The sequence below is a fragment of the Pseudomonas sp. TNT2022 ID1044 genome, from assembly GCF_028656895.1.
Lineage (GTDB): Bacteria > Pseudomonadota > Gammaproteobacteria > Pseudomonadales > Pseudomonadaceae > Aquipseudomonas > Aquipseudomonas reinekei.
Map to the genome: position 1 here is coordinate 284,440 of NZ_JAMDHB010000004.1, position 98,311 is coordinate 382,750.

Here is a 98,311-nt window from a genome sequence, read left to right on the forward strand (position 1 = left end):
GTGGCACAGCGACTGCAACCGCGCCGCGAGCACCGCACGGGTGGCTTGAGCGTCGAGCAGTTTGCCCAGCCCGCAGCCATGGAAGGTGTACAGGTGCTGCGGCAACGCTTCGACGTGATGCAGCGGCACCGCCACCACGCAGGAATCGCCGTAACCGGTGGTCACACCGTAGATCACGCCTTCCTTGTCCAGCAGGGAGTCGAGGAAGCGCGCGCCCTTGGCGATGCGCTCGCGGTACGCAGGATCGCTCTGCAACTGCGTCGGTGCCTGGCGGTTGGCCAGGGCCAGCACGTCTTCGATGCGCAATGGGAGTTCGCCGAAGGTTACCGGCTCAAGCGTTGGCGTCGTCATCGGTCTTCCAGAAAGGGAAAAAGTTGAACCATTGTTGAGGCGCATCGAGGCAATAGTGACTCAGGCGCTCGGCGTAGCGGGAGGCCCACTGATGAATGACCTGCTCGCGATCAGTGCGTTTCCAGATGATCGAATCGGCGAACGGTTCAATGGTCAGGCGATAATCACCGTCGGGTTTCTTCAGGCACAGCAACAGGTTGACCGGGCATTTCAACAAACCGGCCAACAACCAGGGCCCTTGCGGAAACCTGGCCGGGTGACCGAGGAAATCCACCGTCACGCTGCGTCCGCCATGCAACGGTACGCGATCGCCGGCAATCGCCAGCCACTCGCCGCGCTCCAGGCGTTCGTGCAGTTGCAGCATGATCACCGGATCCAGTTCGCTGACCTGGATCAGGCGCAGATTGGTCGCGCCGGCTTCGCCCAGCAAGCGGTTGAACTGCTCGGCGTGTTTGGTGTGCACCAGCACGTTCATCGTCACTTTCTCGCCGATCTCGGCCAGTGCGCGGCAGACTTCGAGATTGCCCAGGTGCGCCCCGACCAGCATCTGTCCGCGTGTACCGCGCAGCTGATTACGCAGCAGCGCCGGGTCGATGATTTCGATCTGCTCGATGCTCAATTTACCGTTCCACACGTCGAGTTTGTCGAGCATGGAATCGGCGAACGCCATGAACTGACCGAACACTCGCCAATGGGTCGGGCGCAATTCGCGGCGACCGCTCCAGTCGGCCAGGCGTTGCTGGTATTGCCAGGCGCTGTGGCGGGCGCTGCGGCCAAACAGGAAAAAATACAGGACGATGCCGTACAGCAACGGGCTTAGCAGTCGACGGCCAAGCACTTTGGCGGCGAGCGCGGTGAATTTCATCAGCCAGAAACTGCCGCGCTCTTCGCGATCGGCCCAGTGTTGTTTGTCGGTGCTCATGCTCGCCACCGTCGCCAGAGGATCACGGGCGAGCGCAACAACATGCCGAAGAACAACCGGGTGTGCATGCTCGTAATCAGTACGTTGTCGTGGAACATGCGGAAATGCGAAACGCCGTCCAGCGGGTAATGGACTCGGGTTTGCAGCCATTTCATCGGCTGATTGCGCCAGGCCAGGCGCACCAGAATGTCGGAGTCGAAATCCATGCGCTTGCCGATTTTCGCGGTGTCGATCAGCGCCAGGACCGGTGGCAACGGGTAGACACGGAAGCCGCACATGGAGTCGCGGATCTGCAGCGACAGGGTGTTGATCCAGACCATGACGTGGGTCAGGTAGCGGGCGTACAAGCGGCCCTTGGGCACGCTGTCATCGTATTGCGGATAGCCGCAGATCACCGCATGCGGATGGGTGCGTGACAGCTCGATAAAACGTTGTACGTCTTGCAAGTCATGCTGGCCGTCGGCGTCCACCTGCATGGCATGGCTGAAGCCCAGGCGCGATGCTTCACGCAAGCCGGTCATCACCGCGCCGCCCTTGCCCTGATTGGCCGCGAGGCGGATCAGGTAGACCATTTCCCGTTGGGCCAGTCGATCAAGCACCCGGGCGCAGGCCGGGCTGCTGGCATCGTCCACCAGAATGCACGGCAGATTGCTGGCAATCAGCGCATCGACCACGGCGGTGATTGCGCTTTCATGGTTGTAGACCGGGATGATTGCGCAGGGGCTATGCATGCACCGCCTCCAGCAAAATGCGCCCGCTGGAGCAGGTCGCGGTTTCGTTGCGATAGGCGAAATACAGCTTGCTGCGCACCGGGTCGAAACGCAGGTGCAACTGGACTTCATCCCCCGGGCGCACCAGTTGCTGAAACTTCAGTACCTCCATGCCGGCGAACGTTGCCGGCAGGTTCATCAAGTGCTGGCCCAGGTTCAGCGCCCATTCGACCTGCACTACGCCAGGCAGTACCGGCGCCGTGGGGAAGTGGCCGCTGAAATAGGCAAGATCCGGCGGCACGGCCAGTTGCAGGCTCCACTCGCCCTCGGTTTCGGACTGTTCCAATACTTCCGGTGCCTTGGGGCGTGGTGCCAGCAGCAGGGCTTCGACTGTGGTCTGGGGCAGTTTGCCTTGGCTGTTCAACGGCATTTGCCGCAACAAGCGCCAGCGTCGTGGCAGGGCCAGCGCTTCGCAATGCTCGCTCAAGTGATGGCGCAACTGCTCGGTGAGCGTGCGTCGACCTTGATTGCGCAGGGCATGCAGGCCCGCCTCTGTCAGAACCAGCAGTGCCCCCAGCGACGCGCGGTTTTCCTGGACGACGCCAAGGCGCGCTTCGGCCACCCAGGCGTGGGTCATCAGCGCTTGCTCCAGCATCGGCAGCGAGATGCGTTTTTCTTCCAGTTTAACGATCCGGTCCAGCCGTCCCAGTAGCTCGAAACGGCCGTCAGCGGCGATTCGCGCGGCATCGGCGGTCTGTTCGATATGGCCGGCGGGCAAGTATGGCGAGGCGATGAGCAGTGCGCCGTCGTCGTCCTGGCTGAGCTTGATGCCGGCAAACGGCTGCCAGGGTGCATGCCCTTGTCGCCAGGCAATGCCGCCGGTTTCCGAGCTGCCGAAAATCTCGGTCGGCCATTGATGCAGGCGTTGTTGCAGGCTTTGCGCGGCCTCGGCCGGTAACGCACCGCCAGAAGAAAATACCCGGCGCACTGCGCTCAGGGCCGGCCAGTCGAGGTTGTCGCCCATGCGCTTGAGCAGCGCCGGGCTGGCGACCCAGGCAAACGCCGGATGCTCGCGACTGGCGCGTTGCAGGTCTTCGGGAAAGGCCAGTTGCCTGCGCATGAACGGACGCCCGGCGCACAACGGCCAGAGCACCCGGAACAGCAGGCCATAGATGTGTTGGGTGGCAACGCTGCCGATGATGCATGCCGGACCGAGATCGGCACCCCACAGCTGTTCCAGGGCTTCGACCTCGTTGGCCAGTTGCCGCAGGCTTTTTTCGATGCGCTTGGGCTCGCCACTGGAGCCGGACGTACACAGGCTCAGCCGGCATTGATCCAAATCCAGCGAGGCGGGACTGAGCGGCGAATGCCGATAATCGCTGATGTGCGCATCGTCGGGCTGATCGGTCAGCCACAGGTCCACCTCGTTCGACCAGCGCTGGCGCGTTTGCGCTTGCAGGTCGGCCGGCAATAACACGCTGGCCCCGGCACGCCAGGCGCCCAGCAGGGCAATCGCCAGATCGGCGGCGTCTTCAAGGTGCACGGCAATGCGCTGCACGCCCAGGGCTTGCAGGCCGGCGGCCAGGTTCAGGGCCTGTGCGCACAGGTGTGCGTGATCGAGCGACGGCTCGGCCGTGACGGCACGCTCCGGCTCGGCCTTGAGCAGCAACTGCTCAAGTTTTATCCAATTCATGGGTGGCCTCGTACCCGTTGTCGTATCAGCCATTCAATGGCAAACATCAGGCCTATCAATCCGTAGGAAATCAGGCCGGTGTACAACATCCACCAGCTCAGCGGCGCCCACAGCGTCAGGGCGGCGGCGCACAAACCGTTGCAAAGAAAAAACACACTCCAGGCGATCGTCACCTGGCGGGTATAGCGAATAGCCTTGGCGGGCAGGTACGGTTCGCGCAAGCGGGCCAGGCGTTCGACCATTGGTGGCCCGTACTTCAGACTCAAGCCGAACAGCGCCAGCATGAAAGCGCTGATCAACACCGGATACCAGCGCAGCAGCGCCGGGCTGTCGAACAGCGCAAGCAACAGGCAAAACCCGATGGCTGCCGCCGCCATCCATTGGCTGCCGGGCTTGTGTCGGCCGGTCAACGCGCGAGCCAGCCACAGGCTGCCCAGCAGCAGCCCGAACTGCCACGGCGCGAAGTGCTCCATGCCGAAATACACCGCAAAGGGGTACAGCAAGCCTGCCAGCAGCAGGCCAAGGCCGATCAGTCGGCTCATGCGGCCGGTTGAACCAGACGGTAGACCGCCTCGACGACGTCGCTGACGGTACGTACCGACTTGAATTCTTCGGCGGCGATTTTCTTGCCGGTCTGACGTTTGATGTGGTCGATCAGGTCGACCGCGTCGATGCTGTCGATTTCCAGATCCTGATACAGATTGGATTCGAGGCTGACGCGCTCGGGGTCCAGTTCAAACAGCTCGACCAAGGCATCGCGCAGGGTGTTGAAAATGTCGTCACGAGTTTGCATGGTCCGGTCTCAAGCTGCCTGTTTTGCGGTGACGAACGCTGCAAGGCTCGCCACGTTGCTGAAGTGATTACGCGTGTCCTTGGCGTCGGCATCGATTTTGATGCCGTACTTTTTCTGGATGGCCAGGCCGAGTTCCAGGGCATCTACGGAGTCCAGGCCCAGGCCTTCGCCGAAGAGCGTCTGGTCATCGCCGATGTCGTCGGCACTGATGTCTTCGAGGCCGAGGGCGTCGATGATCAGTATTTTGATATCACGGTGCAGATCGCTCATCTTCGGCGAGCTCCTTAATAAAGTAAGAATGTAGATAATCGTTGAGCTTGCGCGAGGCCTGAGGGGCCGCGCCCATTGCGGCGAAGGCCTGTGGGTCTATATCGGCCCCGACGCGGAAACTGAAGTGCACGCGACGCTTTGGGATCCGATACCAGGGCTCCGCCTTGGTCAAAGTGGTCGGGGTGACCTTGATCACCACGGGGGTGAGGATTTTCGCACCCCGCAGGGCAATTGCCGCTCCCCCCCGATGAAAGGCTGGCGCCTGACCCGGCTGGGTGCGGGTGCCTTCGGGAAAGATGATCAGGGTTTGCCCTTCTTTCAAGGCGTCGGCGGCGGCATCGAGCATGTCCATGCTGCCGTCGTTGCTGATGTAATCGGTGCGGCGCAGCGGGCCGCGGGTGAAGGGGTTTTCCCAGAGGCTTTGCTTGACTACGCAGTTGGTGTGGCGCACCAGGCCGATCAGGAATACCACGTCGATCAACGAGGGATGATTGGCGATGATCATCTGCCCCGGACGCCCGAGTTTCTCCGCGCCCTGAATGTCATAAGTCAGCACGCCGGCGCGGGCCATGAACTGCACGAAAAACCAGAAGCAGCGGCTGACCATGCGCCTTGCGCGCAGCCGGTGGGTGCGGGCATCGCCCGGCAGGCAGCCGAGCACCGGGAAAACGACCAGGCGCAGGCACAGCCCGCCCAGTCCGAACAGGGTGAAGCTTGCAGCCGTGGCCAGCAGGCGCCAGTAGTAGGCGTCGCGGTTTTTCTCGGTCATGGGTTGCGTTGCCACGTCCATACGCGATTTTTCCAGGCATGTTGGCAGGTGGTTTGCTCACCCAACAGCGCACGCAACAGATTCAGTGCATGGGGCCAGCCAGCTTTGGACAACGCTTGCGGTGGGCTGTTCAGGGACAGCTGCCAGTCATTGCCAGGCGTGATCAGCAGGCCGAGGGCGTACGGAAACGGCACGTCATCGATCCACGTCGAATAGGCTTCGGGCGGCTGCTCTTCGGTCACCACCACCAACACGGCCGGCACACCTTCGTTCAGCAATGCCGCGGCCTCCAGCATGCCGTTCTCCAGTCCGTCGCCGGCTGCGGCAAGGGCGGTCATCTCGCTGGTTTCACCGCGCATGATCGACCACAGACCGATGATCGCGTTGTGCACCGACAGGCTGAATTGGGTCGGGGATAGCGGCTGTTCAGTGGCCAGCTCGCTGAGAATGTCGAAAGTGCGCGGGGTTTCGCCATGACGGGAAACAAAGACCAGCGGCAAGTCCTGGCGACCTTCGGCCAGGGGCCAGCCGACGCTGAACGCCATTCGCGCCAGCCGGCTGAGGCGCCGACGCTGCATGGCCGGCAGAAACGAGACGTCCGGGGCCGCATCGCTGCCCGGAAGCACGACCGGTCGTCGGCTCCAGGCCTGCCAGTCGTCCACGCTTTCGAGCCCCGGGGCCCACGCGCGCCACTGGGCGATGTTGAAATTGATCACAGACATTCATCCCGCCCCTGAGGGCTTTCTTGACGCGCTGAGTGGCGCAAAGGCACGGCACACCCTACGTGGCGCCTGGCGCCGAGTGGTGCGCATTATCCCGGTGCGACGAACGTGTAGCAAATGCTGGTTACATTTTGCTCAGTGAGATGTACCGGTTAGTTCGCGAAATCTGAACATTGGGTATTTATTCACATTTTCATAAGCCCCGTCTGTCGGCTCTGGCTTCGTTTGGCCCGGAGTTTTGCCGGTTTTTCAGCAAGAGATGACGACTGACTGTGTAGTCCCTCGCCTGCGAGGTAGCTAAGCAACGCCATCGACCACTACACTCGATCATTCTTTGATACACGGAGGTTTTGACATGCGGCGCGTGGTGTTCAATCAGAAAGGTGGCGTAGGCAAATCCAGCATTGCCTGCAATTTGGCGGCGGTCAGCGCCAGCGAGGGTTTTCGTACCCTGTTGGTGGATCTCGATGCCCAGGCCAACTCCACTCAATACCTGACGGGGCTCACCGGCAACGACATTCCGATGGGGATTGCCGATTTTTTCAAGCAGACCCTGTCTTCCGGGCCGTTCTCCAAGAAGAACCAGGTCGATATTTACGAAACCCCGTTCGATAACCTCCACGTTGTCACTGCCACGGCTGAACTGGCCGACCTGCAGCCCAAGCTTGAGGCCAAGCACAAGATCAACAAGCTCAGAAAGTTGCTTGAAGAGCTGAGCGAAGACTATGACCGGATTTACCTCGATACCCCGCCCGCACTCAACTTTTATGCGGTTTCAGCGCTGATCGCCGCTGATCGGGTGCTGATTCCCTTCGATTGCGACAGCTTCTCACGTCAGGCGCTGTACGGCCTGTTGGTGGAAATCGAAGAGTTGAAGGAAGACCATAACGAGGGTCTTGAAGTGGAAGGCATTGTCGTCAACCAGTTCCAGGCCCGGGCCAGTCTGCCGCAGCAAATCCTTGATGAACTGATCGCCGAAGGCCTGCCAGTGTTGCCGGTGTACCTGGCCAGTTCGGTGCGCATGCGCGAATCCCACCAAGCCAACACGCCGCTGATCCATCTCGACCCGCGGCACAAGTTGACGCAGCAGTTTGTTGAGTTGCATAACCTGCTGGAAAACGCCTGAAAAAACTGTGGGAGCTTGCTCCCACGGGGTTCAAGGTTGCTGTCAAATCCCCTGGCTGCGTAACCAACTCATCAACTGCGGTAACGGGAAGGCCCCGCTCTGGCGGGCGACTTCCCGACCGTTCTTGAACAGAATCAGGCTCGGAATCGAGCGAATCCCCAACTGAGCCGACAATTGCTGATTAGCCTCACTGTCCAGCTTGGCTAGCCGGCATTTGCCGGCCAATTGCGCAGCGGCCTGTTCAAACACCGGCGCAAACGACTTGCACGGCCCACACCAGTCCGCCCACACGTCCACCAGCAACGGCAGATCGCCCTTGATCTGGCTGGCGTAGTCGCCCTGTTTCAATTCGAAAGGCTTGTTCAGCAGGACTTCGGCCTTGCAGCGCCCGCATTTTGGCTGGTCGCCCAGGCGCTCGGCGGGGATGCGGTTGAGGCCGTTGCAGTGGGGGCAGGGAATCAGAAGTGGGTCAGACATTTAGGTGGTCCTGTGAAGAATCCGGTTACCTCTATTTGGAGACGTCTGCTGACATTTTCAATCGAGCAGGGAGCGGCGATAAAACTAGGCTGAGTCGTACTCAGTCAGGCCACTGGTCTTGTCGTGAGTATCGCATCTTGCGATATATTGTATTTGTGATTAACTCCCCATAGCAGAATGCGATAAGGATGTTGCATGCATGTCATCACCGAAAAACGAATACGTGAAGCTGCAACCAAATGGCCAAGGGCAGCTACTGCATTGGATCATTGGATCATTGGATCATTGGATCATTGGTATCAATTGGTCAAAGGAAGCAAGCCATCGGATTTTGCGGCGATGAGGGCCTCATTTCCTGCCGTAGACAAGGTGGGTGAGTTTCATGTTTTTGATATCGGTGGCAACAAGCTGCGGCTGATCGCTTTCGTGAGGTATCGATCGCAAAAGCTATATATCAAGCATGTGCTGGATCACCGCGAATATGACCGCGGTAAATGGAAGGAGGAAAGAGTATGAGTGTCCTGATCAAAAGAGCTGCCGAGCATTGGGAGTTCGTCTCGCCGTTGCTTCGAAAACCGAAAAACGAAGACGACTATGATGCGCTGGCGCAGGCGCTGGACGAGTTGCTCGAGATGACCGGCGATGATGAGTCTCATCCGCTTATGAGCTTGGTAGATATCATCGGTGACTGGATTGAGGAATGGGATCACAAGCATCACCCTATGCCGAAGGCCAGTGGGGTCGATGTTCTTGGCTACTTGATGCGCGAACACGGCCTGACCCAGAGCGACCTTCCCGGTGTTGGTACTCAATCGGTTGTTTCGGAAATCCTGAGTGGCAAGCGTCAGCTCAACCTGCGGCAGATCCGCTGGTTGGCCGAGCGCTTTGGTGTGTCGGTGGAAACCTTCATATGACCGGCTTCACGACGAACAACTGATCTCCAGATGCTTGCCCCATTCCGGCGGCCGCTCGGCGTAGCGTTCCATCCCCGGTTGTTCTTCGAACGGCTTGCTCAGTACGGCATGCAGGCGACGCACTTCTGAGTAGTCGCCGTTCTCTGCCGCATCGATGGCTTTTTGCGCCAGATAGTTGCGCAGGATGTACAGCGGATTGACCGCGTGCATCCGCTCGCGACGTTGCTCCTGGTTCAGCTCGCCTTCACGGGCGACCCGGGCCACGTAGAGCTCGCCCCACGCATCGAAGCCCTTGATGTCGACGAAGTCGTCGCGCAAGCGAGCGACGGCCGCGCAGGGCGACTCCTCGCCCAGTCGGCGGAAGAACAGGCTGTAATCGACGCCGCTGTTTTGCATCAGTTGCAGCAGGTGTTCCAGCAGTTTCTGGTCGTCTTCTTCAGCGGTGGTCAGGCCGAGGCGGCGGCGCATCAGGTCCAGGTAATGGGCCTGGAACAGCGGCAAATACAGCCCGAGGGTTTCGCGCAGGGCTTCGACGCTGATGAACGGCGTCAGGGCCTGGGCCAGGGCGCTGAGGTTCCACTGGCCGATCGGCACCTGGTTGCTGAAGGAATAGCGGCCCTGGTCATCGGAGTGGTTGCAGATGAAGTTGGCGTCGAAGTCGTCCAGGAAGGCGAATGGGCCAAAGTCGAAGGTGATGCCGAGGATCGACATGTTGTCGGTGTTCATCACGCCGTGGCAGAAACCATAGGCTTGCCACTTGGCGATCAGTTCGGCATTGCGCTCGACGATCTCGCGGAACATCGCCAGGTAGGGCTCGGGTTGCTCCAGGCATTCCGGGAAATGCATGGTCAGCACGTGTTCGCCGAGTTCTTTCTGCTTTTCGGGGCGTTTGGTGTAGTAGAAATATTCGAAGTGCCCGAAGCGCACGTGGCTCGGTGCCAGGCGCAGGACCATGGCGGCGCGTTCCTGTTTTTCGCGCCAGACCGGTGTATCCGAGCCGATCACGCACAATGCCCGCGTCGTCGGAATGTTCAGCGCGTGCAGGGCTTCAGAGGCGAGGAACTCGCGGATCGAAGAGCGCAGCACCGCGCGGCCATCGCCCATGCGTGAAAACGGTGTCTGGCCGGCACCCTTGAGGTGCAGGTCCCAGTGCTCGCCGGCCTCGTTGTACACCTCGCCCAGCAACAGGCCACGGCCGTCGCCCAGTTGCGGGTTGTATGAACCGAACTGATGCCCGGAATAGACCATCGCCCGAGGAACCGCGTCGGCCCACAGCTTGTGGCCGCTGAACAGCTCGGCGAACTCCGGGGTTTCGGCCACGGCCGGGTCGAGGTCCAGCAGCGCCATGGCGGCAGGACTGGCGACTACGAGGCGCGGGTTGTCGATGGGCTCGGGCAGCACGTGGGCGGAAAACGTATCGCCCAGGCGGTCGAAGCGATTATCGAAGGTCAGTTCGTCGAGGGCTTTCAAGGGCCAACTCCAGCAGAATGTCCGAGCATTCTGCTGGGGAAAGTCCGGTTAGTCGAGTTTGGCGGCGGGCGGCATGGGGGGCGGCTGTTTGCCATCCGGCGGCGGGGCGATGGTTTTCGCCTCCGGCTCGATCGGTACCATCTTGTATTCCTGGCCGTGCAGGTTCTTCAGGTAAATCTCCATCTGCCGGAACGAGATGTTGATGTGCTGCTTCTTGAACTCGCGGTTGATGAAGCGATTGACCTCATCGAGCACCGGGTTACGGTCACCGAGGTCACGCACGTGCATGCGTAACTCGTGGTCGAGGGTGCTTTCGCCGAAGTTCAGGAAGTACACCAGCGGCTCGGGTTCTTTGAGTACCCGTGGGTTTTCCCGCGCGGCTTTGAGCAGCAGCTCTTTCACCAGGTCCAGGTCCGAGCCGTAATCGACCCCGAGCTTGAGCGTCACTCGGGTGATGGTGTCGGTCAGGGACCAGTTGATCAGTTGCCCGGTAATGAACGTTTTGTTCGGGACAATGATGTCCTTGCGGTCGAAGTCGGTGATGGTGGTGGCGCGAATGCGGATCTTGCTCACCGTGCCCGACAGGTTACCGATGGTGATGGTGTCGCCGATCCGTACCGGACGTTCGAACAGGATCATGATCCCGGAGATGAAGTTCGCAAAAATCTCCTGCATGCCGAAACCGAGGCCCACCGATAGCGCCGCCACCAGCCACTGCAACTTGTCCCAGCTCACGCCGAGGGTCGACAGGGTCGAGACGAAACCGACACCGGCGATCACGTAGGACAGTAACGTTGTCGTAGCGTAGGCGCTGCCCTGGGCCAGATTGAGCTTGGACAGCACGAACACTTCCAGCAGGCCGGGCAGGTTGCGCGCCAGGGCAAAGGTGATGCCGATGATGATCAGCGCACCGAGCATGTCGCCGATGCTGATTGGCACCATGCTCATGTTGGCGCCGGTACCGCTGGTGTATTCGTAGAGGGTGATGTTGTCGAGGTACGAGAACACCGTGATCAGGTCGGCCCAGACCCAGTACAGCAACGCGATGAAGCCGCCGAGCAAGGCCAGGCGAATCAGGCGCAGGGACTGTTCGTTGACCTTCTCGATGTCCAGGGTCGGTTCTTCGATCACCGCTTCGCCGTCGCCGGCCTCTTTGGCCGCCTGACGTTTGGCCAGGGCGCGCTGGTAAGCCAGGCGGCGGGCCGCGACGCTCAGGCCACGGACGAAGGTGGCTTCGATCACCAGCCAGAACATCAGCAGGTACAAGGTGTTGATCAACCGGTCGCTGAGTTTCAGCGCGGTGTAGTAGTAGCCGAAGCACACCGCCACAAACAGTGCGACGGGCAGGGCGGTGAACAAAATACCGACGACCTTGCGGAACAGCGAGGCGTTTTCGTGGGTCGGGCTGCTGATCAGCAGGCGGCTGAGCAGCAAGGTCATCAAGGCGTAGCAGGTGAGCACCACCGGCATGCCGATCACGTCGTCGGCCAGCCCGGCCGGTTGCAGTTCGGCAACGGCCACCACCGCCACCAGGGCCATCACCACCATCCCGAGGCGGCGTACCCAACCGCGGAGGAACTCGACCTGGGGCTTTTCCCAACGGAAATGCAGCTCAGCCACGCCGCCCGGTGCAAGGATCCGGTAGGCGGTGTAGAACACCAGCCACGCCTGGGCCATTTGCAGCAACGCTGCGCCCATGTTGGCGTTTTGCCCGCGGGCGTCGATCTGCAGGGCCAGACCGCAAAGGGCCAGACCCAGCGAGACGGGCATCGCCAACAGGATATTGATCAGGATCGCCTGCGGCGTGTGCCACTGGCTGTCGCGCTTGAAGTGGCCGACGTCCTGGTGAACCTTGTTCAGGCGGGCATACAGTTGCTTGCGACGCCACAACAGGGCACTGATCAACAGGGCCAGCGGCAGGAACAGCAACGGTCGCTGGGTCAGGCCATCAGTCAGTTCGCTCAGGCTTGAGGCCAGCGGCAGGGTATCGACCTGGCGTTGCAGGCGATCCGGCACGGCGCGTATCCATTCCAGGTCCAGTGGCTTGTTGCTGGGAATCCAGAACATCTGCTCGTCGAGCGTCGCGCGCAGGCTCTGCGCGGTACTGAGCAATTGCTTCTGGTTCAGTTGCAGGGTGATGGATTCGTTGAGCACTGCGCTCAATTCGCGGTTCAGCCGCTCCAGCAGGTCGGCGCGGGTAGTCGCCAGTTCCAGCAGGCTCTTGCGCAACTGCGGGGTGACTTGCTCGGGTGGTTGGGTCGAGAGCAAATTGTCGACGTAGGTAGCCGGGTTGCTGAGCAATTCCCGTTGCTGGCTGACTTCGAACTGATACAGGCGAATGTCGGCGATCTGGTCGGCCAGGTCGCGGTCGAGTTTGAGGCGCGGCAGTGCCTGCTTCTGCTTGTAGAGAATCTTGGAGAGCAGCAGGCTGCCCTTGAGCACGTTGATCTGTTCGTCCAGCGCCGCATCGCTCTGGGTCACGCTGTCGAGTTGTTGCTTGGTCTGCAGGTTTTGCTGGGTGACTTCGTTGAGGCGGTCCGTGCTTTTGAGCAGGTAGTCCGAGAGCTTCAGGTTGGCCGCGCTTTCCGTCGCCAACAGGCTGCTGCCGCCGGCTTTCTGCGCTTCGATCGATTGCTGCGTCACGGTCTCCTGGGACTGGGCCAGACGCTTCTGGTTGATCAGGCTTTGCAGGTCCTGGATTTCCTGGTCCAGGCGATCGGACTTTTCCGATAGCAAGTCATGCTGGCTGTTGCCCAGGTCTTGCAGCTGGGTATTGCCGGCCAGTTCCTGGCGACGCAGCGGGATCAGGGCATTGAGGGCTGCGAGCTCGGCGTTGAGCTGGTCGCGCTGTTCGCCGCTCAGCGTCTTGCCGGCGTCTTTGCCGGTCTTGAGGATGTTGTTGATCTGCTGGATGCGCGTCTGGCTGGCGGAGATTTCGGCCTGGGCGCGCTCGGGGCGCGTCTGGGCGGTGATGATCAGACTGTTGGCGTCCGCCAGGGCTTTTTGCAGATCGCTTTGCTGGGTCGAGCGCTCGGTGAGCATTTGCTCGAGTTGCTGGATCGACTCTTTGGCGAAGCGCTGCGACACCGGCACCACGGCGCTGGCCTTGAGGCGCGTCAGCTCACGCTGGTTCTCGATGGTTTGCTTGGGGGCGGTGGCCAGTTGCTGCTTGAGATCGCTGAGTTTCTGCTCGTAATCACGCTGGTTGTTGAGCTGCGTCAGCGTGCCTTGCAAGACGGACTGCAGGGCCTTTTGCTCGGCTTCCGGCAGTTTGCGGTCGGCGATCTTGTCCAGACTCGTCTGTACGGATTCGCGGGAGGGTGGTTCGGCGGCTTGCAAAGGGCCGACAGAAAGACTCAGGCCCACAAGGACCATGAACAACAATGAGCGCAGGCTTGACATAGAGACCGATCAAATACGAGGCGAAGAATGGAGTTTAGAGGAAGAGTCCCGGACCCGGGCGACTTCCTTCGGGGAATCTGACGCCCACTTTGCCAATCTTGTTCCCGTCCATGACCGCGACGGTCCAGATGGTGTTGTTCCATTCCACCTGGTCCCCGACCACAGGAGCACCCCCCACTTTCTGGGCAATGAACCTGCCCAGTGACATCTCCGGATCGATGCCTTCGACTTTCAACCCGTACAAGGCAGCAACTGCGGCCAGCTGGGCATCTCCTTCGAGTACGAAGTCGCCGAAGAAGCGCAAATCGAGGCCCCGTTGCGGTGCCTGACTGAAGAGTTTTCCGAGGGCTGCAAGGTTGTGTTCATGGCCGATTACGCACAGTAAATCGTCGACTTCCAGCACCGTACTACCCGACGGATGGAGCAGTTGCTGGCCACGAAACAGGGCCGCGATACGGGTGCCTTCGGGCATTTTCAGTTCACGCAGGGGTGAACCGATGCACCATTTTTCGGCGCCGAGGCGATAAACGAACAGCTCCCACTCGCTGGTGACGTGCACTTCCAGCGCTGATCGGGAGATCGGCGCGGGATCCGGTGGCACGGTTACTTTCAACAGTTTGGCGACCCACGGCAGGCTTGTGCCCTGCACCAGCAGCGACACCAGCACGATAAAGAAGGCCAGGTTGAAGTACAGCTGGGCATTGGGGAGGCCGGCCATCAGCGGGAACACCGCCAGAATGATCGGGACCGCGCCGCGCAGGCCGACCCAGGAAATGAAGACTTTCTCACGGCCATGGAACGCCTTGAACGGCAGCAAACCAACCACTACCGACAGTGGCCGGGCAAACAGAATCATCCACAGCGCGAGGGCGAGGGCGGGCAGGGCAATTGGCAGTAAGTCGTGGGGCGTGACCAGCAGCCCCAGCACCAGGAACATGCCGATCTGTGCCAGCCAGGCCATGCCGTCGAGCATGTGCAGAATGCCGTGACGGCTGCGCACCGGGCGGTTGCCGATCACCAGGCCGCACAGGTACACCGCGAGGAAGCCGCTGCCGTGCAGGGCGTTGGTCAGGGCAAACACTACCAGGCCACCGGCGATGACCAGGATCGGGTACAGGCCGGTGGCCAGATTGATCCGGTTGACCAGTTGCAGCATCAGCCAGCCGCCACCCAGACCAATCACGCCACCGATGCCGAACTCGCGCAGAAGATGGGTCAGCAGGCTCCAGTGCAGGCCGGTCTGGCCGCTGGCGAGCATGTCGATCAGCGTGACGGTGAGGAACACCGCCATCGGGTCGTTGCTGCCGGATTCGATTTCCAGAGTGGCGGTCACCCGCTCGTTCAGGCCTTTGCCGCCCAGCAGCGAGAACACTGCCGCGGCGTCGGTGGAGCCGACGATGGCGCCGATCAGCAAACCCTGAATCATATTGAGGTCGAACAGCCACGCAGCGGCCATGCCGGTCAACCCGGTGGTAATCAACACCCCGACTGTGGCCAGCGACAACGCCGGCCATAACGCCACGCGGAAACTCGACACCCGCGTGCGCAAACCGCCGTCGAGCAGGATCACCGCCAACGCGAGGTTGCCGACCAGATACGCCGTTGGGTAGTTATCGAAGATGATGCCGCCGCCGTCGACGCCGGCCGCCATGCCCACGGCCAGGATGATCACCAGAATCGGGATGCCGAGGCGGGACGAAAGTGAACTCACCAGAATGCTTGCACCTACCAGCAACGCGCCGATCAAGAACAGGCTGTTGATGGTCGTCGCATTCAAAGGCAATACTCCAGAAAGCTGAAAGGCGGGCACAAACTGACCATGCAGTCTGCGTGCCAGCGATTCTAACCTGTTGAAATGTGATGCTGTCAAAAAGCTTTTTGCAGATCAAAAGCCCGGTGCGGGTTTCAGCCCCGCGCGATCCTTGCAGGCGCCGGCTTGCTGGCGATAGCGATTTCACTGGCGCCATCGCCAGCAAGCCGGTTCCTGCAGATCGGGGGCGTCTATGGATTAGAGGCTGAACCGCCCGACCATGGTGTTCAGGTCCACCGCCAACCGCGACAACTCATTGCTCGCGGCGCTGGTCTGATTGGCGCCGGTGGCCGATTGCACCGACAGGTCGCGGATGTTCACCAGGTTGCGGTCCACTTCCCGGGCCACTTGCGCCTGCTCTTCGGCGGCGCTGGCGATCACCAGGTTGCGTTCATTGATCTCGACAATCGCACTGTTGATCGTATCCAGCGACATCCCGGCGCCGCGGGCGATGTTCAGGGTCGACTCGGCGCGTTCGGTGCTGTTGCGCATCGAATCCACGGCGTGTTCGGTGCCGCTCTGGATGCTGCCGATCATGCGTTCGATTTCGCTGGTCGACTGCTGGGTGCGATGGGCCAGTGCCCGCACTTCGTCCGCAACCACGGCAAAACCACGACCGGCCTCACCGGCACGAGCGGCTTCGATGGCTGCGTTCAGGGCCAGCAGGTTGGTCTGGTCGGCCAGGCCGCGAATCACGTCCAGCACCTTGCCGATGTCACGGGACTCATTGGCCAGGTCGCCGATCAGGGTCGCGGTGCTCTGCACATCGGCGCTCATGCGTTCGATGGCGCTGACGGTTTCCTGTACCAGATCACGGCCATCGCCGGCGGAAGTGGTGGCGTTCTTCGAGGCTTCGGACGTGCTCACCGCGTTGCGCGCGACTTCTTCCACGGCACTGGTCATTTCATTGACCGCCGTGGCGGCCTGTTCGATTTCGTTGTTCTGCTGGGTCAGGCCGCGTGCACTTTCGTCGGTGACGCTGTTGAGCTCTTCTGCAGCCGACGCCAGTTGCGTGGCCGAGCCGGAGATCCGTTGCAGGGTATCGCGCAGCTTGTCCTGCATCTTCGACATCGCCAGCAACAAGCGACCGGCCTCGTCTTCGCCATCGACGGTGATCGGGCGCGTCAGGTTGCCTTCGGCGATCTGTTCGGCGGCGTCCAGGGCGTTGGCGATGGGTTTGGTGATGCTATTGGTCAACAACCAGGCGAACAGGATGGTCAGGCCGGTGGCAATCACCAGCAGGGTGATCACCAGGTTGAAGGCCGATTCGTACTGATCGACAGCTTGCTGGTTGGTGTCGAGGGTCTGCTGGGTGTTGATCTCCAGCAGCGTGCTCAGCACCCCATTGACGGCTTCGGAGTTACTCAGCAGATCGGCGTTGAGCAGGCTGCGCAGTTCGTCGACCTGATTGTTGCGCGACAGGGTCTTCATCCGGTCTTCGATCTGGCGGTACTGCCCGAGCAACTGCACGTATTGATCGTAGGCCGCACGTTCCTGCGGGCTGCTGATCAGCTTTTCGTAGGTGGCCTGGGCGGTGCGGATCTGCTGGTTGCGCATCTCCAGCAGCTCCATGGTTTTTTGCTGCACGTCTGGCTCGCGGTTGACCAGTAAGCGGTAGGACAGCACGCGCAAACGCAGGGTCAATTGGGTGAACTCGTCGAGGCTCTTGATGCTCGGCACGCTGGTGACGGTGATGTCTTCGGCGGCGTCGCGGATCTTGCTCATCTGGTTCAGGGCAAACACACCCAGCAGCAGCATCAAGCCGCCAATCAGGGCAAAACCGAGGAACGCTCGCGGCGCAATATTCATATTTCGAAGGGACATGGTGTTTACCGGGATGAGCGCACCTGAGGGGTGCCGAGGCTGACGTATGGATGACTTATCGGTCATACGACTAAAGTCTTGAGTCCCTGCGCGGTTTTGCCGCACAAACGCCATGGCGACGAAGTGCAGGAACCAGATCGGCCAATCACAGTCTCTACAGTTCGCGAGAAAGGTCAGTCGCCAGGAAAATCAAGGCCTTGCGCCCGTATAACCCTGGCGTCCACCGTGACTTTTCTTTATCGTACGCGCCCTTTGAAAATGCCTGGAAAATCAAAATGTTGGAAGCATCCCTAAGCCAATTGGAACAACTGGTCAGCGACCTGGTACAACAGAACCAGACCCTGCTCGGCACCAACCAGACCCTGAGCGCCGAACTGGCCCAGGCCAAGGATGAAAACGAAAGCCTGCAACTGAGCCTGATGGAACAGGAAGAGAAACAAGGCGCCACCGCTGCACGCATCCAAGCCCTGGTTGAGCGCGTCAGCGCCGGTCCCGTCAGCGCATGAGTTACGGCCCGGGTGTAAAAGTCGTCTCGATCCTGGGAGAGGACTACTCGATCAAGGCCCCGGAAGGGGAAGAGCAGACCCTGCTGGACGCTGCATTAATGTTGAAAGCTGCCCTGGCCGACACCAAACGAAAGTACCCGACGCTGATCGGTGACCGCCTGCTGGTACTGGCCGCGATGAATCTGTGCTCCCAGCAGATCGAAATGCAGAAGCAGCACAAGCTCGAACTCGACCGTTACCAAGAGCAAGTCAGCGCCACGGTTGAAGTGATCTCCAAGACGATCAATCAAGCCTGATCGGCTTTGCGCACAACCAAAGAATAAATTGTCGGTTACGTTGTATACAATCGGCACGGCTGTTGCAGTGTTTCAGCCTCTTATTCTTTGGGGGTGCTCCATGCAGTTCTGGCGACGCAGTATTCAGTGGCAGTTGATCCTGAGCATGGGTACCGCCCTGCTGGTCAGTATCCTGATCGTGGTTGGCATTTATACCCTCGTGGTCAACCGCCTCGCCCAGCGCTATCTGGTCGAGCAGGCGCTACCGTCGAGCATCGAAGCGATGCGCAACGACATCGAGCGCATCCTCGTTCAACCGCTCACCGCCGCCAAGGACATCGCCAGCAACAGCATGGTGCGCGACTGGCTGGCCGAGGGTGAAAACAGTGCCCAGACCGCTACGTTCACCACTTACCTCGAAGGCATCCGCGCCGAGCACAAAGCCTTTACCGCGCTGATCGTCGGCACCGCATCCAACCATTACTTCACCGAGAAAGGCCTGGACCGCACCCTGAGTCGCTCCAACCCCAAGGACGCCTGGTTCTATGCGTTTCTGGACAGCAACCAGCCGCGCACCCTCAATATCGACAACGACACGGCCACCGGAGAATTGGCGCTTTTCATCGACCTTAAAGTCGAGAAGGCCGGCAAAGTCGTGGGCGTTGCGGGCCTTGGCTTGAGTATGAAAGAGCTGTCGGAGCTGATTCACAACTTCAGCTTCGGGGAGCGCGGCAAGGTCTATCTCGTGCGTTCCGACGGTTTGATCCAGGTCCATCCTGAAGCGCAGTTCAGCGGTAAACGTACCTTGGCCGAGCAAATCGGCGCCGATGCCGCACAAGCGGTCATGGGTCAAAAAACTGCCATCAGCAGCGGCTTCCAGCGCGACGGAGAAGATTTTCTCGCCCTCAGCCTGCCATTGCGCGATCTGGGCTGGACGTTGGTGGCCGAAGTGCCGCAGTCGCAAATCTACGCCGAAGCCCGTCGCGCGATGTGGATCAGCAGTGGCATCGGCCTGGCGGTGGCGCTGGTGTGCCTGTTGCTGGTGGTGTTGCTGGCCCGAGGACTGGTGCGACCGATTCGTCAGGTAACAGCGGCGCTGGTGGCCATTGGTAGCGGAGGTGGAGATTTGACCCATCGGCTGGATTCCAGCCGCGCCGATGAACTCGGCGATCTGGCGCGCGGGTTCAATCGGTTCCTTGATAGTCAGCGAGACATGATTGGCGAAGTACTGACCACCAGTGAGCGTCTGCGCACGGCGGTGGGCCAGGTAGCCAAGGTTGTGGATAACACTGCCGAGCGCTCGGGTCGCCAACAGGAAATGACCGACATGGTCGCGACGGCCGTCCACGAAATGGGCCTGACGGTGCAGGAGATTGCCCAGAACGCGGGCAATGCGGCAGTCGCTTCACAAACCGCTCGGGATGAGGCAATGCAGGCGCGGGAAGTGGTCGGTGGTTCGATCCGGCATATTGAGAGCATGTCCGACGAAATCGGCGTTGCCGCCACTGCGGTAGGGGCGCTGGCCCATCAGGTTGCATCCATCGACCAAGTGTTGGCAGTGATTCGCGGGATTTCCGAACAAACCAACCTGTTGGCGCTCAACGCCGCCATCGAAGCCGCGCGGGCCGGTGACATGGGGCGCGGGTTTGCGGTGGTTGCCGATGAAGTGCGCACCTTGGCGCGGCGCACGCAATCGTCCACCGACGAGATTCAGCAGATGATCGGCAGCCTCAAGCAGGGTGCGGAAAATGCTGTGTCATCGATGCATTCCGGGCAAGCAGCGACGGGGACCGGCGTCGAATCGAGCCAGCGGACCGGGGCTTCGTTGACGGCGATTACCGGACAGGTCGAGCGCATCAGCGACATGAACCATCAGGTGGCGACGGCGACGGAAGAGCAGTCGGCGGTGACCGAAGAGATCAACCGCAACGTGCAGGGGATTTCCGATTTGGCCCGGGCGACGGCGGGGGAGGTCAGGGCTTGCCGTGAGGATTGCCAGACGTTACAGCGGTTGGCGGATGATTTGGCGCGGCAGATGGGTGGCTTCAAGCTGAAGTGATGTGCTGGCTGTGCTGACGCCATCGCGGGCAAGCCCGCTCCCACAGGTTTTTTTGTTGTTCACCAATGTGGTATTCAACTTCAAACCTGTGGGAGCTGGCTTGCCAGCGATTGGATTTCAAAGGCTACGCAAGGCCGGGATCAGAACCACTCATCCTGCATGTTCAGGCACACATCATCCCGGGTCTCAAGAATCGCCAATTCATGATGGCAAGCCGGCACTTCCCACGTCAGGAAATACCGGGCTGCCTGCAGCTTGCCTTTATAGAAACTCACATCCGCTGCATTACCCTTGGCCAAACCTTCCTCGGCACGGATCGCCTGTTCCAGCCAGCGCCAGCCGATCACCGTGTGGCCGAACACCTTCAGATACAGCGCCGAATTTGCCAGGCTGCTGTTGACCTTGCCTTGGGCCAGATCGGTCAGCAGGCCGATGGTCACGGTTTGCAGGCGGGCCACCAGTTTTTCCAGCGGCTCGCGCAGTGCGGTCAGTGAATCATGGGCCTGCGCGCGTTCGGCGGTGTCGGCGATCAGGCGGATCAGTTGCTTGAGCCCGGCACCACCGTTCTGCGCCAGTTTGCGCCCCAGCAAGTCCAGCGACTGGATGCCGTGGGTGCCCTCGTGGATCGGGTTCAGGCGGTTGTCGCGATAGTACTGTTCCACCGGGTATTCGCGGGTGTAGCCGTGACCGCCAAGGATCTGGATCGCCAGTTCGTTGGCCTTCAGGCAAAACTCCGACGGCCAGGATTTGACGATAGGTGTCAGCAAATCCAGCAGCTCATGGGCCTGCTTGCGTTCGGCTTCGGTCGCAAGCGTGGTGGTGTCATCGAACAGTCGTGCCGCGTACAAGCCGAGGTCGAACGAACCTTCGACGTAGGCCTTTTGCGTCAGCAGCATGCGTTTCACGTCAGCGTGTTGAATGATCGCTACCGGCGCGGTGTTCGGGTCTTTGCTGTCCGGCACGCGACCCTGCGGACGTTCGCGGGCGTACTCCAGCGAGTACAGGTAACCGGCGTAGCCGAGCATCACCGCGCCCATGCCGACGCCAATCCGCGCTTCGTTCATCATTTGGAACATGTAGCTCAGGCCATGGTGCGGCTTGCCCACCAGATAGCCGACACACTCCCCGTTATCGCCGAAGTTCAGCGCGGTGGAGGTGGTGCCGCGCCAGCCCATCTTGTGGAACAGTCCGGCCAGCAGCACGTCATTGCGCTTACCGAGGCTGCCGTCATCGTTGACCAGGAATTTGGGCACGATGAACAGCGAAATACCCTTCACCCCGGCCGGCGCGTCCGGCAGCTTGGCCAGCACCATGTGCACGATGTTTTCCGACAGCGGGTGATCACCACCGGAAATGAAGATCTTGTTGCCTTTGAGGCGATAAGTGCCGTCAGACGCCGGCTCGGCGCGGGTACGAATATCCGACAGCGATGAACCGGCGTGGGGCTCGGTCAAGGCCATGGTGCCGAAGAAGCGACCGTCGATCATCGGTTGCAGGAAGCGGCGCTTCTGCTCTTCGGTGCCGAAGCTCTCAATCAGGTTCGCCGCGCCCATGGTCAGGAACGGATAGGACGTTGAAGCAGCGTTGGCCGACTGGAAATGCGCGAAGCAAGCTTGGGACAGGAGTGTCGGAAGTTGCATGCCACCCGCCTCGAAACTGCGCGCGGCGTTGAGGAAACCGGCTTCGAGGAACGCATCCACCGCCGGTTTCACTTCCGGAATCAGAATGGCCTGACCGTTCTCGTAGCGCGGCTCGTTCTCGTCGCCCTTGCGGTTATGCGGGGCGAAGAACTTTTCGGCGATGTTGCGGGCAGTGCCAATGGCCGCATCGAATGTTTCGCGGTTGTGCTCGGCGAAACGCTCACGCTGGGTCAGGCCCTCGGCATCAAGGACTTCATACAGCTCGAAAGCCAGATTGCGGGAACTGAGCAACGTCTCGGACATGGCGGCCTACCTTTTATTGGGATGGGCCGAGTCTAGGCGCGGGAATAAACGCTGAACAGGATGATTGATATCGGTGATGGAAGGGCAAAACATCGACCTGTAGGAGCCGGCTTGCTGGCGATGGCGGTGCATCAGACGCACCGTGGTGTATTGATCGCCAGCAAGCCGGCTCCTACAAGGCAAAAAAATGGGCGCCGATGATGGCGCCCATTTTTACAGTGACTGCATCGTTATTTAACCGATGGTCATCAAACTGGCATTACCACCCGCCGCCGCCGTGTTGACGCTCAATGCGCGCTCAATCACCAGACGCTCCAGCGCAATGTTGGTTTCACCTTGCGACAGGCCCTGCACGCCAACGATGGCGCCGGCACGCTTGGCAATCTGCTGGCACACCGCGCGCAACTGATCGGAATGGCCGTGATGCAGAACCGCATCGAACACCACTTCGTCCTTGTTCCAGTCGGAAACCAGCTTGATGCGCGCCTGAACGTCCTTCGGCAAGCGTGCGAACGAAGCCTTGCTCAGGTCGGCTTCCGGCCATACGGCCGAACCGCCGACAGCCAATACCGCAGCCAGTTGCGTCAGCAAGTCGCCTTCGACTTCCGCCAGGCACAGCACGTGTTCGCGCGGCAGGATCGCATAGCTGTTGCGCTCGCCGGTCGGGCCGGCCAGAACGCGGGTGATCCCGCTTTGCGATTGCGCGGCGAACTGCGCGCACAGGGCGCTCAGATCGGCAAACTTGTTGCTGTCGGCCCAGGCTTTCAGGGCGGTCAGCGGCTTGCTCATGGCGTCACGCAGGCGAACGTCCGGTGCTGCGATGGCATCACCGCGAACGAAGGATTGTTCGATCGCGTCGGTAGGACGCGTCGACAGCAGGCGGTACAGGTACAGCGGACCACCGGCTTTCGGGCCAGTACCCGACAAGCCTTCGCCGCCAAACGGTTGCACGCCGACCACGGCACCCACGATGTTGCGGTTCACGTACACGTTACCGGCGTTGACGTTGTCGATCACCTTGGCGATGGTCTCGTCAATGCGGGTGTGCACGCCCAGGGTCAGGCCGTAGCCGGAAGCATTGATCTGAGCGATCAATTGGTCGATGTCTTTGCGCTTGTAGCGAACCACGTGCAGCACCGGGCCGAAGATTTCACGTTGCAGTTCGTCGAAGCTTTCCAGTTCGATCAGGGTCGGCATCACGAAGGTACCGCGTTTGACTTCTTCGGCGTCGGCGATGGCCACCTGGTACACGCTGCGACCTTTGTCGCGCATGGCCTGGATGTGCTTCTCGATGCCAGCCTTGGCTTCGGCGTCGATCACCGGGCCGATGTCCACGGACAGGCGCTCAGGATTGCCGAGACGGCTTTCAGCCATCGCACCTTTGAGCATTTCGATGACGCGCTCGGCGGAATCTTCCTGCAAGCACAGGACGCGCAATGCCGAGCAGCGTTGACCGGCGCTGTCGAAGGCCGACGAAACCACGTCGATCACCACTTGTTCGGTCAGGGCCGAGGAGTCGACGATCATTGCGTTCTGGCCACCGGTTTCGGCGATCAGCGGGATCGGACGACCCTGGCTGTCCAGGCGGCCGGCGATGTTGCGTTGCAGCAAGCGAGCGACTTCGGTGGAGCCGGTAAACATCACGCCTTTGACGCGATCATCACCCACCAGGCCTGCGCCGACGGTTTCGCCACGGCCCGGCAGCAGTTGCAGCACGCCTTCCGGAATGCCGGCTTCGAGCAGCAGGCGCACGGCCTGAGCCGCAACCAGCGGAGTCTGCTCGGCGGGTTTGGCCAGTACCGGGTTACCGGCGGCCAATGCGGCAGCCACTTGACCACTGAAGATCGCCAGCGGGAAGTTCCACGGGCTGATGCACACCACAGGGCCCAGCGGACGGTGAGCGTCGTTGGTGAAGTCGTTGCGGGCCTGCACCGCGTAATAACGCAGGAAGTCCACGGCTTCGCGCACTTCGGCGATGGCGTTGGCGAAGGTCTTGCCGGCTTCGCGAGCCAGCAGGCCCATCAATGGCTGGATCTCGCCTTCCATCAAATCAGCGGCGCGTTCCAGAATCGCGGCGCGCTCGGCTGGCGGAGTGGCCTGCCAGATCGGTGCGGCGTTGAGGGCGCACTGAATGGCGTTGTCGACGTCTTCAACGGTGGCTTCCTGCACGTGGCCGACCACGTCACGCAGGTCGGACGGGTTCAGCACCGGCGCCGGCGCTTCGTTGCTGGAAGCGCAACCGAGCATCGGCGCGGCTTTCCAGTGGTTGTGCGCGGTAGCGAGCAGGGCGCAGGACAGCGATGCCAGACGATGTTCGTTGGCCATGTCGATGCCGCTGGAGTTGGCGCGTTCGGAACCGTACAGGTCACGCGGCAGCGGAATACGCGGGTGCGGCAGGCCGAAGCCACCTTCCACGGTCGCCATCTGCTCGATGCTGGCTACCGGATCGGCTACCAGTTCCTGGATGGAGATCGACTGATCGGCGATACGGTTAACGAACGAGGTGTTCGCGCCGTTTTCCAGCAGGCGACGAACCAGATAGGCCAGCAGGGTTTCGTGGGTGCCGACCGGAGCGTACACGCGGCACGGACGGTTCAGCTTGCCTTCGGAAACTTTGCCTACAACTTGCTCGTACAGCGGTTCACCCATGCCGTGCAGGCACTGGAACTCGTACTGGCCCGGGTAATAGTTCTGACCGGCAATGTGGTAAATGGCGGAAAGGGTGTGGGCGTTGTGCGTGGCGAACTGCGGGTAGATGACTTCTGGAACCGACAGCAATTTGCGGGCGCAAGCGATGTAGGAAACGTCGGTGTACACCTTGCGGGTGTAGACCGGATAGCCTTCCAGGCCTTCGACTTGGGCGCGCTTGATTTCGCTGTCCCAGTACGCGCCTTTCACCAGGCGAATCATCAGGCGATGACGGCTGCGGCGAGCCAGGTCGATCACGTAGTCGATCACATACGGGCAACGCTTCTGGTAAGCCTGGATGACGAAACCGATGCCGTTCCAGCCAGTCAGTTGCGGCTCGAAGCACAGGCGTTCGAGCAGATCCAGCGACAGCTCGAGGCGGTCGGCTTCTTCGGCGTCGATGTTCAGGCCGATGTCGTACTGCTTGGCCAACAGGGTCAGCGACAGCAGGCGCGGATACAGCTCATCCATCACGCGCTCGTACTGGGCGCGGCTGTAGCGCGGGTGCAAGGCCGACAGCTTGATGGAGATACCCGGGCCTTCGTAAATCCCACGACCGTGGGACGCTTTGCCGATCGAGTGGATCGCTTGTTCGTACGAGGCCAGGTACTTCTGCGCGTCGTGTTCGGTCAGTGCCGCTTCGCCGAGCATGTCGTAGGAGTAGCGGAAGCCCTTGGCTTCGAACTTGCTCGCATTGGCCAGGGCTTCGGCGATGGTTTCACCGGTGACGAACTGCTCGCCCATCAGGCGCATGGCCATGTCGACGCCCTTGCGGATCATCGGCTCACCGCTCTTGCCGATGATGCGGCTCAGGGACGACGTCAAACCGGCTTCATTGTGCGTGGACACCAGTTTGCCGGTCAGCAGCAGGCCCCAGGTCGCGGCGTTGACGAACAGCGAAGGGCTGTTGCCCAGGTGCGGATGCCAGTTGCCGGTGCTGATCTTGTCGCGGATCAGCGCGTCGCGAGTACCTTTGTCCGGGATGCGCAGCAGCGCTTCAGCCAGGCACATCAGCGCCACGCCTTCCTGGGACGACAGGGAGAATTCCTGCAGCAGGCCCTGAACGATGCCGGCACGGCCGCCAGCGCTCTTCTGGTTGCGCAGTTTTTCCGCGATGGATGCGGCCAGTTTATTGGTGGCTTCGGCCATCGGGGCCGGCAGGCGCGCCTGCTCGATCAGCATCGGCACGACTTCCGGCTCCGGGCGACGGTAAGCGGCGGTGATCGAAGCACGCAGGACCGATTGCGGCAGGATGCTTTCGGCGAATTCGAGGAAGCACTGGTGGGCATGATCCAGAGGCGCATCGACGGCGTCGTCGGAATCCTTGGTCAAACCGTTCAGCTCGGTCAGGGTTGCACCACCCTCGAGTTTTTCCAGGTAATTGAAAATTGCCTGCTTGATCAGCCAGTGCGGCGTGCGATCAATCGAGGTCGCGGCGGCCTTGAGGCGTTCGCGGGTCGGGTCGTCAAGTTTGACGCCAAGGGTGGTGGTAGCCATGTTTTTATCCTCATATTTGCCACGACCGCGTGGCATCAGCTGGCGGCAAGATTAGCCGCGCGACCGAAGAGGTGCAACCGGGTGCAACCCTTTTTTTGTCGGAATAATACGCAGCTCGTCAGGAAATAATTTCTGGTACGCCAGTGCTGCATTCACTTGGTGCTTTTTGGTTTGGTCGGCGGTGATTCTTGCTCCGAAAAGGAGCAAAAACGGCCTTTGGAATTATATTTCCGACTGGGTGCAACTTATTCGGACGAAATGGGTTGCACCTTATTTGCTTTGTTGAATAGCATTCGCGCCCAAGGTGCAACCGTCGAAGAGACCGGTGTACCGGCTGATGGCTTTCCTGGGGAAACATCAGTCATAAATGCGCGGGATCCCGGATCGTCTGTCAAACGTCACCGTTTGCGAGCAGTTCACCAGCCGCCGCTACATAAAAACAAAGCCAGGGCGTCACATAATGAGCGTAAGCAATCCAACACTGATCACGTTCGTGATCTACATCGCAGCAATGGTGCTGATCGGCTTGATGGCCTATCGCTCCACCAACAACCTTTCTGACTATATTCTGGGTGGCCGCAGCCTGGGCAGCGTCGTGACCGCACTGTCCGCCGGTGCTTCCGACATGAGTGGCTGGTTGTTGATGGGCCTGCCGGGCGCCATCTACATGTCCGGTCTGTCTGAAAGCTGGATCGCCATCGGCCTGGTGATCGGTGCTTACCTGAACTGGCTGTTTGTCGCCGGTCGTCTGCGCGTGCAAACCGAGCACAACGGTGATGCCCTGACCCTGCCGGATTACTTCGCCAGCCGCTTTGAAGACAAAAGCGGTCTGCTGCGGATCATCTCGGCAGTCGTGATCCTGGTGTTCTTCACCATCTACTGTGCTTCCGGCATCGTGGCCGGTGCCCGTCTGTTCGAAAGCACCTTCGGCATGTCCTACGAGACCGCGTTGTGGGCCGGTGCTGCGGCAACGATTGCCTACACCTTTATCGGTGGTTTCCTGGCTGTGAGCTGGACCGATACCGTACAAGCCACCCTGATGATTTTCGCGTTGATCCTGACGCCGGTTATCGTGCTGCTGGCCACCGGTGGCGTCGATACCACGTTCCTGGCTATCGAAGCGCAAGATCCAAGCAACTTCGACATGCTCAAGGGCACCACTTTCATCGGCATCATCTCGCTGATGGGCTGGGGTCTGGGTTACTTCGGTCAGCCGCACATCCTCGCACGCTTCATGGCGGCTGATTCGGTGAAGTCGATTGCCAAGGCCCGTCGCATCTCCATGGCCTGGATGATCCTGTGCCTGGGCGGCACCGTGGCTGTGGGCTTCTTTGGTATCGCTTACTTCTCGGCACATCCTGATGTGGCCGGTGCGGTCACCGAGAACCCGGAGCGTGTGTTCATTGAACTGGCCAAGATCCTGTTTAATCCATGGGTGGCTGGTGTCCTGCTGTCGGCCATTCTGGCTGCGGTGATGAGTACTTTGAGCTGCCAATTGCTGGTGTGCTCGAGCGCCCTGACCGAAGACTTCTACAAAGCCTTCCTGCGCAAGTCCGCTTCCCAGGTTGAACTGGTCTGGGTCGGCCGCGTCATGGTGCTGCTGGTTGCCTTGATCGCTATCGCGATGGCGGCCAACCCGGAAAACCGTGTACTGGGTCTGGTGAGCTACGCCTGGGCTGGTTTCGGTGCCGCGTTCGGTCCTGTTGTGCTGATCTCCGTGATCTGGAAAGACATGACCCGCAACGGCGCACTGGCCGGTATCCTGGTCGGCGCGATCACCGTGATCGTCTGGAAACACTTCGAACTGCTGGGCCTGTACGAAATCATCCCTGGTTTCATCTTCGCCAGCCTGGCGATCTACCTGGTCAGCAAAATGGGCGCGCCGACTGCCGGCATGCTGCAGCGTTTCGCTGCTGCCGAGAGTGATTTCCGCCTGAACAAGTGATGGGTTGAGCGCATGCGCTGAGCCACTGCTTGAATGAAAACGGCCCTCTTCTTTTGGAGACGGGCCGTTTTTTTGTGCCTTCGAAACTCAAAAAACCACGGGGTTTGGTGGTGTTTTGCAAAGTTGTCTGTAGTCGGATAAACCGTTTTTTGAAGGCCAATGCTTCAGAGGAAGTAGGGCAAATCTGAATTTTCTGCCTTCTGATCAGGGCTTCATGGTGCTGATGCAGAATCGCTCGCTTTCATTCTGCAGAGACACATCGGATGGTCGCTTCTGCTAATCAACCACGCTTCTCGCTGATCGTCGACGGCGTCGACAGTGAACTCAACGTGCTTGAGTTCTCCGGCAGGGAGGCCATCAGCCAGCCATACCGTTTTGACGTCGAACTGGTCAGCGAGCGACCGGACATCGATCTCGAAAGCCTGCTGCACCGCCAGGCGTTTCTGAGTTTCGATGCGCAGGGTGCCGGTGTTCATGGTCAGATTTTCCGTGTTGGCCAGGGCGATTCGGGCAGGCGTCTGACCCGCTATCAAGTCAGTCTGGTACCGCGCTTGACCTACCTGGGGCAGCGCATCAACCAGCGGGTGTTCCAGCACCAAAGTGTGCCGGCCATCATCACGCAGATCTTCAAGGACCACGGCATCCTGGGTGATGCCTTTGCGTTTCAGCTCGGCGGCGATTACCCCGAGCGCGAATACTGTGTGCAATACGCGGAAAGTGACCTGGCATTTATCCAGCGGCTGTGCGCCGAACAGGGGATTCACTACCACTTCCACCATAGCTGCGACGGGCACCTGTTAGTGTTCGGCGATGACCAGACGGTTTTTCCGCGTTTGCCTGACCCGACACCTTACCGACCGGGCAGTGGCATGGCGGTGGATGAGGCGGTGATCAACCGGTTCAACGTCCGCCTGGAAACCCGGCCCACCGTGGTGACACGCCGCGATTACGACTTCCATCAACCCCGTCTCGAGCTGGAAAGCCGTCTCGACAGCGAGCAATTGCCGGTGTTGGAAGACTACGGTTTTCCGGGGCGATTCAATGATCGGGAAGTTGGCAGGCACCTGGCTCGGCGGGCGTTGGAGCGCCATCGCGCGGATTACCGTCAGGCACAAGGCCGCAGTGATCAATCGGCCCTGCTCAGTGGGCATTTCCTGCAGCTTGCCGAGCATCCGCAGAGGGAGTGGAACAACCTGTGGCTGCTGACTGAGATCGAACACCATGGCCGACAGCCGCAAGTGCTTGAAGAGTCGGCGGGGAGCGACAGTGCGGACAGTTTTCAGGGCTATCGCAATAGCTTTCTGGCAACGCCGTGGGATGTCTTTTACCGTCCGCAGTTAGTCGCCAAGCCTCAGGTTGCCGGGTATCAAGCCGCCGTGGTGAGCGGTCCGAAAGACAGTGAAATCCATTGCGACGAGTTCGGCAGGGTCAAGGTCCGCTTGATGTGGGACCGCCATGGTCAACTGGATGAGCATTCCAGTTGCTGGCTGCGCGTGGCCAGCGGTTGGGCGCACGATAGCTATGGCAGTGTGTTGATCCCGCGTGTCGGCATGGAAGTGTTGGTCGGGTTTGTTGATGGCGATGCCGACAAACCGCTGGTGATGGGCTGCCTGCCCAACACCGTGAACCCGGTGCCGCTGAATCTACCGGCCGACAAGACCCGCAGCATTTTCCGTACGCGCAGCAGTCCCGGTGGCGGCGGCTACAACGAAATACGCATCGAGGACCGCAAAGGGGCCGAGGAAATCTACTTGCGCGCCCAGCGCAACTGGAGCCAGCAGGTGTTGCATGACATGCACGTTCAGGTTGGGCAAAACGAGTACTTGCACGTCACCGGCGACCGGCACATTCGCGTCAGCAGCCAGACCGTCACGGCCAGCGGGCAGTTTCAGCTCAGTGCTGCCAGCCAGGTGGTGATCGACGGCGGCACCAACGCCACGATTCAGGCGGGCGGGCACTGGATCAATATAGGTCCTGGCGGGATTTTCAGCAGTGTGCCGATTGAGGTCGGTGGAGCGCCAATGGCGGCATCCGGAGCATTGGACGCGGCTGTGCAGGGTGTGGCGCTGAGCATGGCGCAGATGCTGAGTTTGCAAGGCGCTGCGCCATTTTGTGAAGAATGCGAATGCTGCAAGGACGGTGCCTGTGCTGTCTGACTTTCTCTCCCCCCACGACTGGCTTGAGCGCCAGCCGATGCAAGCGTCGGAACAACTGTTCGCGGTCTTCAGCAACGTCAGCGCCGCCAAACCCTTCGAAGCCTGGCGAGGTTCCATGCCAATCAGCAAGGCGAACCCAATCTGGGCCGACACCGCCTATGCGGAGTGGGACGCGGTGATGCCCTTCGTCGCACCCATCGCGGCGGACAGTGGGTTTCTAAAGTGGGTGGCGACCACGGCGTCCCGCGATTGGGGGTGGCTGGCGGTTTCTTCTGCGAGCCAAGAGTTGCTGGCCGAACACCTGTGCAGCCTCACGCAGGTTCTGCTGCCCAATGGCAACGCGGTATTTTTCCGCTTCTGGGATGGGCGTTTTTTGATGCCGATCCTGCAAAGTGCGGAGGTGGATCCGGCTGAGCTTCTGCCGGTGATCGGGCGATGCTGGATTAATGGGCAGGCAGTCGAGACGGGGGGCATTGCGCAGAAAACATCGAAGGTCTTCCCGTGGTGGAGGGTGCCTGAGGCGCTGTTGCAACAGCTGGGTGCCGACGAAGCTACAACCCTGATCAACAACCTGTTGCAGTGGCTGAGTGAACAGCGGCCGGACGTTTTCGAGGTGTTTTCAGAGGGCGTATTGCGCAGCAAGGTTGCGATTTTTCTCAAAGACCCTGATTTACCGCCCGTGCCGAAAGAGCAGTTGTTGGCGTACCTGATGGAGGAAATGCAGTAGGTCCCAGGGCATTTCCGGGCAAGCTCCCTCGCCACAAGAGCAGAAGCAAGGGCAAAAGATCGTAACCTTCGGCAGCTCCTACAGGGGGGTGGAGGCCGCTCAGCCGTGAACCCCTGACTTGCCGGCTGGTAAAAGGTAAACTTCCCGGCCTTCGCAGGAGCAGCCATGAATTATCGTCACGCCTTCCATGCCGGCAATCACGCCGATGTGTTCAAACACCTGACCTTGACCCGCCTCATCGCCCTGATGTCGCGCAAGGAGCAGCCGTTTGCCTATCTCGATACCCACGCCGGCATTGGTCTGTATGACCTGCAGGGTGATCAGGCCAGCCGTACCGGTGAGTACCTGGAAGGCATCGCACGTTTGTGGGATCAGCCGGATCTGCCGATCCTGACTGCTGATTACATGCAGGTGCTGCACGAGATGAACCCGGATGGCCAGTTGCGTTATTACCCGGGCTCGCCGGAATTGGCGCGGCGTCTGACGCGCAAGCAGGACCGCGTGTTGCTCAATGAAAAGCATCCGGAAGACGGCCTGCTGCTCAAGGACAACATGGCCGGTGATCGTCGCGTGAAGGTGCACTTGGGCGAAGGTTGGCATGTGCCGCGTGCCTTGCTGCCTGTGCCGGAGAAGCGTGCGGTGATGTTGATCGACCCGCCGTTCGAAAAGCTTGACGAGATGCAGCGTTGCGCGGCGTCGTTGAAAGAGGCGGTTGGCCGCATGCGTCAAACCGTGGCGGCGATCTGGTATCCGGTGAAGGATCAGCGCGCCTTGCGTCGTTTCTATCAGGACCTGGCCGGCACCGGCGCACCGAAGTTGTTGCGCGTCGAGTTGCTGGTGCATCCGCTGGATACGCCGAACACCCTCAATGGCTCCGGGCTGGCGATTGCCAATCCGCCGTGGGGGCTTGAGGAAGAATTGCGTGAGCTGCTGCCGTGGTTGTCCGAGAAGCTGGGGCAGACCCAGGGTGGGTGGCAGATGGATTGGTTGATTGCCGAATAACATGTGGCGAGGGAGCAAGCTCGCTCGCCACATTGTCGGTGTTTAATCAGATCGGGCAGGTCACGCCTGTACCGCCAATTCCGCAATAACCTTCCGGATTCTTGGCCAGGTATTGTTGGTGATACGCCTCGGCGTAGTAGAAGGTCGGGGCTTCGTCGATTTCGGTGGTGATGATGCCTTTGCCGGCCTTGGTCAGTTCGACCTGAAACACCTGCGCGCTCTTCTTCGCTGCTTCCAGTTGTTCCGGTTTGGTGGCGTAGATCACCGAACGGTACTGGGTGCCAATATCGTTGCCCTGGCGCATGCCCTGGGTCGGGTTGTGCAGCTCCCAGAACATCTTCAGCAGCTCTTCGTAGCTGACTTTCTCCGGCTCATAAACCACCAGCACCACTTCAGTGTGGCCGGTCAGGCCCGAGCAGACTTCTTCGTAGGTCGGGTTTGGCGTGTAGCCGCCGGCGTAACCCACGGCGCTGCTGTACACGCCTTCACGCTGCCAGAAGCGGCGTTCCGCGCCCCAGAAGCAACCGAGGCCGAAGATGGCGAACTCGACGTTGCCGGGGAACGGGCCGAGCAATGGGGTTTTGTTGACGAAGTGTTCGTCCGGAACCTTGATCGGGGTTTCACGGCCAGGCAAAGCTTGTTCTTTGGTAGGGAGCACGTTTTTGTTCACCAGAATTTCCGAGCGCAGAACCATCATCAGTCCTCTCAGTCGTTGGAATGTATAGAGATGCAGTTTGCCCGAGTCTTGGCTCGCTGTCAGGCGATTGGGCCACGCGGGTAGCGCTTGAGCTTTTCAATCAGCTCGACGCCGGGGATCGGCTGGTCGAACAGGTAGCCCTGGCCTACGTCACAGCGGTGGCGACGCAGGAAAGCCAGTTGTTCGGCCGTCTCGATGCCTTCAGCCACGACTTTGAGCTTCAGGTTGTGCGCCATGGCGATCACCGCGGAGGTGATTTCCATGTCGTCCTGGTTGTCCGGGATTTCGTGGATGAAGCTTCGATCGATCTTGATGATGTCGATGGGGAATTTTTTCAGGTAACTGAGCGACGAGTAACCGGTACCGAAGTCGTCCATCGCCAGGGTCAGACCCAGGCGCTTGAGCTGGTCGAGTTGCAAGTGGGTGTCTTCGGTGGCTTCGAGCAGCAAGCCTTCGGTCAGTTCCAGTTCCAGCAGGTGCGCCGGCAGTGCTTCTTCCTTGAGGATATTGGCGATGGAGGCCACCAGGTCCGGGTCGGAAAACTGCTTCGGTGACAGGTTGATCGCTACCTGAAGATTGCCCAGCCCGGCGGCGGTCAACGTTTTGCTCATGCGGCAGGCCTGACGGGCGATCCATTTGCCGATCGGGATGATCAGCCCGGTTTCTTCCGCGACGCTGATGAACTGGTCCGGGCGGATCATGCCTTTTTCCGGATGGTTCCAGCGCAGCAGCGCTTCCATGCCCAGCAGCCGACCGCTGCGCAGGCACAGCTTGGGCTGGTAGAACACGTCCAGCTCGTTCTGGGTCAAGGCACGACGCAGGTTGTTCTCGACGAACAGCTTGTAACTGGCTTCGGCGTTCAAGGCTTCGGTGAACACCTGCACCTGATGTTTGCCGTTGGCCTTGGCCTTGTGCAGCGCCAACCCGGCGTTACGCATCAGGGTTTGCGGATCGCGCCCGTGCAGCGGCGCGCAGGCCAGGCCGACGGAGCCGGTCACGCTGATCAACTGATTGTCGACGAACATCGGTTTGTCGAGGGTCGTCAACAATTGGCTGGCGATCTGCTGGCCGGTTTCAAGATTGGTGTTGTCCAGCAGCACTGCAAACTCGTTGCTGGCGAACCGCGCCAGGCTACCGCTCGGGCTGAGGCTGTTGCGCAGGCGCCGGGCCAGGCTGATCAGCAGCTTGTCGCCGGTTTGATGGCCGAGGCTGTCGTTGATCCGCTTGAAGTTGTCGATGTCGACCAACAGCAGGCTGATGGGCGTATCGCTGTCGCGGGCGAAGCGCTCGTCGAGGTTGCGGATGAACGCCGGACGGTTGCCGAGGTTGGTCAGGTTGTCGGTGTAGGCCAGGCGCTCGATGCGTTGCTGAGCGAGCTTGGTCTGGGTGATGTCTTCGTAAATGCCGATGTAGTGGGTCAGCTCGCGGTTGTCCCCGTAAACCTTGGAGATCGACAGCTGACCCCAATAGGGTTCGAGGTTTTTGCGACGGCTTTTGAACTCACCCTGCCAGCTGTTGCTCTTGGCCAGTGCCGACGGCGCGTCGAACAATAGCTCACTGAGGTTTTCCAGGGCCGGCAGTTCCGACAGGCGTTGGCCGTGGACTTCTTCGGTGCTGTACTGGGTGATTGCGGTAAAGCTTGGGTTGACGTACTCCACCACGCCGTCGCAGTTGACCAGCAAAAAGGCGTTGGCGCTTTGTTCCACCGCGCGCTGGAACAAGTGCAGGGCGCTGGTGGCGGTGCGTCGGTTGTGATTGCTGATGACCTGGGCGAACTGGTCCGCCAGTTCGCCGGCGAAGGCGATTTCATCCGACTGCCAGGCACGGGTTGCCCCGGTTTGCTCCAGACACAGCACGCCGACCACTTGGCCGTCGACCCGGATACTGGCATCGAGCATCGCGTTGACATCGCGCGGGCGCAGGCTCTCGGCCATTTCCCGGGTGCGCGGGTCGTGCATGGCATTGTGCGCGTCGATGGCGCGGCCGGTGTGCAAGGCGTCGAGATAGTCGGGGAACACGCTGACGTCAATCGGCTCCGGCAGCAGGTATTCCTGGGTCGTACGGTAATAGGCCGAGATCGGCACCAACTGCGAGCCTTCCAGATGCCACAGGCTGGCGCAGTCGATTTCATAAATGTCGCAGGCGCTGCGAGTGATCAGTTCGGCAGCTTCTTGCAGGGAGTTGTTGCTGCTGTAGCGTTGGCGGGTCAGTAGCAGGATCAGGTCTTGCTGGGCGCGGACGCGGTCCAGGTGCAGCAGTTGTTCCTGTTGCGCGCGCTGGTTGAGCTCCAGGGCGATCTGCAGGCGTGAATTCTGGGTTTCCAGGTCAAGGGCCGGCAGCAACGGGTCATCATCGAACAGACCGTCGATCACCAACAGGTAGCCACGCAGCAGGTGTCGATTGTGTTGTTTGTAGGCTTCACCCAGCTCCAGCAGGCTCAGGGAACCTGAAGCTGTGTGCAGGGTGTAGCGGATCAGGTAATGGGTGCTTTCGCTCAGTTGCTGTTGGACGGCGTCATGCAACTGATAGCGCGCCTCAGGTTCCATCAGGCTGGCGTAGGGCGAGCCGACCAGAGCACACAGTTCCACGGCCGGCAGGCCGAACTGGCGTTCGCAATTGGGATCAAGAAACAGCAGCGCCCAGCTAGGTTCATTCAGCCGTTCGAAACGCAGCATGCCGAGCCGCGAGGGCACAGGCAACTGCGTCACTACCTCGGCCACCATACGGCTGGCGGCATCGGGTTGGCTTTTCATGGAGGGAACTCGCTTCGAATTTGCTGAACGCGCCGGGGCTCTCGCCCTCTTTATTGTTGCCTGCGGCAAGGTTGCATCATTGCCACACCGACTGACAAGAGACATGAAGGCCAAGTGCTATAAGAATGTGTCGGCAGGCGCGAAGATTTCTTCAATTGAAGTCAAAAGTAATGCGTTTAACGCAACAAAATCCTGACCGACTCTAGAAGCTGGCCATCCCGATCGTGATAACGAACCTGAATCCGTTGCGAATCGACGATCAGGTGGGCAAAGTTATCCCGGCTGATCACGTCGCTGGTCAACTCATGCTGATAATCGCCGGCAGCGGTCCGGGCCAAAGGTTGATCGAGCATGAAGGTGGAAGCTTTCGCATAGGGCAGCAGTTTGCTGTTGCACAGCGGCGACGAGACGATGGTGTGGACTTCAAAGTCCGGGTCTTCGCTGTGGGTCAGTCGACTGGTGAGGGAACCGTGTACATCGCCGCAAATGAACACCACGTTCTTGATGCCATGGGTGCGAATCGTCTCCAGCAGCCGCAGGCGTTGCTCGGGAAAGGCTTGCCAGGCGTCGTCGCCCAGTCGTTTGCGGTCCGGGTAGAACATCACGCTGGTGACCACGAACTTGACCCGTGCCGGGCTGTGGATCAGCCAGTCGCACAAAGCCTGCTCCTGCTCGATATCGAGGATGCGCCGGTCGTTGGCCGTGAGATTGCGTCGGGTTCGACTGTCGGTGACAAACCACTCGATATCACCATTGGAGAACGGGTACCAATAGCGCACCAGCGCTTGGCTTATTTGTCCTTGGGAATTAAGTTCATGGGCCGGGCTGTGGCTGGCTTGATAAAGTTCATAAGCCGCCAGAGCATTGTTATATAAATATTCATCAGTACTGTTTTTGTTGGCTGGCCAGTTATCTTCAATTTCATGGTCATCGAGAATCATGTAAGTCGCAATGCCTGACATTAATTTCGCAATGTGCGGTTGTGAGAACGCAGCACGATACTTGGCAAGTATCTCCTTGTATTCCCTGTCCGGCGCGATGAAGTTCAAATCGTCGACATACACCTGGTCGCCCGTCATCAGCAATGCGTTGATCGGCGGTGTCGCGCGTTGTGCCAGATGGTCGATGGAGGCGAAGATCCGGTCACCCAGGTGCGGGCTGGAGGGTCGGCCTGCAGTCATGCGCAAATAGCGGCAGGAGCCAACAATATAGGCCCGTGGCGTTGTGGTCTCGCTGGATTGCGTGCGCAAGCGATAAACATCCCGTGGCCATTGCAGTGGCAGTTCCTGGACAGTTTCCGGGGTGTGCATCGGGTACATGGGGCTGATCCAGCCGGCCTGATATTCGTACTCGGTGTCGGCGGCCAGATCATGCAGAACGATGACGCCTGACATGTCGCGTGACGGCGTCAGTTGAATAAATACGCCTTTGCTCCAGTATTCGTCGCCAACCCGGCGATAACGGATGCCTGCAAATACAAGTTGGTCTGTTTGCCATGCGCCACGCAAAAAAATGCGGGCGTGCTCAGTTGTTGTATGCCCGACTATTGGGCCGATAGTAGGTTTTAACATATTCGAGTCCATTCGAAATGATGTTGTATGGGTTGCCTGCACTGTTGGCGGCTATTGAACTCAGCCTAAATAGTCGGGCGGAAAAAATATCGAGCGAAAGTGGACCGAAGTTGTGGGCGATTTAAGCCGCGAATGTAGGAATATGCTTTATCGAAGGCAAAAAAAGCCCCGCCAAATTGGCGGGGTTGAGGTACGAGCGTGGCGCTCGGAAAACTTGGAACGCGACGGGCCCTCCGCTGAAGGAGGGCCCGCCGGTCTTACAGCAGTATGGTGCGGATGTCCGCCAGCAGGCTGCCCAGACGCTGGGTGAAGCGTGCGGCAGCGGCGCCGTTGATCACACGGTGATCGTAGGACAGCGACAGCGGCAGCATCAGTTTCGGCTGGAAGGCTTTGCCGTCCCAGACTGGCTGGATGGTTGCCTTGGAAACACCGAGGATCGCCACTTCCGGCGCGTTGACGATCGGCGCGAAGCCGGTGCCGCCAATGTGGCCGAGGCTGGAAATGGTGAAGCAGGCGCCTTGCATGTCGTCAGCGGTGAGCTTCTTGTCGCGAGCCTTGGCGGCCAGCGCGGCGGCTTCGGCAGCCAGTTGCAACAGGCTCTTCTGGTCGACGTTCTTGATGACCGGTACCAGCAGGCCATCCGGGGTGTCGACGGCGAAGCCGATGTTGACGTATTTCTTGCGGATGATCGCCTTGCCGCTTGGTGCCAGCGAACTGTTGAAGTCCGGCAGTTCCTTGAGCATGTGTGCGCACGACTTGAGCAGCAGCGGCAGGATGGTCAGCTTGACGCCGGCCTTCTCTGCAACGGCTTTCTGCGCAACACGGAAGGCTTCCAGCTCGGTGATATCAGCCGAATCGAACTGAGTCACGTGCGGAATGTTCAACCAGCTGCGGTGCAGGCTCGACGCGCCGATTTGCATCAGGCGAGTCATCGGCACTTCTTCGATTTCGCCAAAACGGCTGAAGTCGACGACCGGGATCGGCGGGATGCCCGCGCCACCGGTTGCGCCAGCAGCAGCGGCCGGAGCTTCCTTGGCCTTCTGCATCATGGCTTTGACGTAAACCTGCACGTCTTCTTTCAGGATGCGACCGTGTGGACCGCTGGCGCCAACAGCGCTCAGCTCGACACCGAATTCACGGGCCAGTTGACGCACGGCCGGGCCGGCGTGAACCTTGGCGCCCGGCTTGGCTGGAGCAGCGGCCGGAGCGGCAGCAGGTGCAGCGGCTGGAGCAGCAGCGGTGGCAGCAGCAGGAGCGGCGCTCGGTGCGGCAGCGGCAGGTGCCGGAGCAGCAGCCGGGGCGGCGCCTTTGACTTTCAGTTTGAGGATCAGGTCGCCGGTACCGACTTCGTCATCGAGCTTGATGGAAACGCTTTCCACCACGCCAGCGGCGGGCGACGGGATTTCCATGCTGGCCTTGTCGGATTCCAGGGTGATCAGCGACTGGTCTGCTTCAACGGTGTCGCCGGCCTTGACCAGGACTTCGATGATCTTGGCCTTGCCCGCCGAACCGATATCCGGAACGTGGATGTCCTGGACGCTGTCGGCTACCGGTGCAGCCGGAGCGGCAGCGGCTGGCGCAGGAGCGGCGGCGGCAGGTGCAGCCGCCTGGGCCGGAGCGGCAGCAGCCGGTGCCGCAGCACCCGCCACTTCCAGATCCAGAATCAGGTCGCCCGTGCCGACTTCGTCGTTGAGCTTGACGCTGATGGCCTTGACCACGCCAGCGGCAGGCGACGGGATTTCCATGCTGGCCTTGTCGGATTCCAGGGTGATCAGCGACTGATCAGCCTCGACGGTGTCGCCGACCTTGACCTGGATCTCGATGATCTGGGCCTTGCCCGACGAGCCGATGTCCGGTACGTGCACTTGCTGAACGCTGGCGGCGGCCGGCGCAGCAGCAGGAGCAGCGGCGGCAGGCGCTGCAGCAGCCGGTTTGGCTTCTGCTTTTGCCGCTGGCGCAGCGGCAGCCGCAGGGGCCGCATCAGCGGCACCTTCGACTTCCAGCTCCAGCAGTTCGTCGCCTTCTTTCAGGCGATCGCCCAGCTTCACTTTCAGGCTTTTGACGATACCGGCCTTCGGCGCAGGCACTTCCATGCTCGCCTTGTCCGATTCCAGCGTCAGGATGCTCTGCTCGGCTTCGATACGGTCGCCGACCTTCACAAACAGTTCAATTACTTCACCTTCACCGCTGCCGATGTCAGGTACGCGAATGAGTTCGCTCACAGAATCTCTCCTCAGCAGTCCAGTGGGTTGAGTTTTTCCGGGTTGATACCGAACTTGGCGATGGCTTCAGCCACAACCTTAGGTTCGATGTCACCACGGTCAGCCAGTGCTTCCAGGGCTGCCAACACCACGAAATGACGGTCAACTTCGAAGAAATGACGCAGTTTCTTGCGGCTGTCGCTGCGGCCGAAACCGTCGGTGCCCAGGACTTTGAATTCCTTGGACGGTACCCACTGACGGATCTGCTCGGCGAACAGTTTCATGTAGTCGGTCGAGGCGATGACCGGACCTTTACGGCCGTTCAGGCACTCTTCCACATAGCTCAGCTTAGGCTTCTGGCCAGGGTGCAGACGGTTGCTGCGCTCTACGGCCAGGCCATCGCGACGCAGTTCGTTGAAGCTGGTAACGCTCCACACGTCAGCGCCGACGTTGAACTCTTCACGCAGGATCTTCGCTGCTTCACGGACTTCACGCAGGATGGTGCCGGAGCCCATCAGCTGAACGTGGTGCGCCGCTTCGCGGGTGTCTTCTTCGAGCAGGTACATGCCTTTCTTGATGCCTTCTTCGGCACCGGCCGGCATGGCTGGCTGCTGGTACGACTCGTTCATCACGGTAATGTAGTAGAAGACGTCCTGTTGCTCTTCGGTCATCTTCTTCATGCCGTCCTGAATGATCACCGCCAGCTCGTAGCCGTAGGTTGGATCGTAGGTGCGGCAGTTCGGGATGGTCGCGGCCAGCAGGTGGCTGTGACCGTCTTCGTGCTGCAGGCCTTCACCGTTGAGGGTGGTACGGCCGGCGGTGCCGCCGATCAGGAAACCACGGGTACGGCTGTCGCCAGCGGCCCAGGCCAGGTCACCGATACGCTGGAAGCCGAACATCGAGTAGAAGATGTAGAACGGCAGCATCGGCTGGTTGTGGCTGGAGTACGAAGTACCGGCAGCGATGAAGGAGCTCATGGCGCCCGCTTCGTTGATGCCTTCTTCGAGGATCTGGCCCTTCTTGTCTTCCTTGTAGAACATCACCTGGTCTTTATCGACTGGCTCGTAGAGCTGGCCGACGGACGAGTAGATGCCCAACTGACGGAACATGCCTTCCATACCGAAGGTACGGGCTTCGTCAGGAATGATCGGGACGATGCGCGGACCGATTTCCTTGTCCTTGACCAGCTGCGCCAGGATGCGCACGAAAGCCATGGTGGTGGAAATTTCACGGTCGCCCGAGCCGTCGAGGATGGCCTTGAGGGTGTCCAGGTCCGGGGTCGGTACGCTGAAGCTCTGCGCGCGACGCTGAGGCACGAAACCGCCCAGTGCAGTGCGGCGCTCGCTCAGGTAGCGGGCTTCGGCGCTGTTTGGCTCTGGCTTGAAGAACGGCAGGTTCTCCAGTTCTTCGTCCTTGACCGGAATGTCGAAACGATCGCGGAACAGCTTCAGGCTTTCAACATCAACCTTCTTGGTGTTGTGCGCGGTGTTTTTCGCTTCGCCGGCACCGGTGCCATAACCCTTGATGGTCTTGGCCAGGATGACGGTAGGTTGTTCTTTGTGGTTGACCGCTTCGTGGTACGCCGCGTAGACCTTGTACGGGTCGTGGCCGCCACGGTTGAGTTTCCAGATCTCGTCGTCGGACAGGTCTGCAACCATCGCCTTGAGTTCTGGCGAGTTGAAGAAGTGTTCACGCACGAACGCGCCGTCTTTGGCTTTGTAGTTCTGATACTCGCCGTCGATGACTTCGTCCATGCGACGTTGCAGGATGCCGTCGACGTCCTTGGCCAGCAGTGGGTCCCAGAAACGGCCCCAGATGACTTTGGTCACGTTCCACTGAGCACCGCGGAACACGCCTTCGAGTTCCTGGATGATCTTGCCGTTGCCGCGAACCGGGCCGTCGAGGCGCTGCAGGTTGCAGTTGATGACGAAGATCAGGTTGTCCAGCTTTTCGCGGCCAGCCAGGGAGATCGCGCCCAGGGATTCCGGCTCGTCGCACTCGCCGTCGCCCAGGAAGCACCAGACTTTTTGCTTGCCGGCAGGAATGAAGCCACGGGCTTCCAGGTACTTCATGAAGCGTGCCTGGTAGATCGCCTGGATCGGGCCCAGGCCCATGGATACAGTCGGGAACTGCCAGAAGTCAGGCATCAGCCAAGGGTGCGGGTAGGACGAGAGGCCCTGACCGTCGACTTCCTGGCGGAAGTTGTTCATCTGGTCTTCGGTGATGCGGCCTTCCATGAATGCACGGGCGTAAACGCCTGGCGAGGTGTGGCCCTGGAAGTAGATCAGGTCGCCGCCGTGTTCGTCGGTCGGGGCCTGGAAGAAGTAGTTGAAGCCGATGTCATACAGGGTCGCACTGGAAGCGAAGCTGGAGATGTGACCGCCGAGGTCAGAATCTTTCAGGTTCGTACGCATTACCATGGCCATCGCGTTCCAGCGTACCAGCGAGCGAATGCGGCGTTCCATGAACAGGTCGCCAGGCATGCGTGCTTCGTGGGTAACAGGGATGGTGTTGCGGTAAGGCGTGGTGATGGCGTAAGGCAACTGCGAACCGCTGCGGGTTGCGAGTTCACCCATACGGGTCATCAGATAGTGAGCACGGTCTTCGCCTTCTTTGTCGAGAACCGATTCCAGGGCGTCCAGCCATTCCTGGGTTTCGACGGGATCGAGGTCTTGCATGGCTTGCTCCAGGGCGGAAAGGCTACCAGAATCGGTTGCCTGAGTTAGCGACTGGCCTTGTGGGCAGACGTTATGAATTCTTGGATTGCCGATAGGTTGTTCCGGCGGTGTGTAGTTTTACTACAAATCATCCGGCATTTCAGCCTTCCTAATGTATATACGAGTAGTAAAACTACAGATGAGCGGCTTGTGGCCCCCGGCTGCGTTGTGAGAATAATCGTTAAGGTTGGTCTTTTACCAACCAGAAAAGGTGAAAGCTTGATGCTGGCTGCCAAAAATAAAGAAATTTCAGCTATTTCTAACTTTTGTTCGACAGTCCTTCAGGTAGTGCAATATGAAGATTCACTACATGCAGCCCGATACACGCCGATCAAGGATAGACCATGAGCCTCCCTTCGCTTGCCGAACTGCCCGCCATTCTATTGCCGCTTGTCACTCGCGCCGAGCAGTCGTTCCGGGCGGCGGTCGCTGCCCTGGATGACGATCATGGGTTGTCCACCTGGACCCCGGAGCGCTGGGCTCAATTTGCCCGAGTGACCGCCGCCAGCGACTTTGTCATTGAACAGAGCGTGCGTGACCCTTTGATGTTGCTGGAGCTGGCGCAGTCCGGTGAACTGGACCGCCGCTTCGCCGTCGGTGAGATGTGCGCGCAGATTGCCGCCGCCGCGGGATTGGCAGAAACCGATGATCAACTGGCCCGCGCCTTGCGCCGCCAACGTGCGCGTCACCAGGTGCGGATCATCTGGCGCGACCTGACCCGCCAGGCCGATCTGGTCCAGACCTGCCGCGATCTGTCGGACATGGCCGACGCCAGCATCGACCAGGCTTATCAATGGTTGTACACGCGCCATTGCCAGCAGTTCGGCGTGCCCACCGGCCGCCGCAGCGGCGAGCCGCAGCAGATGGTGGTGCTGGGCATGGGCAAGCTCGGTGCGGTGGAATTGAACCTGTCGTCCGACATTGACCTGATATTCGCGTACCCCGAAGGCGGCGAAACCGTCGGCGTCAAACGTCCGCTGGACAACCAGGAATTTTTCATCCGGCTCGGGCAGCGCCTGATCAAGGCGCTGGACCCGATGACCGTCGACGGTTTCGTGTTCCGGGTCGACATGCGTTTGCGTCCTTACGGCTCGGCCGGTGCGCTGGTGCTGAGCTTCAATGCGCTGGAACAGTACTATCAGGATCAGGGGCGCGACTGGGAACGCTACGCCATGATCAAGTCGCGTGTGGTGGCGGGCGATCAAGTCGCCGGCGCGCAACTGCAAGAGATGCTGCGACCCTTCGTGTACCGGCGCTACCTGGATTTCTCCGCCATCGAAGCGCTGCGCACCATGAAGCAGCTGATCCAGCAGGAAGTGCGGCGCAAGGGCATGGCCGACAATATCAAGCTCGGTTCCGGTGGCATCCGTGAAGTGGAGTTCATCGCCCAGGCGTTCCAGCTCATCCACGGTGGCCGCGACCTCAGCTTGCAACAGCGTCCTCTATTAAAAGTACTGAGCACTCTGGAAGGGCAGGGCTATCTGCCGCCAGCGGTGATCAGCGAGCTGCGTGAAGGCTACGAATTCCTGCGTTACACCGAACATGCGATCCAGGCGATCGCCGACCGCCAGACCCAGATGCTGCCGGATGGCGCTCAGGATCAGGCGCGCATTGCCTTTATGTTGGGCTTTGCCGATTGGGCGTCGTTCCATGAGCAGTTGATGTACTGGCGAGGTCGGGTGGCGTGGCACTTCGGTCAGGTCATCGCGGACCCTGACGAGGAAGAAGGCAGCGAAAGTGAAGTGGTGGTCGGCGGTGAATGGCTGCCGCTGTGGGAAGAAGCCCAGGACGAAGAAGCCGCGTGTCGCCAGCTGGAAGAAGGTGGTTTCGCCGATGCGCCCAAAGCGTTGAGGGCGTTGGCCGGCCTGCGTAGTAGTCCGCAGTTGCGCGCCATGCAGCGTCTGGGGCGCGAGCGACTGGATGCCTTTATTCCGCGACTGCTTGCCCAGGCTGTGGAGCACGTCAACCCGGATCTGGTGCTGGAGCGTGTGCTGCCCTTGGTGGAAGCCGTGGCGCGCCGTTCTGCCTATCTGGTGTTGTTGACCGAAAACCCCGGGGCGTTGCGTCGCTTGCTGACCTTGTGCGCCGCGAGCCCGTGGATCGCTGAACAGATTACGCGTTTCCCGTTGTTGCTCGATGAATTGCTCAACGAAGGCCGACTGTTCAAGCCGCCGTTGGCCCCGGAACTGGCCGCTGAATTGCGTGAGCGCCTTACGCGGATTCCCGAGGACGATCTCGAGCAGCAGATGGAAGCCCTGCGCCATTTCAAACTGGCGCACCGCTTGCGCGTCGCCGCGTCGGAAATCGCCGGCAGCCTGCCGCTGATGAAGGTCAGTGATTATCTGACCTGGCTCGCCGAAGCGATCCTTGAGCAAGTACTGGCCCTGGCCTGGCGGCAAACGGTGGCCAAGTACGGCACGCCGTTGCGTACCGACGGCTCTTTATGCGACCCCGGCTTCATCATTGTCGGTTATGGGAAAGTCGGCGGCCTGGAACTCGGGCATGGTTCGGACCTCGATCTGGTGTTCATCCATGACGGTGATCCGCAGGCAGAAACCGACGGACCGAAGCCGATCGATGGCGCGCAGTTTTTCACCCGGCTTGGGCAGCGGATCATCCACTTGCTCACGGCCCAGACCAACTCGGGCCAGCTGTACGAAGTGGATATGCGCCTGCGACCGTCCGGTGCGTCGGGGCTTTTGGTCAGTTCACTGGGGGCGTTTTCCCGTTATCAGGAAAATGAAGCCTGGACGTGGGAGCATCAAGCACTGGTGCGGGCGCGGGTGTTGGTGGGCAGTCAGGATGTCGGCCAGGCTTTCGAAAAAGTCCGTGCCGCGATACTGGGCAAACCGCGTGACTTGCCGACCCTGCGCCAGGAGGTCAGCGAGATGCGCGCCAAGATGCGCGATAACCTCGGCACCAAGAGCACCGCGGCCGGTACCGGGGCAAATGCCTTCGAGCCCACGGCGCCCTTCGACCTCAAGCAGGACGCCGGAGGTATCGTCGATATTGAATTTATGGTGCAATACGCGGCCCTGGCGTGGTCGCAAACGCACCCGCCATTGCTGCGCTGGACCGATAACATCCGCATTCTGGAAGAGCTGGAACACGAAGGGCTGATGCCCGTCGAAGATGCCAGTCTGTTGCGCGAAGCTTATAAAGCTTACCGCTCCGCCGCCCACCGGCAGGCCTTGCAGAAGGATCCCGGAGTGATACCGGGCGATCAGTTCGCGGACGAACGGCAACAGGTCATGCGGATCTGGCGTGAGCTGGGGCTAAGCTGAAACGGGATTTGCAGCACTGAATGTCCCTGTGGGAGCGGGCTTGCTCGCGATAGCGGTGTATCAGTCACCATCAATGCTGGAGGTGACGACCTCATCGCGGGCAAGCCCGCTCCCACAGTAGATCTGCAGCGTCAGGCAGATTGATGTACACCATTACCCAATGTGGGAGCGAGCCTGCTCGCGATAGCGGAGTGACAGTCGACAGCAATGTTGAAGGTGATGACCCATCGCAAGCCGCCATGCTCCCGCAGAGATTCACGAGGCGGGGAGGCGTAGGCCTCCCCGGTTCGTTTATGGAAACCACATGAAAATTCTGATCGTTGGGCCCAGTTGGGTCGGTGACATGGTGATGGCGCAGACACTGTTTCAGTGTCTCAAGCAGCGCCACCCACAGTGCGAAATCGACGTGCTGGCCCCCGAGTGGAGCCGGCCGATTCTTGAGCGCATGCCCGAAGTTCGCCAGGCCTTGAGCTTCCCGCTCGGCCACGGTGCACTGGAGCTGGCGACCCGTCGGCGCATCGGCAAATCCCTGGCCGGGCAATACGACCAGGCGATCCTGTTGCCCAATTCCCTGAAGTCGGCGCTGGTGCCGTTCTTTGCCGGCATCCCCAAGCGCACCGGCTGGCGTGGCGAGTTCCGCTATGGCCTGCTCAACGATGTGCGCACGCTGGACAAGGATCGTTACCCGCTGATGATCGAGCGCTTCATGGCGCTGGCCTTCGAGCCGGGTGTTGAGCTGCCGGAACCGTATCCACGGCCAAGCCTGCAGATCGACCCGGTCACTCGAGAGGCGGCGCTGGCCAGGTTCGGCCTGACCCTCGATCGCCCGGTGTTGGCGCTGTGCCCCGGTGCAGAGTTCGGCGAATCCAAACGCTGGCCGTCCGAGCATTACGCCAAGGTGGCCGAGGCGAAGATCCGTGACGGTTGGCAAGTCTGGCTGTTTGGCTCGAAAAACGATCACGCCGTCGGTGAAGACATCCGTTCCCGGTTGATTCCCGGCTTGCGCGAAGAGTCGGTGAACCTCAGCGGCGGCACTTCGCTGGCCGAGGCCATCGACCTGCTCTCCTGCGCCGATTCGGTGGTGTCCAACGATTCCGGGCTGATGCACGTTGCTGCCGCGTTGAATCGTCCGCTGGTGGCGGTCTACGGTTCGACATCGCCGGGTTTCACGCCACCGCTGGCCGAGCATGTCGAGATCGTGCGCCTGGGCATCGAGTGCAGCCCGTGCTTCGATCGCACCTGCCGTTTCGGCCATTACAACTGCCTGCGCCAACTCATGCCGCAAGCGGTGAACGAAGCTCTGCAGCGTTTGCAGGGCACAGCGGTCGAGGTCAAATAGTTTGCGGGTACTGCTGATCAAGACCTCATCGCTGGGCGACGTGATTCATGCGTTGCCGGCGCTGACCGATGCGGCGCGGGCGATCCCCGGCATCACGTTCGACTGGGTGGTGGAAGAAGGCTTCGCCGAGATCCCGACCTGGCATCCGGCGGTGGGCAAGGTGATTCCGGTGGCGATCCGTCGCTGGCGCAAAAACCTCTGGCAAACCATCAAGAGCGGCGAGTGGAAGCGCTTCAAGCAAAGCCTTCGCGCCACGAAATACGATCTGGTCATCGATGCCCAGGGCCTGCTGAAAAGCGCGTGGTTGACTCGCTACGTCAAAGCCCCGGTCGCGGGTCTCGATAAAGCGTCGGCACGCGAACCGATCGCTGCCCGTTTCTACAATCGACGCCTGGCGGTTGCCCGTGGCCAGCACGCGGTGGAGCGAGTGCGTCAGCTGTTCGCCATTGCCCTGGGTTACGACTTGCCCAAAGGCCTGGGCGACTATGGCTTGAACATCGAGCGCCTGGTGGAATTGCCGCGCAAGAATCCTTACGTGTTGTTCCTGCACGGCACCACCTGGGACACCAAGCACTGGCCTGAAGCCTATTGGCGCGAGCTGACCGAGCGGGTCGGTTATCTCGGCGTCGGGGTGAAACTGCCGTGGGGCAATGCGGTGGAGAAGGCTCGCGCCGAGCGCATCGCTGCCGGTTTCAAGCACGCCGAAGTACTGCCGAAACTGAACCTGGCCGGGGTCGGCAAGGTACTGGCGGGGGCTCAGGCGTGCGTGGCGGTGGACACCGGTCTCGGTCATTTGGCCGCCGCACTGGATGTGCCGACGCTGTCGCTGTTCGGCCCGACCAACCCGGGCCTGACCGGCGCCTACGGCAAATCACAGATTCACCTGGCCAGCGATTTCCCTTGCGCACCGTGCCTGCAGAAGAAATGCACCTACCAACCGACGGCCGAAGACGCCCGTCAGTTCGACCTTAAACGCGAGTGGCCATTGTGCTTCACGCGCCTGAATCCCGAGCGTGTCGCCAGCCGACTGAGCACGTTGTTACTGGCTGAGGAGCTGCGCTGATGCAATTGGCATTTGTCCTGTACAAGTACTTTCCCTTCGGTGGCTTGCAGCGCGATTTCATGCGCATTGCCCTGGAGTGCCAGAAGCGCGGTCACCAGATCCGCGTCTATACGCTGATCTGGGAAGGCGACGTGCCGCCGGGTTTTGAAGTGCTGGTGGCGCCGGTCAAGGCATTCTTCAACCATCGCCGCAATGAAAAACTCAGCGAGTGGATGGAAGCGGACCTGGCCAAGCGTCCGGTCGACCGTCTGATCGGCTTCAACAAGATGCCCGGCCTGGACGTCTACTACGCCGCCGACGGCTGCTTCGAAGACAAGGCGCAGAACCTGCGCAACTCGCTGTATCGCCGCTGGGGCCGCTATCGCCACTTCGCCGAATACGAGCGCGCGGTGTTCGCCAAAGACGCGAAGACTGAAGTGTTGATGATCTCCGAAGTCCAGCAGCCACTGTTCATCAAGCATTACGACACGCCGCTGGAGCGCTTCCATCTGTTGCCGCCGGGCATCGCCCAGGATCGTCGCCGCCCGGCCGATGCCGACGACATTCGTGCCGGGTTTCGTGCCGAATTCAACCTCAAGGACGATGAGCTGCTGCTGGTGCAGATCGGCTCCGGGTTCAAGACCAAAGGCGTGGATCGCAGCCTCAAGGCGCTGGCGGCATTGCCCGCTGATCTGAAGAAACGCACCCGGCTGTTTGTAATCGGCCAGGACGACCCCAAATTATTCCAGATGCAGAGCGCGACGCTGGGGCTTGGCGATAACGTGACGTTCCTCAAGGGCCGCAGCGATATCCCGCGTTTCCTGCTGGGTGCCGATCTGTTGATCCACCCGGCATACAACGAAAACACCGGTACCGTGCTGCTTGAAGCGCTGGTCGCCGGGTTGCCGGTGCTGGTCAGTGCGGTGTGCGGTTACGCTCATTACATCGCCGAGGCCGATGCCGGCCTGGTGCTGGACGAACCCTTCGAGCAGGCGCAACTGACGCAGTACCTGACCGGAATGCTGAACGACGCTCAAGCACGGGCGGCCTGGAGCCGCAACGGTCTGGCCTTCGCCGAGACGGCCGACCTCTACAGCATGCCGCAGCACGCGGCCGATGTGATTCTGGCGGAGCACGCTAAATGAAGTTGATGCTGGCTGAACCGTTCAAAAGCCTCTGGGCCGGACGCGATCCGTTCGCCGAGGTCGAGGGCTTGCAGGGCGAGGTGTACCGCGAGCTTGAAGCGCGCCGGACCTTACGCACCGAAGTGAACGGCAACGGGTTTTTTGTGAAAATCCACCGTGGCATTGGCTGGGGCGAGATCTTCAAGAACCTGCTCACCGCCAAATTGCCGGTACTCGGTGCGGGGCAAGAGTGGAAAGCGATCCAGCGCTTGCAGGAAGTCGGCGTGCCGTCCATGACGGCCGTCGCTTACGGCGAGAAGGGCAGCAACCCGGCGGATCAGCACTCCTTCATTGTCACCGAAGAGCTGGCGCCGACGGTCAGTCTCGAAGATTTCAGCATCAACTGGATCAAGCAGCCGCCCGAGCCGAAGCTCAAGCGCGCCCTGATCGCAGAAGTGGCGCGCATGACCGGCATGATGCACCGCGCCGGGGTCAACCACCGCGACTGCTACATCTGCCACTTCCTGCTGCACACCGACAAGCCGGTGACGGCCGATGACTTCAAATTGTCGGTGATCGACCTGCACCGCGCCCAGACCCGCCCGAAGATCACCGCGCGCTGGCGCAACAAGGATCTGGCGGCGCTGTACTTTTCCGCCCTGGATATCGGCCTGACCCGACGCGACAAACTGCGCTTCCTCAAGGGTTATTTCCAGCAACCGCTGCGGCAAATCCTCATCGAGGAAGCCGGGCTGCTGAGCTGGCTCGAAGGCAAGGCCAACAAACTCTACGACCGCAAACAGCGATACGGGGATGCGCTCTGATGGCGGGTTGGACACTGGAACCTGAGTACAGCGATCTGGCGGAAGACTTTGGCAGCCTCGAGGCGGTGTTTGCGCTTCAAGGCGAGCGCTTGACCCGTGACCCGCTGTCCGAAGTCATCCGCGTTCAGCGCAAGGGCGTCAACTATTACGTCAAGCGCTATGTGGGCGCAGGCAAGGGCTTGCGCCGTTACCTGGGCAAGCCTCGGGTGAAAATGGAGTGGCAGAACCTCAAGCGCTTCGCCAAGTGGGGGATTCCTACCGCCGAAGTGGTGGCCTGGGGGTTGGAGCGTCGCGGCATGGCTTATGATCGCGGGGCGATGATCACCCGTGAACTGCCGCATACCGAAGACTTGTCGGCCCTGGCCGAGCGACACGACCCCAAGCTCGCGGATCGCGCGTGGGTCGATAACGTCAGCCGCCAGCTGGCCAGCCACACCCGGACCATGCACGAGCACCGTTTTACCCACAACGATTTGAAGTGGCGCAACCTGCTGGTCGACGATCAGCCCCGGCTGTTTCTGATCGACTGTCCCAATGGTGATTTCTGGAGCGGTTTCTGGCTCAAGTACCGCATCACCAAGGACCTGGCGTGCCTGGACAAGGTCGCCAAGTATCAACTCTCGGCGACCCAGCGCCTGCGCTTTTACCTGCAATACCGCCAGCGGGACCGGCTCAATGCCGCCGATAAAAAACGGATCCGGCACGTGGTGAGATTTTTCGAGGGACGCGAATGACTGATTTTCTGGCCGCTGAAGACCGTGCGCTGCTTGAGCGCCATGGCCTCGGCACGTTCGAAGCGCTTTGGGCACGGCAACTCGACGCCGTGGACGAACCCAACACCGTTCGCGGTGGCTGGAGCAGCGTGTTTCGGCTGGATCTGGAAGGTCATGGCTTCTATCTCAAGCGCCAGAGCAACTACCAGATGCGCACCTTGCACGCGCCGTTCGGCGAGCCGAGTTTTGCCCGTGAGTTTCGCAACATCAGCCGCTATGAAGAGCTCGGAATTCCGGCGCTGAAAGCCGCGTTCTTCGGCGAGCGCAAGGTTGATGGCGAAGTCCGCGCCGTGCTGCTGACCCGGGCGCTGGATGGTTGGGATGACCTGGATTCGCTGCTGCGGCGCTGGTCGGACCTCGGCGAGGCGCAGCACGTGGCTATTCTGCAAGCCTGTGGTCAACTGGCGCGGCGCCTGCATGGCATGCGTCAGGTGCACGGCTGCTTTTATCCCAAGCACATTTTCCTGCGCGCCACCGGCGACGGTTATCAGGCGCAGTTGATCGACCTGGAAAAGACCCGGCCGCTGTTGTTCGGTCAACGTGACCGGGTCAAGGATCTGGAACCGTTGCTGCGTCGCGCGCCCGAGTGGAGCGAAGCGCAGTTGCGGGTGCTGTTGGCCGCGTATCTGGATCAGGCACAGGACAGTTCGTTGATCGACAGTTGGCTGACACGCTTGATTGCCCGGCGTAGCCATAAGGGGAAAGGCTGATGCGTTTGTCCGAACTGAAAAACGCGGGTCGCAGTCCGGCGTTGCCATTAAGCCTTTCCCTGGCCGATGCTGCCGGGCCGGCCGATCTGCAATTGCTCAGCCTGCTGCGGGTGTTGCCGGGGCAGCGTTACGTCGGTGCGGGTGTCTGGCGTGGCCGGCCGGTGCTGGCAAAATTGCTGGTGGGCAGCAAGGCTGCGCGGCATTTTCAACGTGAGCTGGACGGCGTGCGCTTGCTCGCTGCTCAAGGCCTGACCACACCGCTGCTGTTGGCCGATGGCCTCAAGGACGGCGAGGGTGGCTGGCTGTTGTTCGAGTTTCTGGAAGGCGCTGAAAGCCTCGGCGATGCGTGGCAGCAGGTTGAACACTTGCCCGTGCTGGCCGACGAGCAATCAGCGGTTTTGGCCGAGGCCTTGGGTGCCATTGGCCAAATGCACCGCAAAGGCTTGTGGCAGGAAGACCTGCACCTGGACAACCTGTTGCGCCAGGGTCGTCGGCTGTATTTGATCGACGGCGCCGGAATCTGCAGCGAAACGCCAGGCCAGCCGTTGTCGCGGCAGAAAGTCCTGGAAAATCTCGGGGTGTTTTTCGCCCAGTTGCCGCAATCCCTGCAGCCGTTCACCGAAGAGTTGCTGGTGTACTACCTGCTGAGCAATGGCGAGCATGCCTTGCCCATGGAAGCGCTGCAGAAGCAGATCGACAAGGTCCGCAGCTGGCGTCTCAAGGATTATCTGGACAAGGTCGGCCGTGAGTGCACGCTGTTCAGCGTGCAGCGCGGGGCGTTCGGCTTGCGTGCGATTCGCCGCGAGGAAGAAGCGGCCATGTTGCCGGTGCTGGAGCGGGCCGATGACTTGCTTGATCAGGGGCACCTGTACAAGACCGGCGGCGCGGCGAGCGTCGGCAAGGTCGAGGTCAATGGCCGCACGCTGGTGATCAAGCGCTACAACATCAAGGGGTTCGCGCACTGGCTCAAGCGCTTCTGGCGCCCGAGCCGGGCCTGGCATTCCTGGCGCGAAGGCAATCGCCTGGCGTTTCTCGGCATCGCCACGCCCAAGCCGCTGGCGCTTCTGGAAAAACGTTTTCTCTGGCTGCGCGGTCGCGCCTATCTCATCACCGAGCATCTGCCGGGACCGGACATCATCGAGCGCTTTGCGCCCTACGTGGACAGCGGCGATGCACCGGAGTCCGAGCTGGCGGCGCTGGATCACCTGTTTGCCGAATTGATCCGAGAGCGCATCAGCCATGGTGACTTCAAGGGCCACAACCTGTTCTGGCAGCAGGATCGCTGGGCGTTGATCGATCTCGATTCGATGTGCCAGCACGCCTCGCTCGCCAGTTTTGCACCGGCGTATGCGCGGGATCGCGCGCGGTTCATGCGTAATTGGCCGCAGAATAGTGCGCTTTACCAAGTCATCGATCAGCGTTTGCCCAAAGACATCTCCAGCGCGGCTTGAAGCGCTATCGCGAGCAGGCTCGCTTCCACATCGAATCTTGATCGTACGCAAATATTGTGTTCGCTCGAGAACCCCTGTGGAAGCGAGCCTGCTCGCGATGAGGCCCGAACTGCCAGCGAAGATTAGGGACATTCTTTTAAGAGCTGTCCTACATGATCTTGGGAAGCCATGAACTGTGGCCTGAATGAGCGCGATGCTAGTTTGCCCTGACGTTCACGGAGGGCAGATTTTGACGATAAAAATGGCAGTTGCATCAGGCGCGATTTCGCTGGCGTTGGCAGGGTGCGGGAGCGTCTCTACGGTACTTCAGGATGACGCCGACGCCGCTCAAGGGCTGCGAAAGCAAAAAACCTATTGCCAGTCCATCCCGCGAGTCTATAGCGGCCTGGCTTATGATTTTTGCATCTTGAACGCACCACCCGATCCCACCGGTATCCTCGTACCGCTCGTTCTGCTGGACCTGACCCTGTCTTGCGCACTGGATACCGTTGCCTTGCCCTACACGATTTACCGGCAGGGTGTGGACGGCAATATCCAGATCTACTGGCGACCGGCGCGAGGTTAAACAGGGGGCGAAAGAGCTTGCCGCTTGCCGCTAGAGGCTTGCCGCTGCTTTTACGCTATAATCCCGCCCTTTAGCTGTCTCTCGCCCCTTGCGAGGGCACATAAATTTTTGAGGCGCATTGCGCCTGCACGCAGACTAAAGAGGCTAGACCCCTGTGGCATTGACGATTCTTGGCCTGTCCGGCGCCCTTAGCCATGATCCTTCCGCAGCCCTGTACATCGACGGCAAGCTGGTCGCGGCGGCTGAAGAAGAGCGCTTCGTGCGCGATAAACATGCAAAGAACCGCATGCCTTATGAATCGGCGAAGTTCTGCCTGGAACAGGCCGGCATCAAACCTTCCGACGTTGACGTGGTGGCGATTCCATTCGCACCGATCAGCCTGTTCGGCAAGGCCCGCTGGCACTACGCCAAGCGTTACTGGTACGCCCCGGACCGCGCCCTCGACGCGATCCTGATGGGCAACCGCCGCTACAAGCGCTATCGCAACAAGATTGTCTGGTGCCTCGAGCAACTGGGTTTCGATCCGAAGAAAATCAAGATCGAGCCGGTCGAGCACCACCTGGCCCACGCCTCCAGCGCCTACCACTGCTCCGGTTTCAAAGAAAAAACCGCGATTCTGGGCATCGACGGCAAGGGCGAGTACGCCACGACCTTCTTCGGTTACGGCGAAAACGGCAAAATCCACAAGATCAAGGAATTCTTCGATCCTGACTCCCTCGGCGGCCTGTACGGTGCGATCACCGAGTTCCTCGGTTTCGAGATGCTCGACGGCGAGTTCAAGGTCATGGGCATGGCGCCTTACGGCGACGCCAGCAAATACGATTTCTCGCGCCTGGCCTCTTTCGAAAACGGCGAACTGGTGATCAACACCGATTACGCCAACGTCATCGGCCTGCGTCGCTATAAAGAGAAGGGCAAGGGTTTCTACTTCTCGCCAAAGCTGATCGAGTGGCTGGGTCCGAAGCGCGAAGGCGACATCGCCGACGAGCCGTACATCCACTATGCCGCGAGCATGCAGGCGCTGTTCGAGAAACTGGCGCTGCAAATGATCGACCACTACCTGGGCGACGTGCTCAAGGAAACCGGCAAGCTGGCCTTCGCTGGCGGCTGTGCGTTGAACGTCAAGCTGAACCAGAAAATCATCGCCCGCGACGATATTAAAGAGCTGTTCGTACAGCCTGCGTCCGGCGATGCCGGCACCGCCGTCGGCGCCGCGGCGTATGTGTCCCACGCCCGTGGCGTACCGGTCGAGAAGATGGAACACGTCTACCTCGGCCCGTCGTACAGCAATGAAGACGTGATCGCCGCCTGTGCCCGTCATGAGAACAAACCCGCGTGGCGCAAGCTCGACAACATGCCGGAGCAGATCGCCAGGATCATGGTCGACGGCAACCCGGTGGCCTGGTTCCAGGGTCGCATGGAGTTTGGTCCGCGTGCACTCGGCGGTCGTTCGATCATCGGTTGCCCGAGCGTGCCGGGCGTGGCAGATCGCATCAACCACCAGATCAAGTTCCGCGAGCGCTGGAGGCCTTTCTGCCCGTCGATGCTCGACACCGTCGCGCCACAGATGATCAAGATCGATCACCCGGCACCGTTCATGACCTTCACTTTCGAAGTGGCTGAAGAGTGGAAAACCCGCGTGCCGGAAGTCGTCCATGAAGATGGCACCTCCCGCGCCCAGGTGCTCAAGCGCGAATACAACCCGCGCTACTACGACATGATGAAGGCGCTGGAAGTGCTGACCGGCAACGGTGTGTCGCTGAACACTTCGCTCAACCGTCGCGGCGAGCCGATGATCTGCTCGCCGACGGACGCCCTGAACATGTTCTTCGGTTCCGATCTACAGTATCTGATCATGGAAGACATCCTGGTGGTCAAAGAGGGCGCGAACGCATATGACACGCTCGGCTGAACGCCATGTGTTGCAGTTCTGCCACGGCTATGACGGGCCGTTTCTGGACTGCGCCCGGCAATACGCCAGCCTGTTCGCGGGGACCGGTTATCGGGTGACCACGGTGTTTCTCACCGGGGTCGCAGACGCCGAAGTCGCCGCCGGATGCGCCTCCGACGAAGTGTTGTTCATGGAATACAGCTCCAAGGCCATTCGTGGCCTGAAGCTGGGTGCCATCGGCGATCTGCGCAAGATCGCCGCTTCGCGCAATTTCAGTTTCTGTATTGCCCATCGCTTCAAACCCATTTACATCGCCTTGCTGGGCACTTCGTTGCCGGTGATTGGCGTGCACCACGCGTTTGACGATTACAAGCGCGGCACTCGCAAGCTGTTCGCTCATATTTTCCGCAAGCGCCTGAGTCTGCTCGGGGTTTCCGACGCCGTGCGCGATGACATGCGACGTTGCCTGCCGAAGTGGCCGGCGGCGCGAATCCAGACACTTTATAACCGTATCGATGTGCCGGCCTTGCAGGCCAGCCAGGTGTCGGCGCGCGAGGCGCGGGAGATTCTGGGGCTGTCGGCGGATGCCTGGATTGTCGGCAACGTCGGGCGATTGCACCCGGACAAGGATCAGGCCACGTTGCTTGATGGCTTCGCCGCGGCGCTGCCGGGCTTGCCCGCCCACAGTCAGCTGGTGATTCTTGGCAGCGGACGACTGGAAGAGGACCTCAAGGCGCAGGCGCGCGAATTGGGGATCGGCGATCGCGTGCTGTTCCTCGGTCAGGTACCCGAGGCCCGACGTTATTTTCGTGCCTTCGACGTCTTTGCCTTGAGTTCCGATCACGAACCCTTCGGCATGGTGCTGCTCGAAGCCATGGCGGCTGGTGTACCCTTGCTGGCCACTGCATGTGGCGGGGCCAGGGAAGTGGTCGAAGGCGTAGGTATTTTGTTCCCGCTGGGCGATGCCGAACATCTGGCGCAAGGGCTGCAACACTTGGCCGCGATGGACGATCAACAGCGTCATCAGTGCGCCGAGCTGATGCTGGACCGCTTGCGTGAACGCTTTTCCGACCGCGCGGTGCAGGATGCTTTCTGGCAATTGCCACACGTTATCGAACTGGCACCGAGGGGCTGATGCTCAACAGATTTCAAGGCTGGCGCGAACGTGGCTGGTCGGTAGCCGATGCTTCGATATATGCCGAGGCCTGGCAGCGTTACGGCGGCAGCGTCGCCACCCACCCGATGGTGGTTGAGCGGCTGGCGCAGTTGGCCGATATTCCGGTGCGTTACCTCGCCTGGGAGCATGAGGGCGAAGTCAAAGCCGCGATCCCGACCTGGGGACGCGATCTCGCCCTGTCCAAGGATGTGCTCAAGCGCAGCGGCAAAAAAGGCCTGTTCGACCTTGGCAATGCCGAGATCATCCTGCCGGCCGCCGCCGATGCCCAGGCACCTCTGCGCCATCGCGGGCGTTACCTGTCGGCCCTGAACGAAAACCGTTTCACGGGCATCAAGCTACAGGCCGAACAGCTGGCGATGGCCCGCACGCCTGAAGAGTTGTCGAAAAAGTTTCGCTATAACCAGCGCCGTGAACTCCGCTTGCTGGAAGAGGCGGGTGGTGTGGTTCGACCGGTTTCGGAGTTTTCCAGCAGCGAGCTGGCCGCCATTTACTGCGACCTGTTCCAGCGCCGCTGGGGCTTTCCAGCGACCGGCGCCGAGCGCATGGCTGAGGTCATCGAACTGTTGCGCGAGTTGCTGATCGGCTCGGTGATTTTCCTCAACGATGCACCGATTGCCATCCAGCTGGTGTACCGCGTCGTAACGCCCCAGTGGATCAGCGTCGAATACATCAATGGCGGCGTCGACCCTGAAACCCGGGCGTTCAGCCCTGGCAGCGTGTTGAGCTTCCTCAACACCCAAAGTGCCTGGGAACACGCCCGGGCGCTGGACAAGCCCTTGCGCTTTTCCTTCGGCCGCGCCGACCGGGAATACAAGGATCGCTGGTGCAACCCTGTGCCGGTCTTCACCGTATGAGCCAACCCATGAGCCGCAAACAACAACTGCTCAAGCGCCACCGGCGCAACAAGCGCATCGGCTTGCTGGTCGCGCTGGGGTTGTTGATTGTTCTGGGCCTGCTGGTGGCCTGGTGGCTGCCACTGGTGCTCGCGGTCCTGGGCTGGATCGCCCATGAGGCCTGGTTTGCCGACCATTTGTTCTATTCGCCCAAAGACGATTACCAATACAGCTTCCCGCCGTACACGCCTCAACCGAAGGTGCACTTGAACGGCGAACGCCTGCGGCTGGACGACGGCGTCATGCTGGTCGAAGACGCGACGCTGGTGTTGGCGTTGCGGATCAAAAGCACCTGGCTGGGGCGTTTCCTTGATCCGGTGGTCGAATTGACCGGCGGTGACAACCCGGATCGGCAGACCTTCGAACGCGGCGTAAATGGCTTGCGTTACCTCAACCTCAGCGGTCAGGCGCAGGTGCTGTCCAAAGGCGAGTTGCGCTTGCGCGCTCGCTTTTGCCGCCTGCTCGGCGAACCGGTGCTGTGGGCGTTTGAACACCCGGATTACAGTCGTCAACGGGTGCTGGTCATCGCGCCCCACGCCGATGACGCGGAACTGGCCGCCTTCGGTTTGTACAGCCGCGCCCGCGAAAGCTGGATCGTGACCCTGACCGCAGGGGAGATCGAAGCCGAGCACTACCAGCAGATGGGCCTCGACGGCATTGAGGCGTCACGCCTGAAAGGTTCGCTGCGGGCCTGGGACAGTGTCAGCGTGCCGTTGTGGGGTGGCGTTCCCCAGGAGCGTTGCATTCAGTTGGGGTATTTCTGCCTGCAACTGCCCGCCATGCAGAGCGCGCCAAAGGAGCCCGTGGCCTCCCGTGAAGCGCAGCTTGGCGACACCCGTTACTTCCGCCGCTTCAATCCATTTTCCCTGGCCAGCGATGCCGACGGGGTGCCGTCCTGGAACAACTTGCTGGCCGACTTGAGTGAATTAATCGAGCGAATCCAGCCTCAGGTCATTGTTTTGCCACATCCGACCTTTGATCCGCATCCAGACCATCTATGCTCCCAGCAAGCTGTGATGCAGGCATTGAACGGCACTGCCTGGCAGCCGGAAACGCTGTTGCATTACGCCAACCATTTACACGACAACGATCGCTGGCCGATGGGCGACGCCGGCACGGGTGTGGCACTGCCTCCGCAAATCGGCGCAAATGCACCGCTGCGGCCGTGGACACCTTGCCTGTCGTCTGAAATGCAGTGGCGCAAGGCCATGTCGTTGGGCATGATGCACGACCTTCAACCCCGGATGCCGTTCAAGCGTCTGCTTCGCCGAGGGATTCAACGGTGCCTCGCGGCCCGGCGTTGGCCGGTTTTCGGGGAAAACGAGTTCTTCCGTAAAACAGTGCGACGCCACGAGTTGTTCTGGGTTCAAGAGCTGGCTGGCAAGAGAGAGACCAATTGAAAGTTCTGTTTCTGGTGCAGAAAGAGCAGCGAGCGATCCTTGATCGGCTGTATGACGGGATCGCCGAGCAGTGCGACTGCGACAAGCGGGAACTGACCAGTGCGGAGCAGGACGACTTGCGTGGCTATTTCCGCAAGCACGTCGACGTGAGCCTTTACGATCGCATCGTTTTTTTCCTGCGCTTCAAAAAGGAGATCAGACAGGTTGCGTTCATACAGACCCTGCCCAATCTGGTTATCCTTGAGCACGATGCGTATCAGAATTACATCCCGTGCAAATACACCGGCAAGTTCAGTGCGCACTACCGTAAATTGCCCTGGGCGCGCGTGATCAGTTCCGGGTACATGGTCAGCCAGCGTTTGCGCGAAGAGGGTTTTGATGCCCATTTCGTGCCCAAGGGCTACGACCAGGCACTGTTGCAGAACCGCCAGCGCGAGCGTGATATCGAGTTGGGCTTTGTCGGCAGCCTCAATAGCGTGGCTTATGCCGGACGCAAGGCCATGCTCGAATCGGTGGCAGAGGTCGAAAACCTGCTGATCACCCGCACCAAGTCGGGTGAGGAATACTGCGAAACGTTGAGCCGGATCCGTTGTTTCGTCAGTGCCGACGTGGGCATGGGCGAATACATGATCAAGAACTTCGAGGCCATGGCCTGCGGTTGCGTTCTCTTTGCGTACGACCAGGGAGAAGACGAAAATCGCGCGCTGGGCTTTGTCGACATGCAGAACATTGTGTTGTATCGGACTCGAGAAGAGCTCCAGGAGAAGCTGGCGGTACTACGTGAATCACCAGAGCTGACCGAAGCCATTTCATTGGCCGGGCAGGCACTGGTCGAGCAGCGTTACACCTTCCGTGCAGTGGGGCATGCAATTGTCGAGGCGATGCGTGCGCCGCTGCGCGAACGGGCTCCGTTGAGCTGGAAAGAAAAATTACGCTTGTCGCTGGGGCTTTAAGGCCGGGTGACTCAACAACCAAGGGTGCGGTGTAAATAAATGCTGTTCAGCGAGACTAGCGACATTTCGGTCGTCATCACCAGTTGCGGTCGCTTCGATCTTTTGAAGCGAACCCTGGAGACGTTTGACCGCTTCAACACGGCTCCCATCCGTAAAGTGTTCATCACCGAGGATTCCGGCGATAGCGCTGTCGAAGCCTGTATCCCGGAACACTGGCGGGCGCATACGCAATTCTTCATCAACAACCCGCGCCTGGGGCAGTTGAAGTCCATCGACGCCGCCTATGCACAGGTCGAGACTTCGTGGATTTTCCATTGCGAAGATGACTGGGACTTCTACCGTGAAGGGTTTATCGAAGAATCCCAATGCCTGCTGGAAGAAGATCCGCAGGCCCTGCAAGTATGGCTACGCAGCTTCAACCACGATCTGATGGTTCACAGCCCTTATGTGTTCCTGAACGAGCGGAAAGTCAGCCACGGCATCCCTTTTTATGTGCTCGGCTCGCACAAGGCTGAGTGGCAGGGGTTTTCCTTTAACCCGGGTTTGCGTCGTCGTGCCGACTATTTGCTGCATGCGCCGTACTCCGGGTTCTCCGGTGAAAAAGAATTGTCGCGATTGTATGCGGCGAAAAACCGCTACGCGTTGATCCTGGAGAATGATGCGGTGTTGCACACGGGCTTCGGTGAGCACGTTGTCGTTCCCGAAGAACGGGTGAACAAGAAGCGGCGCAAGCGTCTGGATCGAATCAAGCTTGTTACGGCACTCGTTGTCGGGCTGCTGGCGGGTTGGGTGCTTCATGGTATCTAGCGGTATGAAAAGCGGAAAATTCACCGTTTCAGCTTACTTCGGAACAGCGCTTTGCCTGTTCCTGTTGAGCTTTGTCATCGGCTGGTCCTCGAAGTGGACCAACAATCTGTTCTATGGACTGATGGTATTGCCGGGCCTGGTGTTCCTGATCAAGGAGCGTGGTGCGGGTCTGTTCAATCAGCCTCTGGCGCTGGGGTGGATGGCATTCATTCTGTGGTTCCTGGTGCCGGCTACGATTGCCGGAGAGTTGCAGTTCTTCAAGCATATCTTCTACGTGATGATGTTTATCATGGTGGTCAGTGCTTTCAGTGATCCGCAGTTTTTCCGTAGCCCAGGGTTTGTTCGAGCGCAATTCTGGGTCCTGGCGTTGTACATCTTCTGTTGTGCGCTCTATAGCTGGGTGACTGGTGAATATGCCGTCGGGACGCGGGTAGCGTTGCTGCCATCGCGCCTGCAGAACGTCATCTATGCCAGTGTCTGGTTGTTGTGTTCGCTGGCATTGGCGTTGCCATTCTGGTTCAGGACGCGTCGATGGGTTGAAGCCGGGCTGGCCATTGTCCTGTCGATCTTCGCGGTTGTCTTTGTTCTGCAGACCCGCACAGCGCTGGTCGGTGTTGCGTTCCTGATGGGTATCTGGCTGCTTTACGGCCTGTACCACAGGCCGCGGCTGGTTGGCAGTGCAGTGGTAATCACACTGGTCGTTCTGGGGGTGTTGTATGCGGTCGTGCATAACGAAGCCTGGTACCAATCGCTCTGGACCCGGGGCGATTCCTATCGCATCGAAATCTTCAACATCATGGTCGGTGAGTGGCACAACTGCGGTTGGTTGCTAGGGTGCGGGATCGACTTCCATACCGCCCAGGTGCTCGATGGCTGGATGCCAATCCAGCATCCGCACAATATTTTTGTCGCCTTGGGGTTGTACACCGGAGCCGTGGGCCTGGTGCTGTTCATCGGGTTGATGCTGGCCACGCTATGGCAGGCCTGGCGCCTGCGCGATATATGGGGCATGTACCTGGCCTGCGCGCTGGTCATGCTGAACTTCGATGGCAGCTTGCTGATCGGCAACCCTGACGAACTGTGGCCGCTGGTGTTGCTGCCGGCGGCAATGGTTTTGGGGCGAGCGCTCAACGCGCAGCGCGCCACGCAGGCATAAGCTGGCGCTTCGCCTCCTCCCCGGAGGCGAAGCGATTCAAATCACTTCTGCAGGGCGCTGTTCAGTTCTTCGGGCGAACAGATGTTCTGGGTCCGGCCGTAATTCTGCATGAAGACTTCGCCGTGTCGGTCGAGCAGCCACTGGCGATCCTGCGGGTAACGCACCATGTGCTTGAAGTTGCGCAGTCGCAGGGATTTACGCAGCGGGCGGCGATAAACCCGTAGATCGGCAATGTCGATCAGGCCCAGCTGGTGTTCCGGCGTGAGCACGATGTTGCCCAGGTGCGCCGAGCGGAAGTAAATCCCCCGTTCATGCAGCGTGGCCATGAACACCCCCAACTGGCCGCGCAACGGATCGGCATCGCCCTGGTTATCGAGCAGTTGGCGCAGGGTTTGTCCCGGTAGCGGGTCGTAATGCACGGCATCACGTTCGATACTCGCAATTCGATAGACGTCCCGGATCGTCGGGCAGGGAATCTGCCGCTCACGCAGCGCTGTGCAATTGTCGGCAAAACGCCGGGCGTACGGATACCAGGCCGCCGACGTCAGCAGGCGCTTGCGGCGAAACAGCTTGAGGATCGAGCCGTCCGTCAGTCGCAACACCTTGTCCCCCGAACCATCCGCTTCAAGGACCTGTGCTCCCTCGCGCAGGGCGAGGTATCGGGTGTGATCAAGCGCTTGCATCAATACTCCGGAGTTCGACGCCGTAAGGCATGGATAGCCGGCCATGTTACCGCAGCTCAGCGACTAAAATGGCCTGTGTTACACTCGCGGGCTCTTTTCTCATACAACGGGTTCTCATGACTAGCCCTGATTCGCCTGCGCCGTCGAGCTTGAAGATTTACCTGCGCCTGCTGTCGTATGTACGCCCGTATTGGGGCATGTTTGCACTCAGTATTGTCGGCTTCGTGATTTTCGCCTCGACTCAGCCAATGCTCGCCGGGATCCTCAAATATTTTGTGGACGGGTTGAGCAATCCTGAAGCGGTGCTGTTCCCCACTGTTCCTTATTTGCGCGATTTGCAGCTGTTGCAGGCCGTGCCGCTGCTGATCGTATTGATTGCCGCGTGGCAGGGCCTTGGGTCTTTTCTGGGCAACTACTACCTGGCCAAGGTGTCCCTCGGCCTGGTCCATGACCTGCGTGTCGAGCTGTTCAACAAGCTGCTGGTACTGCCCAACCGCTACTTTGATACGCATAACTCCGGGCACCTGATTTCGCGCATCACCTTCAACGTGACCATGGTCACCGGTGCCGCCACCGATGCCATCAAAGTGGTGATCCGAGAAGGCCTGACGGTGGTGTTCCTGTTCGGTTACCTGCTGTGGATGAACTGGAAACTGACCCTGGTGATGCTGGCGATCCTGCCGCTGATCGCAATCATGGTCAGCAGCACCAGCAAGAAATTCCGCAAACAGAGCAAGAAGATTCAGGTGGCCATGGGCGATGTGACCCACGTGGCCTCCGAAACCATTCAGGGCTATCGCGTGGTGCGCAGCTTCGGCGGCGAGACCTATGAAGAGCGTCGCTTTGCCGCCGCCAGCCAGGGCAACACCGACAAGCAATTGCGCATGACCAAGACCGGTGCGGTCTACACGCCGATGCTGCAGCTGGTGATCTACACCGCCATGGCCGTGTTGATGTTCCTGGTGCTGTTCCTGCGCGGTGATGCCACTGCCGGTGATCTGGTGGCCTACATTACCGCCGCCGGCCTGTTGCCAAAGCCGATTCGCCAGTTGTCGGAAGTCAGTTCGACCATCCAGAAAGGCGTCGCCGGTGCCGAAAGCATTTTCGAGCAACTGGACGTCGAGCCTGAAGTCGACAACGGCACGGTCGAGCGTGATCGGGTCCAGGGTCATCTGGAGGTGCGTAACCTCAGCTTCACGTATCCGGGGACCGAGCGTGAAGTGCTGAAAAACATCAGCTTCACGGCGGCGCCGGGGCAGATGGTGGCACTGGTCGGCCGTTCCGGTAGCGGCAAGTCGACCCTGGCCAGCCTGATTCCGCGTTTCTATCATCACGACATCGGCGAAATTCTGCTCGATGACGTTGAGATCGAAGACTATCGCCTGCGTAACCTGCGCCGGCATGTGGCCCAAGTGACCCAGCATGTGACTCTGTTCAACGACAGCATCGCCAACAACATCGCTTATGGCGATCTGGCTGGCGCGCCTCGCGAAGACATTGAAAAGGCTGCCACCGATGCTTATGCGATGGACTTCATCTCGCAGATGCCCGAAGGCCTGGATACCCAGGTCGGGGAAAACGGCGTGTTGCTCTCTGGCGGTCAGCGTCAGCGCCTGGCGATCGCGCGGGCACTGTTGAAAAACGCGCCATTGCTGATCCTCGACGAGGCCACCTCGGCCCTCGACACCGAATCCGAGCGCCATATTCAGGCGGCGCTGGACCAGGTCATGAAAGGTCGCACCACGCTGGTCATCGCTCACCGCCTGTCGACGATCGAAAAAGCCGACCTGATTCTGGTGATGGACCAGGGCCAGATCGTCGAGCGCGGCACCCACGCTCAATTGCTGGCGCAAAACGGTTATTACTCGCGCCTGCACGCGATGGGACTGGACGCGCCGGCCGAAGACATCGCCTGAAACCCTCTTTTGCAGAAGCTGCCGCAGGCTGCAATCTTTTGACTTTGTTTTTAACGAAGCTCAAGAGATCGCAGCCTCGTTGCTCTCGGCAGCTATAGTCGTCTTCGCGAATTTATCCGTTGCAGCCGTCGCACAAGCCTGCGGCTGCCCTGTGTTAATATCGCGCCCCTGTTCATTTTGTATGTGGGTTGCTCCATGAAGTTGTCCATGCCGCGATTCGATCAAGCCCCTGTCTTGGTGGTCGGCGATGTCATGCTCGACCGTTACTGGCATGGTGGTACCTCACGGATTTCCCCTGAGGCGCCAGTACCGGTAGTCAAGGTCGAGCACATCGAGGACCGCCCCGGCGGTGCCGCCAACGTTGCGTTGAACATTGCCGCCCTCGGCGCCCCAGCCTCGCTGGTCGGCGTGACCGGCGACGATGAAGCCGCCGACAGTCTGGTCAATAGCCTCAAGGGTGCAGGCGTGCGGGCGCTGTTCCAGCGCATCGCGCACCAGCCAACCATCGTCAAGCTGCGGGTCATGAGTCGGCACCAGCAATTGCTGCGTATCGACTTCGAAGAACCGTTCGCCACCGACTCGCTGGCGTTGTCGGTGCAAGTCGACGAACTGCTCGAAGGCATCAAGGTGCTGGTCTTGTCTGACTACGGCAAAGGCGCACTGAAAAACCACCAGGTGCTGATCCAGGCCGCCCGTGCCCGTGGCATTCCGGTGCTGGCCGACCCCAAGGGCAAGGATTTTTCGATCTACCGTGGTGCGAGCCTGATCACGCCGAACCTCAGCGAATTCGAAACCATCGTCGGTGGTTGCGCCGATGAGCACGAGCTGGTGAGCAAGGGCGCGCAGTTGATGCACGACCTCGACCTCGGCGCGTTGCTGGTGACCCGTGGCGAACACGGCATGACGTTGTTGCGTCCGGATCATCCGGCCTTGCACCTGCCGGCCCGCGCCCGTGAAGTGTTCGACGTCACCGGTGCCGGTGATACGGTGATTTCTACCCTGGCGGCGGCGATTGCTGCAGGCGAGGAACTGCCGCATGCGGTGGGCCTGGCCAACCTGGCGGCGGGCATCGTGGTCGGCAAACTGGGTACGGCGGCGATCAGTGCACCGGAACTGCGTCGCGCCATCCAGCGTGAAGAAGGTTCGGAGCGCGGTGTGCTGGGTCTCGAGCAGTTGCTGCTGGCCGTCGATGACGCCCGTGCGCACAACGAGAAGATCGTGTTCACCAACGGTTGCTTCGACATCCTGCATGCCGGCCACGTGACCTACCTGGAGCAGGCAAGGGCGCAAGGCGATCGTCTGATCGTTGCGGTCAACGACGATGCGTCGGTCAGCCGCCTGAAAGGGCCGGGTCGTCCGATCAACAGTGTCGACCGGCGCATGGCGGTACTGGCCGGTTTGGGCGCGGTGGACTGGGTGATCAGTTTCGCGGAAGGCACGCCGGAGAACCTGCTGCGCGAGGTCAAGCCGGACGTCCTGGTCAAGGGCGGGGATTACGGGATCGACCAAGTCGTCGGCGCGGACATCGTCACCGCTTACGGCGGTACCGTGAAAGTGCTGGGGCTGGTGGAAAACAGCTCCACGACCGCGATTGTCGAGAAGATCCGCAAGTCCGAGTGACGCGTGATGATTGTGGCGAGGGAGCAAGCGCCCTCGCCACAACAGCGTCCTGATCAGCCTATCGTGCAGCCTTGCGTGGCACGATTTTCTTCAGCAGCAGCTTGGCCTTCCCTCGCAACCGCGCCAGGCCGCTGTCCTTGTCCGGCGGGTTCAATCCTTGCTGCCTCACCCAATCCTTCCAGCGAATCCGCTCATCGCGCACCAGCCAGCCTTCCTGCCGGGCAAAACTCTCGGCCAGAAACAGCCCGCGCGTGCTCGCCGGGTACAGCTGATCCTTCTTCAAGGTATACAGCTCGGCCATCGGGTGACCGTCCTGTAAAGGCATCAAATACAGGTCGGGACGTTTGCGATCCAGGCGCGCCACCAGTTGATCGCCTTCGAGCCGTTCGTCGACGTGGAACAGGCTCAGGGACTTGGCCTCCTTGGGCACGTCGAGGCGCAAGTCATAGATCAACTGCAATGAGGCCGTCGGCAAGTGCACATAGGCCCGTGGTCGTTCGATCAGCTGCAGGTTGGCGCAACGCACCGGTCGTGCCGAGCCGGACAGCGGCGACAGGCGAAACGGCAGGGCTTCGCGGTAATGCAGGGCGGACGAGTAGGGCGCTGGCAGCCAGGTGTCATTGAAGCGCCCGCCGAGCCAGCCTTCCGGGGTTTCCAGCAGACATTCTTCGGCAATCTCCTGGATCGCCGTGTGCAGCGGCAGGTTCAGTTCGTGGGCCGGCACGTACCCGGAAATCAGCTTGAGCACCACGTCCCCGCGATCCTGCCGGCGTTGACGCACCAGTACCCAGTAATCTCGATTCTGCCAATGCAGCGTCAGGCGCACCGACACCCCGAGGTTGGCCAGTTCCAGGGAAAAACGCTCGGTGTCGGCGACGGTCACGGGGCGGCGGCGTTGCAAGGTCTGGGAGAAATTCAGCGGCCTCCCGACGCTCTGGTAACTCAGGCCTTCGGGAGTCGCTTCGACGAATAATGGCAGGGTCTTGAAGTTGCTCGGGTTCTTTCTTATGAGCGTACGCGGCATGTCGGCTCCTGCTTTTGGCCGCGTGGGGCGGCATCAGTGGCTACGTAGGACCTGGGCAACGGTCGCGACGTTATGGGCGAGGTGCAGCGGGTTGATTGTCCCGACAATAGCACTGGCCACCCCCGGATGTTCAAACAACAACTCGAAACTGGCGCGCACCGGGTCCACCCCGGGACTCAGGCATACGTGACCACTGGCGAGGGCTTTTTTGACCAGAATGGCTTTGCCGTGAGCAGCAGCATAGTCAATCACGGCTTTTTCGGTTTGTTCGTTCAGATTGTAAGTGACCATCGCGCAGTCACCTTGTTCCAGAGCCTTCAAGCCACCCTCGACGGTTTTGCCGGAAAAGCCGAACCCGCGAATCTTGCCCTCGGCCTTGAGCGCGGCGAGGGTTGCGTAGACTTCGCTATCGTCGAGGATCGCTAGATCGTTGCCATCGGAGTGCACCAGCACCAGGTCGATGAAGTCTGTTTCCAGGCGTTGCAGGCTGCGCTCCACGGAGAGCCGGGTATGCGCAGCGCTGAAGTCGTGGCGCGATTGCCCGTCGGCAAACTCTTCGCCAACCTTGCTGACGATTACCCAGTCCTGACGCTGGCCGCGCAGGAGTGGGCCGAGGCGTTCTTCGCTGCGGCCATAGGCGGGGGCCGTGTCGATCAGATTGATGCCAAGGTCGCGGGCCAATTTGAGCAGCATCCGCGCTTCGTCGTCATCGGGAATCTGGAAGCCACTGGGATACTTCACCCCTTGGTCACGGCCGAGTTTCACCGTGCCCAGGCCCAGCGGCGAAACCAGCAGGCCGGTGCTGCCCAGCGGGCGATGCAAGTCGTGCAGGGTGGGCTGGCTCATGGCAGAAGTTGCTCCCAGGCCGGAACGCCCATCGGTGGTTTTGGCAGCGACGGCAACGCCGATACCGGACCCGGTTGAATGCCGTCGCGGGCAAGGCTGTCGATCACCCGGTCGGCAAAGTCAGGCGCCAATGCCAGCTTGGTAGGCCAGCCGACCAGCAGTCGACCTTCCTCGGCGAGGAATGCGTTGTCGGGGCGGGTCAGGCCTGATTGCAAGGGTTCGGCGCGATCCACGCGCAAGGTTGCCCATTGCACCGTGCTCAGGTCGATCCAGGGCAACAACTGGCCGATTTCTTTTTGCGCGGTGGCGATCTGTTCGGCGGGCTCGCGGGCCACGCCTTCGCTTTCGGCGATATCGCCACCCATGTACCAGACCCACTGGCCATCGGCAGCCGGATGCGTGGTCACGGTAATGCGCGGTTTGGTGCCGCCACCCAGGCAGTGGGCGTAGAGCGGTTTAAGGCTCGGTCCTTTGGCGATGATCATGTGCAGCGGGCGACGTTGCATGGCCGGTTGGCTCAACCCCAATGTTTCGAGCAGCGCAGCGGTCCCGCCGCCAGCGCTCAAGACGATGCGTTGCGCGCGGATCTCGCGTTCGTCCACTTTCAGGCCGACCAGCACGCCGCCTTCCAGCAACGGTTCGATTTTCTGGCCGGCGAGCAGGCCATCGCCTGCCAGATCGGCCAGGCGCTGGATCAGGCTCGGCACGTCGATGACCAATTCGGCCAGGCGATAGACTTTGCCTTTGAAACGTTTGTCTTGCAGGGCCGGTGGCAGTTGATCGCCCTTGACCTGATCGACTCGGCCGCGCACGGCTTTGCTGGCGAAGAAACTGGTGAGGTTGCCCGCGATCGTGCCTGGGGACCAGAGATAGTGGGCTTCGGACAACAGGCGCACGCCGGACAGGTCCAGCTCGCCGTCACCGGCCAGCGCTTCGCGCCAGCGACGCGGCATATCGGCAATGGCTTCGGAGGCTCCGGTCAGCGCGCCATGCAGTGCGTACTTGGCGCCGCCGTGGATGATGCCCTGGGACTTCACGCTCTGCCCGCCACCGAGGGTGGCGCTTTCCACCAGCACGGTCGAAAAACCCTGGCGGCGCAGGCGCGCATTCAGCCAGAGGCCGGCGACACCAGCGCCGACAATCAGAACGTCGGTGGAAATAACGGATGGCATTCGGCGACCTCAGTGTTCAAGACGAGGGCGCAGTATACAAGGCATCTTCAGGATCTGTTGCGGGTGACCTGCAGGAGCCGGCTTGCTGGCGATAGCGGTGCATCAGATACACCGCCATCGCCGGCAAGCCGGCTCCTACAGAGTGTGTCAGTGCCCGGCGGTTTTGGAGAACAGCTGGATGACAACGACACCCAGCACAATCAACGCCATGCCCAGCATCGCCGGCACATCGAGCTTTTGCCCATAGATAAACAGCGCCGCCACACTGACCATCACGATGCCCATGCCGGCCCACACGGCGTAAGCGACACCCACGGGAACGCTGCGCACCACCAGGGTCAGCATCCAGAAGGCGATACCGTAGCCGACGATGACCAGCAGCAGTGGCAACGGCGTGCTGAAGCCTTTGACCGCTTTCATCGAAACAGTGGCAATCACTTCGGCGCAGATGGCGATGGCCAGGTAGTAGTAAGCGGTCATGGTTCAATCCTCGTGTGAAGTGTTGCTTTCTGAGGTCGGCATTCTAGTGATTACCCAGATGCGGTAAAGTCATTACCTATCTGCATGGGAGATAGGTTGAGCATGAACACCCAATGGGATCTGGAGCAGTTGCGCCTGTTTGTCAGCGTAGCGGAGCAGCGATCGTTTTCCGCCGTGGCGCGGGATCAGCGCAAGGCGCAATCGGCGGTCAGCAGTTCGATTGCACTGCTGGAGGAAGACCTGGGCGTCAGTCTGTTCGACCGCAGTAGCGGGCGTCAGCCGACACTCACCGAGGCCGGCACCGCGTTGCTGGAAGAGGCCCGCGAAGTGCTGCGCCAGTGCGAACGGCTCAATGGTCGGGCGCTGGCGATGATGCGCGGGCAGGAGGCCCGTTTGCGGGTGGCCCAGGACGAGGCAATGCCTTACCAGCCGATCATCGAAAGCTTCGCGGCCCTGGCGGAAAAATTCCCCAGTGTCGAGGTGCAATTGACCAGCGCCGCCCAGGGCGATGTGGCGCGCAAGCTGGTGGAGCGGCGGGCCGATCTGGGGTTGTTGTTCTTTCATGACCAGATCCCCGAGGCGCTTGAGCGCCGGGTGCTGGGCAGCGTTGAAATGGTCACGGTGTGTGGCAAGGGTCATCCGCTGGCGGCCAAGGGCGTGGTGGATTGCCAGCAATTGGCGCAGCACCGTCAGTTGTTGATGTCGACCGAGTCCAGCATCTACCCCGGCAGCGAGCCGGCCAGCCCGCAAGTCTGGCGAGCCGACAGTTTCTACGTGATGGCCGAATGGCTGGTGCGCGGTCTCGGTTGGGCCTGGCTGCCGCGCCATGTGGTGCAGTACCCGACGTATCAGAATCAGATGGTTGAACTGGTCAGCGAGTGGACGCCACCGGCACTGGTGGTGGAGCTGGTCTGGCGCCGCGACGAACCCCTCGGTCCGGCGGCGCGCTGGCTCGCCGAACGTTTTGCCGTGCACTTGCAGGCGATCGGCGAAAAAAGCCGATAAACTCCGCCGCCATGAATAGAACTTTCTACACCGCGCTGTTTTATCTGGGGCTGCCATTGGTAGCGATTCGGCTGTGGCTTCGCGCGCGCAAGGCGCCGGCCTATGCCAAGCGCATCGGCGAGCGTTTCTCCTGCGCAATGCCGGCGATGAAGCCGGGCGGCATCTGGGTGCACGCGGTGTCGGTAGGCGAGAGCATCGCTGCCGCGCCGATGATTCGCGCCTTGCTGCAACGTTATCCAGACCTGCCGATCACCGTGACCTGCATGACGCCGACCGGTTCGGAGCGCATCCAGGCGTTGTTTGCCAATGAGCCGCGCATCCAGCACTGCTATTTGCCTTATGACTTGCCGTGCGCTGCAAAACGCTTCCTTGATCGGGTCCGGCCAAAACTGGCGGTGATCATGGAGACGGAATTGTGGCCCAACCACATTCATCAATGTGCCAGGCGCGGGATTCCCGTGGCGCTGGCCAATGCGCGATTGTCCGAACGATCCGCCAGGGGCTACGGCCGCTTCGGTAAATTGACCGGGCCGATGCTCGCCGAGATGAGCCTGTTCGCCGTGCAGACCGAAGCCGAGGCCCAGCGCTTCCGTGATCTGGGCGCTCGATCCGAAACCATCGAAGTCACGGGTTCGATCAAATTCGACCTGACCATCGACCCGCAACTGTTGCAGCGCGCCAGCGAGTTGCGTGGTCAGTGGCAGGCGCAGGAACGCCCGGTGTGGATCGCCGCCAGTACCCATGACGGCGAAGATGAAGTGGTGCTGGCGGCGCATCGTCGGTTACTGGCCAATCACCCTGATGCGTTGCTGATTCTGGTGCCGCGTCACCCGGAGCGATTCAATTCGGTCTACGGGTTGTGCCAGCAGCAAGGGTTTGCCACGGTGCGGCGTTCCAGCGGCGAGCCGGTCACCGCTGCCACGTCGGTGCTGCTCGGCGACACCATGGGCGAACTGCTGTTTCTCTATGCCCTGGCCGACAGTGCATTTGTCGGCGGCAGCCTGGTGCCGAACGGCGGGCATAACCTGCTGGAGCCGGCGGCCCTGGCCAAACCGGTATTGAGCGGTCCGCATCTGTTCAACTTCCTCGAGATCGCCGCGCAGTTACGCAGCGCCGGGGCGTTGCAGGAAGTGGAGGATGCCGAAGGGCTGGCGCTGGCGGTGCAGCGGCTGTTCGAACTGCCGCGGGATGCGCAGCGGATGGCGGAGGCGGGCTTGAAGGTAATGCGCCGCAATCAGGGTGCGTTGCAGCGGTTGCTGGATGGGCTGGGCCGGTTGATCGACCGTTAATGGGTGGGTATCGGCTTGCTGGCGATGGCGTCCTTGAAACCGCTATCGCCAGCAAGCCGGCCCCTACAGGATTTGCGTTCCCCTGAAGGAGCGGCCGCAGGCTGCGATCTTGAACTTTTACTGACCCGGTCTTGCCTTCAACTGCTCAGCCGCAGCCTTGGCCAGATCCGGTGGCAGGAAGTCCTTGTCCGGGTTGTAGTCGGCTTTCAGCCAGCGAGCCAGGTCCTGCAAATCCCCCGGGTTCAACGTACCGGCCTGTTGCTTGAGGCGCAGGTTGTCGAGGATGTAGTCGTAGCGGGTGTTGTTGTAGTCGCGCACCGAGGTGTACAGCTGGCGTTGCGCATCGAGCACGTCGACGATGTTTCGCGTCCCGACCTGATAACCGATTTCGGTCGCTTCCACCGCGCTCTGGTTGGAGATGATCGACTGTTTGCGTGCCTGTACCTGCTCGACATCGGTGTTCACCGCACGATGCAGGTCGCGGGTGTTTTCGACGATTTGCCGGCGCAGGGATTCGCGCTGTTGTTCGGTCTGGTCCAGTTGTGCGTACGACTGACGGACCTGAGAGTTGATCAACCCGCCGCTGTAGATCGGGATGTTCAGTTGCAGGCCGATCGTGGATTGCTCGACATCACCCTTGTACGGCTGGCCAAAGGCGTTGGGGTTGCTGAAACCCAGGGCGTCGTTGTCGCCCTTTTCGTATCGGGCCACGGCGTCGACGGTCGGCGCATGGCCGGCCTTGCGTTGCTTGAGGGTCTGCTCGGCGGCGCTGACGGCGTAGTTGCTGGCCAGCAGATTGAGGTTCTGTCTGGCGGCGGTTTCGACCCATGCCTTGGCATCGTTCGGCACTGGCGGCAGGATCGGCAAGTTATGGGAAATGCCCCAGATGGCGTTGTACTGACGGTTGGTCAGGGTCACCAGGGCTTCGAACGCATCATCCACCTGGCGCTGGGCAACGATGCGGTTGGCGCGTGCGGTGTCGTAGCTGGCCTGTGAGTTCAGCACGTCGGTCTTGTCCGAAAGGCCGACATCGAAGCGTTCGTTGGATTGGTCCAGCTGGCGCTTGAATGCGGCTTCTTCGGCCTTGGTCGAAGCCAGGTTGTCCTGGCTGCGCAACACGTTGAAGTAACTGTCGGCGGTTTGCAGGATCAGGTTTTGCTCGGTCGCCGAGAGTTGCAGGGCGGCCTGTTCGTTGACGTCCTTGGCGGCCTGGAACTGGAACCAGCGATCGGCACGGAACAGCGGCTGCGCCAGGGTGGCCTGGTAGGAGTGGGCATTGCGGTTGGCCGTGGCCGACGGCTGATCGATCGAGGTGCGGACACTGGAAACATCCGCGCCGCCCGACAGATTCGGCAGCAGCCCGGCGCGGGCCTGGGGCACGACTTCTTTCTGGGCGCCATATTGAGCGATGGCAGCCGCAAGGTCGGCGTTGTTGTCCACCGCCTCCTGATAGACGCTGACCAGATCGTTCTTTGTCGACAAGGGCGCTTCTGCTGCCCAGGCCATTCCATTGGACGCACATGACACGGCAACGGCCAGTGAGAGTTTGCGCAGCATAGGCGATCCCTAGTAGAAATATTACACAAGTAATTTGAACGCCAAGGCTAAGGCGCTACAGGTGCAGCGTCAATGCGCAGCTCGGCGTAGCGAGTGTAGTTGTGCATTCGAGCGGCAACAATCCTGCCTGCCCTTGTAATTGCGCCATTCATCATGGTGTTTACAGCGGTGTTGGCGTTCTTTGTCAGTTGTGTCTAGACTGGCCGGGTTCTTGTCGGGGTGCCTTGCTATGAGGCTGAGATCGAATAATTTCGGATCCCGTTGAACCTGATCAGGTTAGCGCCTGCGTAGGGAACAAGATTTCTCGTCACCCGGCGAGTCCTCTTGTGCTTCGTCCGGGATGTTGTTCGACAATCGAACACCCCTCGAGCACTGAGCACAGCACAGCTGGATTTCCCAGCGCACGTGCGTCCATTCGTTTACAGGTTCGCTCCGACAAAAATCCACTGCCTGGATGAGTGTCTGGAGAGCCCGTGATGACTACAAAAGCAAAAATCGCCACCAACCTGAGTGACTCGGCCAAGGTCGATCAGCAGTCGGTGCAGCCGTTTACCCGCTCGCAAAAAATTTACGTCCAGGGCACTCGCCCGGACATTCTCGTGCCGATGCGTGAAATCAGCCTCGATGTGACGCCAACCGACTTCGGCGGCGAGGTCAACGCACCGGTCGTGGTGTATGACACTTCAGGCCCGTACACCGATCCCAACGTCATCATCGACGTGCGCAAAGGCCTGGGCGACGTGCGTTCGCCGTGGATCGAAGCCCGTGGCGACACCGAACGTCTCGCTGGCCTGAGCTCGAATTTCGGCCAGGAACGTCTCGCCGATCCCGAGTTGACCAAACTGCGTTTCGCCCATGTCAACAATCCACGTCGTGCCAAACCAGGCGCCAACGTCAGCCAGATGCACTACGCGCGCCAAGGCATCATCACCGCCGAGATGGAATACGTTGCCATCCGCGAAAACATGAAGCTGGAAGTAGCTCGCGCCGCCGGCCTGCTGGACCAGCAACACGCCGGCCACAGCTTCGGCGCCAGCGTGCCGAAAGTCATTACCCCCGAATTTGTCCGTGACGAAATCGCCCGTGGCCGCGCGATCATTCCGGCCAACATCAACCACACCGAACTGGAACCGATGATCATTGGCCGTAACTTCCTGGTGAAGATCAACGGCAACATCGGCAACAGCGCCCTGGGTTCGTCCATTGAAGAAGAAGTGGCGAAACTGACGTGGGGCATTCGCTGGGGTTCGGACACGGTCATGGACCTGTCCACCGGCAAGCACATCCACGAAACCCGCGAGTGGATCATCCGCAACTCACCGGTGCCGATCGGTACCGTGCCGATTTACCAGGCCCTGGAAAAAGTCGGCGGCGTCGCCGAAGACCTGACCTGGGAGCTGTTCCGCGACACGCTGATCGAGCAGGCGGAGCAGGGCGTCGACTACTTCACCATCCACGCCGGCGTGCTGTTGCGCTATGTGCCGATGACCGCCAAGCGCGTGACCGGCATCGTTTCCCGTGGCGGTTCGATCATGGCCAAGTGGTGCCTGGCGCACCACAAAGAAAACTTCCTCTACACCCATTTCGAAGACATCTGCGAAATCATGAAGGCCTACGACGTCAGCTTCTCGCTGGGCGATGGCCTGCGTCCGGGCTCGATTGCCGATGCCAACGATGAAGCGCAGTTCGGCGAACTGGAGACCCTCGGCGAGCTGACCAAGATTGCCTGGAAGCACGACGTGCAGTGCATGATCGAAGGCCCGGGCCACGTGCCGATGCAGTTGATCAAAGAGAACATGGACAAGCAGCTCGAGTGCTGCGACGAGGCGCCGTTCTACACCCTCGGCCCGCTGACCACCGATATCGCACCGGGCTACGACCACATCACCTCGGGTATCGGGGCGGCGATGATCGGCTGGTTCGGTTGCGCCATGCTCTGCTACGTGACGCCGAAGGAACACTTGGGCTTGCCGAACAAGGATGACGTGAAGACCGGGATCATCACCTACAAGATCGCCGCTCATGCCGCCGACCTTGCGAAGGGGCATCCGGGCGCGCAGATTCGTGACAACGCCTTGAGCAAGGCGCGCTTCGAATTCCGTTGGGAAGACCAGTTCAACCTGGGTCTCGATCCGGACACCGCTCGCTCGTATCACGATGAAACCCTGCCGAAGGATTCGGCCAAGGTCGCGCATTTCTGCTCGATGTGCGGGCCGAAGTTCTGCTCGATGAAAATCACCCAGGAAGTCCGCGAGTATGCGGCCAACCAGCGGATCGAAGCGGTGGACGTGGACGTCGCCCAAGGCATGGCGGAACAGGCTGAGCGCTTCAAACAGGAAGGCAGTCAGCTTTACCAGAAAGTTTGATGCCCACTGCGGGAGCCGGCTTGCTGGCGATGGCGGTGCATCTGATGCACCGCGTCGCCTTTGATCGCTGGCAAGCCAGCTCCTGCAGGACCGCGAAGACCACAACAACAAATGTCCCTCTGAGATAACACCCTTGAGCATTCAACCCAGCACTTACTCACCTGATCTCGCGGTGCCGATCGACAAACGTGTCTTCGGCGGTCGCGATCTGTTTTCCCTGTGGTTCTCCCTCGGCATCGGCCTGATGGTTCTGCAGACCGGTGCACTGCTCGCGCCGGGCCTGGGCCTGTCCGGCTCGTTGCTGGCAATTTTCCTGGGCACGCTGGTCGGCGTTCTGCTGCTGGCGGCGGTCGGCGTGATCGGCAGCGACACCGGCCTGTCATCGATGGCCGCGCTCAAACTCAGCCTCGGTGCCAAAGGCGCGAGCCTGCCGGCGGTGCTGAACCTGCTGCAACTGATCGGTTGGGGTTCGTTCGAAATCATCGTCATGCGCGATGCTGCCAGCCTGTTGGGCGCAAAGGCTTTCAGCGAAGGCAGCCTGATGTCCAATCCGATCCTGTGGACGCTGTTTTTCGGCGCCCTGGCAACCTTGCTCGCGGTCAGCGGGCCGTTGACCTTCGTACGCCAGATCCTGCGTAAGTGGGGCATCTGGCTGCTGTTGGCGGCGTGCATCTGGCTGACCTGGAACCTGTTCGCCAAAGCGGACCTGGCCGCGCTTTGGACGCAGGCCGGCGATGGCTCGATGCCGTTCGCCGTGGGCTTCGACATTGCCATCGCCATGCCGCTGTCGTGGCTGCCGCTGATTGCCGACTACTCGCGTTTCGGCAAGCGGGCGAAAAACGTTTTCGGTGGCACTGCCATCGGTTTCTTCATCGGTAATTTCTGGCTGATGAGCCTGGGCGTGGCTTATACCCTGGCGTTCGCGCCGAGCGGTGAGGTCAATGCCTTGCTGTTGGCGCTGGCCGGTGCCGGCCTGGGGATTCCGCTGCTGCTGATTCTGCTGGACGAATCGGAAAACGCCTTTGCCGATATTCACTCGGCGGCGGTGTCGAGCGGGATTCTGCTGCGCTTGAAAGTCGAGCACCTGGCGTTGGCCATTGGCGTCGTCTGCACCTTGATCGCCTTGCTGGCGCCATTGGCTCAGTACCAGAATTTCCTGCTGCTGATCGGCTCGGTGTTTGCGCCGTTGTTCGGCGTGGTGCTGGTGGATCACTTCATCCTGCGCAAACGCAGCGGCCAGGTGGCGTCAGCCGCCTTGCGCTGGCCGGCGCTGCTCGCCTGGCTGGGCGGGGTCAGCACTTATCATCTGCTGGCCAATCTCTATCCGGATATCGGCGCAACCCTGCCGGCGCTGGTAGTGGCAGGGCTGCTGCAGCTGGTGCTGGGCCGGGCCTTCAGCTACGGCCGGGAAACAGCTCGGGCTTGAGGATGCCGTTCAGGCGAGGGTAGGGGATCTTCAGTTCGACATGGCCCAGCGCGTAAGGCGCGATGCTGCTGGTTTCGTATTTGAGGATCACCCCGCCGTAGGTCAGCGCCACGTTCTGGGTCTTCTGGAACGGCCAGCTCTTGACGAACTCCGGTTCCTGATCGAGCTTGGTGCTGATCAACCAGCTGTTGTGCGCCACCTGCGCGGCTTTCCAGAAGGCGTCTTCCTGTCCCGGCACCAGCATGTCCGACAGCGTCAGTACCTTATGCTGCTGGCGGGAATAGTTGATGAAGCCACGACCCGGCGTGCCATGGGCACCGCCTGTGTCCAGGTAGCTGGACAATTCGATGATCACCAAGCCGTCATGCTGCTCGCGTACTTTCGCTTGCAGGTAGCTGCTGTTGCGCGGACCGGCGGTACGCAAGAACTGCTCGCGGTAAGCCGCCAGCGTCGGCGCCACCGGGGCGTCGGGCGAGGTGCGGGTCATTTGCAGCAGGCGTTTTTCGATGATGCCGTCCAGCGCGGGCTCGGCAGGAAAATGCAGAGTGTCGATGTTTACCAGTGGGCAATCCTGATCCTTGCAACCCGGCTGGAGCTGTTCGGTGGCGTCGCGGGTTGTTTCCAGCGGCGCGCGATAATTGGGCTGGAACAAACTCTGGCAGGCGCCCAGGGTCAGGGCGACGGCGGCCACGGAGGCGATTTTAAAAAGCGACATGGGTGTCCTTCATAAATCAGGGAAAGGCAAAAAGTTACCCGCTTCGACTATCAACGGAGCAGTCAGTTCGCCACTAAGCTAATTAGAGTGGGTTTCGCCCTCACCGTCTATCCCGCTGACGGGAAAGGGGCTGCATCAAACCTCACGGGCGCGTTAGGATGGCGCGAAGTCGAGGTTCCAGGATATGGAGGCTCGTATCGGTTTGAAGTAAGAGGATAGTCATGACGGATTTTGCCAACGCCATTCCGACCGCCGTAGAGATCGTTCGGCGCGAAAAGTGCTTCGAAGGCTTCTACAAGCTTGATCGCGTGCACTTGCGCCACGAATTGTTCGCCGGCGGCATGAGCCGCGAAATCAGCCGTGAACTGTTCGTTCGTCATGATGCGGTGTGCATGCTGCCGTACGATCCACAGCGTGACGAGGTGGTACTGATCGAGCAGTTTCGTGTCGGCGCCATGGGCAAGACCGACAATCCGTGGCTGGTAGAACTGGTTGCCGGTCTGATCGACAAGGATGAACAACCGGAAGAAGTTGCTCACCGCGAAGCGCAGGAGGAAGCTGGGCTTGAAATCAGGGCGCTCTGGCCGATGACCAAATATTTTCCATCGCCGGGCGGCAGCAACGAATTCGTGCATTTGTACCTGGGGCGTTGCGACACCACCGGAGTTGGCGGCCTGCATGGGCTGGAGGAAGAGGCAGAAGATATCCGCGTTACGGTGTGGGCCTTTGAAGATGCCCTGCAAGCCGTACGTGACGGACGTATTGCCAATGCGCCAAGCATCATTGCCTTGCAATGGTTGGCTTTGAACCGCATTGAAGTGAGGGGGTTATGGTCGTAAACAAGCTGCGCGATCGCTATCGGGTGGACCTCGTGGGGCTGCAAGCGTCCTGCGAGGCGAACTACGCGCGCTTGATGCGACTGTTGCCGGACATGCGCAGCGAGCCCGCCGCGCGGCGCATCGCCGTGACCCACGGCGACCAGATGCTCGGCGTGCTGGCGCTGGAGGTGCTGCAGGTCTGTCCTTACACCACCACCCTGCAAGTGCGTCAGGAACACAGCCTGCCGTGGCTGCCGGTGCCGCAACTGGAAGTGCAGGTCTATCATGACGCCTGCATGGCCGAAGTGGTCAGCGCCGAACATGCGCGACGCTTTCGCGGCATCTATCCTTACCCGAATGCCTCGATGCACCAGCCTGACGAAAAGGCCCAGCTGAATATGTTTCTGGGCGAGTGGCTGAGCCATTGCCTGGCATTGGGGCATGAGTACGAAGTGGTACGTTAACTTCCGTCGCAGTTGTGAACTGCGTCAGGTTCACAGGTTTCTTCTTTCGATCGTCCCCCAGCATAATTGCGCCAATCATCCAATCCCGTGATCACGCCCTGGGAGAACACCTTGCCGAGCGTATCCACCTTGAGCTCCGCCGAGCCGGCACTGCTGGTACAAATTTCCGACAGCCATCTGTTCGCCGAGGCGGACAGTACGCTACTGGGCATGAACACCCGCGACAGCCTGCAAAAAGTCATTGAGCTGGTGCAGGCGCAACAGCCGCAGATCGATCTGATCCTGGCCACCGGCGACCTGTCCCAGGACGGCACGCTGGAGTCATATCAGCAATTTCGCGATCTGACCCGACAGCTCGATGCGCCGGCGCGCTGGATTCCTGGCAACCACGACGAACCGCAGAGCATGGCCAAGGCCGCGGTGCAAAGCGCCTTGCTGGAGCCGGTGGTGGATATCGGTAACTGGCGGGTCACGCTGCTGGATTCGGCGGTGCCGGGCTCGGTGCCGGGCTTTCTGCAGGACGACCAATTGCAGTTGCTGGCCCGCGCGCTGAGCGAGGCGCCGGAACGCCATCATCTGGTGTGCTTTCACCATCATCCGGTATCCATTGGTTGTGCGTGGATGGAGCCGATAGGCTTGCGCAATCCCGAAGCGTTTTTTGAAGTGCTCGATCGTTTTCCACAAGTGCGTGCCGTGCTGTGGGGGCATGTGCATCAGGAAATCGATCAATTGCGTAACAACGTGCGTCTGATCGCCTCGCCGTCGACCTGCATTCAGTTCGAGCCAGGCAGCGAGGACTTCAAGGTTGGCGAGCAGGCGCCGGGGTACCGATGGTTGCGGCTGTTGCCGGATGGCCAGCTGGACACCGGGGTAGAGCGCGTGACGGGCTTCGACTTTCAGGTCGATTACGGCTCCGACGGCTACTGAGTTGTTTGTCGTCTCCACATACCGAAGCGCGGCCATCGCGAGCAGGCTCGCTCCCACAGGGATTCGAGGCGTTCACAAATCCCCTGTGTGCAAGCTTGCTCGCGATGGCGTCCGCTCAGGCGACGTGAATTCCACGGATATCCCCCATTCCCCAGTCTCCCTGTAAACTCCGCTTCTTTACCCGACGCGCAGGGAGTTCAAATGTCCGGTTCGATCCTCTATATCCACGGTTTCAACAGTTCGCCGTCGTCAAAGAAGGCGTACCAGTTGATCGACGTGATGGACCGCCTGGGTTTGAGCGAAAAATTGCGCGTACCCGCCCTGCATCACCATCCCCGCGAAGCCATCGGTCAGCTCGAACAGGCGATTGAAGCGCTCGGACGGCCACTGCTGGTCGGCAGCTCACTCGGCGGCTACTATGCGACTCACCTGGCTGAGCGCCATGGCCTGAAAGCCCTGCTGATCAACCCTGCCGTCAGTCCGCACCGGATGTTCGACGGATTCCTGGGGACGCAGAAAAACCTGTATACCGATGAGACCTGGGAATTGACCCTCGACCACGTAACGGCCCTGGCCGAGCTGGAAGTGCCGGCACCTCAGGACCCGCAGCGGTATCAAGTGTGGTTGCAGACGGGTGATGAAACGCTGGACTATCGCCTGGCGCAGCAGTATTACCGGGCCTGTGCCTTGCGTATCCAGGCCGGCGGTGACCATAGTTTCCAGGGTTTTGCCGCACAGCTTCCAGCCATGCTGAGTTTTGCCGGCATTGGCGCCGATTTGTATCAGGCGATAGATTTCACGGCATTGTGAAATCTCGCCCCCTATTTTCAATGAACGACTGACGACGAGACCCCATGGCCACTCCCAGCGCTAGCTCTTATAACGCCGACGCCATCGAAGTCCTCTCGGGCCTCGACCCGGTGCGCAAACGCCCCGGCATGTACACCGACACCAGTCGGCCGAACCACCTCGCCCAGGAAGTCATCGACAACAGTGTCGACGAAGCCTTGGCCGGGCACGCCAAATCGGTGCAGGTCATCCTGCACGCCGATCACTCGCTGGAAGTCAGTGATGACGGCCGTGGCATGCCGGTGGATATTCACCCCGAAGAGGGCGTGTCGGGCGTCGAACTGATCCTCACCAAGCTCCATGCGGGCGGCAAGTTTTCCAACAAGAACTACCAGTTCTCCGGCGGTCTGCACGGGGTGGGTATTTCCGTGGTCAACGCCTTGTCGAACGAAGTCCGCGTGCGTGTAAAGCGTGACGGCAACGAATACCAGATGACCTTCAAGGATGGCTACAAAGCCACCGAGCTGGAAATCGTCGGTACGGTCGGCAAGCGCAACACCGGCACCAGCGTGTTCTTCGCGCCGGACCCGAAGTACTTCGATTCACCAAAATTCTCCATCAGCCGCCTCAAGCACGTGCTCAAGGCCAAGGCCGTTCTGTGCCCGGGGCTGCTGGTCAGTTTTGAGGACAAGGCCACCGGCGAGAAAGTCGAATGGCATTACGAAGACGGCCTGCGTTCCTATCTGGTGGACGCGGTCAGCGAATTCGAGCGCCTGCCGGACGAGCCGTTCTGCGGCAGCCTGGCCGGTAACAAGGAAGCCGTGGATTGGGCGCTGCTGTGGCTGCCGGAAGGTGGCGACGCGGTGCAGGAAAGCTACGTCAACCTGATTCCGACCGCCCAGGGCGGCACACACGTCAACGGTCTGCGCCAGGGCTTGCTCGACGCCATGCGTGAGTTCTGTGAGTTCCGCAGCCTGCTGCCGCGCGGCGTGAAGCTGGCGCCGGAAGACGTTTGGGAACGCATCGCTTTCGTGCTGTCGATGAAAATGCAGGAACCGCAATTCTCCGGCCAGACCAAAGAGCGCCTGTCGTCCCGGGAAGCGGCGGCGTTCGTGTCCGGTGTGGTCAAGGATGCGTTCAGCCTGTGGCTCAATGCCCATCCGGAAACCGGTCTGGCGCTGGCCGAGTTGGCAATCAACAACGCCGGCCGTCGCCTGAAGGCGAGCAAGAAAGTCGAGCGCAAGCGCATCACCCAAGGGCCGGCATTGCCGGGCAAACTGGCCGACTGCGCCGGGCAGGACCCGATGCGTTCCGAACTGTTCCTGGTGGAAGGTGATTCCGCCGGCGGCTCGGCCAAGCAGGCGCGGGACAAAGAGTTCCAGGCGATCCTGCCGTTGCGCGGCAAGATCCTCAACACCTGGGAAGTCGACGGCAGCGAAGTACTGGCCAGTCAGGAAGTGCACAACATTGCCGTGGCCATCGGCGTCGATCCGGGCGCCGCGGACTTGACCCAGTTGCGCTATGGCAAGATCTGCATCCTCGCCGACGCCGACTCCGACGGCCTGCACATCGCAACCTTGCTCTGTGCCTTGTTCGTCCAGCATTTCCGCGCGCTGGTCGATGCCGGTCACGTCTATGTCGCCATGCCGCCGTTGTACCGCATCGACCTGGGCAAAGAGATTTACTACGCCCTCGACGAAGCCGAGCGCGATGGCATTCTCGATCGCCTGGTGGCCGAGAAGAAACGCGGCAAGCCGCAGGTCACGCGATTCAAGGGTCTGGGCGAAATGAACCCGCCGCAGCTGCGCGAAACCACCATGGACCCGAACACCCGGCGCCTGGTGCAACTGACACTGGGCGATGATTTCGAGGCGACCTCGGAAATGATGGACATGTTGCTGGCGAAAAAACGCGCTGGCGACCGCAAGACCTGGCTGGAGTCCAAAGGCAATCTGGCGGAGGTGCTGGGCTGATGCGCTTGGGCTTTGCCCTGGCGTGTGCGTTGCTGCTGACCTCGATGACGGTGTCTGCCGAGCCGACTGCGCAACTGCGTCTGTTGTCCGAGCATGCCGTCGATGGCATGCGCGGCGGCAATCTGTCCGGGCTGGCTCAGTGCGGCAAGGAGTTGTGGACAGTCTCCGACCGCGACGACGATCAGATCTACCGCCTCGATACCCAGGCCAGTGTCTGGCAAGCCGAAGCCGTGGGCATCGGCGTGCCTGAAGTGCCGGACAGCGGGTTGCCCTGGGGGTTGCGTTCACGGGCCTGGGCCGCTTCGTTCGTGCGTGGCGGCAACCTGGATTTCGAAGGTATCACCTGCGACAGTGCCGGCAATCGCTATGTGGTCAGCGAAGCCCATGCAGCGGTATTGCAAGTACCGCCAACCGGTCCCGCGTCCTGGCTGAAGATTTCGCCGCTCATGGTGCGTGAAGCCCGGGCCAGTGGTCTGTTGTTGCGCTTCAATGCGCTGTTCGAAGGCCTGGCGATCAATCCTGAGGGTGATCAGCTGTGGTTGGCCGCCGAGCGTGAGAGTCGCGGCTTGCTGCTGATCAAGCGCAAGCAGTCGGTGTGGGACTGCGAGGGTGGTTGCGTGCTGCTGAGTGAAGCCGGAAAAGAAATGCAGCCAGCACAATTTCCTCATGCCAGAGCGATGCCCCGGGATTTTGCCGATCTGTCATTGTTCAACGGCAAGCTGTTCACCCTGGAGCGCAATGCGTTCGAAATCTGCCGCCGGGATGCGCAGACCGCCAAGGTTGAGCGTTGCTGGTCGTTTGCTGATGAAGCCTTGCAGGAAAACCGCCGTTATCCACAGGACTATGGCCTCGCAGAGGCGCTGGTCGTGGATGCTGACGGTGCCTGGATCGGTATCGACAACAACACCGGTGCGCGCGCCGATGGAGAAGTTCGTCCGATCGTGTGGCGCTTTGCCGCGCCTGACGGTGGCTGGAGCGCCAAGCCGTGAGTCAGCAAACCCCGGGCAAGCGCGCCGGTCGGGTGTTGATGGTGCTGGCCTGGTGCGCGGCGCTGTTTCTGGCAACGCGGTTTTTCGGCCAATGGGAAGAGCGTCAGCAAAACCCGAATGTTGTCGTGAGCTCGGAACAGGGCGACGGTTTTATCGAGGTGAAACTGGCCAGCAATGCCCAGGGGCATTTCGTCGCCAGCGGTCATATCAACGGGCAGCCGGTGGATTTCATGCTCGACACCGGGGCGACCGATGTGGCGATTCCGGCCGATCTGGCCAGGCGATTGAAGCTCGAACAAGGTTTCGGTGTGACCCTGAGCACGGCCAATGGCCTGAGCCAGGGCTATCGCACCCGTATTGAACGCCTGCAACTGGGCGACATCATGCTGCGGGATGTCCGCGCACTGGTGGCGCCCGGCCTGCATGGCGACCAGGTGCTGCTCGGCATGAGCGCACTGAACAAACTTGAATTTACCCAGCGCGGTGGCACCATGCTGCTGCGCCAGACAACGAACCGATGAGGCCCGCATGAGCGACATCCTTGCAGACAGCTTAGATGGCGTAGAACGCCGATCGCTGGCTGACTTCACCGAAAATGCCTACCTCAACTACTCCATGTACGTGATCATGGACCGTGCCTTGCCGCATATCGGCGACGGCCTGAAGCCCGTGCAGCGGCGCATCATCTACGCCATGAGCGAGTTGGGGCTGGACGCCGATTCCAAGCACAAGAAATCGGCGCGTACCGTCGGTGACGTGCTCGGCAAGTTCCACCCCCACGGTGATTCGGCCTGCTACGAAGCCATGGTGCTGATGGCCCAGCCGTTCAGCTACCGTTACACGCTGGTCGACGGCCAGGGCAACTGGGGTGCGCCGGATGATCCCAAATCCTTCGCCGCCATGCGATACACCGAGGCACGGCTGTCGCGCTATTCCGAAGTGCTGCTCAGCGAACTGGGCCAGGGCACGGCGGACTGGGGGCCTAACTTCGACGGCACCCTCGACGAACCGCTGGTGCTGCCGGCACGATTGCCGAATATCCTGCTCAATGGCACCACCGGCATCGCCGTGGGCATGGCCACCGACGTGCCGCCGCACAACCTGCGCGAAGTCGCATCGGCGTGCGTGCGTTTGCTCGACGAGCCAAAAGCTACGGTCGAACAGCTCTGTGAACACATCCAGGGCCCGGATTACCCGACCGAAGCGGAAATCATCACCCCGCGCGCCGACCTGCTGAAAATCTACGAAACCGGCAAGGGCTCGGTGCGCATGCGCGCTGTGTACCACATCGAAGACGGCGACATCATCGTCACCGCGCTGCCGCATCAGGTTTCAGGCGCCAAGGTGCTGGAACAGATCGCGGCCATGATGCAGGCCAAGCCGTCCAAGGCCCCGCAAATCGCCGACCTGCGCGACGAATCCGACCACGAGAACCCGTGCCGGATCGTGATCATTCCGGGGGCGCGGAAAAACTTCGACCACGATGCGCTGATGCAGCATCTGTTCGCCAGCACCGAGCTGGAGTCGAGCTACCGGGTCAACGTCAACATCATTGGCCTGGATGGCAAACCGCAGCTGAAAAACCTGCGCGCCTTGCTGGTCGAGTGGCTGGAGTTCCGGGTGCAGACCGTTCGTCGTCGTCTGCAATTCCGCCTCGATAAAGTCGAACGTCGCCTGCACCTGTTGGACGGCTTGCTGATTGCCTACCTCAACCTGGATGAAGTGATCCATATCATCCGCACCGAGGAGCATCCAAAAGCCGCGCTGATCGAGCGTTTCGCCCTGAGCGAAATCCAGGCCGACTACATCCTCGACACCCGTCTGCGTCAGTTGGCGCGACTGGAAGAAATGAAGCTGCGCGCCGAGCAGGATGAACTGCTCAAGGAACAAGCCAAGCTGCAAGCCTTGTTGAGCAGCGAAGCCAAGCTGAAGAAGCTGGTGCGTTCCGAGCTGATCAAGGACGCTGAAACCTATGGCGATGACCGCCGGTCGCCAATCGTCGAGCGGGCTGAAGCCAAGGCCCTGACCGAACACGATCTGCTGCCGAACGAGAAAGTGACAGTCGTGCTGTCGGAAAAAGGCTGGATTCGCTCGGCCAAAGGCCACGACATCGACGCTACGGGGCTTTCCTATAAGGCCGGTGACGGCTTCAAGGCCTTGGCCGCCGGGCGTTCCAACCAGTTTGCGGTGTTCATCGACTCCACCGGTCGCAGCTATTCGGTGGCCGCGCATACGTTGCCATCGGCCCGTGGCCAGGGCGAACCGCTGACCGGTCGTCTGACACCACCGCCGGGTGCAAGCTTCGAATGCGTGCTGATGCCGGAAGATGACGCGCTCTACGTGATCGCCTCCGACGCCGGTTACGGTTTCGTGGTCAAGGGCGAAGACCTGCAGGCCAAGAACAAGGCGGGCAAGGCGCTGTTGAGCCTGCCGAACAACGCCAAGGTCATCCTGCCGCGGCCTGTCGCCGATCGTGAACACAACTGGTTGGCGTCGGTGACCACCGAAGGTCGCCTGCTGATCTTCAAGATCAGCGATCTGCCACAATTAGGTAAGGGCAAAGGCAACAAGATCATCGGTATTTCCGGTGAGCGTGTGGCCAGTCGCGAAGAATATGTCACGGACATCGCCGTTATCCCGGAAGGCGCAACCTTGGTGTTGCAGGCCGGAAAACGTACCTTGTCACTGAAAGCGGACGACCTCGAACACTACAAGGGTGAGCGTGGGCGCCGTGGTAACAAACTGCCACGTGGCTTCCAGAGGGTAGATGCGCTGCTCGTCGAAAACCTCAATTAGGCGTGCTAGAGGCGTCGATCTACGATTTAACGCGTAGATCGACGCTTTCGCGCTGGAGTCGGAACGCATATTCACGGATGATATGGCCTTTCAAGCGCCGGCGTGGCCGAGCGTTCTTCATATTTATTGAGTATTTTCACTGTGGTTAGCCTTGTGGCAATCACCTGGATGGGACGATGACTGCTCTGCGCCTTCCTTTTATTCTGATGCTCGCCGGCGTTCTTGGCCTGGCGGGTTGCAGCGTTCACCAGCCGGTGTCGCTGTATCAACTGGACAGCGGAAGTCCGGTTTCGCCTGCGCAAAGCGCGGGCATGGCGGTGTTGCTGGGCCCGGTGACCGTTGCCGACTATCTGCAACGCGAAACCCTGCTGCAGCGTCAACCCGATGGCAGCCTGCAAGCCGCGACCGACGGTCGTTGGGCTGGCAGCCTGTCTTCCGATATCGATCAGCTGTTGCTGCGTCAGGTCGCCGGTCATCTGGACAGCCAGCGCGTGGTGTTGGCACCGGCAACCGTGGGCTTCACCCCGGACGTTCAAGTGCTGCTGACCATTACTCGCCTGGATTCGGGTGAGAAGCAGCCGGCGATCCTTGATGCGCAATGGCGCCTGATCGACCGTCGTGGGCAAGTGCGCGACAACCGCATCATTCATTTGCAAGAGCTGCACGCCGGCACCACGGCGGCGCAGGTTCAGGCTCAGGGTGTGTTGTTGCAGAAGCTGGCCGAACAGCTATCTGTTGCGCTCAAGCCGCTGGCCAATCAGCCTCCGATTGCCGAAGCACCAAAGAAAGGGTCGTCCAAGCCTGTGGCGCCTGCGGCGGAGCAAGAAAAACAGCCGAAGATCCCAATGGCTGCACCGATTCGTACCGATATGGAAGTGTTCCGCTTCTAAGTCTGGATCGAGTCAAACCAAAGCCCGCCTTGTGCGGGCTTTGTTGTTTCTGCGGATTGGAGACTTCCAGTGCGGCTGATGGCCTCATCGCTGGCAAGCCAGCTCCCACAAAAGTATCTGTTGATCGCAGATTGTGTGTACGACATCAATCACTGTGGGATCTGTTGATCGCAGATTGTGTGTACGACATCAACCACTGTAGGAGCTGGCTTGCCAGCGATAGCGGCAGTACAGGCAACAAAAAACCCGCAGACGAGTGATCGTCTGCGGGCTTCTTCGCAACCGGGCTTAAGGCTTACGCCCGGCGCTCATGCATCCGCGCCAGTTGCCGTTCCAGCATCGACGGATAAGGCTCCATCAGCCGCTCCACACAGCAAGCGCCTTCAGGGCTGGCGATCGGGCGGATTCGCGCACGTTGGCGGATCAGCGCGTCGTCACTGATCTTGCGCTCCACCAGCAGCAGGTTGCGGCTGTGTTGCGACAGGGCCAGGGCGTCCTGGGCGGAATCGGTCAGCAGCAGGTCGATCTGGCTCAGGCCGAACAAATCGTCGCCCAGGGTCAGGCCCAGCTGCAATTGCAGGGTGATGCCGCTGTCGGCGACTTCGATCTGCAACTGATGACCGAGTGCGCGCAGCAACTCGCCGCAGCAAATGGCATTGGTCAGATAGTCGTCGCCGCTGTCTTCGGTGTGGAACAGCATCAGCGTACTGCCGTCGTTCAACGTGTGCAGTTCGCTTTGGTACAGCGAAGCCGCCTGATCGAGGCAGTCGCGGTAGCGTTTGAGCAGTTCTTCCAGGCGGGTGCGCGGCAAGCGACGCAATTGCTCCTGGGAGCCCAGCTGCACGGCCAGAACGGCGCTGTGCTGCGGCACGTTCGAGGGAGCAGGGCGGGCTAATGGTTTTGCGGTGCTGTCCGAGTCATCGAGCAAATCGGCAAACGCATCGTCGTCATCGTCTTCGACAGTGCTGACAACGCGTCGTGGCGCTGCCTTCATCGCTGCCATCGGGCGGCTTTCATCGAAGCTTGGATCGCGCAGGTTGCGCACTTCGAACTCGGGTTCGGCATCGTCGTAATCGCTGTCGTCGAGCTCCGGCTCCGGCACGGGTTCCGGCTCGGCCGGTTCTGGTGCGAAGTTGGCGTGCAGTTGACGCGCCAGATCACCAATCTCGTCCTGACGTTCGGTGGCCGGAGTGTATTCGTCGATATTGCGCAGCCACACGCGCAGTTGCAGGAGCGGTGTGGAGATGTGCCGGCCCAGACGCAGGCTCAAGGCCAGGGACAAGGCCAGCAGGATCGCGCTCAGGATGCCCATGCTTTGCAGGCTGATGGTCATCGGTTGCTGGAACTGATCCATGTCCAGGCTGATGCGCAGCTGCCCGGCAGTCACGTCCTGGAAGGTGATCTTGCTCTGGTACATCCCCTCGGCTTCGCCCAACAGGCCGTGCTTGGGACGCTGACCGGCTTCGGCGAGGGTACGGTTATCCACGCTATAGATGGCGGCGTGGGCCACCAGCTTGTTCTTGGTCAGGTTGTTGAGCAGCACGTTGAGGCTGAGGATGTCGTTTGACACCAGCAGTTCGGTGGCCGAGGTGGCGGTCTGCGTGGTCAGGCTTTCGCCGAGCGCATCTGCCTGCTCGTGCATGGCCTGCTTGAACTGCAAGCCCATCACACAGGCGTAGATCACCAGGGCCAGTGCGACCAGGATCACGTTATGGCTGGCAATGCGCAATGCAATCGGTACACGGCGGTGACGCAGTGCCCGGAAGATCAGCAGGAAGAAGTTATCGGTTTTTACTGGCGTGGGCCGGTTCACTTGAGCTCGGCTCTTTGTCCGTGAAGTTGACGCGCAGTATAGCGACAGGCCCTAGACCGTCAAAGCGCTCACGGTGCCCGATGGTCACTGAAAGTGGGTAGAATGCGGTTTTTTTCCACCTGCGGGGGTGCGCCTTGCGCGAAATCGTCCTGATAAACATCACGGGAGTCGACCGTCCGGGTCTGACTGCGGCCATTACCGGCGTTCTGGCCCAGGGTGGTGTGAACATTCTCGACATCGGTCAGGCGGTGATCCACGACACGCTGTCGTTTGGCATCCTGGTTGAAATTCCCGACACCGAGCAAGGCAAGTCCGTGCTCAAGGACATCCTGTTCAAGGGTTACGAGCTCGATCAACAGGTGCGTTTCACGCCGGTTTCCGAAGAGGATTACCAGCAGTGGGTCGGCAACCAGGGCAAAAAGCGCCACATCGTGACGCTGCTGACCCGCAAGGTAACCGCCGGGCAATTGCAGGCCGTGAGTTCGATCACCGCCAAATATGGCCTGAACATCGATCACATTGATCGCCTGTCCGGGCGCATGCCGCTGGATACCCCGGCTGATAAAGGCAAGGGTTGCATCGAGTTTTCCGTGCGTGGCGAAGCGGCCGATCCGCAGGCGCTGCGGGCTGAATTCCTCAGCGTCGCCCAGGAACTGAACGTCGACATCGCCTTCCAGGAAGACTCGCTGTTCCGCCGTAACCGTCGTCTGGCGGTGTTCGACATGGATTCGACCCTGATCGAAGCCGAGGTGATCGACGAACTGGCCAAGGCCGCCGGCGTGGGTGACAAGGTTTCGGAAATCACCGAGCGGGCGATGGCCGGTGAACTGGATTTCCGCGCCAGCTTCAAAGAGCGCCTGGCGTTGCTCAAAGGCCTGGATGTCGGCGTGCTGGACTCCATCGGCGCTTCGCTGCGTTTGACCGAAGGTGCTGAAACCCTGTTCGCCGAACTCAAGCGCCTGGGGTACAAGACCGCCATTCTGTCGGGCGGCTTTACCTACTTCGCCAAGCAATTGCAGGCCAGGCTCGGTATCGATTACGTGTTCGCCAACGAACTGGAAGTGGTCGACGGCAAGGTGACTGGCGTGGCGGTCGAGCCGATTGTCGACGCGCAGCGCAAAGCGGATCTGCTGAAAGAGCTGGCACACAAGGAAGGTTTGCGTCTGGAGCAGACCATTGCGGTCGGCGACGGCGCGAATGACTTGCCGATGCTGGCGATTGCCGGGTTGGGCGTGGCGTTCCGTGCCAAGCCGCTGGTCAAGCAGTCGGCCAAGCAAGCGATCTCCACCCTGGGACTGGATGGTGTGCTGTATCTGCTGGGCTTCCGCGATCGCGACGGTCAGCTCTAACAGCACCGCAAAACCACTGTAGGAGCTGGCTTGCCAGCGATGGGGCCCTCAGGGATGCCATCGCCAGCAAGCCGGCTCCTACAGGTTTGAGTACAACAAAGAATTTATGCCTTTGGCAGGCCCATACCCTGGCCCATTTGCACGGCCACGCCGGCAGTCATGTCTTCAGCCCATTTCACCTGATCAGGTCCGAACAGCACGACAGCGGTCGAACCCAGCTTGAAGCGACCCAGCTCCGCACCTTTTTCCAGGTGGATCGGCGCACGTGCGGCTTCGTCGTAGCGGAAGGTTTTCAGCTCGCGTTTCGGCGGCGTAACCAGGCCGGCCCATACGGTTTCGATCGACGCAACGATCATCGCGCCCACCAGAACCACGGCCATCGGCCCGCGCTCGGTGTCGAAAATGCACGCTACACGCTCGTTGCGGGCGAACAGTTCCGGTACGTTTTCAGCGGTGGACTGGTTCACCGAAAACAGGCGACCCGGGATGTAGACCATTTCGCGCAGGGTGCCGGCCAGCGGCATGTGCACACGGTGGTAGTCTTTCGGCGACAGGTAAATAGTCGCGAAATCACCGCCCATGAACGGCGCAGCATTGGCCGCGTCGCCACCCAGCAGTTCCAGCACGCTGAAACTGTGGCCCTTGGCCTGGAACACGCGACCGTGTTCGATCGGGCCGAGTTGGCTGATCGCGCCGTCGGCCGGGCTGAGGATCGCACCCGGAGTTTCATCGAGCGGGCGGGCGCCGTCTTTCAAGGCGCGGGTGAAGAAATCGTTGAAATGCTCATAGGCGGTCAGGTCTTCGACCAGTGCCTGGGACATGTCCACCTGATAGCGCTTGGCGAACCAGGCGGTAAAGGCATTCTTGAACCAGCGAACGCGGCATTCGGCGATGCAGCCGGCCAGTCGCGAGAGCAAGTGATGGGGCAGCAGGTACTGGCTGAGGATAAACAAACGCTCTTTCATTGGGTGTCCTTAAAAACCTTAAAGCTCGACAGGCGTGTCAGGGTGATTGCCCCATTCGCCCCAGGAACCGGCGTAGCCTTTGACCCGCGGATAACCGAGGGACTTGGCCACCAGATAAGTGAAGCCCGACCGGTGATGGGTCTGGCAGTGGGTAATGATTTCTTTGTCCGGCGTGATGCCGAGTTTTTCGAGGATCTGCGGCATGTCAGTGCGAATACGCAACTGGCGCGCCTGATCCATGCCCGCCGTCCATTCGAAGTTGACCGCGCCGGGGATATGCCCGGCCTTGGCCGCGAGCACTTTCTCACCGGAATACTCCAGCGGTCCGCGGGCATCCCAGATTGCCAGGTCAGCGGCGCCGAGACGGCTTTGCAGGTACTCGCGAGTAGCGGTGGGTTCGTCGTGCAACCTCAGGGCAACCGGGCCGCCCACGGCTGGCGGGATCTGGATCGACATCGGCAGGCCTTCAGCCAGCCAGGCCGGCAGGCCGCCGTCTATATAGTGGTACTTGCGGTGGCCGATGACATCCAGCAGCCAGATAAAGCGACCGGCCCAACCGCCGCCTTCGTCGTCATACACCACGTAGATCGCGTCGGGGTTATGGCCCAGTTCACCGAACAACGCTTCCAGCGCCGCTTGCGGCGGCATCAGGCCCGGCGCAGGTGCCTGACCGAGTTGCGTGCGCTTGGGGTCGACAAACCGCGCACCGGGAATGTGCCCTTCGGTGTAGCGGGCGCTGCTGGTCAGGTCCACCAGAATCAGTTCGCGGGCGTCGAGGCGAGGGAGCAAGTCGCTCGGCTCGATCACCAGCGGCAAGCCAGAGAAGTCAGACATGTGAGGTCTCCAGGGCACAAAAAGGGAAGATTGTAACGCAGCCTTACTGGCCGCGGTGGCTAAAGCTGTGCAGGGCTTTCTCGATGCATTGCGCGGTTTTGCCAAAGGCTTGCACGGTAATTTCCGAAAAGGGTCCGCCGCCCTGATCCGCCACGACAATCATGATCACCCGGCCATTGTTGACCAGTGAGCGCAGCATCAGGTGTTCGCCGCTGAACTGTGAGCGCAGGCTGTTGGGCAACAGGGCGGAAAATTGTGCGTTGTTGTCGGGTGTCAGGCGCACCTGAGCCTGTTGCGTGAGCAGTCGTTGCAGAACGCTGCTCTGACTGACCACGAAATTCAGCCCGGCCACTTCTTTCGGCAACCCGGCGGTCTGGTGCACCCGCAGGTTGGCGTGGGTGCGATCGGCCATCAGGATCATGACCCGGCGCATGCCGCACGCGACCAGCGCGTCACGGGCCGAGGTAGTCAGGTGCATGGCGTTGGTGAAGCGACTTGGCTCGACCAGCAGTTCGGCACATTGCCGGCGCCACTGGGCCAGGTCTTCAGCGGTTGGCGCCGGGGCCGGAAGCAGTCCGGCGTGAACGCGGTTCGTGCCCCACGGCCAGAGCAACGCAACGGCAGGGTGCCAGAGGTCGGGCATGGCGTGATGGCGGGCACTGTTGGCGGCCTGCTGGTGCAATTGTTGTTGCACCTCATCCATGGGTATTTGCAGGTAGAGGCTGGTGAGGTACTGCCAGCGCTCGCTGTGCGGGCTGTCCCAGGCCTGTTGCGCCGAGAGCGCCAGCCCGTTGGCCAGCAGCACCGTGTTGGCCGGCTGGTTGAGCCAGCGGCGCAAGGTCGGATCGTCATCGAGGCGATTTTGCTGGCGCAACGGATGCTCGCTGTCGCGGGCAATGCGCAGGACTTTGACCAGTTCCCGCTGCTCGGTGAGTAACAGTTTATAGCCTTGCTGCACCCAGATCGGCAGGCGCCAGGCATCCACGAGGGCCAGGCCGATTTCCAGCAGCCGTGCGCCAAACAACTGCTTTTCGACGTTGCGCGCCGACTCACCTTTATGGATGACCCGCAGTTCCCACTCTTCGAGCAGTTGCGGGTGGGTCAGTGCCAGCGGCCAAAGCGGCGACAGAAACAGCAGGCTGCCCCAATGAATGTCCTGCCACAGGCGTGCGAGGCGGCTGGCGAAAAAACCGTTGGCCTGTTGCGTCGCGTGCTGGCTGATCATCTGCAGTTGACGCAGCGCCTTGGGAATCTCGGCCATGGGCTTGGCGGGCAAGCGCTCGAGCAATGCTTCGGTGCGTTTCAAACCGAGGCGATTGATCGCCACCTCCAGGTTTTCCGCCGGCTCGGTCATGCTGCCGTGGGTGTGGCGGTTGGCTTCGCGGATCACGCTCAAGGCCAGGGCCGGGCTGTCCTGCATCAAGTCGGCGATGTCACGCAGGGAGCTGCGATTGTCACGCAGCGCCCGGCAGACACGGTCGTGACTGGCCTGCGGAACCGGCAGGCGCACGCCATCCAGAAGCTTGACCCAGCCTTGGAGAGTGGTTGGTTTTGCGGTCGGGACGTTCGTTTCGTTAACCATGTCTGGAGGCGATCATCGTCTGCATTACCTACGCCCGGAATGGGTCAAATTGGCTTTTCGCCTGAACTGGCTATAGTCTGGCGCAGTTTTGCCGATAAGTAGAAGAAGAGATTTTTTAACTTCCGAATATGACCTTGAACCCGACTCAGTAAGTGCTCTCCTACCTATGGCTAAAATAATCGGCATCATCGTCGTATTCGCGAGCGTGCTCGGCGGATACGTGCTCTCCCACGGCAAAATTGCCGCCCTGATCCAGCCTTTCGAAGTGCTGATCATCGGTGGTGCGGCCCTCGGTGCATTCCTGCAGGCCAACCCCGGCTACATGACCATGCACGTGCTCAAGAAGTCCCTGAGCATGTTCGGTTCGCGTTTCACCCACGGCTTCTACCTTGAAGTGCTCGGTCTGATTTACGAGATCCTCAACAAAAGTCGTCGCGAAGGCATGATGGCCATCGAAGGCGACATCGAAGATGCCGCCGCGAGCCCGATCTTCGCCAAGTACCCGACGGTCCTCAAAGACGAGCGCATGACCGCGTTCGTCTGCGATTACCTGCGCATCATGTCCTCCGGCAACATGGCTCCCCACGAGCTGGAAGGCCTGTTCGACATGGAACTGTACAGCCTCAAGGAAGACCTCGAGCACCCGTCCCACGCGGTGAACGGCATCGCCGACGGCATGCCCGGTTTCGGTATCGTCGCGGCGGTACTGGGTATCGTGGTGACCATGGCTTCCCTGGGCGAAGGCGACCAGGCGTCCATCGGCCTGCACGTGGGGGCGGCACTGGTGGGTACCTTCTTCGGTATTCTGGCTGCCTACGGTTTCTTCGGCCCGCTGGCCCATTCCCTGGCCCACGATGCCAAGGAAGAACTGAACGTCTACGAAGCCATCAAGGCTTCGCTGGTCGCTTCGGCTTCCGGCATGCCGCCATCGCTGGCCGTGGAGTTCGGGCGCAAGGTTCTTTACCCGGCGCACCGTCCTAGCTTCGCCGAGCTGGAACAAGCGGTTCGCGGTCGTTAAGTTATGGAAAATAACCAGCCGATAATCATCAAGCGCGTCAAGCGCATCGCCGGTGGGCATCACGGGGGCGCCTGGAAAATCGCCTTCGCCGACTTCGCCACGGCGATGATGGCGTTCTTCCTGGTGTTGTGGCTGCTGTCCACGGCAACGCCAGAACAGAAGATCGCCATCGCCGGTTACTTCAAGGATCCGATCGGCTTCTCCGAAAGCGGTACGCCGTACATCATCGACCTGGGCGGTACGCCGACCCTGGCGCCGGAAAACACCCTCAACCCCGAGGTGAAGTCCCAGCCGCAGCCGGACAAGGTGACGGTCGATGTCGAACAGGTCGAAGGCATGGCCGAAATGGTCGAGAAGGAACGCCTGGAACTGTTGCTGCAAGAACTGCAGAACAAGGTCGAAGAGAACCCGCAGCTGCAGAAATTCAAAGACCAGATCATGTTCGAGATCACCCCGGACGGCTTGCGCATCCAGATCGTGGACGCGGAAAACCGGCCGATGTTTGACTCGGGTTCTGCGCGGCTGAAGTCGTATTTCGAAGACATCCTGCTGGCCATGGCTGACACCATCAAAGCGGTGCCGAACAAGATCAGCATCAGCGGCCACACCGACGCCAAGCCGTACACCGGGCAGGGCGATTTCGGTAACTGGGAACTCTCGGCCAACCGTGCCAACGCCGCTCGTCGAGCCTTGGTGGCGGGCAGCTATCCGGATGCTCAAGTGGCGCGGGTGGTCGGTTATGCCTCGTCGGCCCTGTTCGACCGCGAGCACCCGTTCAACCCGGTCAACCGTCGCATCGACATCGTGGTGCTGACCAAGAAAGCCCAGCGTGCCATTGAGGGTTCGCAAGGTGCGGAGTCTGCTCCTGATGCACCGCAGGGTTCGGCCGCGCCAAGCGCCACACCGGCTGCACCGGTCGACCCGAATGCGCTGCCGGCGGACAAGGAACCGCTACCGGCCCACGAACTTCGCGAGCGCCTGAACCTGTTTGATGATCCTGCGCCGAAACCGGCTGAAGCGCCCAAACCGTGATGTCGAGTCCTGAACAGGTCTACGCCTGTTTCAGGACTCGCCCCCAGTACCCACGTATCTAGCGTCGCCCCCCCTCAAACTTTCAGAGCCACCCAGTCGATCGCGATTGTGCGGACAAATCTGCATCTAAAAAAGGAAGCCTCCTACATACAAGCTGTTTCATAAGCGACTTAATTGCCATCTTCGGGTTTCGCCAGGCGCATGGATGTGCAGGTCCTGGGATGACCACGGTTGCTTATGCCGCAGGAAGCTTGTTAATGGAACTAACAAAAATATTTTCGCCACAGAACCGGCGTTTGATCAAATTCACCTCCCCGATCGCAAGCCAGCAGGAGCTGCTGCTCGAGCGATTTTCCGGCTCGGAGGGTTTGTCGACGTTATTCAGTTTCGAGTTGTCACTGATCAGTCAGGATGCTCGCCTGGAACTCAAGTCACTGATAGGGCAACCGGCGTCACTCGACATTGAATTGGCGAGCGGCGAGTCGCGTTACATTCACGGTTTTATCAGCCGATTCAGCTTGCAGAAAAGTGACGGCGGCCTGGCCTGCTATTCGGCCACCTTGAGCCCCTGGCTGTGGATGCTGTCGCGTCGTTTCGATTCGCGGATCTTTCAAGACCAGACGAGCGAAGACATCCTGCGCACGGTGTTCGCCCACTATGGCGTGCTGCCCACGTTTGATTTCCGACTGGAACAGCCGCTCAAGCGCCACAGCTACATCACGCAATACCGTGAGAGCGATCTGGATTTCGTCTTGCGCCTGCTGGAGCATGAAGGGCTGTTCTTCTATTTCGCTCATACGAAGGAAGAACACCGCCTGATCATCTGCGACCACTCCCGCCACCTTGAGCCGTTGATACAACAACCGCGGATCCGCTACCACAGCGCGTCTGTCACCGAGACCGCCGACTCGATCACCCGATGGAGCAGCCATCGGGTTTTGCAGTCCGGCAGGATGGCCATCCAGACATTCGATTACCGGCAACCGCGCAATCCACTGCCGGTCGGCATGCCCAGCCTCAACGCCCAAGGCGATGTCCCCGCCTACGAGATCTACGACTTTCCCGGTCATTACAGCCACGGTACACCCGCAGATGGCGAAGCGCTGGTGCGGCATCGACTTGAAGCCCTGGAGGTACAGGGCAAGACGTTCGAGGGTGCCAGCAACTGTCGCGCCATGCTGCCGGGTTACACCTTCGAACTGACTCAGCACTTCGATCACGATCGTGATCCCGTGGATGATCGCCAGTTCCTCCTGCTCAAGGTTGAGCACCAAGGCCAAAACAATTACCTGACGGACCAACCGGCGAACTACGACAACCGTTTCACCTGCATCCGCCGCAAAATTGCCTTTCGCCCGCCGATCATGACCCCGCGCCCGACGATTGCCGGAGCGCTCACCGCCATTGTCGTCGGCCCGGAAGGTGAGGACGTTTTTACCGACGAGATGGCGCGCGTACAAGTGCGCTTCCATTGGCAGCGTGAGCAGGATCCAGCCCAGGCGACGACCTGGCTAAGGGTCGCCATGCCCAGTGCTGGCGCCGGCTTCGGCCATCAGTTTTTGCCGCGCATCGGCCAGGAAGTACTGGTGACGTTCCTCGGTGGTGACATCGACCGGCCCCTTGTCACTTCAGTGCTCTACAACGCCGATCATTTCCCCCCGCGTTTCAGTAACGCGACGGGGTTGCCGGGCAATCGAACATTGTCGGGGATCCAGACCCAGGAGCATCAAGGCAAAGGCTTCAACGAGCTGCTCTTCGACGATACGCCCGGCGCGCTGCGCGCTCGGCTGGCCACGACCCATCAGGCCACGGCGCTGAACCTGGGCAAGCTCGTCACGCCGCGAACCGATGGTCAGGCTCAGGCACGCGGTCAGGGGGCCGAGTTGCGTAGCGATGCGGCGATTGCCCTGCGGGCAGCCCAAGGGCTGTTGTTGACCACCTACGCTCGCCAGGGTGCGCAAGGTTCACAACTGGACCGCGAAGAGCTGCTCAAGTTGTTGAGTGAGTGTGGCGAGCTGTTCCAGTCCCTCGGCCAGACCGCCGCTGCCCGAGGCAGCCGGCATGTCGATGCCCAGGGCATCGAAGTGTTGCGCCAGTCGTTGAGTCAATGGCCTGCACCGACCAGCAATAGTCCGGGGGAACCGGTGGTCGCGGTAGCGTCTGAGGCGGGCATCGTCAGCGCCACGCCGCGTTCACAACTGCATTACGCCGGCGAGAACCACGACACCACGGCGCAGGATCACTTGCAGTTGAGCAGCGGCGCGGCCATGCGCCTGCAAGCCGGTAAAGGGATCAGCGCCTTCGCCCAGGATGAGGGCATCAGCGCCATCGCCAATCGCGGCAAGGTGCTGGTACAGGCCCAGGACGACGACATGGTGCACAACGCGCAAAAGAACCTGCACCTGTCAGCAGCCGAAGGCGAAGTGCTCATCACCGCCCCCACCATCCGCCTGGTGGCCGATGACGGCAGCTACATCAGGATCGGCGGCGGGGTCGAAATCGGTACGCAGGGCAAGGCCATTGTGCATGCCGGCGAGCATGACTGGGTGGGGCCGAAAACTGACAGTGCGGCCATTCCTGTGGTCGGGCGGGAC

At 60.6% G+C, this 98,311-nt stretch carries 77 protein-coding genes, 2 pseudogenes and 1 riboswitch (1 of these 80 cut by a window edge); of the genes and pseudogenes, 46 read left to right on the forward strand and 33 right to left on the reverse strand.

What is annotated here, in order from left to right:
- The 9 genes in view from M5G20_RS07540 to M5G20_RS07580 are tightly spaced (at most 9 nt apart) and all read right to left on the reverse strand, a layout consistent with a single transcriptional unit that may run on beyond the window.
- Positions 1 to 351, reverse strand: the start of a protein-coding gene (locus tag M5G20_RS07540; RefSeq protein ID WP_273918599.1) for an HAL/PAL/TAL family ammonia-lyase. The gene continues 1,194 nt to the left of window position 1, outside the view; 351 of the gene's 1,545 nt are visible here — the first part of the coding sequence; its start codon is at positions 349 to 351; its stop codon lies off the left edge, out of view.
- Positions 332 to 1,273, reverse strand: a complete 942-nt coding sequence (locus tag M5G20_RS07545; RefSeq protein WP_273918600.1) for an LpxL/LpxP family acyltransferase — start codon at positions 1,271 to 1,273, stop codon at positions 332 to 334. The genes M5G20_RS07540 and M5G20_RS07545 overlap by 20 nt, the downstream gene beginning before the upstream one ends.
- A complete protein-coding gene (locus M5G20_RS07550; RefSeq protein ID WP_273918601.1) occupies positions 1,270 to 2,004 on the reverse strand; it encodes a glycosyltransferase family 2 protein in 735 nt (244 codons plus the stop codon). The genes M5G20_RS07545 and M5G20_RS07550 overlap by 4 nt, the downstream gene beginning before the upstream one ends.
- Complete coding sequence (locus M5G20_RS07555; protein ID WP_273918602.1) at positions 1,997 to 3,676, reverse strand: acyl-CoA synthetase family protein; 1,680 nt, start codon at positions 3,674 to 3,676, stop codon at positions 1,997 to 1,999. Before M5G20_RS07555 ends, M5G20_RS07550 begins: the two co-directional genes overlap by 8 nt.
- Complete coding sequence (locus tag M5G20_RS07560) at positions 3,673 to 4,218, reverse strand: hypothetical protein (protein WP_150735588.1); 546 nt, start codon at positions 4,216 to 4,218, stop codon at positions 3,673 to 3,675. Before M5G20_RS07560 ends, M5G20_RS07555 begins: the two co-directional genes overlap by 4 nt.
- A complete protein-coding gene (locus M5G20_RS07565; protein WP_007992314.1) occupies positions 4,215 to 4,469 on the reverse strand; it encodes an acyl carrier protein in 255 nt (84 codons plus the stop codon). Before M5G20_RS07565 ends, M5G20_RS07560 begins: the two co-directional genes overlap by 4 nt.
- Before the next feature lie 9 nt (positions 4,470 to 4,478).
- Positions 4,479 to 4,739 carry a phosphopantetheine-binding protein gene (locus M5G20_RS07570; RefSeq protein WP_273918603.1) on the reverse strand — a complete coding sequence of 87 codons (261 nt, stop codon included), beginning with the start codon at positions 4,737 to 4,739 and terminating at the stop codon, positions 4,479 to 4,481.
- Positions 4,720 to 5,529: a lysophospholipid acyltransferase family protein gene (locus M5G20_RS07575; protein ID WP_273918604.1), complete on the reverse strand. Its 810-nt coding sequence runs from the start codon at positions 5,527 to 5,529 to the stop codon at positions 4,720 to 4,722. Before M5G20_RS07575 ends, M5G20_RS07570 begins: the two co-directional genes overlap by 20 nt.
- Complete coding sequence (locus M5G20_RS07580) at positions 5,505 to 6,230, reverse strand: beta-ketoacyl synthase chain length factor (protein WP_273918605.1); 726 nt, start codon at positions 6,228 to 6,230, stop codon at positions 5,505 to 5,507. Before M5G20_RS07580 ends, M5G20_RS07575 begins: the two co-directional genes overlap by 25 nt.
- 355 nt (positions 6,231 to 6,585) lie before the next feature.
- Here M5G20_RS07580 and M5G20_RS07585 point away from each other — a divergent pair, with 355 nt between their 5' ends.
- Positions 6,586 to 7,356: a ParA family protein gene (locus tag M5G20_RS07585; RefSeq protein ID WP_273918606.1), complete on the forward strand. Its 771-nt coding sequence runs from the start codon at positions 6,586 to 6,588 to the stop codon at positions 7,354 to 7,356.
- Between the two features lie 42 nt (positions 7,357 to 7,398).
- Here the strand turns inward: M5G20_RS07585 and trxC are convergent, their stop codons facing one another.
- Complete coding sequence (gene trxC / locus M5G20_RS07590) at positions 7,399 to 7,833, reverse strand: thioredoxin TrxC (protein ID WP_273918607.1); 435 nt, start codon at positions 7,831 to 7,833, stop codon at positions 7,399 to 7,401.
- Between the two features lie 195 nt (positions 7,834 to 8,028).
- Here trxC and M5G20_RS07595 point away from each other — a divergent pair, with 195 nt between their 5' ends.
- Positions 8,029 to 8,349: a type II toxin-antitoxin system HigB family toxin gene (locus tag M5G20_RS07595; protein ID WP_273918608.1), complete on the forward strand. Its 321-nt coding sequence runs from the start codon at positions 8,029 to 8,031 to the stop codon at positions 8,347 to 8,349.
- The gene (locus M5G20_RS07600) at positions 8,346 to 8,747 is read left to right on the forward strand and encodes a helix-turn-helix domain-containing protein (RefSeq protein WP_273918609.1); all 402 of its coding nucleotides are present in this window, start codon (positions 8,346 to 8,348) and stop codon (positions 8,745 to 8,747) included. The genes M5G20_RS07595 and M5G20_RS07600 overlap by 4 nt, the downstream gene beginning before the upstream one ends.
- Positions 8,748 to 8,753: 6 nt before the next feature.
- Here the strand turns inward: M5G20_RS07600 and selO are convergent, their stop codons facing one another.
- From selO to M5G20_RS30250, 5 genes and pseudogenes are all read right to left on the reverse strand, one after another.
- Entirely contained in the window at positions 8,754 to 10,217 is a 1,464-nt protein-coding gene (selO, locus tag M5G20_RS07605) for a protein adenylyltransferase SelO (protein WP_273918610.1), read from the reverse strand.
- A 48-nt stretch (positions 10,218 to 10,265) separates the two neighbouring features.
- Positions 10,266 to 13,619: a mechanosensitive channel MscK gene (gene mscK, locus M5G20_RS07610; protein WP_273918611.1), complete on the reverse strand. Its 3,354-nt coding sequence runs from the start codon at positions 13,617 to 13,619 to the stop codon at positions 10,266 to 10,268.
- Between the two features lie 34 nt (positions 13,620 to 13,653).
- On the reverse strand, positions 13,654 to 15,396 hold the full coding sequence (locus tag M5G20_RS07615) for a potassium/proton antiporter (RefSeq protein ID WP_273918612.1): 1,743 nt from the start codon (positions 15,394 to 15,396) through the stop codon (positions 13,654 to 13,656).
- A gap of 231 nt (positions 15,397 to 15,627) precedes the next feature.
- Positions 15,628 to 16,500, reverse strand: a complete 873-nt coding sequence (locus tag M5G20_RS30245) for a methyl-accepting chemotaxis protein (protein ID WP_371927684.1) — start codon at positions 16,498 to 16,500, stop codon at positions 15,628 to 15,630.
- A pseudogene (locus tag M5G20_RS30250) lies at positions 16,483 to 17,367 on the reverse strand (MCP four helix bundle domain-containing protein); the annotation flags it as partial. The gene M5G20_RS30245 and the pseudogene M5G20_RS30250, both read right to left, overlap by 18 nt.
- 161 nt (positions 17,368 to 17,528) lie before the next feature.
- Here M5G20_RS30250 and M5G20_RS07625 point away from each other — a divergent pair.
- From M5G20_RS07625 to M5G20_RS30260, 4 genes and pseudogenes are all read left to right on the forward strand, one after another.
- Complete coding sequence (locus M5G20_RS07625; protein ID WP_008149645.1) at positions 17,529 to 17,759, forward strand: hypothetical protein; 231 nt, start codon at positions 17,529 to 17,531, stop codon at positions 17,757 to 17,759.
- Positions 17,756 to 18,055 carry a cell division protein ZapA gene (locus M5G20_RS07630; RefSeq protein WP_075947277.1) on the forward strand — a complete coding sequence of 100 codons (300 nt, stop codon included), beginning with the start codon at positions 17,756 to 17,758 and terminating at the stop codon, positions 18,053 to 18,055. Before M5G20_RS07625 ends, M5G20_RS07630 begins: the two co-directional genes overlap by 4 nt.
- 145 nt (positions 18,056 to 18,200) lie before the next feature.
- A pseudogene (locus M5G20_RS30255) lies at positions 18,201 to 19,229 on the forward strand (HAMP domain-containing protein); the annotation flags it as partial.
- A 132-nt stretch (positions 19,230 to 19,361) separates the two neighbouring features.
- Positions 19,362 to 20,093 carry a methyl-accepting chemotaxis protein gene (locus tag M5G20_RS30260; RefSeq protein ID WP_443218297.1) on the forward strand — a complete coding sequence of 244 codons (732 nt, stop codon included), beginning with the start codon at positions 19,362 to 19,364 and terminating at the stop codon, positions 20,091 to 20,093.
- 140 nt (positions 20,094 to 20,233) lie between these two features.
- Here the strand turns inward: M5G20_RS30260 and M5G20_RS07640 are convergent, their stop codons facing one another.
- Together M5G20_RS07640 and putA are read right to left on the reverse strand one after the other, a co-directional pair.
- Positions 20,234 to 22,036 carry an acyl-CoA dehydrogenase gene (locus tag M5G20_RS07640; RefSeq protein ID WP_273918615.1) on the reverse strand — a complete coding sequence of 601 codons (1,803 nt, stop codon included), beginning with the start codon at positions 22,034 to 22,036 and terminating at the stop codon, positions 20,234 to 20,236.
- Between the two features lie 234 nt (positions 22,037 to 22,270).
- Positions 22,271 to 26,221, reverse strand: coding sequence for a trifunctional transcriptional regulator/proline dehydrogenase/L-glutamate gamma-semialdehyde dehydrogenase (gene putA, locus M5G20_RS07645; protein WP_273918616.1), 3,951 nt, complete (start codon positions 26,219 to 26,221; stop codon positions 22,271 to 22,273).
- A 460-nt stretch (positions 26,222 to 26,681) separates the two neighbouring features.
- Between putA and putP the strand changes: the two genes are divergently transcribed.
- The 4 genes from putP to M5G20_RS07665 all read left to right on the forward strand — a co-directional run bounded on the left by putP (position 26,682) and on the right by M5G20_RS07665 (position 32,051).
- Positions 26,682 to 28,166, forward strand: coding sequence for a sodium/proline symporter PutP (gene putP / locus M5G20_RS07650; protein WP_273918617.1), 1,485 nt, complete (start codon positions 26,682 to 26,684; stop codon positions 28,164 to 28,166).
- 263 nt (positions 28,167 to 28,429) lie between these two features.
- Entirely contained in the window at positions 28,430 to 30,322 is a 1,893-nt protein-coding gene (locus M5G20_RS07655) for a type VI secretion system Vgr family protein (protein ID WP_273918618.1), read from the forward strand.
- A complete protein-coding gene (locus M5G20_RS07660; RefSeq protein ID WP_273918619.1) occupies positions 30,312 to 31,049 on the forward strand; it encodes a DUF4123 domain-containing protein in 738 nt (245 codons plus the stop codon). Before M5G20_RS07655 ends, M5G20_RS07660 begins: the two co-directional genes overlap by 11 nt.
- A 165-nt stretch (positions 31,050 to 31,214) precedes the next feature.
- Positions 31,215 to 32,051 carry a 23S rRNA (adenine(2030)-N(6))-methyltransferase RlmJ gene (locus tag M5G20_RS07665; RefSeq protein WP_273918620.1) on the forward strand — a complete coding sequence of 279 codons (837 nt, stop codon included), beginning with the start codon at positions 31,215 to 31,217 and terminating at the stop codon, positions 32,049 to 32,051.
- A gap of 46 nt (positions 32,052 to 32,097) precedes the next feature.
- Here M5G20_RS07665 and msrA read toward each other — a convergent pair whose 3' ends face one another.
- The 5 genes from msrA to aceE form a co-directional block, all read right to left on the reverse strand.
- Positions 32,098 to 32,745: a peptide-methionine (S)-S-oxide reductase MsrA gene (msrA, locus tag M5G20_RS07670; RefSeq protein ID WP_273918674.1), complete on the reverse strand. Its 648-nt coding sequence runs from the start codon at positions 32,743 to 32,745 to the stop codon at positions 32,098 to 32,100.
- Between the two features lie 62 nt (positions 32,746 to 32,807).
- Complete coding sequence (locus tag M5G20_RS07675; protein ID WP_273918621.1) at positions 32,808 to 35,501, reverse strand: sensor domain-containing phosphodiesterase; 2,694 nt, start codon at positions 35,499 to 35,501, stop codon at positions 32,808 to 32,810.
- A gap of 176 nt (positions 35,502 to 35,677) precedes the next feature.
- Entirely contained in the window at positions 35,678 to 37,072 is a 1,395-nt protein-coding gene (locus M5G20_RS07680; RefSeq protein WP_273918622.1) for an alkaline phosphatase D family protein, read from the reverse strand.
- Positions 37,073 to 37,329: 257 nt separating this feature from the next.
- Entirely contained in the window at positions 37,330 to 39,294 is a 1,965-nt protein-coding gene (gene aceF, locus M5G20_RS07685; RefSeq protein WP_273918623.1) for a dihydrolipoyllysine-residue acetyltransferase, read from the reverse strand.
- An 11-nt stretch (positions 39,295 to 39,305) separates the two neighbouring features.
- Entirely contained in the window at positions 39,306 to 41,951 is a 2,646-nt protein-coding gene (aceE, locus tag M5G20_RS07690) for a pyruvate dehydrogenase (acetyl-transferring), homodimeric type (protein ID WP_075947289.1), read from the reverse strand.
- Positions 41,952 to 42,334: 383 nt separating this feature from the next.
- Between aceE and glnE the strand changes: the two genes are divergently transcribed.
- From glnE to M5G20_RS07770, 16 genes are all read left to right on the forward strand, one after another.
- A complete protein-coding gene (gene glnE / locus M5G20_RS07695) occupies positions 42,335 to 45,274 on the forward strand; it encodes a bifunctional [glutamate--ammonia ligase]-adenylyl-L-tyrosine phosphorylase/[glutamate--ammonia-ligase] adenylyltransferase (protein ID WP_273918625.1) in 2,940 nt (979 codons plus the stop codon).
- A 304-nt stretch (positions 45,275 to 45,578) separates the two neighbouring features.
- Entirely contained in the window at positions 45,579 to 46,613 is a 1,035-nt protein-coding gene (waaF, locus tag M5G20_RS07700) for a lipopolysaccharide heptosyltransferase II (RefSeq protein ID WP_273918626.1), read from the forward strand.
- A gap of 1 nt (position 46,614) precedes the next feature.
- Entirely contained in the window at positions 46,615 to 47,676 is a 1,062-nt protein-coding gene (waaC, locus tag M5G20_RS07705; RefSeq protein WP_273918627.1) for a lipopolysaccharide heptosyltransferase I, read from the forward strand.
- Entirely contained in the window at positions 47,676 to 48,800 is a 1,125-nt protein-coding gene (locus M5G20_RS07710) for a glycosyltransferase family 4 protein (protein ID WP_273918628.1), read from the forward strand. Before waaC ends, M5G20_RS07710 begins: the two co-directional genes overlap by 1 nt.
- Positions 48,797 to 49,603 carry a lipopolysaccharide core heptose(I) kinase RfaP gene (gene rfaP / locus M5G20_RS07715; RefSeq protein ID WP_273918629.1) on the forward strand — a complete coding sequence of 269 codons (807 nt, stop codon included), beginning with the start codon at positions 48,797 to 48,799 and terminating at the stop codon, positions 49,601 to 49,603. The genes M5G20_RS07710 and rfaP overlap by 4 nt, the downstream gene beginning before the upstream one ends.
- Complete coding sequence (locus M5G20_RS07720; RefSeq protein WP_273918630.1) at positions 49,603 to 50,337, forward strand: lipopolysaccharide kinase InaA family protein; 735 nt, start codon at positions 49,603 to 49,605, stop codon at positions 50,335 to 50,337. The genes rfaP and M5G20_RS07720 overlap by 1 nt, the downstream gene beginning before the upstream one ends.
- Complete coding sequence (locus tag M5G20_RS07725; RefSeq protein ID WP_273918631.1) at positions 50,334 to 51,086, forward strand: lipopolysaccharide kinase InaA family protein; 753 nt, start codon at positions 50,334 to 50,336, stop codon at positions 51,084 to 51,086. The genes M5G20_RS07720 and M5G20_RS07725 overlap by 4 nt, the downstream gene beginning before the upstream one ends.
- Positions 51,086 to 52,537, forward strand: a complete 1,452-nt coding sequence (locus tag M5G20_RS07730; RefSeq protein WP_273918632.1) for a lipopolysaccharide kinase InaA family protein — start codon at positions 51,086 to 51,088, stop codon at positions 52,535 to 52,537. Before M5G20_RS07725 ends, M5G20_RS07730 begins: the two co-directional genes overlap by 1 nt.
- A 229-nt stretch (positions 52,538 to 52,766) precedes the next feature.
- Entirely contained in the window at positions 52,767 to 53,102 is a 336-nt protein-coding gene (locus tag M5G20_RS07735; protein WP_273918633.1) for a YceK/YidQ family lipoprotein, read from the forward strand.
- 154 nt (positions 53,103 to 53,256) lie between these two features.
- Positions 53,257 to 55,014, forward strand: a complete 1,758-nt coding sequence (locus M5G20_RS07740) for a carbamoyltransferase family protein (RefSeq protein ID WP_273918634.1) — start codon at positions 53,257 to 53,259, stop codon at positions 55,012 to 55,014.
- Positions 54,998 to 56,128 carry a glycosyltransferase gene (locus M5G20_RS07745; RefSeq protein WP_273918635.1) on the forward strand — a complete coding sequence of 377 codons (1,131 nt, stop codon included), beginning with the start codon at positions 54,998 to 55,000 and terminating at the stop codon, positions 56,126 to 56,128. The genes M5G20_RS07740 and M5G20_RS07745 overlap by 17 nt, the downstream gene beginning before the upstream one ends.
- Positions 56,128 to 57,024 carry an antimicrobial resistance protein Mig-14 gene (locus M5G20_RS07750; RefSeq protein ID WP_273918636.1) on the forward strand — a complete coding sequence of 299 codons (897 nt, stop codon included), beginning with the start codon at positions 56,128 to 56,130 and terminating at the stop codon, positions 57,022 to 57,024. Before M5G20_RS07745 ends, M5G20_RS07750 begins: the two co-directional genes overlap by 1 nt.
- Before the next feature lie 8 nt (positions 57,025 to 57,032).
- Positions 57,033 to 58,463, forward strand: coding sequence for a PIG-L deacetylase family protein (locus M5G20_RS07755; protein ID WP_273918637.1), 1,431 nt, complete (start codon positions 57,033 to 57,035; stop codon positions 58,461 to 58,463).
- A complete protein-coding gene (locus M5G20_RS07760) occupies positions 58,460 to 59,416 on the forward strand; it encodes a glycosyltransferase family protein (protein ID WP_273918639.1) in 957 nt (318 codons plus the stop codon). Before M5G20_RS07755 ends, M5G20_RS07760 begins: the two co-directional genes overlap by 4 nt.
- A 39-nt stretch (positions 59,417 to 59,455) precedes the next feature.
- Positions 59,456 to 60,223 (forward strand): glycosyltransferase family 2 protein, encoded by a 768-nt coding sequence (locus M5G20_RS07765; protein ID WP_273918640.1) that lies wholly within the window; start codon positions 59,456 to 59,458, stop codon positions 60,221 to 60,223.
- A gap of 4 nt (positions 60,224 to 60,227) precedes the next feature.
- Positions 60,228 to 61,379, forward strand: coding sequence for an O-antigen ligase family protein (locus M5G20_RS07770; RefSeq protein ID WP_273918641.1), 1,152 nt, complete (start codon positions 60,228 to 60,230; stop codon positions 61,377 to 61,379).
- Positions 61,380 to 61,420: 41 nt separating this feature from the next.
- On the opposite strand, the gene M5G20_RS07775 is transcribed toward M5G20_RS07770, so the two are convergent.
- Positions 61,421 to 62,062, reverse strand: a complete 642-nt coding sequence (locus tag M5G20_RS07775; RefSeq protein ID WP_273918642.1) for a toluene tolerance protein — start codon at positions 62,060 to 62,062, stop codon at positions 61,421 to 61,423.
- Positions 62,063 to 62,178: 116 nt separating this feature from the next.
- Between M5G20_RS07775 and msbA the strand changes: the two genes are divergently transcribed.
- The gene (gene msbA, locus M5G20_RS07780; protein ID WP_273918643.1) at positions 62,179 to 63,978 is read left to right on the forward strand and encodes a lipid A export permease/ATP-binding protein MsbA; all 1,800 of its coding nucleotides are present in this window, start codon (positions 62,179 to 62,181) and stop codon (positions 63,976 to 63,978) included.
- A 195-nt stretch (positions 63,979 to 64,173) separates the two neighbouring features.
- The gene (gene hldE / locus M5G20_RS07785) at positions 64,174 to 65,598 is read left to right on the forward strand and encodes a bifunctional D-glycero-beta-D-manno-heptose-7-phosphate kinase/D-glycero-beta-D-manno-heptose 1-phosphate adenylyltransferase HldE (RefSeq protein WP_046819873.1); all 1,425 of its coding nucleotides are present in this window, start codon (positions 64,174 to 64,176) and stop codon (positions 65,596 to 65,598) included.
- Positions 65,599 to 65,656: 58 nt separating this feature from the next.
- Here the strand turns inward: hldE and M5G20_RS07790 are convergent, their stop codons facing one another.
- The 4 genes from M5G20_RS07790 to M5G20_RS07805 form a co-directional block, all read right to left on the reverse strand.
- Complete coding sequence (locus tag M5G20_RS07790) at positions 65,657 to 66,622, reverse strand: metal ABC transporter ATPase (protein ID WP_273918645.1); 966 nt, start codon at positions 66,620 to 66,622, stop codon at positions 65,657 to 65,659.
- A 33-nt stretch (positions 66,623 to 66,655) separates the two neighbouring features.
- On the reverse strand, positions 66,656 to 67,468 hold the full coding sequence (locus M5G20_RS07795) for an aldo/keto reductase (protein WP_273918646.1): 813 nt from the start codon (positions 67,466 to 67,468) through the stop codon (positions 66,656 to 66,658).
- On the reverse strand, positions 67,465 to 68,640 hold the full coding sequence (locus M5G20_RS07800; RefSeq protein WP_273918647.1) for an NAD(P)/FAD-dependent oxidoreductase: 1,176 nt from the start codon (positions 68,638 to 68,640) through the stop codon (positions 67,465 to 67,467). Before M5G20_RS07800 ends, M5G20_RS07795 begins: the two co-directional genes overlap by 4 nt.
- A gap of 147 nt (positions 68,641 to 68,787) precedes the next feature.
- A complete protein-coding gene (locus M5G20_RS07805; protein WP_008004867.1) occupies positions 68,788 to 69,120 on the reverse strand; it encodes a DMT family transporter in 333 nt (110 codons plus the stop codon).
- A gap of 102 nt (positions 69,121 to 69,222) precedes the next feature.
- Here M5G20_RS07805 and M5G20_RS07810 point away from each other — a divergent pair, with 102 nt between their 5' ends.
- Together M5G20_RS07810 and waaA are read left to right on the forward strand one after the other, a co-directional pair.
- Positions 69,223 to 70,125 carry a LysR family transcriptional regulator gene (locus tag M5G20_RS07810; protein ID WP_273918648.1) on the forward strand — a complete coding sequence of 301 codons (903 nt, stop codon included), beginning with the start codon at positions 69,223 to 69,225 and terminating at the stop codon, positions 70,123 to 70,125.
- A gap of 11 nt (positions 70,126 to 70,136) precedes the next feature.
- Entirely contained in the window at positions 70,137 to 71,414 is a 1,278-nt protein-coding gene (waaA, locus tag M5G20_RS07815; RefSeq protein WP_273918649.1) for a lipid IV(A) 3-deoxy-D-manno-octulosonic acid transferase, read from the forward strand.
- A 117-nt stretch (positions 71,415 to 71,531) separates the two neighbouring features.
- Here waaA and M5G20_RS07820 read toward each other — a convergent pair whose 3' ends face one another.
- Positions 71,532 to 72,971 carry a TolC family outer membrane protein gene (locus M5G20_RS07820; RefSeq protein WP_075947313.1) on the reverse strand — a complete coding sequence of 480 codons (1,440 nt, stop codon included), beginning with the start codon at positions 72,969 to 72,971 and terminating at the stop codon, positions 71,532 to 71,534.
- A gap of 205 nt (positions 72,972 to 73,176) precedes the next feature.
- Positions 73,177 to 73,282, forward strand: a riboswitch (TPP riboswitch).
- Positions 73,283 to 73,447: 165 nt separating this feature from the next.
- On the opposite strand from M5G20_RS07820, the gene thiC reads away from it, so the two are divergent.
- Positions 73,448 to 75,337: a phosphomethylpyrimidine synthase ThiC gene (gene thiC / locus M5G20_RS07825; RefSeq protein WP_273918650.1), complete on the forward strand. Its 1,890-nt coding sequence runs from the start codon at positions 73,448 to 73,450 to the stop codon at positions 75,335 to 75,337.
- A 133-nt stretch (positions 75,338 to 75,470) separates the two neighbouring features.
- Positions 75,471 to 76,763: a putative hydroxymethylpyrimidine transporter CytX gene (gene cytX / locus M5G20_RS07830; protein WP_273918651.1), complete on the forward strand. Its 1,293-nt coding sequence runs from the start codon at positions 75,471 to 75,473 to the stop codon at positions 76,761 to 76,763.
- Here cytX and M5G20_RS07835 read toward each other — a convergent pair.
- Positions 76,732 to 77,478, reverse strand: coding sequence for an RsiV family protein (locus tag M5G20_RS07835; protein WP_273918652.1), 747 nt, complete (start codon positions 77,476 to 77,478; stop codon positions 76,732 to 76,734). The genes cytX and M5G20_RS07835 overlap by 32 nt on opposite strands.
- Positions 77,479 to 77,699: 221 nt before the next feature.
- On the opposite strand from M5G20_RS07835, the gene M5G20_RS07840 reads away from it, so the two are divergent.
- From M5G20_RS07840 to M5G20_RS07880, 9 genes are all read left to right on the forward strand, one after another.
- Entirely contained in the window at positions 77,700 to 78,317 is a 618-nt protein-coding gene (locus M5G20_RS07840; RefSeq protein ID WP_273918653.1) for an NUDIX domain-containing protein, read from the forward strand.
- Complete coding sequence (locus M5G20_RS07845; protein WP_008063540.1) at positions 78,308 to 78,760, forward strand: DUF1249 domain-containing protein; 453 nt, start codon at positions 78,308 to 78,310, stop codon at positions 78,758 to 78,760. The genes M5G20_RS07840 and M5G20_RS07845 overlap by 10 nt, the downstream gene beginning before the upstream one ends.
- A gap of 111 nt (positions 78,761 to 78,871) precedes the next feature.
- Positions 78,872 to 79,687: a 3',5'-cyclic-AMP phosphodiesterase gene (cpdA, locus tag M5G20_RS07850; protein WP_273918654.1), complete on the forward strand. Its 816-nt coding sequence runs from the start codon at positions 78,872 to 78,874 to the stop codon at positions 79,685 to 79,687.
- Between the two features lie 201 nt (positions 79,688 to 79,888).
- On the forward strand, positions 79,889 to 80,497 hold the full coding sequence (locus M5G20_RS07855) for a YqiA/YcfP family alpha/beta fold hydrolase (RefSeq protein ID WP_273918655.1): 609 nt from the start codon (positions 79,889 to 79,891) through the stop codon (positions 80,495 to 80,497).
- 44 nt (positions 80,498 to 80,541) lie between these two features.
- Entirely contained in the window at positions 80,542 to 82,449 is a 1,908-nt protein-coding gene (parE, locus tag M5G20_RS07860; protein ID WP_150735639.1) for a DNA topoisomerase IV subunit B, read from the forward strand.
- Complete coding sequence (locus M5G20_RS07865; protein ID WP_273918657.1) at positions 82,449 to 83,438, forward strand: esterase-like activity of phytase family protein; 990 nt, start codon at positions 82,449 to 82,451, stop codon at positions 83,436 to 83,438. Before parE ends, M5G20_RS07865 begins: the two co-directional genes overlap by 1 nt.
- On the forward strand, positions 83,435 to 83,959 hold the full coding sequence (locus tag M5G20_RS07870) for a retropepsin-like aspartic protease family protein (RefSeq protein WP_273918658.1): 525 nt from the start codon (positions 83,435 to 83,437) through the stop codon (positions 83,957 to 83,959). Before M5G20_RS07865 ends, M5G20_RS07870 begins: the two co-directional genes overlap by 4 nt.
- Positions 83,960 to 83,966: 7 nt before the next feature.
- Positions 83,967 to 86,234 carry a DNA topoisomerase IV subunit A gene (parC, locus tag M5G20_RS07875; protein ID WP_273918659.1) on the forward strand — a complete coding sequence of 756 codons (2,268 nt, stop codon included), beginning with the start codon at positions 83,967 to 83,969 and terminating at the stop codon, positions 86,232 to 86,234.
- A 176-nt stretch (positions 86,235 to 86,410) separates the two neighbouring features.
- Positions 86,411 to 87,124, forward strand: coding sequence for a PqiC family protein (locus tag M5G20_RS07880; RefSeq protein ID WP_273918660.1), 714 nt, complete (start codon positions 86,411 to 86,413; stop codon positions 87,122 to 87,124).
- A 295-nt stretch (positions 87,125 to 87,419) separates the two neighbouring features.
- Here M5G20_RS07880 and M5G20_RS07885 read toward each other — a convergent pair whose 3' ends face one another.
- Positions 87,420 to 88,937: an AhpA/YtjB family protein gene (locus M5G20_RS07885; protein ID WP_273918661.1), complete on the reverse strand. Its 1,518-nt coding sequence runs from the start codon at positions 88,935 to 88,937 to the stop codon at positions 87,420 to 87,422.
- Between the two features lie 134 nt (positions 88,938 to 89,071).
- Between M5G20_RS07885 and serB the strand changes: the two genes are divergently transcribed.
- Positions 89,072 to 90,286, forward strand: a complete 1,215-nt coding sequence (gene serB, locus M5G20_RS07890; protein ID WP_075947326.1) for a phosphoserine phosphatase SerB — start codon at positions 89,072 to 89,074, stop codon at positions 90,284 to 90,286.
- 104 nt (positions 90,287 to 90,390) lie between these two features.
- Here the strand turns inward: serB and asd are convergent, their stop codons facing one another.
- The 3 genes from asd to M5G20_RS07905 are packed head-to-tail and all read right to left on the reverse strand — an operon-like array spanning position 90,391 to position 93,667.
- Positions 90,391 to 91,251: an archaetidylserine decarboxylase gene (asd, locus tag M5G20_RS07895; RefSeq protein WP_273918662.1), complete on the reverse strand. Its 861-nt coding sequence runs from the start codon at positions 91,249 to 91,251 to the stop codon at positions 90,391 to 90,393.
- 18 nt (positions 91,252 to 91,269) lie between these two features.
- Positions 91,270 to 92,085 (reverse strand): rhodanese-like domain-containing protein, encoded by an 816-nt coding sequence (locus tag M5G20_RS07900; RefSeq protein ID WP_273918663.1) that lies wholly within the window; start codon positions 92,083 to 92,085, stop codon positions 91,270 to 91,272.
- 43 nt (positions 92,086 to 92,128) lie between these two features.
- Positions 92,129 to 93,667, reverse strand: coding sequence for an HDOD domain-containing protein (locus M5G20_RS07905; RefSeq protein ID WP_273918664.1), 1,539 nt, complete (start codon positions 93,665 to 93,667; stop codon positions 92,129 to 92,131).
- 166 nt (positions 93,668 to 93,833) lie between these two features.
- Between M5G20_RS07905 and motA the strand changes: the two genes are divergently transcribed.
- The 3 genes from motA to M5G20_RS07920 all read left to right on the forward strand — a co-directional run.
- On the forward strand, positions 93,834 to 94,685 hold the full coding sequence (motA, locus tag M5G20_RS07910) for a flagellar motor stator protein MotA (protein ID WP_075947330.1): 852 nt from the start codon (positions 93,834 to 93,836) through the stop codon (positions 94,683 to 94,685).
- Between the two features lie 3 nt (positions 94,686 to 94,688).
- Positions 94,689 to 95,717 (forward strand): flagellar motor protein MotB, encoded by a 1,029-nt coding sequence (gene motB, locus M5G20_RS07915; RefSeq protein ID WP_273918667.1) that lies wholly within the window; start codon positions 94,689 to 94,691, stop codon positions 95,715 to 95,717.
- 251 nt (positions 95,718 to 95,968) lie between these two features.
- The coding region (locus M5G20_RS07920) for a type VI secretion system Vgr family protein (RefSeq protein ID WP_273918676.1) at positions 95,969 to 98,311 on the forward strand (2,343 nt) is incomplete at its 3' end.

Excerpts from the sequence above, each read along its gene's own strand:
- M5G20_RS07545 (WP_273918600.1), bottom strand. The coding sequence starts at position 1,273 with ATGAGCACCGACAAACAACACTGGGCCGATCGCGAAGAGCGCGGCAGT.
- M5G20_RS07550 (WP_273918601.1), bottom strand. The coding sequence starts at position 2,004 with ATGCATAGCCCCTGCGCAATCATCCCGGTCTACAACCATGAAAGCGCA.
- M5G20_RS07555 (WP_273918602.1), bottom strand. The coding sequence starts at position 3,676 with ATGAATTGGATAAAACTTGAGCAGTTGCTGCTCAAGGCCGAGCCGGAG.
- M5G20_RS07560 (WP_150735588.1), bottom strand. The coding sequence starts at position 4,218 with ATGAGCCGACTGATCGGCCTTGGCCTGCTGCTGGCAGGCTTGCTGTAC.
- M5G20_RS07565 (WP_007992314.1), bottom strand. The coding sequence starts at position 4,469 with ATGCAAACTCGTGACGACATTTTCAACACCCTGCGCGATGCCTTGGTC.
- M5G20_RS07570 (WP_273918603.1), bottom strand. The coding sequence starts at position 4,739 with ATGAGCGATCTGCACCGTGATATCAAAATACTGATCATCGACGCCCTC.
- M5G20_RS07575 (WP_273918604.1), bottom strand. The coding sequence starts at position 5,529 with ATGGACGTGGCAACGCAACCCATGACCGAGAAAAACCGCGACGCCTAC.
- M5G20_RS07580 (WP_273918605.1), bottom strand. The coding sequence starts at position 6,230 with ATGTCTGTGATCAATTTCAACATCGCCCAGTGGCGCGCGTGGGCCCCG.
- M5G20_RS07585 (WP_273918606.1), top strand. The coding sequence starts at position 6,586 with ATGCGGCGCGTGGTGTTCAATCAGAAAGGTGGCGTAGGCAAATCCAGC.
- trxC (WP_273918607.1), bottom strand. The coding sequence starts at position 7,833 with ATGTCTGACCCACTTCTGATTCCCTGCCCCCACTGCAACGGCCTCAAC.
- M5G20_RS07595 (WP_273918608.1), top strand. The coding sequence starts at position 8,029 with ATGCATGTCATCACCGAAAAACGAATACGTGAAGCTGCAACCAAATGG.
- M5G20_RS07600 (WP_273918609.1), top strand. The coding sequence starts at position 8,346 with ATGAGTGTCCTGATCAAAAGAGCTGCCGAGCATTGGGAGTTCGTCTCG.
- mscK (WP_273918611.1), bottom strand. The coding sequence starts at position 13,619 with ATGTCAAGCCTGCGCTCATTGTTGTTCATGGTCCTTGTGGGCCTGAGT.
- M5G20_RS30245 (WP_371927684.1), bottom strand. The coding sequence starts at position 16,500 with ATGTCGAAGATGCAGGACAAGCTGCGCGATACCCTGCAACGGATCTCC.
- M5G20_RS07625 (WP_008149645.1), top strand. The coding sequence starts at position 17,529 with ATGTTGGAAGCATCCCTAAGCCAATTGGAACAACTGGTCAGCGACCTG.
- M5G20_RS07630 (WP_075947277.1), top strand. The coding sequence starts at position 17,756 with ATGAGTTACGGCCCGGGTGTAAAAGTCGTCTCGATCCTGGGAGAGGAC.
- M5G20_RS30260 (WP_443218297.1), top strand. The coding sequence starts at position 19,362 with ATGGTCGCGACGGCCGTCCACGAAATGGGCCTGACGGTGCAGGAGATT.
- M5G20_RS07640 (WP_273918615.1), bottom strand. The coding sequence starts at position 22,036 with ATGTCCGAGACGTTGCTCAGTTCCCGCAATCTGGCTTTCGAGCTGTAT.
- putA (WP_273918616.1), bottom strand. The coding sequence starts at position 26,221 with ATGGCTACCACCACCCTTGGCGTCAAACTTGACGACCCGACCCGCGAA.
- putP (WP_273918617.1), top strand. The coding sequence starts at position 26,682 with ATGAGCGTAAGCAATCCAACACTGATCACGTTCGTGATCTACATCGCA.
- M5G20_RS07655 (WP_273918618.1), top strand. The coding sequence starts at position 28,430 with ATGGTCGCTTCTGCTAATCAACCACGCTTCTCGCTGATCGTCGACGGC.
- M5G20_RS07665 (WP_273918620.1), top strand. The coding sequence starts at position 31,215 with ATGAATTATCGTCACGCCTTCCATGCCGGCAATCACGCCGATGTGTTC.
- msrA (WP_273918674.1), bottom strand. The coding sequence starts at position 32,745 with ATGGTTCTGCGCTCGGAAATTCTGGTGAACAAAAACGTGCTCCCTACC.
- M5G20_RS07675 (WP_273918621.1), bottom strand. The coding sequence starts at position 35,501 with ATGAAAAGCCAACCCGATGCCGCCAGCCGTATGGTGGCCGAGGTAGTG.
- M5G20_RS07680 (WP_273918622.1), bottom strand. The coding sequence starts at position 37,072 with ATGTTAAAACCTACTATCGGCCCAATAGTCGGGCATACAACAACTGAG.
- aceE (WP_075947289.1), bottom strand. The coding sequence starts at position 41,951 with ATGCAAGACCTCGATCCCGTCGAAACCCAGGAATGGCTGGACGCCCTG.
- glnE (WP_273918625.1), top strand. The coding sequence starts at position 42,335 with ATGAGCCTCCCTTCGCTTGCCGAACTGCCCGCCATTCTATTGCCGCTT.
- waaF (WP_273918626.1), top strand. The coding sequence starts at position 45,579 with ATGAAAATTCTGATCGTTGGGCCCAGTTGGGTCGGTGACATGGTGATG.
- M5G20_RS07710 (WP_273918628.1), top strand. The coding sequence starts at position 47,676 with ATGCAATTGGCATTTGTCCTGTACAAGTACTTTCCCTTCGGTGGCTTG.
- rfaP (WP_273918629.1), top strand. The coding sequence starts at position 48,797 with ATGAAGTTGATGCTGGCTGAACCGTTCAAAAGCCTCTGGGCCGGACGC.
- M5G20_RS07720 (WP_273918630.1), top strand. The coding sequence starts at position 49,603 with ATGGCGGGTTGGACACTGGAACCTGAGTACAGCGATCTGGCGGAAGAC.
- M5G20_RS07725 (WP_273918631.1), top strand. The coding sequence starts at position 50,334 with ATGACTGATTTTCTGGCCGCTGAAGACCGTGCGCTGCTTGAGCGCCAT.
- M5G20_RS07730 (WP_273918632.1), top strand. The coding sequence starts at position 51,086 with ATGCGTTTGTCCGAACTGAAAAACGCGGGTCGCAGTCCGGCGTTGCCA.
- M5G20_RS07745 (WP_273918635.1), top strand. The coding sequence starts at position 54,998 with ATGACACGCTCGGCTGAACGCCATGTGTTGCAGTTCTGCCACGGCTAT.
- M5G20_RS07750 (WP_273918636.1), top strand. The coding sequence starts at position 56,128 with ATGCTCAACAGATTTCAAGGCTGGCGCGAACGTGGCTGGTCGGTAGCC.
- M5G20_RS07755 (WP_273918637.1), top strand. The coding sequence starts at position 57,033 with ATGAGCCGCAAACAACAACTGCTCAAGCGCCACCGGCGCAACAAGCGC.
- M5G20_RS07765 (WP_273918640.1), top strand. The coding sequence starts at position 59,456 with ATGCTGTTCAGCGAGACTAGCGACATTTCGGTCGTCATCACCAGTTGC.
- M5G20_RS07770 (WP_273918641.1), top strand. The coding sequence starts at position 60,228 with ATGAAAAGCGGAAAATTCACCGTTTCAGCTTACTTCGGAACAGCGCTT.
- M5G20_RS07775 (WP_273918642.1), bottom strand. The coding sequence starts at position 62,062 with ATGCAAGCGCTTGATCACACCCGATACCTCGCCCTGCGCGAGGGAGCA.
- msbA (WP_273918643.1), top strand. The coding sequence starts at position 62,179 with ATGACTAGCCCTGATTCGCCTGCGCCGTCGAGCTTGAAGATTTACCTG.
- hldE (WP_046819873.1), top strand. The coding sequence starts at position 64,174 with ATGAAGTTGTCCATGCCGCGATTCGATCAAGCCCCTGTCTTGGTGGTC.
- M5G20_RS07790 (WP_273918645.1), bottom strand. The coding sequence starts at position 66,622 with ATGCCGCGTACGCTCATAAGAAAGAACCCGAGCAACTTCAAGACCCTG.
- M5G20_RS07795 (WP_273918646.1), bottom strand. The coding sequence starts at position 67,468 with ATGAGCCAGCCCACCCTGCACGACTTGCATCGCCCGCTGGGCAGCACC.
- M5G20_RS07800 (WP_273918647.1), bottom strand. The coding sequence starts at position 68,640 with ATGCCATCCGTTATTTCCACCGACGTTCTGATTGTCGGCGCTGGTGTC.
- M5G20_RS07805 (WP_008004867.1), bottom strand. The coding sequence starts at position 69,120 with ATGACCGCTTACTACTACCTGGCCATCGCCATCTGCGCCGAAGTGATT.
- M5G20_RS07810 (WP_273918648.1), top strand. The coding sequence starts at position 69,223 with ATGAACACCCAATGGGATCTGGAGCAGTTGCGCCTGTTTGTCAGCGTA.
- waaA (WP_273918649.1), top strand. The coding sequence starts at position 70,137 with ATGAATAGAACTTTCTACACCGCGCTGTTTTATCTGGGGCTGCCATTG.
- M5G20_RS07820 (WP_075947313.1), bottom strand. The coding sequence starts at position 72,971 with ATGCTGCGCAAACTCTCACTGGCCGTTGCCGTGTCATGTGCGTCCAAT.
- thiC (WP_273918650.1), top strand. The coding sequence starts at position 73,448 with ATGACTACAAAAGCAAAAATCGCCACCAACCTGAGTGACTCGGCCAAG.
- M5G20_RS07835 (WP_273918652.1), bottom strand. The coding sequence starts at position 77,478 with ATGTCGCTTTTTAAAATCGCCTCCGTGGCCGCCGTCGCCCTGACCCTG.
- M5G20_RS07840 (WP_273918653.1), top strand. The coding sequence starts at position 77,700 with ATGACGGATTTTGCCAACGCCATTCCGACCGCCGTAGAGATCGTTCGG.
- M5G20_RS07845 (WP_008063540.1), top strand. The coding sequence starts at position 78,308 with ATGGTCGTAAACAAGCTGCGCGATCGCTATCGGGTGGACCTCGTGGGG.
- M5G20_RS07855 (WP_273918655.1), top strand. The coding sequence starts at position 79,889 with ATGTCCGGTTCGATCCTCTATATCCACGGTTTCAACAGTTCGCCGTCG.
- parE (WP_150735639.1), top strand. The coding sequence starts at position 80,542 with ATGGCCACTCCCAGCGCTAGCTCTTATAACGCCGACGCCATCGAAGTC.
- M5G20_RS07865 (WP_273918657.1), top strand. The coding sequence starts at position 82,449 with ATGCGCTTGGGCTTTGCCCTGGCGTGTGCGTTGCTGCTGACCTCGATG.
- parC (WP_273918659.1), top strand. The coding sequence starts at position 83,967 with ATGAGCGACATCCTTGCAGACAGCTTAGATGGCGTAGAACGCCGATCG.
- M5G20_RS07880 (WP_273918660.1), top strand. The coding sequence starts at position 86,411 with ATGACTGCTCTGCGCCTTCCTTTTATTCTGATGCTCGCCGGCGTTCTT.
- asd (WP_273918662.1), bottom strand. The coding sequence starts at position 91,251 with ATGAAAGAGCGTTTGTTTATCCTCAGCCAGTACCTGCTGCCCCATCAC.
- M5G20_RS07900 (WP_273918663.1), bottom strand. The coding sequence starts at position 92,085 with ATGTCTGACTTCTCTGGCTTGCCGCTGGTGATCGAGCCGAGCGACTTG.
- M5G20_RS07905 (WP_273918664.1), bottom strand. The coding sequence starts at position 93,667 with ATGGTTAACGAAACGAACGTCCCGACCGCAAAACCAACCACTCTCCAA.
- motA (WP_075947330.1), top strand. The coding sequence starts at position 93,834 with ATGGCTAAAATAATCGGCATCATCGTCGTATTCGCGAGCGTGCTCGGC.
- motB (WP_273918667.1), top strand. The coding sequence starts at position 94,689 with ATGGAAAATAACCAGCCGATAATCATCAAGCGCGTCAAGCGCATCGCC.